The organism is Flavobacterium sp. (genome assembly GCF_024305175.1).
Classification (GTDB): domain Bacteria; phylum Bacteroidota; class Bacteroidia; order Flavobacteriales; family Flavobacteriaceae; genus Flavobacterium.
The window spans coordinates 1-115,343 of sequence record NZ_JAMWYY010000001.1; the positions used below are offsets into that span (position 1 = coordinate 1).

At 41.2% G+C, this 115,343-nt stretch carries 102 protein-coding genes, 4 tRNA genes and 1 riboswitch (1 of these 107 running past the window's edge); of the genes, 31 read left to right on the top strand and 75 right to left on the bottom strand.

What is annotated here, in order from left to right:
* Positions 1-118: 118 nt before the first annotated feature.
* Positions 119-2,368: a TonB-dependent receptor gene (locus tag Q0K96_RS00005; RefSeq protein ID WP_297331986.1), complete on the top strand. Its 2,250-nt coding sequence runs from the start codon at positions 119-121 to the stop codon at positions 2,366-2,368.
* A gap of 2 nt (positions 2,369-2,370) precedes the next feature.
* A complete protein-coding gene (locus tag Q0K96_RS00010; RefSeq protein ID WP_297331987.1) occupies positions 2,371-2,820 on the top strand; it encodes a hypothetical protein in 450 nt (149 codons plus the stop codon).
* On the opposite strand, the gene Q0K96_RS00015 is transcribed toward Q0K96_RS00010, so the two are convergent.
* A complete protein-coding gene (locus Q0K96_RS00015; RefSeq protein WP_297331988.1) occupies positions 2,821-3,786 on the bottom strand; it encodes a helix-turn-helix domain-containing protein in 966 nt (321 codons plus the stop codon).
* 166 nt (positions 3,787-3,952) lie between these two features.
* On the opposite strand from Q0K96_RS00015, the gene Q0K96_RS00020 reads away from it, so the two are divergent.
* Genes Q0K96_RS00020 through Q0K96_RS00035 form a run of 4 tightly spaced genes read left to right on the top strand, consistent with a single transcriptional unit; the run spans position 3,953 to position 5,811 of the window.
* On the top strand, positions 3,953-4,372 hold the full coding sequence (locus tag Q0K96_RS00020; RefSeq protein WP_297331989.1) for a DoxX family protein: 420 nt from the start codon (positions 3,953-3,955) through the stop codon (positions 4,370-4,372).
* Positions 4,373-4,401: 29 nt separating this feature from the next.
* The gene (locus Q0K96_RS00025) at positions 4,402-4,857 is read left to right on the top strand and encodes a VOC family protein (protein WP_297331990.1); all 456 of its coding nucleotides are present in this window, start codon (positions 4,402-4,404) and stop codon (positions 4,855-4,857) included.
* A 36-nt stretch (positions 4,858-4,893) separates the two neighbouring features.
* Positions 4,894-5,274: a VOC family protein gene (locus Q0K96_RS00030; protein WP_297331991.1), complete on the top strand. Its 381-nt coding sequence runs from the start codon at positions 4,894-4,896 to the stop codon at positions 5,272-5,274.
* A 36-nt stretch (positions 5,275-5,310) separates the two neighbouring features.
* Positions 5,311-5,811: a DinB family protein gene (locus Q0K96_RS00035; protein WP_297331992.1), complete on the top strand. Its 501-nt coding sequence runs from the start codon at positions 5,311-5,313 to the stop codon at positions 5,809-5,811.
* A gap of 38 nt (positions 5,812-5,849) precedes the next feature.
* On the opposite strand, the gene kynU is transcribed toward Q0K96_RS00035, so the two are convergent.
* The 12 genes from kynU to Q0K96_RS00095 all read right to left on the bottom strand — a co-directional run bounded on the left by kynU (position 5,850) and on the right by Q0K96_RS00095 (position 20,728).
* Entirely contained in the window at positions 5,850-7,127 is a 1,278-nt protein-coding gene (gene kynU / locus Q0K96_RS00040) for a kynureninase (RefSeq protein WP_297331993.1), read from the bottom strand.
* Positions 7,128-7,234: 107 nt separating this feature from the next.
* Positions 7,235-8,284, bottom strand: a complete 1,050-nt coding sequence (gene queA / locus Q0K96_RS00045) for a tRNA preQ1(34) S-adenosylmethionine ribosyltransferase-isomerase QueA (protein WP_297331994.1) — start codon at positions 8,282-8,284, stop codon at positions 7,235-7,237.
* A 138-nt stretch (positions 8,285-8,422) separates the two neighbouring features.
* Positions 8,423-9,661 carry a 3-phosphoshikimate 1-carboxyvinyltransferase gene (locus Q0K96_RS00050; RefSeq protein WP_297331995.1) on the bottom strand — a complete coding sequence of 413 codons (1,239 nt, stop codon included), beginning with the start codon at positions 9,659-9,661 and terminating at the stop codon, positions 8,423-8,425.
* A gap of 11 nt (positions 9,662-9,672) precedes the next feature.
* The gene (locus Q0K96_RS00055) at positions 9,673-9,885 is read right to left on the bottom strand and encodes a hypothetical protein (RefSeq protein WP_297331996.1); all 213 of its coding nucleotides are present in this window, start codon (positions 9,883-9,885) and stop codon (positions 9,673-9,675) included.
* A 35-nt stretch (positions 9,886-9,920) separates the two neighbouring features.
* Positions 9,921-10,247 (bottom strand): nucleotide pyrophosphohydrolase, encoded by a 327-nt coding sequence (locus tag Q0K96_RS00060; protein ID WP_223053020.1) that lies wholly within the window; start codon positions 10,245-10,247, stop codon positions 9,921-9,923.
* Positions 10,248-10,249: 2 nt separating this feature from the next.
* A complete protein-coding gene (locus Q0K96_RS00065) occupies positions 10,250-12,193 on the bottom strand; it encodes a DUF3857 domain-containing protein (protein WP_297331997.1) in 1,944 nt (647 codons plus the stop codon).
* 7 nt (positions 12,194-12,200) lie between these two features.
* Positions 12,201-14,192 (bottom strand): DUF3857 and transglutaminase domain-containing protein, encoded by a 1,992-nt coding sequence (locus Q0K96_RS00070; RefSeq protein WP_297331998.1) that lies wholly within the window; start codon positions 14,190-14,192, stop codon positions 12,201-12,203.
* A 3-nt stretch (positions 14,193-14,195) separates the two neighbouring features.
* Entirely contained in the window at positions 14,196-16,202 is a 2,007-nt protein-coding gene (locus tag Q0K96_RS00075) for a DUF3857 domain-containing protein (protein WP_297331999.1), read from the bottom strand.
* Positions 16,203-16,233: 31 nt separating this feature from the next.
* A complete protein-coding gene (locus Q0K96_RS00080; protein WP_297332000.1) occupies positions 16,234-18,129 on the bottom strand; it encodes a DUF3857 domain-containing protein in 1,896 nt (631 codons plus the stop codon).
* A 50-nt stretch (positions 18,130-18,179) separates the two neighbouring features.
* A complete protein-coding gene (gene dtd / locus Q0K96_RS00085; protein ID WP_297332001.1) occupies positions 18,180-18,632 on the bottom strand; it encodes a D-aminoacyl-tRNA deacylase in 453 nt (150 codons plus the stop codon).
* Entirely contained in the window at positions 18,632-19,588 is a 957-nt protein-coding gene (gene rsgA / locus Q0K96_RS00090; protein WP_297332002.1) for a ribosome small subunit-dependent GTPase A, read from the bottom strand. Before rsgA ends, dtd begins: the two co-directional genes overlap by 1 nt.
* Positions 19,589-19,636: 48 nt before the next feature.
* Positions 19,637-20,728 carry a bifunctional 3-deoxy-7-phosphoheptulonate synthase/chorismate mutase type II gene (locus Q0K96_RS00095; protein WP_297332003.1) on the bottom strand — a complete coding sequence of 364 codons (1,092 nt, stop codon included), beginning with the start codon at positions 20,726-20,728 and terminating at the stop codon, positions 19,637-19,639.
* A gap of 67 nt (positions 20,729-20,795) precedes the next feature.
* Here Q0K96_RS00095 and gldA point away from each other — a divergent pair, with 67 nt between their 5' ends.
* On the top strand, positions 20,796-21,704 hold the full coding sequence (gldA, locus tag Q0K96_RS00100) for a gliding motility-associated ABC transporter ATP-binding subunit GldA (RefSeq protein WP_297332004.1): 909 nt from the start codon (positions 20,796-20,798) through the stop codon (positions 21,702-21,704).
* Here the strand turns inward: gldA and Q0K96_RS00105 are convergent.
* The 8 genes from Q0K96_RS00105 to Q0K96_RS00140 all read right to left on the bottom strand — a co-directional run bounded on the left by Q0K96_RS00105 (position 21,701) and on the right by Q0K96_RS00140 (position 33,202).
* On the bottom strand, positions 21,701-22,444 hold the full coding sequence (locus Q0K96_RS00105) for a head GIN domain-containing protein (protein ID WP_297332005.1): 744 nt from the start codon (positions 22,442-22,444) through the stop codon (positions 21,701-21,703). The genes gldA and Q0K96_RS00105 overlap by 4 nt on opposite strands.
* Complete coding sequence (locus tag Q0K96_RS00110; RefSeq protein WP_297332006.1) at positions 22,441-23,538, bottom strand: acyloxyacyl hydrolase; 1,098 nt, start codon at positions 23,536-23,538, stop codon at positions 22,441-22,443. The genes Q0K96_RS00105 and Q0K96_RS00110 overlap by 4 nt, the downstream gene beginning before the upstream one ends.
* Positions 23,538-25,226, bottom strand: coding sequence for an RDD family protein (locus Q0K96_RS00115; protein ID WP_297332007.1), 1,689 nt, complete (start codon positions 25,224-25,226; stop codon positions 23,538-23,540). The genes Q0K96_RS00110 and Q0K96_RS00115 overlap by 1 nt, the downstream gene beginning before the upstream one ends.
* Positions 25,227-25,279: 53 nt before the next feature.
* A complete protein-coding gene (metF, locus tag Q0K96_RS00120) occupies positions 25,280-26,236 on the bottom strand; it encodes a methylenetetrahydrofolate reductase [NAD(P)H] (protein ID WP_297332008.1) in 957 nt (318 codons plus the stop codon).
* 76 nt (positions 26,237-26,312) lie between these two features.
* On the bottom strand, positions 26,313-30,206 hold the full coding sequence (gene metH / locus Q0K96_RS00125) for a methionine synthase (protein ID WP_297332009.1): 3,894 nt from the start codon (positions 30,204-30,206) through the stop codon (positions 26,313-26,315).
* Between the two features lie 117 nt (positions 30,207-30,323).
* Positions 30,324-30,430: riboswitch (SAM riboswitch) on the bottom strand.
* 90 nt (positions 30,431-30,520) lie between these two features.
* The gene (locus tag Q0K96_RS00130) at positions 30,521-31,042 is read right to left on the bottom strand and encodes a hypothetical protein (RefSeq protein ID WP_297332010.1); all 522 of its coding nucleotides are present in this window, start codon (positions 31,040-31,042) and stop codon (positions 30,521-30,523) included.
* Positions 31,043-31,141: 99 nt separating this feature from the next.
* Positions 31,142-31,579 (bottom strand): OsmC family protein, encoded by a 438-nt coding sequence (locus Q0K96_RS00135; RefSeq protein ID WP_297332011.1) that lies wholly within the window; start codon positions 31,577-31,579, stop codon positions 31,142-31,144.
* Between the two features lie 450 nt (positions 31,580-32,029).
* On the bottom strand, positions 32,030-33,202 hold the full coding sequence (locus Q0K96_RS00140) for a hypothetical protein (RefSeq protein WP_297332012.1): 1,173 nt from the start codon (positions 33,200-33,202) through the stop codon (positions 32,030-32,032).
* A gap of 227 nt (positions 33,203-33,429) precedes the next feature.
* Here Q0K96_RS00140 and metK point away from each other — a divergent pair, with 227 nt between their 5' ends.
* A complete protein-coding gene (gene metK, locus Q0K96_RS00145; protein ID WP_297332013.1) occupies positions 33,430-34,680 on the top strand; it encodes a methionine adenosyltransferase in 1,251 nt (416 codons plus the stop codon).
* 70 nt (positions 34,681-34,750) lie between these two features.
* Here the strand turns inward: metK and Q0K96_RS00150 are convergent, their stop codons facing one another.
* From Q0K96_RS00150 to Q0K96_RS00160, 3 genes are all read right to left on the bottom strand, one after another.
* On the bottom strand, positions 34,751-35,227 hold the full coding sequence (locus tag Q0K96_RS00150; protein ID WP_297332014.1) for a hypothetical protein: 477 nt from the start codon (positions 35,225-35,227) through the stop codon (positions 34,751-34,753).
* A gap of 118 nt (positions 35,228-35,345) precedes the next feature.
* Entirely contained in the window at positions 35,346-38,093 is a 2,748-nt protein-coding gene (locus Q0K96_RS00155; RefSeq protein WP_297332015.1) for a TonB-dependent receptor, read from the bottom strand.
* A gap of 34 nt (positions 38,094-38,127) precedes the next feature.
* Positions 38,128-39,009 carry a GLPGLI family protein gene (locus tag Q0K96_RS00160; RefSeq protein ID WP_297332016.1) on the bottom strand — a complete coding sequence of 294 codons (882 nt, stop codon included), beginning with the start codon at positions 39,007-39,009 and terminating at the stop codon, positions 38,128-38,130.
* 195 nt (positions 39,010-39,204) lie between these two features.
* On the opposite strand from Q0K96_RS00160, the gene Q0K96_RS00165 reads away from it, so the two are divergent.
* Entirely contained in the window at positions 39,205-40,011 is an 807-nt protein-coding gene (locus Q0K96_RS00165; RefSeq protein WP_297332017.1) for a hypothetical protein, read from the top strand.
* Positions 40,011-40,625 carry a deoxynucleoside kinase gene (locus Q0K96_RS00170; RefSeq protein ID WP_297332018.1) on the top strand — a complete coding sequence of 205 codons (615 nt, stop codon included), beginning with the start codon at positions 40,011-40,013 and terminating at the stop codon, positions 40,623-40,625. Before Q0K96_RS00165 ends, Q0K96_RS00170 begins: the two co-directional genes overlap by 1 nt.
* Before the next feature lie 32 nt (positions 40,626-40,657).
* On the opposite strand, the gene Q0K96_RS00175 is transcribed toward Q0K96_RS00170, so the two are convergent.
* The 7 genes from Q0K96_RS00175 to Q0K96_RS00205 form a co-directional block, all read right to left on the bottom strand.
* Entirely contained in the window at positions 40,658-41,326 is a 669-nt protein-coding gene (locus tag Q0K96_RS00175) for a hypothetical protein (protein ID WP_297332019.1), read from the bottom strand.
* A 189-nt stretch (positions 41,327-41,515) separates the two neighbouring features.
* A complete protein-coding gene (locus Q0K96_RS00180; protein WP_297332020.1) occupies positions 41,516-43,972 on the bottom strand; it encodes a sodium-translocating pyrophosphatase in 2,457 nt (818 codons plus the stop codon).
* Positions 43,973-44,087: 115 nt separating this feature from the next.
* A complete protein-coding gene (locus Q0K96_RS00185; RefSeq protein WP_297332021.1) occupies positions 44,088-44,618 on the bottom strand; it encodes an inorganic diphosphatase in 531 nt (176 codons plus the stop codon).
* Between the two features lie 189 nt (positions 44,619-44,807).
* Positions 44,808-45,371 (bottom strand): hypothetical protein, encoded by a 564-nt coding sequence (locus Q0K96_RS00190; protein WP_297332022.1) that lies wholly within the window; start codon positions 45,369-45,371, stop codon positions 44,808-44,810.
* 98 nt (positions 45,372-45,469) lie between these two features.
* A complete protein-coding gene (locus Q0K96_RS00195; RefSeq protein ID WP_297332023.1) occupies positions 45,470-45,964 on the bottom strand; it encodes a hypothetical protein in 495 nt (164 codons plus the stop codon).
* Between the two features lie 63 nt (positions 45,965-46,027).
* The gene (locus Q0K96_RS00200) at positions 46,028-48,520 is read right to left on the bottom strand and encodes a DUF5686 and carboxypeptidase-like regulatory domain-containing protein (RefSeq protein ID WP_297332024.1); all 2,493 of its coding nucleotides are present in this window, start codon (positions 48,518-48,520) and stop codon (positions 46,028-46,030) included.
* A gap of 70 nt (positions 48,521-48,590) precedes the next feature.
* Entirely contained in the window at positions 48,591-49,595 is a 1,005-nt protein-coding gene (locus Q0K96_RS00205; protein WP_297332090.1) for a pyruvate dehydrogenase complex E1 component subunit beta, read from the bottom strand.
* Positions 49,596-49,851: 256 nt separating this feature from the next.
* Here Q0K96_RS00205 and Q0K96_RS00210 point away from each other — a divergent pair, with 256 nt between their 5' ends.
* The 11 genes from Q0K96_RS00210 (at position 49,852) to Q0K96_RS00260 (ending at position 59,047) form a co-directional block, all read left to right on the top strand.
* The gene (locus Q0K96_RS00210; protein ID WP_297332025.1) at positions 49,852-50,598 is read left to right on the top strand and encodes an electron transfer flavoprotein subunit beta/FixA family protein; all 747 of its coding nucleotides are present in this window, start codon (positions 49,852-49,854) and stop codon (positions 50,596-50,598) included.
* 94 nt (positions 50,599-50,692) lie between these two features.
* Positions 50,693-51,661, top strand: coding sequence for an electron transfer flavoprotein subunit alpha/FixB family protein (locus Q0K96_RS00215; RefSeq protein ID WP_297332026.1), 969 nt, complete (start codon positions 50,693-50,695; stop codon positions 51,659-51,661).
* A 93-nt stretch (positions 51,662-51,754) separates the two neighbouring features.
* Positions 51,755-52,372, top strand: coding sequence for a bifunctional nuclease family protein (locus tag Q0K96_RS00220; RefSeq protein WP_223052987.1), 618 nt, complete (start codon positions 51,755-51,757; stop codon positions 52,370-52,372).
* Positions 52,373-52,595: 223 nt separating this feature from the next.
* Positions 52,596-53,441: a thymidylate synthase gene (locus Q0K96_RS00225; RefSeq protein WP_297332027.1), complete on the top strand. Its 846-nt coding sequence runs from the start codon at positions 52,596-52,598 to the stop codon at positions 53,439-53,441.
* Between the two features lie 33 nt (positions 53,442-53,474).
* Positions 53,475-53,813: a 2TM domain-containing protein gene (locus tag Q0K96_RS00230; RefSeq protein WP_297332028.1), complete on the top strand. Its 339-nt coding sequence runs from the start codon at positions 53,475-53,477 to the stop codon at positions 53,811-53,813.
* Positions 53,813-54,298, top strand: a complete 486-nt coding sequence (locus Q0K96_RS00235) for a dihydrofolate reductase (RefSeq protein ID WP_297332029.1) — start codon at positions 53,813-53,815, stop codon at positions 54,296-54,298. The genes Q0K96_RS00230 and Q0K96_RS00235 overlap by 1 nt, the downstream gene beginning before the upstream one ends.
* A gap of 11 nt (positions 54,299-54,309) precedes the next feature.
* Positions 54,310-54,969 (top strand): heavy metal-binding domain-containing protein, encoded by a 660-nt coding sequence (locus Q0K96_RS00240; protein ID WP_297332030.1) that lies wholly within the window; start codon positions 54,310-54,312, stop codon positions 54,967-54,969.
* On the top strand, positions 54,966-55,574 hold the full coding sequence (locus tag Q0K96_RS00245; protein WP_297332031.1) for an alpha-ketoglutarate-dependent dioxygenase AlkB: 609 nt from the start codon (positions 54,966-54,968) through the stop codon (positions 55,572-55,574). Before Q0K96_RS00240 ends, Q0K96_RS00245 begins: the two co-directional genes overlap by 4 nt.
* Positions 55,575-55,662: 88 nt before the next feature.
* The gene (locus Q0K96_RS00250; protein WP_297332032.1) at positions 55,663-56,784 is read left to right on the top strand and encodes an amidohydrolase; all 1,122 of its coding nucleotides are present in this window, start codon (positions 55,663-55,665) and stop codon (positions 56,782-56,784) included.
* Entirely contained in the window at positions 56,781-57,926 is a 1,146-nt protein-coding gene (gene alr / locus Q0K96_RS00255; protein WP_297332033.1) for an alanine racemase, read from the top strand. The genes Q0K96_RS00250 and alr overlap by 4 nt, the downstream gene beginning before the upstream one ends.
* 71 nt (positions 57,927-57,997) lie before the next feature.
* Positions 57,998-59,047: an endonuclease/exonuclease/phosphatase family protein gene (locus Q0K96_RS00260; RefSeq protein ID WP_297332034.1), complete on the top strand. Its 1,050-nt coding sequence runs from the start codon at positions 57,998-58,000 to the stop codon at positions 59,045-59,047.
* A 65-nt stretch (positions 59,048-59,112) separates the two neighbouring features.
* On the opposite strand, the gene Q0K96_RS00265 is transcribed toward Q0K96_RS00260, so the two are convergent.
* From Q0K96_RS00265 to Q0K96_RS00410, 30 genes are all read right to left on the bottom strand, one after another.
* Positions 59,113-59,421, bottom strand: coding sequence for a DUF3467 domain-containing protein (locus tag Q0K96_RS00265; RefSeq protein WP_223052978.1), 309 nt, complete (start codon positions 59,419-59,421; stop codon positions 59,113-59,115).
* 4 nt (positions 59,422-59,425) lie between these two features.
* Entirely contained in the window at positions 59,426-63,727 is a 4,302-nt protein-coding gene (rpoC, locus tag Q0K96_RS00270; RefSeq protein ID WP_297332035.1) for a DNA-directed RNA polymerase subunit beta', read from the bottom strand.
* A 69-nt stretch (positions 63,728-63,796) separates the two neighbouring features.
* Positions 63,797-67,609 (bottom strand): DNA-directed RNA polymerase subunit beta, encoded by a 3,813-nt coding sequence (gene rpoB, locus Q0K96_RS00275; protein ID WP_297332036.1) that lies wholly within the window; start codon positions 67,607-67,609, stop codon positions 63,797-63,799.
* Between the two features lie 125 nt (positions 67,610-67,734).
* Positions 67,735-68,115, bottom strand: coding sequence for a 50S ribosomal protein L7/L12 (rplL, locus tag Q0K96_RS00280; RefSeq protein ID WP_297332037.1), 381 nt, complete (start codon positions 68,113-68,115; stop codon positions 67,735-67,737).
* Positions 68,116-68,176: 61 nt separating this feature from the next.
* Positions 68,177-68,698: a 50S ribosomal protein L10 gene (rplJ, locus tag Q0K96_RS00285; RefSeq protein WP_297332038.1), complete on the bottom strand. Its 522-nt coding sequence runs from the start codon at positions 68,696-68,698 to the stop codon at positions 68,177-68,179.
* A 22-nt stretch (positions 68,699-68,720) separates the two neighbouring features.
* Positions 68,721-69,410, bottom strand: coding sequence for a 50S ribosomal protein L1 (rplA, locus tag Q0K96_RS00290; RefSeq protein WP_297332039.1), 690 nt, complete (start codon positions 69,408-69,410; stop codon positions 68,721-68,723).
* Between the two features lie 21 nt (positions 69,411-69,431).
* The gene (gene rplK, locus Q0K96_RS00295) at positions 69,432-69,869 is read right to left on the bottom strand and encodes a 50S ribosomal protein L11 (RefSeq protein ID WP_297332040.1); all 438 of its coding nucleotides are present in this window, start codon (positions 69,867-69,869) and stop codon (positions 69,432-69,434) included.
* A 68-nt stretch (positions 69,870-69,937) separates the two neighbouring features.
* Positions 69,938-70,489: a transcription termination/antitermination protein NusG gene (gene nusG / locus Q0K96_RS00300; protein ID WP_223052971.1), complete on the bottom strand. Its 552-nt coding sequence runs from the start codon at positions 70,487-70,489 to the stop codon at positions 69,938-69,940.
* 11 nt (positions 70,490-70,500) lie between these two features.
* Positions 70,501-70,695: a preprotein translocase subunit SecE gene (secE, locus tag Q0K96_RS00305; protein WP_297332041.1), complete on the bottom strand. Its 195-nt coding sequence runs from the start codon at positions 70,693-70,695 to the stop codon at positions 70,501-70,503.
* A 16-nt stretch (positions 70,696-70,711) separates the two neighbouring features.
* A tRNA-Trp gene (locus tag Q0K96_RS00310) sits at positions 70,712-70,782 on the bottom strand.
* 58 nt (positions 70,783-70,840) lie between these two features.
* The gene (tuf, locus tag Q0K96_RS00315; protein WP_297332042.1) at positions 70,841-72,028 is read right to left on the bottom strand and encodes an elongation factor Tu; all 1,188 of its coding nucleotides are present in this window, start codon (positions 72,026-72,028) and stop codon (positions 70,841-70,843) included.
* 54 nt (positions 72,029-72,082) lie between these two features.
* Positions 72,083-72,154, bottom strand: a tRNA-Thr gene (locus tag Q0K96_RS00320).
* An 88-nt stretch (positions 72,155-72,242) separates the two neighbouring features.
* Positions 72,243-72,324: transfer RNA gene (locus Q0K96_RS00325), tRNA-Tyr, on the bottom strand.
* 37 nt (positions 72,325-72,361) lie between these two features.
* Positions 72,362-72,435 (bottom strand) — tRNA-Thr (locus Q0K96_RS00330).
* A 95-nt stretch (positions 72,436-72,530) separates the two neighbouring features.
* Positions 72,531-72,833, bottom strand: a complete 303-nt coding sequence (gene raiA, locus Q0K96_RS00335; RefSeq protein WP_297332043.1) for a ribosome-associated translation inhibitor RaiA — start codon at positions 72,831-72,833, stop codon at positions 72,531-72,533.
* A gap of 30 nt (positions 72,834-72,863) precedes the next feature.
* Positions 72,864-73,760, bottom strand: a complete 897-nt coding sequence (locus tag Q0K96_RS00340; protein WP_297332044.1) for a tyrosine-type recombinase/integrase — start codon at positions 73,758-73,760, stop codon at positions 72,864-72,866.
* A gap of 70 nt (positions 73,761-73,830) precedes the next feature.
* On the bottom strand, positions 73,831-74,025 hold the full coding sequence (gene rpsU / locus Q0K96_RS00345; RefSeq protein ID WP_297332045.1) for a 30S ribosomal protein S21: 195 nt from the start codon (positions 74,023-74,025) through the stop codon (positions 73,831-73,833).
* A gap of 69 nt (positions 74,026-74,094) precedes the next feature.
* Positions 74,095-75,459 (bottom strand): alpha-amylase, encoded by a 1,365-nt coding sequence (locus Q0K96_RS00350; RefSeq protein WP_297332046.1) that lies wholly within the window; start codon positions 75,457-75,459, stop codon positions 74,095-74,097.
* Between the two features lie 164 nt (positions 75,460-75,623).
* Positions 75,624-76,766, bottom strand: coding sequence for an acyl-CoA dehydrogenase family protein (locus Q0K96_RS00355; protein ID WP_297332047.1), 1,143 nt, complete (start codon positions 76,764-76,766; stop codon positions 75,624-75,626).
* A gap of 15 nt (positions 76,767-76,781) precedes the next feature.
* The gene (locus tag Q0K96_RS00360; RefSeq protein ID WP_297332048.1) at positions 76,782-77,687 is read right to left on the bottom strand and encodes a helix-hairpin-helix domain-containing protein; all 906 of its coding nucleotides are present in this window, start codon (positions 77,685-77,687) and stop codon (positions 76,782-76,784) included.
* A gap of 4 nt (positions 77,688-77,691) precedes the next feature.
* On the bottom strand, positions 77,692-77,919 hold the full coding sequence (locus tag Q0K96_RS00365; RefSeq protein WP_223052962.1) for a PspC domain-containing protein: 228 nt from the start codon (positions 77,917-77,919) through the stop codon (positions 77,692-77,694).
* Between the two features lie 56 nt (positions 77,920-77,975).
* Positions 77,976-79,244 (bottom strand): DUF2851 family protein, encoded by a 1,269-nt coding sequence (locus tag Q0K96_RS00370; protein ID WP_297332091.1) that lies wholly within the window; start codon positions 79,242-79,244, stop codon positions 77,976-77,978.
* Between the two features lie 22 nt (positions 79,245-79,266).
* On the bottom strand, positions 79,267-79,779 hold the full coding sequence (locus tag Q0K96_RS00375) for a 3'-5' exonuclease (protein ID WP_297332049.1): 513 nt from the start codon (positions 79,777-79,779) through the stop codon (positions 79,267-79,269).
* A gap of 56 nt (positions 79,780-79,835) precedes the next feature.
* Complete coding sequence (locus Q0K96_RS00380) at positions 79,836-81,197, bottom strand: pyridoxal-phosphate dependent enzyme (protein ID WP_297332050.1); 1,362 nt, start codon at positions 81,195-81,197, stop codon at positions 79,836-79,838.
* A 77-nt stretch (positions 81,198-81,274) separates the two neighbouring features.
* The gene (locus tag Q0K96_RS00385; protein ID WP_297332051.1) at positions 81,275-83,245 is read right to left on the bottom strand and encodes a putative porin; all 1,971 of its coding nucleotides are present in this window, start codon (positions 83,243-83,245) and stop codon (positions 81,275-81,277) included.
* 101 nt (positions 83,246-83,346) lie between these two features.
* A complete protein-coding gene (locus tag Q0K96_RS00390) occupies positions 83,347-84,201 on the bottom strand; it encodes a hypothetical protein (RefSeq protein ID WP_297332052.1) in 855 nt (284 codons plus the stop codon).
* A gap of 23 nt (positions 84,202-84,224) precedes the next feature.
* The gene (locus tag Q0K96_RS00395) at positions 84,225-85,085 is read right to left on the bottom strand and encodes a hypothetical protein (protein ID WP_297332053.1); all 861 of its coding nucleotides are present in this window, start codon (positions 85,083-85,085) and stop codon (positions 84,225-84,227) included.
* A 17-nt stretch (positions 85,086-85,102) separates the two neighbouring features.
* Positions 85,103-86,551 (bottom strand): RagB/SusD family nutrient uptake outer membrane protein, encoded by a 1,449-nt coding sequence (locus Q0K96_RS00400; protein WP_297332054.1) that lies wholly within the window; start codon positions 86,549-86,551, stop codon positions 85,103-85,105.
* 11 nt (positions 86,552-86,562) lie between these two features.
* Positions 86,563-89,640: a SusC/RagA family TonB-linked outer membrane protein gene (locus tag Q0K96_RS00405; RefSeq protein WP_297332055.1), complete on the bottom strand. Its 3,078-nt coding sequence runs from the start codon at positions 89,638-89,640 to the stop codon at positions 86,563-86,565.
* 193 nt (positions 89,641-89,833) lie between these two features.
* Positions 89,834-91,741, bottom strand: a complete 1,908-nt coding sequence (locus Q0K96_RS00410; protein WP_297332056.1) for a S8 family serine peptidase — start codon at positions 91,739-91,741, stop codon at positions 89,834-89,836.
* Positions 91,742-91,914: 173 nt separating this feature from the next.
* Here Q0K96_RS00410 and Q0K96_RS00415 point away from each other — a divergent pair, with 173 nt between their 5' ends.
* On the top strand, positions 91,915-92,532 hold the full coding sequence (locus Q0K96_RS00415; protein ID WP_297332057.1) for a ribonuclease HII: 618 nt from the start codon (positions 91,915-91,917) through the stop codon (positions 92,530-92,532).
* Between the two features lies 1 nt (position 92,533).
* On the opposite strand, the gene lipB is transcribed toward Q0K96_RS00415, so the two are convergent.
* Positions 92,534-93,247, bottom strand: coding sequence for a lipoyl(octanoyl) transferase LipB (lipB, locus tag Q0K96_RS00420; RefSeq protein ID WP_297332058.1), 714 nt, complete (start codon positions 93,245-93,247; stop codon positions 92,534-92,536).
* 133 nt (positions 93,248-93,380) lie between these two features.
* Between lipB and lysS the strand changes: the two genes are divergently transcribed.
* A complete protein-coding gene (lysS, locus tag Q0K96_RS00425) occupies positions 93,381-95,072 on the top strand; it encodes a lysine--tRNA ligase (RefSeq protein ID WP_297332059.1) in 1,692 nt (563 codons plus the stop codon).
* Positions 95,073-95,121: 49 nt separating this feature from the next.
* Here lysS and Q0K96_RS00430 read toward each other — a convergent pair whose 3' ends face one another.
* On the bottom strand, positions 95,122-96,735 hold the full coding sequence (locus tag Q0K96_RS00430; RefSeq protein ID WP_297332060.1) for a S8 family peptidase: 1,614 nt from the start codon (positions 96,733-96,735) through the stop codon (positions 95,122-95,124).
* A 207-nt stretch (positions 96,736-96,942) separates the two neighbouring features.
* Here Q0K96_RS00430 and Q0K96_RS00435 point away from each other — a divergent pair, with 207 nt between their 5' ends.
* Together Q0K96_RS00435 and Q0K96_RS00440 are read left to right on the top strand one after the other, a co-directional pair.
* Positions 96,943-97,374, top strand: a complete 432-nt coding sequence (locus Q0K96_RS00435; protein ID WP_297332061.1) for a hypothetical protein — start codon at positions 96,943-96,945, stop codon at positions 97,372-97,374.
* 83 nt (positions 97,375-97,457) lie between these two features.
* Positions 97,458-97,823 (top strand): hypothetical protein, encoded by a 366-nt coding sequence (locus tag Q0K96_RS00440; protein ID WP_297332062.1) that lies wholly within the window; start codon positions 97,458-97,460, stop codon positions 97,821-97,823.
* A gap of 65 nt (positions 97,824-97,888) precedes the next feature.
* Here the strand turns inward: Q0K96_RS00440 and Q0K96_RS00445 are convergent, their stop codons facing one another.
* The 4 genes from Q0K96_RS00445 to Q0K96_RS00460 all read right to left on the bottom strand — a co-directional run bounded on the left by Q0K96_RS00445 (position 97,889) and on the right by Q0K96_RS00460 (position 103,163).
* Positions 97,889-100,186, bottom strand: a complete 2,298-nt coding sequence (locus Q0K96_RS00445; protein WP_297332063.1) for a T9SS type A sorting domain-containing protein — start codon at positions 100,184-100,186, stop codon at positions 97,889-97,891.
* 140 nt (positions 100,187-100,326) lie between these two features.
* Entirely contained in the window at positions 100,327-100,866 is a 540-nt protein-coding gene (locus tag Q0K96_RS00450) for a DUF4136 domain-containing protein (RefSeq protein WP_297332064.1), read from the bottom strand.
* Between the two features lie 68 nt (positions 100,867-100,934).
* Positions 100,935-102,923 carry a urocanate hydratase gene (locus Q0K96_RS00455; RefSeq protein WP_297332065.1) on the bottom strand — a complete coding sequence of 663 codons (1,989 nt, stop codon included), beginning with the start codon at positions 102,921-102,923 and terminating at the stop codon, positions 100,935-100,937.
* Between the two features lie 63 nt (positions 102,924-102,986).
* Positions 102,987-103,163: a DUF5522 domain-containing protein gene (locus Q0K96_RS00460; RefSeq protein WP_223052945.1), complete on the bottom strand. Its 177-nt coding sequence runs from the start codon at positions 103,161-103,163 to the stop codon at positions 102,987-102,989.
* Positions 103,164-103,194: 31 nt separating this feature from the next.
* On the opposite strand from Q0K96_RS00460, the gene Q0K96_RS00465 reads away from it, so the two are divergent.
* From Q0K96_RS00465 to Q0K96_RS00475, 3 genes are all read left to right on the top strand, one after another.
* Positions 103,195-103,518 (top strand): hypothetical protein, encoded by a 324-nt coding sequence (locus Q0K96_RS00465; protein WP_297332092.1) that lies wholly within the window; start codon positions 103,195-103,197, stop codon positions 103,516-103,518.
* Between the two features lie 76 nt (positions 103,519-103,594).
* Positions 103,595-104,077 (top strand): DUF1761 domain-containing protein, encoded by a 483-nt coding sequence (locus tag Q0K96_RS00470; RefSeq protein WP_223052944.1) that lies wholly within the window; start codon positions 103,595-103,597, stop codon positions 104,075-104,077.
* A 60-nt stretch (positions 104,078-104,137) separates the two neighbouring features.
* Positions 104,138-105,280, top strand: coding sequence for a GNAT family N-acetyltransferase (locus Q0K96_RS00475; protein ID WP_297332066.1), 1,143 nt, complete (start codon positions 104,138-104,140; stop codon positions 105,278-105,280).
* Positions 105,281-105,294: 14 nt separating this feature from the next.
* Here Q0K96_RS00475 and Q0K96_RS00480 read toward each other — a convergent pair whose 3' ends face one another.
* A complete protein-coding gene (locus Q0K96_RS00480; protein WP_297332067.1) occupies positions 105,295-105,711 on the bottom strand; it encodes a cupin domain-containing protein in 417 nt (138 codons plus the stop codon).
* Positions 105,712-105,728: 17 nt separating this feature from the next.
* Positions 105,729-106,625 (bottom strand): diacylglycerol kinase family protein, encoded by an 897-nt coding sequence (locus tag Q0K96_RS00485; protein ID WP_297332068.1) that lies wholly within the window; start codon positions 106,623-106,625, stop codon positions 105,729-105,731.
* Between the two features lie 81 nt (positions 106,626-106,706).
* Here Q0K96_RS00485 and Q0K96_RS00490 point away from each other — a divergent pair, with 81 nt between their 5' ends.
* Together Q0K96_RS00490 and Q0K96_RS00495 are read left to right on the top strand one after the other, a co-directional pair.
* A complete protein-coding gene (locus tag Q0K96_RS00490) occupies positions 106,707-107,675 on the top strand; it encodes an App1 family protein (RefSeq protein ID WP_297332069.1) in 969 nt (322 codons plus the stop codon).
* Positions 107,676-107,751: 76 nt separating this feature from the next.
* Complete coding sequence (locus Q0K96_RS00495; protein WP_297332070.1) at positions 107,752-108,045, top strand: hypothetical protein; 294 nt, start codon at positions 107,752-107,754, stop codon at positions 108,043-108,045.
* Positions 108,046-108,095: 50 nt separating this feature from the next.
* Here Q0K96_RS00495 and Q0K96_RS00500 read toward each other — a convergent pair whose 3' ends face one another.
* Positions 108,096-110,009 carry an ATP-binding cassette domain-containing protein gene (locus Q0K96_RS00500; protein WP_297332071.1) on the bottom strand — a complete coding sequence of 638 codons (1,914 nt, stop codon included), beginning with the start codon at positions 110,007-110,009 and terminating at the stop codon, positions 108,096-108,098.
* Positions 110,010-110,062: 53 nt separating this feature from the next.
* On the opposite strand from Q0K96_RS00500, the gene Q0K96_RS00505 reads away from it, so the two are divergent.
* Positions 110,063-110,455 (top strand): DUF983 domain-containing protein, encoded by a 393-nt coding sequence (locus tag Q0K96_RS00505; protein ID WP_297332072.1) that lies wholly within the window; start codon positions 110,063-110,065, stop codon positions 110,453-110,455.
* On the opposite strand, the gene Q0K96_RS00510 is transcribed toward Q0K96_RS00505, so the two are convergent.
* The 5 genes from Q0K96_RS00510 to gldK all read right to left on the bottom strand — a co-directional run.
* On the bottom strand, positions 110,445-111,485 hold the full coding sequence (locus Q0K96_RS00510) for an FAD-binding oxidoreductase (protein WP_297332073.1): 1,041 nt from the start codon (positions 111,483-111,485) through the stop codon (positions 110,445-110,447). The genes Q0K96_RS00505 and Q0K96_RS00510 overlap by 11 nt on opposite strands.
* Before the next feature lie 62 nt (positions 111,486-111,547).
* A complete protein-coding gene (gene gldN, locus Q0K96_RS00515) occupies positions 111,548-112,474 on the bottom strand; it encodes a gliding motility protein GldN (RefSeq protein WP_223052936.1) in 927 nt (308 codons plus the stop codon).
* A 42-nt stretch (positions 112,475-112,516) separates the two neighbouring features.
* Positions 112,517-114,076: a gliding motility protein GldM gene (gene gldM, locus Q0K96_RS00520; protein ID WP_297332074.1), complete on the bottom strand. Its 1,560-nt coding sequence runs from the start codon at positions 114,074-114,076 to the stop codon at positions 112,517-112,519.
* Positions 114,077-114,125: 49 nt separating this feature from the next.
* Positions 114,126-114,761: a gliding motility protein GldL gene (gldL, locus tag Q0K96_RS00525; RefSeq protein WP_223053205.1), complete on the bottom strand. Its 636-nt coding sequence runs from the start codon at positions 114,759-114,761 to the stop codon at positions 114,126-114,128.
* 69 nt (positions 114,762-114,830) lie between these two features.
* Positions 114,831-115,343, bottom strand: partial view of a gliding motility lipoprotein GldK gene (gene gldK, locus Q0K96_RS00530; RefSeq protein ID WP_297332075.1) — the final stretch only. It continues 873 nt past the right edge of the window; the window shows 513 of its 1,386 coding nt (coding positions 874-1,386); the start codon falls outside the window, past its right edge; its stop codon occupies positions 114,831-114,833.

Here is a 115,343-nt window from a genome sequence, read left to right on the forward strand (position 1 = left end):
ACAGTTACTAATTAACAGTGATTTTAAAAGCTGTTTAATTTTAATTCAGAAAAAAGTTAAAAATATATTTTTAGACAAAACTAAATTTATAATTTTGTAATGCTAATATTTATTTTTAATGAAAAGAATTATACTTTTAGTTTTACTTACTATTTCATATTCATTATTTGCACAAACAGGTTCTGTAAGCGGCACTATAACATCTGAAGGAAATTCTGTTCCGGGTGTAACTGTTGGTATAGCAGCATTATCCGAATACACAGCCGCAGATGAAAACGGAAATTACAGTATAACCAAACTGCCTTATGGCAATTATGAAATTACCTTTAGCTTTTTAGGCTACAAGACAGAAAAAAAGAGGATAACGGTTAGCAGCTCTCAGCCTGTTGTACTAAATATTACATTACAGGAAGATGAAATGGCACTTGACGAGGTGGTTATAACAGGAACAATGAAAGAGGTAAGCCGCAGCGAAAGCCCTATACCTGTAGAAATAGTTACCGCAAAACTGTTTAAGAAGAACCCGACCGCTACCCTGTTTGAAGCTGTAGGTATGGTAAACGGCGTACAGCCGCAGCTAAACTGTAATGTTTGTAATACAGGCGATATCCATATAAATGGTATGGAAGGCCCCTACACCCTGATACTTATAGACGGCATGCCGATAGTAAGCGCATTATCTACTGTTTACGGGCTTAATGGCATACCCAATAGCATGGTAGACCGTATAGAAGTAGTTAAAGGCCCTGCGTCATCCTTGTACGGTTCTGAAGCTATGGGGGGCACCATAAACGTTATTACTAAAAATCCGGATAAGGCTCCTGTTTTTGGTGCTGACAGCTTCCTGACAAGCTGGGGAGAGCTTAATGTAGATGCCGCAGGTAAGTTTACTATCGGTAAGGCTACCTCATTGCTTGGTATTAATTACTTTAATCATAACAGCAGGATAGATAACAACGGCGATAACTTTACCGACCTTACCCTGCAAAACCGTATATCCGTATTCAACAAATGGGCATTTGAAAGAGAAGGCAACCGAGCGGCAAGCCTTGCCGCACGTTATGTTTATGAAGACCGCTGGGGCGGCGAAATGCAATGGGACAAACAATGGCGCGGCAGCGACAGTATTTATGGTGAAAGCATTTATACCAGCCGGGTAGAACTGATCGGGCTATATGAACTGCCTGTAGCAGAAAAGATTTATACCCAGTTCTCTTATAACTGGCACGACCAAAACTCCTGGTACGGCAACACACCTTACATGGCTACGCAACAGGTTGCATTTGTGCAGACCTACTGGGACAAAACTTTAGGCGACAAGCACTCGCTGTTGGTAGGGGCATCATTCCGTTATACTAAATATGACGACAACACCCCTGCTACAGCCTCTACAGATGGCAGCACCAACCGCCCCGCCGAAACACCGTTGCCCGGCCTGTTCGTGCAGGATGAATGGAAGTTGAATGAAAAACATAAATTGCTTGGCGGTTACCGCTTTGACTATGATGAAAACCATGGCAGTGTGCACTCCCCACGCGTAGCTTATAAATTTTCACCTAACACAAATAATACGGTAAGGGCGAGTTTTGGTACCGGCTTTAGGGTAGTTAACCTTTTTACGGAAGACCATGCAGCGCTTACCGGCGCACGCGAAGTAGTAATTGCCGAAGCATTAAAACCCGAACGCTCTTATAATGGAAACCTGAACTATGTTTTAAAAATACCTGCTGAAAACTATGCAGTGAATTTAGATTTTACCGGTTTCTATTCTTACTTTACCAATAAGATAGTCGGTGATTTTGACACCGACCCTGATAAAATTATTTATGATAACCTGCGGGGGCATGCCATATCTCAGGGCATATCTGTTAATGCAGATGCTACCTTTAGCTTTCCGCTTAAAATAATGGCTGGTGTTACATGGATGGATGTTTTCCAGATGGAGGAAAACGAAGCCGGAAGCCTGCAACGCATACAGCAACTGCACGCACCAAAATGGTCGGGTAATTTTATAGCTACCTATACCCTTCCTAACGATTACATTATAGACGTTACCGGTAACTGGTTTGGCCCCATGCGCCTGCCTATACTGCCAAACGATTACCGCCCTGAATATTCGCCGTGGTTTACAATAGCCAACATACAGTTTACTAAAAAATTCAGCAGTGGTATTGAAATATACACCGGTATGAAAAATATTTTTGATTTTGTACCTAAAGACCCCATCATCCGCCCTTTTGACCCGTTTGATAAATATACCGATAACCCTGTTAATAACCCTAACGGCTACACTTTTGACCCAAGCTACAACTATGCTTCACTACAAGGCCGCAGGGTGTATATAGGTATGCGCTATAATTTGTTTTAACTATGAAAAAGCTGCTTCTGCTTATAATACTTACAGTAAGTACTGCTGCCCCCGGGCAGGAATACAGGATTAGTTTTGACACCCTCACAGAAAAGATGCATCAGGAACCGAGGCATATCCTTATCAAAATTGAGACAACATGGTGCGGCATATGTAGAATGCAGGACAAGCAAATAGAGGGTGATGAAACATTACAGCAACTGCTGGGCAGTAAAGTATATTATATAACTTTTAATGCAGAAACAACAGAAACTATAAACTTTGCTAATAACAGTTACCGTTTTATACCCAATGCGAAAGGCAAAGGCAGGCACGAACTGGTAACAGCACTGGGCTGTACAGATAATGCCTACCCAATGTGGATACTGCTCTCTAAAGATTATGAAATAAAAGGTACTTTTAAAGGTTTTCTAAAAAGTGATGCACTAAAACAAATACTGCAAAAGCTATAATTACACCATTTGCCCGCTAAACTTATCACGGTACATTTTAGGTGTCATGCCCACATTTTTCTTAAACAGCGACCGGAATGTCTTTAAGTCGTTATACCCCGATTGCAGCATTACTTCCAATATACTGCAACGTGAGGTCTCTAATAGCTGTTTGGCAGCTTCAATACGCGTTTTTTGGAGGTACTCTATAGGTGTTAGCCCTGTAACCTGCTTAAAGCGGCGCACCAGGTTACGGCGGCTGGCAGGCACATCGGTAATAATTTCTTCGATAGTAGCAGCAGTGCTGTAATTTTTCTTGATTTCGTCCTGCGCCCTCCGTACGAGCTCATCGTCATGATCTTCAATGTGGGTGAACGTACCGAAATACAATTGCAGGTTCCTGTCCATATCCACAGAAAATAACTTTGCAGCCCTCACTGCCACGCTGCGGTTACAGTACTTTTCGAGCAACAACATCATCAGGTGGAAACTGTTGGTAGCGCCGCCACTGGTATAAATATTGTCTTTTTCGGTCACAACAGCTTCTGCTTGTACCTTCACTTCAGGGAACAGTCTGTAAAAAACTGGCCATGCATTTATATGTGTGGTGGCAGGGCGTCCGTTTAAAAGCCCTGTTGCCGCCAGTAAAAATGCACCTGTACAGTAACTTGCTATTGCAGCCCCCTGCCGATACTGGCTATGCAGCCAGGGTATCCATGATTTATTAGCCTGGATATTATTGGCAATGGCATCATCTTTAAAAGCGGGTATAAAAAGTATAGTATATACATCTCCCTCTACAGGGCAAACCGCCGAATAACTGCCGTAGCTTACAGCATCTTGCTCATCTTTGCACAGCAGTTTTATTTCAAAAGGTTTCTCGAGCCCGTCTTCTTCGTAAAAACTGTTTACCGAATCAAATACGTCAAGCATAGCTGCCACGCTTAACAGCCTGTGGTTACGGCTTAGTACTATACCTAATTTCATAGCTGTGGATTTAATTTCAAATATAAAAGATTTTTGTCCTGTATGCCCCTCCTGATTGACTTTTTACACAACCCTTTGTTGCAACTGATTAAAATATATTTGTATCAATGGTTAGTAAATGAATTTATCGTAAATTTTTACTCAAATCATTAACAATTATAAAACTATGAAAAAAATCCTTTCACCTTCATCTATGGGTACCGATGCCGCCACGCTCTTACTGCGGCTGTTTTTTGGCGGTATGTTTGTTTATTTTGGCTACGGAAAGATTGCCATGTACAATGAAATATTGCCGCAATTTGGCGATATAATAGGTATTGGCTCAGAACTTTCGTTTCACCTGGTAATCTTCTCTGAGTTTGTCTGCGGGCTGCTGATACTACTCGGGTTGGTAACACGGTTATCGGTAATACCCGTTTTCATCACTATGATAGTAGCTTATTTTATTGCCCATGGGCAGGATGATTTTCAGGCCAAAATGCCGGCATTTATATTCATGGTATTATGCATACCAGTATTTATACTGGGCAGCGGCAGGTACTCTTTAGATTACCTCATTTTTAAACCTAAAAAAAATAACTCGTAAACACATTATTAACTATAAAAACAATTACTATGAAGCAATTAAATCCTTATCTGAATTTTAATGGCAATACCGAAGAGGTATTTAACTTTTACAAAAGTGTTTTTGGCGGAGAATTTACGCAAATAATGCGCTATAAAGATGTGCCTGCCGATGTACCTATGGATGGTTGCGTAGATGAAAACAGTAACGCTAACACGCAAGATATTGGCGACAAAATAATGCACATTAGTTTACCTGTTGGCAAGAGCATACTAATGGCAACAGATGTGCCGCCCCACATGGAGCAGGCAAAAGCAGGAAGCAACATATTGCTGAGCATTAACGTTGAAAGCAAAGAGGAAGCCGACAGGGTATATGCAGGGCTAAGTGAAGGCGGACAGGCTATAATGCCTATGGCTGACGCTTTTTGGGGCGATTATTTCGGGATGCTGACAGATAAATTCGGTATACAGTGGATGGTTAACTTTAATGAAGCCTATCAATAATTAATGCTGTTTGTTCAACTAAAAATTAAAAAAACGATGTTACAGGACTGTAAAGCATTCAGTAGTTTTTCTACTGATGATATTGCAAAAACAAGACAGTTTTATGAAGGCGTTCTCGGCTTAAAAGCTACCGAGGGCATGGGCGGAATGGTGCTCGATTTCGAGATGAACGGCAGCGTAACGTTTATAATCTATCAAAAGCCTGACCATCGCCCGGCTGATTTTACCGTATTCAATTTTCTTGTGAATGACATTGAGGAAGCTGTGGCTTCCTTAAAAGAAAAAGGTGTTGTATTTGAAAGTTATGATAACGAGAACATTAAGACTGGTGAAGATAACATCTTTAGGGGTGAGGGGCCATTAGTAGCTTGGTTTAAAGACCCTTCGGGTAACATACTAAGCCTGGTGCAGGAGTAAGAGCAGGAGTTTAATCATCAGATCAATCAAAAAATCATGGATAATAGTATAGCTGCGGAACTCGATAAAGCAATGCATGAAACAATCTTATTAATCAGTTCTGCAAATGAAAGCAAGATTAATAAAATTCCCTTTAAGGGTAGCTGGACTGCGGCGCAAACCGCAAGACACCTCGTAAAAGCAGGTAACGGTATGGCAGAAATGTTTAGTACGGAAGCTCCTAAAGCCAATCGTGTGGCCGATGAGAAGGCCGCAGAGCTAAAAGGAATGCTTTTAGACTTCGACCTTAAAATAGAGTCTCCTGATTTTATTGTACCGGAAGACAAACAGTACAGTAAAGAAGAACTTATTAGCCAAACTGACAAAATAAGAAAAGAAACAGTTGAGGTACTAAAAACCGCACAGCTTGACGAAATACCTAACACAGACGAAGGCAACCCCTTAAAAGGTTATACAAAGCTGGAGCTGCTGCATTTTGCTGTATATCATACACAAAGACACAACAGGCAGATAGCAAACATCCTGAATGCACTTTAAATAGAAACTCCAGCTTTTGCCGGAGTTTCTATTTATAATTAATGCGATAAAATACCTTGTTTTAATATCTGCCCGAATTCATACATATCTTCGTATGAAGAATAAAACGGTACAGGCGCCAGGCGTATAACGTTAGGCTCACGCCAGTCGGTTATTACGCCGTTCTTCATCAGGTAGTCAAACAGCGACCTTCCCTCACCATGCAGGAATACCGAAAGCTGGCATGCACGCTCCTTAGGGTGAGAAGGAGTTATAATCTCAAAAGAGCTGTCAACCTCTTTATCAATTTCATGTAGTATAAACTCAAGGTATGATGTTATGCAGTCGCGTTTTTGTATAAGAGCAGGCATCCCCACCTCATCAAACATTTCTACCGAAGCAAGGTATGGCGCAAGCGAAAGCACCGGGAGGTTACTTACCTGCCAGCCATTGGCACCGCGAACCGGATCGAACTCAGGTTCCATTAAAAAGCGGCGTTCCTTGTTATGCCCCCACCAGCCTGCAAAGCGCGGAAGGTCGAGGTCATTATGGTGCATTTCGTGCACAAAAGCACCCGATGCATTGCCCGGGCCTGAATTCATGTATTTGTAGCTGCACCATGCTGCAAAATCTACATTCCAGTTGTGCAGGTCAAGATGAACGTTACCTGCGGCGTGTGCAAGGTCCCAGCCCACATAAGCACCTGCATCCTGCCCTGCCTTAGTTATGGTTTCCATATCAAACACCTGTCCTGTGTAGTAATTTACGCCACCAATAAGTACAAGAGCCAGCTCGTCACCTACCTCTTTTATTTTATCAAGCACATCTTCAAGGCGGATGTTATGCTCGCCCTCTCGCCTCCTGATCTCTACAATGGCATTTTCAGGCTCATAGCCATGAAAACGGACCTGGCTGCGTATCATGTACTGGTCGCTTGGGAAAGCTTTTTCCTCACAAATTATTTTAAAACGTTTTGGTGTGGGCCTGTAGAATGTAACCATAAGCAGGTGCAGGTTTACCGTAAGGGTATTCATTACCGTTACCTCTCCCGGCAGTGCCCCCACTACTTTACTTAGCGGCTCCTGAAAACGCTCATGATAATCCCACCAGGGTTTATCGGCATAAAAATGGCCTTCTACTGCCAGCTTTGCCCAGTCGTCCATTACCTCATCTACATAGGCTTTGGTGCGTTTTGGCTGCAGCCCGAGCGAGTTGCCGGTAAAATATATAACCTGCTTGCCGTTTACATGCGGAAAAATAAATTCGTCCCTGTATTTTGCCAGTTTATCTTTAGCATCAAGCTGGCGGGCAAATTCACGTGTATTCTGAAATTCCATTTTTTGCTGTTTGTTGTTGGGTTGTAAAAATATAACAAATAAAAAAAGGAATAAAATAAAAAATCCTGCACAAAGGCAGGATTTTGTTATGATTATACTATTTGCAATTACAAGATAAGCATTGCATCTCCATAGGTGTAAAAACGGTATTCTTCTTTAACGGCTTCTTCATACGCCTTTTTCATTAAATCATGGCCCATAAAAGCAGAGATCATCATCAGCAGTGTTGATTTTGGTGTGTGGAAGTTTGTAATCATACAGTCTGCCACGCTAAAATCGTATGGAGGGAAAATAAACTTATTTGTCCATCCCACATACGGGTTAAGTGTTTTTTGCGATGACACAGAACTTTCCATTGCACGCATACTGGTAGTACCCACTGCACAAACTTTTTTCTTGTTTACCTTGGCTTTGTTTACAATATCACACGCTTGTTGGGTAATGATAAGCTCCTCGCTGTCCATTTTATGTTTAGAAAGGTCTTCTACCTCAACGGGGTTAAAAGTACCAAGACCAACATGCAGGGTTATCTCGGCAAAGTCTATACCTTTAATTTCAAGCCTTTTCAGCAGGTGCTTGCTAAAGTGAAGCCCGGCAGTAGGCGCGGCAACCGCACCCTCTTCTTTAGCATAAATAGTCTGGTAGCGCTCTGCATCTTCCGGCACCACCTCACGGTTTATGTATTTTGGTATAGGAGTTTCTCCCAGTTCTTTAAGTTTGTTCCTGAATTCTTCATAAGAACCGTCATAAAGAAAACGCAGCGTACGCCCACGGCTCGTAGTATTATCTATAACTTCTGCCACAAGCGAATCATCATCACCAAAATAAAGTTTGTTACCTATCCTTATCTTACGGGCAGGATCTACAAGCACATCCCACAAACGCTGCTCAGAGTTAAGTTCCCTTAACAGGAAAACTTCAATCCTTGCCCCTGTCTTCTCTTTATTACCATACAGGCGTGCAGGGAAAACCTTAGTGTTATTAAGCACCATTACATCGCCTTCGTCAAAATAATCCAGTACGTCTTTAAAAAGCTTATGCTCTATAGTCTTGGTTTTTCTGTCAACCACCATAAGGCGCGACTCATCCCTGTTATCGGCAGGAAACTCGGCTAATAATTCTTTAGGAAGGTTAAAATTGAAGTTTGATAATTTCATTTGTTCAGCTTTAATTTTCAGTGCTGTGGCACCTAATTTTTGTGAGGTGCAAATATACTACTGCAAAACAGGCGTTGTCAAGTGTTTTGCAATATATTTATGCTTTAAATGTTTACTGAAATTATCTTTCATATAAAACTATGCCTTTTTACAGGTAAAGCCAAGTTTAGCTATATCATCCCAAAATGCCGGATAGGATTTAGATACCACCCCTGCATCTTTTATAATAAGCCCGGTTTTTAAGGCAAGCGGGGCAAACGCCATTGCCATACGGTGGTCGTTATACGTTTCTATGGTAACGGGCGTTTCTCTCTTCTCATCCCATTTAAAAGGATTCAGCATTAAGCTGTTATTAGTTACCTGTATATCTGCACCAAATTTTTCAAGTTCGGTTTTAAGTGCTGTAAGCCTGTCGGTTTCCTTAATTTTAAGCGTGTGCAAACCTGTCAAGCTACAGCCTGTACCAAACCCAAAACAGGTTACAGCGATTGTCTGGGCAATGTCGGGGGTGTTATTGAGTTGAAAGTTAACAGTTGACAGTTGACAGCTGTCCTTCTTTAATGTGATTGCATCGCCGCTGAATGTTGTAATAACACCAAACTGCTTATAAATTTCAGCAAGGGCGCTGTCGCCTTGGTTACTATCTTCAGTAAATGATGAAAGTGTAATTTCAGCTCCCGGTTTAGATAAAGCTATTATGCTGTAATAATAAGATGCCGAGCTCCAGTCACTCTCAATAGTGATTGGAGATTTAAGATGTAAGATTTCAGATTGTGGATTTATGCGAATGATATTTCCTTCGATGCCTGCCTTAATGCCAACTTTTACTAATAAATTAAGGGTCATATCAATATAGGGGCGTGAAGTAATTTCCCCTTTTAGGACAATTGTAAGCCCCTTTTCAAGGCGGGCACCTATCAGCATAAGGGCAGTAATATACTGGCTGCTGATGTTGGCATCAATTTCTACCTCGCCTCCTGAAAGCTTTTTGCCTTTTATACGCAATGGCGGATAACCTTCATTTTCTTCGCATGATATGTCGGCTCCCAAAGTCCGCAATGCGGTTACTAAAACGCCTACAGGCCGTTCTTTCATTCGCTGCGAACCGGTTAAGATAACCTCACTGCCTTCGTGAATGGCGAAGTAAGCTGTTAAGAACCGCATTGCCGTACCGGCATGATGAACGTCTACTACAGGCGAATCCGACTGAAGCGCCTTCTGCATTACAGCGCTATCATCAGAATCGGAAACATTATCAACAATAATATACGGAAACAGTGCCTGTAAAAGCAACAGGCGGTTACTCTCGCTTTTGCTGCCGGATATGGTTATGTGCGCAGGCTTAACTAAATCTGTTTTTGGCAAAAAGACATCCATTAGTTATTGTACTATGTATTGCCTTTTTTAGCAGCTTTTTTTGCCTCCAGCTTTTTACGCAATGGCTGAATAATAAAAATATCGGCAAGTGACATAGCAACGGTAAACATAATAATATACCTTATTTTTGCAGCAGTCTCCACATCCATAAATAATGTTGTAAGCCAACCCAAAGGTGCATATACTAATATACCCGCAATGCTATTAGCCATCCATTTTTTCATAACAATCGTAGTTTATTACCTATAAAGATACAAAACTATTTAAGCTTTTCATTATTATGGTGCCTGTCGTGGTCGCGCTTGCTTTTAAGTGCCATTTTTTTATCAAAGGCTTCCTGCAGGTTTACCCCTGTCTGGTTAGCAAGACACAGTACCACAAAAACAACATCGGCAAGCTCTTCGCCAAGATCTTTGTTTTTGTCGCTTTCTTTTTCGCTTTGCTCGCCATAACGACGGGCAATAATACGGGCAACCTCTCCTACTTCTTCGGTAAGCTGTGCCATATTGGTAAGCTCATTAAAATAACGCACCCCATGCTCTTTTATCCAGTTATCTACATCCTGCTGGGCATTTTTTATATCCATGATTATATCCTTTTAAGTACTATTTTCTCATTTTGCTTTTCTATAACATTTTTATAAAAATTGCGTATTGTATCATAATATAACTGAGAAACCAAACTATAATTGATATTAAGCTGCATAGCCACCTGTACGACGTTGTCTTTTGCAGCTATGCTGTATGCCATGTCGCCTATACCCTCTTCCATAGCTATGGCTACAGACTTTGGTAATGATTCTATCTCATATCCGTCGGGTAATGTTATAATGAATATATTTTTATATAGCTTGGGATATACAAAGCTAACAGGATATTCTCTTTTCTCCTGTTTTAGCGGGTTCTCCTGCGCAGTCATAAAAAGCAAAGGGTTTAGGTACATCCTGTCACCTATAATTTCGGCAGCATTATTATATGTAAAAGAGTAGTCTTCAATAACCGGTTCTGACAGGTTTGAAGTCTCTTTCAAAAGAAAATCGCTTACCAGTAAATTATTATACTTCCTTTCGATTTCCGCTATCCGGTTTATACTTTTCTCAGAAGAATGTTCCTCCCTGTAATTAAGGGCAGACTGGTTAGTGTACTGCGACCTTACCCTTCCTGTAATGTTTCCTTTATCATCAACCACTGCCGAAAGTGTGGCAGCCTCCAGAGATTTCTTTTCAGGTTTTAGGTCAATTTCTTTATAAGTTCCGTTTTCCCTGATTAAAGTGCCATACCAGTTAAGTGCCCTTTCCGGCAAAATGCCCGGACAGTTATATTTAGATGTGGCATCTAAAAGCACTGTTTTACCTCCTATCTCTGCAGCAGCCACAACATAATTAAACCCCGACATACCGGGGTATAGAGAGATACCATTATCTCTTGTGCTGACCAAAACCGGGTTTGCATCTATACCGGCACTCCGCAGCATTGCAATAAGTATAAAATTTATTTCGGCGCTGTTGCCTGTTTTTTCCTGATAGGCCTCTTTTACACCTTTATCGCAATAATAACGGGAGTCTTCGTTCCACATCATGCGCTTTTGTACATACAAAAAAATAGCGTTTGTCTTCTCTGTTACTGTATTTATTCCGGCAAGCAGTGCATCTAAGTCATCTTTAAAGTATCCTGTCCTGCCCAGCTCTTTACCAAAATCATCATCTTTATAAATTTCTTTGGCTACATCGCCCCAGGTACTCGAAAAATGTTTTTCCGGTTCACCCTCATAACGTATGTACTCCAGCTCATAGGCAATAGCTGCCCGGTAGTTATCTATATTATCTATAAACGGTTCTTCTTTAACCGGTTTAATATCAGTTGCAGTATAAGTTACGGTAACATCATTATATATCGTTTTACCCAGCACCATTTTAGGCTCAGATGCTTTAACATCCTTTATGTATCCTTTAATATAACGCTGATAAACAAAACACGATGGTATTGCTACTTTATAAGACATATTATTGACAGGAATTTCATACTGAAAATACCAGTCCCTGAAACTGAATATAAAAGGTGTCCTGATGGTGTATTTAAATTCGATAACACTTCCGTCTTTTACGTCAGGAAAGGTTATTTTTTTAATACTTACTTTTTCATTAAGCTCTTCTTTAAACTTCCCTTCTTTGTTTACACTTGTTTTGTTCACCTTTCCGTCAACAAGGTTATAAGTGGCGGCATTTGAATAATTAACACTCATTTTTTTTGATTCTGATAAATATCCAAGTTCATGCGTTGCATACTCTACACCTGATTTATTGTAGATTTTAATGCGCATTTCTACCTCTGTAACCATGGTCCATATGCCGGAATTTACCACAAAATAAGTATAGCCTGCCTTATTGAGTATCGCAGCAGGGGCCGATGGCTCTAACGGATGTTTCTGTTGCTGAAGTTCTTCAATACTTACCCGGCCCAATTTAAAATCCTGGCTGTTTGCTGCAAAAGCAGACAGCAGGATATGCAACAGTACATAATATTTTAACCTCATGGAATGCTTACAGCTTTTTAAGTACTATCTTTTCGTTTTGTTTTTTAACCATATCTGCAAAGAACGCTTTTAAGCCAATGTAATATTCAGGGGCTACTGTAGCAGTATTCATTTCTTTGGTAACTACAATCTGTAACTGGTTGTTGGTACTGGCGGCGCTAAACCTGAAGCTGCCTATTTTTGCAGGCATCTCCATCTGAACCGGCTCAGGCAGGGTTTCAACTGTATAACCGTCAGGCAAGGTAAGGCTGATGGTATATCTTTCCTGCGACGGATAAATAAAATCAATAGGATAATTGCGTGATTCCGACTTAAACGGGTTCTCTGTCTGGGCAAAGAACAACATAGGCGATATATACATTTTTCCGCCAATTATTTCCACAGCATTACTAGTCGAAAAATTATATGACTGTGTAAGCGGTTTTGTATTATCATCCGCTTTTACAGTATTATAATCGCTTATATCTACATTTTTGTATGCAGCCTGCCCGTCAGTCTTTTCATTAAATAAAAAGGCTTTATAGTCATATCGCTGGTCCCTCACCTGTCCTTTTATAGAACCATCTGCCTGTATAGTACCCATAACTACCACTAACTCTTTAGAGTTTACCAACGGTGAGAGGTTAACTTCTTCCGATGAATAATTGTCTTTAATAAGCCTGCCTGTACCGTTAAGAGCTCTTACCGGCAAAAGCCCCGGTTTAGAGTTTTTATCGGTAGCATCAAGATATATACGCCCGTTCGCCGACTCTACAGTGGCAATAACATAATTAAATTCGTCTCTGTTGATAAAAGAAACCTGCCCGTTATCCCTTGTGCTTAAAAGTACAGGGTTGGCATTTATGCCTGCCGAACGCAGCATGGAAATCAGCATCAGGTTAATGTCGCCTGCACTGCCCGTTTTAGAGGTATAAGCTTTAGTTACCCCTGTAACGGCTTCATAGGTATTCCTGCCATTATAAGCCATACGGTCTTTAACAAAGGTATATATAGTATTTATTATTTCGTCCTGCTTCATACCCTGCTTTAGCAATGGCTGTAAGTCTGCTTCAAAATAACCTTTTTCCTTAAGCTGTGGTCCAAACGCACTTTCACCATAAATTTTTTGCACTACCGTAAACCAATCGGTTACATAGTTCTTCTCTATCTGGTTAGGAAGGTTTGTCTTTGCAAGTTCATGCTTTACATACGACGTGTAATTCTTAATATTATCTACATAGGCTTCATCCTTTAAAGGCGGAACATTTTCTGCAACATACTTTTTGCTGATTTCATAGAATGTTATAGAACCTGTCTGGTTTTGCAATGAACCATTAACGGTGCCATACCCTCCTTTTGCAGACCCGTTGGAAAAGCGCTTTGTTACTTTAACCGTTTCCTGGGCTTCCTGAACAGGAAGATATGGGCTTAAGATACGGTTGTATGTAAAGTATTGCGGAAAATTTATTTTATACTCCATATAATTAATCGGCATCTCTCCCTGAAAATACCATGTAGGTATTGTCCTGAAAAACGGCGACTTTATCTGGTAGTGATATTCTATAACGCTGCCCTCTTTTACAGCAGGCAGTGTTATTTTCTTAATTTTATAGAATTCGTTATACTCTTCTGTAAACTCATTTTCCTTTCGCGCCTTTGTTCTTTCTACTCTGCCGCCTTCTGTGTTATAAGTATATGCCTCTATAAGGTTCACTTCTTCCTGACTGCTGCGTGCTCCGCCGGTATAAAAAGGTATCTCTATATTTGCAGTATTATAACCTTCTTTAGCGTAAATTTTTATTCTGGCCTTAACATCGGTCACCAAAATCCAGTCGCCCGCACTGTCAAAATCAAAATAGGTAGATCCTTTCTTATATAAAATTACGGCACCGGCAGATGGGTATTGCTTGTTTTGCTTTTCAAAAACCTCTTCATCTTTTACTTTGCCAAATTCAGAATCCTGTGCAAATGCAAGCACTGTGTAAATAATAAACACAGCGGTAAAAATTATCTTTTTCATTTCTTAGTTGTTTTTTGCTAAAACTATTTTTTCATTTTGCTTCTCGATCATTTTATCGAAAAAGTTTTTAATTGTAGGATAATAATCCTGAGATATTGCAGCATAATTAAGCTCTACGAGTGCCCTTACCTGCACCTGGCCCTGTAACTGCACTACATTATACCTGAATGTACCTATGTTTTCTTCCATTGCAATCGCTAATGCTTCGGGAACAGATTCTACATGATAACCTTCAGGGCACTTAAAAGTAATTATGAACTTTTCCTGCCTCGGGAAAACAAAATCGATTGGGTATTCACGCTTTTCCTGCTTAAACGGATTTTCTGTTTCGCCAAGGTAAAGCATTGGCCTTATATATATCTTATCGCCAATAACATCTGTCATGCCATTGTGCTTAAACTCATACTCTTCAGTAAGCGCCTTTGTAAAATCTTTATCTTCCGGCATGGTATAAGCATCCACTTCAAGCCCTGCAAATGCTTTCTCAATTTTTTCCATGCGGCTTTCTTTACTCATGCCCGAAAAGGTTTCCCTGAACAAATAAGCATTATAATGTTCATATTGCCTTTGCGCCTTACCGGAAATCTGCCCATCGTTAGTAACAGAAACAGTTAATACGCTTGCCTCTTTAGAATGTTGTGAGGGCATCATTTCTATTTGGGAAGAGCTACCATCCTGCCTTATAAGCCTGCCTGTCCAGTTAAGGGCACGTATAGGTAAAATACCGGGAACGGCAGATTTAGAAGTCGCATCCAGTAATATAGTCTTATCACCCAGGTTTACTGCGCTTATAACATAGTTAAAAGCTGTCCTGCTGGGAAATAAAGCTATTTTAGCTGACCTTGTCGTAACCAGCACGGGGTTGGCATCAATTTTCACATAACGCAGCATCGCGGTAAGCATCAGGTTAATCTCTGCATCATTACCCGCTTTTTCTGAATATGCCTTTTTAACACCCTTATCGCAGTGGTAACCATAATTTCCGTTCCAGTTCATACGCTCCCTAACATAATAAAAAATGGCAACCAGTTTGTCTTCGGGTGAAGATATCCCATTGAGTAAAGCATTAATGTCATCTTCAAAATATCCTGTTTTTTTTAATTCGCCGCCAAAATCTTCATTATCATATATTGTTTTAGCTACATCCTCCCACGAGGAAGAGTATGATTTAAAAGGACTGTTAGGATATTTTGTAAATGTTATCTCGTGCTCAATGCTCGATGTATAGTTTTCTATGTTGTTTACAAAGGCCTCGTCTTTAAGCGCGGGCAGGTCCTGCATTTCATATTTTACAATATTATCGACATAATCTATCTTATTAGTAGTGATTTCAGAAGGCCTGTTTTCGACACGTTGTGTGTTGGTTAAAGTTACTGACTGGCTCTTGGTAGATTTCGTAACCTTAGGGGTAAAGTAGCCCCTGAAGTTAGGTGTATAACCAAAATACTCGGGTATCCTTGTAGTATAGGCCGTATAGTTTACGGGAATGCCGTGCTGGAATTTCCATTCAGGAAAAACACTTATAAACGGCGACACAATTTTATACCTGTATTCTACAATACTGCCTTCTTTAACTTCGGGCATTACAATTTTTTTAAGCCTCCAGTTTTTGTTTACCTCTTCAGTAAATTCACCTTCATTCTTCAGCTTTGTCTTTTTTATGCTGTTACCTTCAAGGTTATATGTGTATGCTTTAGATATATCTACACTTTCCCTCTCTGAACCGGCATCATAATAAGAAATATTCCTGTTAGCCCATTCATAGCCGTCTTTAGTGTAAATTTTTATTTTCGTATCAACCTCGGTAACCAAAATAAAACCATCCCTTTCAGAATATGTCATATACGTTTCGCCTTTACTGAAAAGTACTGCGGCCGGAGCCGAAGGATCTTTAGGGTGGCTCTTCTCTTCAAGTTCCTGCTTGGTTACTTCGCCAAGTTCATAAGTTTGGGCCTGTAATGCGGCAGAGCAGGCGATAAGTAAAAAAAAGGAAAGTAAATACTGTTTCATTATTCGTTAATTGTTGGTGGTTTTAGGAGTTTTATTGTTTTACAAGTACAATTTTTGCATTATCATTTCTGGCAATTTTATCACAAAACTGCCTGTAGTTTTCATATTCGGCGCTGTCATACCTGCCTTTATAAAGATGCATAGAGCGCTTAAAAATAAGCTTGTTACCAGACATTGTATATTCGGCTTTATACTCACCAAACTTGTCTTTAACAATTATGCTTTCAGGTTTTGCCTCTACTGAAAATCCTTCCGGCAGGTTAACGGTTATTTCATCTGTATCATAATAACCTGTGCCAATCTCAAATGGTGCTTTCCTGTCTCTGTAGCGTTGCGGTACACTAACTGACTGGTTAAATGCATTAACCGCAAAAATCATCCTGTTGCCGCTCATATTACCATAGCCTGTAGCCTCTATAGCTAAATCTTCTGTAAGCAGCTGTTTATCCTTACTGTTGTTTACCTTAATATTTTTGAACTTTATATTGTTTATATAACTAAACCTGTTCTTATACTTTTTATCAAGCTCATCCGGAGATAGAAATTCATAACTATATTTATCATGGTACTGCAGGCCTGCCGATGTAAAAGTTACAGTACCTTCTATTGTGCCATCCTGCTTTACGGTATATGCACCTTTAGAGTTTTGAGAATTGCTTTTATCATCATACACATGAGTGCGTACAAGTTTACTTTTTTCAGGCTTTACCAGTAGTGCTGTCCTGTCGTCAGTAAAGCTTCCCTGAAAGCCGAACGGCAGTTGCTGGCTGGTACATTCCAGCCACACTAAATCTTCATCATTTGGTATGGCAAGTATAACGTGGTTGCCCTGCATGCTCACAAAATCTTCGCGCAGGCTACGGGCGCGCCTGTCTCCATACACCACAGCATAATACGATTCTACTCCGGCTGCCTGTAACAAAGCCCTTGTATAGTTGGTAAGCGCTTTACAGTCGCCATAGCCAAGCCTGTCAACATCTTCTGCAGGCATGGGTTTCCAGCCGCCAATGCCAAGCTGAATGCTTATGTAGCGGGTTTTGTTTTGCATATACTCATACACAATTTTTGCTTTTTCCAAAGGGGTAGCCGCACCTGCTGTAAGTGCTTTTATCTTTGCAACGGTTTCTTCGGGTAGCTCTTCAGTACCTTCTAGCAGGTTGTTATACATCCAGGTACCAAAAGCTTCCCAGTTTGAAGCTTCGCCTTCTACGCCCTCAAGATTAAACTTATCGAGCCCGAAAAGCACATGCGGCATTATCTGTAAAAAATAAGGGGAATAATCTTCAGAACGTTGTGCCGGCAGGTTTTCTACACTTAAAGCAAGTACACCGGGCTGCTCCTGCTTTTTCAGGATTCCTTCATCAAAATTATAGGCTTTATATTTAAAACCCAGTGAAGTATCATGATTAATGGTAACAGACGATTTTTCTGTGCTTACATATAAGCCTTCCAGTGGCATCCATGATGAAATGAAAGCAGTATTAGATGTTTCGGTTTCGCTTGTATAAACTATTGTATAAGGGTATTGCACCGGAGTATAGTCCAGATACAGGATGCGGTCATCTGTTAATATAGAACCTTCTGAAACCGACCTGTCACGAAAATCTCTCTTCTTTATTTTTTTGATTTCTTTCCCGAAAGCATCATAAATTATGGCTTCTATAGATTTTATTTTTGTAGACTTATCAAAAAATTCTGAAGCGTCTATATAATCATTACCATAATCGTTAAGTACTGTTACAATTCGGCTCTTCTTTACCGTCATTGATTTTCGTGAGCTTATGGTAATTTCTTTGTTATACGAGCGTATAACAGCGTTAGCATTTTCCCGTAGCTCCTGCGGTATTGAGAGTACTGATAAGTCTTGTTGGGAATAGGCGTTAAAGGCAATAAATAATAAGAAAAGGATGGGTTTTCTTAAAAACATGTTAAATAAATTTCTCCAAAAATAGAAGAATTTCCTAAATTCTGAAATTATTACTCCCTGTTTTTACTATCAATTAATATAGTAACGGGACCATCATTAACCAGCGCTACCTGCATATTAGCGCCAAACCTGCCGGTTTGTACAGGCTTATTGAGGTGCTGTGCAAGTTGGTTTACAAAGGCTTCATAAAGCGGAACTGCAACCTCCGGCCTTGCTGCTTTTATATAACTGGGGCGGTTTCCTTTTTTGGTTGCGGCATGAAGTGTAAACTGGCTTACTACAATAACATCGCCCCCTACATCTGTAACAGAAAGGTTCATAACACCTTCGGTATCATTAAAAATCCGCAGCTTTGCAATTTTAGCGGTAAGCCATTCAATATCTTCCGCAGTATCGGCATCTTCTACACCTAAAAGTATAAGTAAGCCCTGCTGAATGGCTGCTACTGTTTCGCCCGCTATAGTTACAGATGCACTGCTAACCCTTTGTAACACTACCCTCATTATTCCTCTTCATTTTTGCCTTCGCCATAAATATCAGTGCGGTAGGTTTCGTCATCGCCTTCAAGCATTTGCAGGTAACTGCGATAGCGTGACCACGCCACCTCATCGTTATCAAGCGCATCCTTAACAGCACAATGCGGTTCTTCCTTATGCAGGCAGTTGTTAAACTTGCATTCTTCTTTTAATGCAAAAAACTCAGGGAAATAATCGCCTATTTCGTCCGGCTCCATATCTACAATACCAAAACCGCGTATGCCGGGTGTATCAATTATTTTTGCATCAAAATCAAGGTCAAACATTTCGGCAAAAGTCGTGGTATGCTGCCCCTGGCTGTGTTGTTCTGATATTTCTTTTGTTTTGAGATTTAAAGAGGGCTGCAAGGCATTTACAAGGGTAGATTTACCCACACCCGAGTGTCCCGAAAACATACTTACATTACCCTGCATCTGCTCTTTAAGCGCATCAAGCCCCTTTCCCTCAGTTGCAGATACTTTGAGGCACTTATACCCTATTTTGCTGTATGTGTGCTTAAGGTACAGCATTTCATCTTCTGCTTCCCTTGTATAAGTGTCAAGCTTATTAAATACAAGAACAGCTTCTATATCATAGGCTTCGGCGGTTACCAGGAACCTGTCTATAAAACTTGTGGTGGTAGGCGGGTTGTTTATGGTTACCAGCAGGAAAAGCTTATCTATGTTTGATGCAATTATATGCACCTGCTTAGAAAGGTTTACCGATTTACGGATTATGTAGTTCTTGCGTTCATGTATGTTGGTAATAACAGCATTGTTGTTTTCCTCAATATCAAAATCAACTACATCGCCCACTGCCACAGGATTGGTGCTTGTAATTCCTTTAATACGGAATTTACCCTTAATGCGGCATTCATAAAATGTGCCGTCATCAGCCTTTACGGTATACCAGCTTCCGGTAGATTTATAAACTAATCCTGTCATACCGCAAAGATAAACAGTTTAACCCATAGCTGTGTTAAAAGACAATCGTTACTCATTACCGCTGTTTATTATCTTTTCCTGATGGCTGATGCTTTCCTGGTGTATGGCTTTAAAAAGCAGGTTAATAAAATCTTCGCTCAATCCCTTTTCTGTGCCCATTGCCATCATACGTTCTTTAACTTCCTGCCAGCGCTTGTTTTGCAGCACAACCACATTGTTAGCTTTTTTTAGCGCACCAATGTCTTCGGCTATCTGCATGCGGCGGCCAAGCGCTTCCAGCATTTTTGTGTCATATTCATCCATGCGCAGCCTGTAGTTATTAAGCTGCATGTTAAACTCATCTGTATCATCCGATTTTTTGCGCAGCACAAGGCTTTTCAGAATTTCTTTAAGTACCTGCGGAGTTACCTGTTGTGCTGCATCGCTCCATGCCTTATCGGGGTTATTATGGGTTTCAATCATAAGCCCGTCATAATTCAGGTCAAGCGCCTGCTGAGATACCTGCTGTATCATGTCCCTGCGCCCGGTAATGTGCGATGGGTCACAAATAATGGGCAAGTCAGGGTAACGCCCGTGCAGCTCTATGGGTATCTGCCACTCAGGTATGTTGCGGTATTTTGTTTTCTCGTAGGTAGAAAACCCCCTGTGCACAACGCCCAGTTTGGTAATTCCCGCATTATAAATACGCTCTACACCACCAAGCCACAAGGCAAGATCCGGGTTAACTGGGTTTTTTATTAGTACTATTTTATCTGTACCTTCAAGTGCATCGGCAATTTCCTGAACGGCAAACGGGTTAACCGTAGTACGTGCGCCTATCCACAACACATCTATATCGTGTTGCAGCGCCAGCTTAACATGGTTGGCGTTTGCTACCTCAACAGCCATCATAAGCCCTGTTTCGGCCTTTGCCTTTTGCAGCCACTCAAGCCCTATAGCGCCAACACCTTCAAACCCTCCGGGGCGGGTGCGCGGCTTCCATATCCCGGCACGGTATATACTTACATCACTGTCTTTTAGCTGCCTTGCAATATCCAGCACCTGCTCTTCGGTTTCGGCGCTGCATGGCCCTGCTATTACCAATGGGTGGGAAAGCCCTAATGCATCAAGCCATTGTTTTGTTCCGCTGTAGTTTTCCATCTTCGTGAGTATAATGCAAAATTAGCTAATTCTTACTACTTTTGTTCAAAACTAATGCCATAAAACCATGTCGATAGAGGTACAGGATATTACAAAAAGCTACGGGACGCAAAAGGCGCTTGATGGTGTTTCGTTTAAGGTAAGCAAAGGTGAGATTGTAGGCTTCCTGGGGCCGAACGGTGCAGGTAAATCTACCCTGATGAAAATACTCACCACCTATTTAGCCGCAGACGGGGGCACTGCTATTGTAAACGGGCAGGACGTAGTACAAAATCCTAAAGGCGTGCAAAAATCTGTTGGTTACCTGCCGGAGCATAACCCTCTGTACCTTGACCTGTATGTGCGCGAGTACCTTGCCTTTAATGCAGATGTGTATAAAGTGGCTAAGGCTAGGATAGAAGAAGTAATAAACCTTACCGGGCTTACACCCGAAGCCAATAAAAAAATAGGGCAGCTATCTAAAGGATACCGCCAGCGTGTGGGGCTTGCCGCCGCGCTGCTGCATGACCCTGAAGTGCTGATACTGGATGAACCCACAACGGGACTTGACCCGAACCAGCTTGCCGAAATACGCGAACTGATAAAAAATATTGGGAGGAATAAAACGGTTTTTCTTTCAACCCATATTATGCAGGAGGTAGAAGCCATTTGCGACAGGGTAATTATTATTAACAAAGGGAAAATTGCTGCCGACCGCAAGATTACCAACCTTACCGAGAGTAAAGAGCAGGTTATTGAGGTTGAATTTGACTACCGCGTGGAGGAACAGCTTATACAGCAGATTCCGAACCTGAAAGAGTACCGTAATACCCATGATTTTAACTGGCTGCTTAGCTTTTCTACCGACAAAGATATGCGCCCTGCCATATTTGATTTTGCTCACGACAACGGCTTAAAAACGCTGAAGCTAAACCAGAAGAACAAAAGCCTCGAAGCTATTTTCAGGGAAATGACCAAAGACGAAGGGCAGGACTAATTGTAGATAACACGCCCGGTATATAGACGTTCTATCGCTTCTACCGGTGGGCGGTTTTTTAAAATAAGGTTTCCTGTTGAGTATAGTGTACCCTTAACTTCCTGCTGCGGATTAACTATAACATCATTAGAGCTGCGGTGAAAAACCCATACTTTTTGTGCAATAAGGCCTGCTCCGTTAAAACGGGCATCACCTGAATAAAAACTAACAGAAAGTTCTTCGGTGTTACCTGTAATATTATAATAACAGGACTGGTTATCTTCTATCGACAGTTGTTGCATATCAACATTTAGTTCGAACGTCCCCGAAGCAGTTTCGCTATTTAAACCCGACTGCAATGCTAAAGCCGGGTAAGTAAGTACCCCATCTGACTTTACTGCAAATTGCGACGCAGAATATATACGCGCCAAAACAGGTGTGGTTACATATACAGTTGTAGTGTTATAATCTCTTGTCCAGTTGCAGTTATTGCTGTTGGTAATAAACAAAGTACCATCTTTAACTTCGGCAGAAATAAACTCTTTAAGGTTGGCACCTGTATGTACCGTAACTTTTTGCACTGCTTCCTGTTTTATTACAAGCTCTATTCCCGGAGAAATATGTATCGCGTTAAATTCGGCAGCCGGAATATCATACATAACCTCATCCCCTGCAGCGCGAAAGCATTCCGGAGCGTTTTCGCTGTTACAGCCTAAAAGCAGCAGGCCTATAATTACAATTATAAAATATACCTGTTTCATAATCTTACCCCTATTCCAAATTCCAGTACTTCAGCCTTGGCACCATGCGTTTTTAATGATATTGCGCCGAAAACTTTTTCTGCAAAATAATACTTCATTCCCACCCTTTGGTACAGGCTTCCTGTAGAGTTAAAGGGTTCGTAAATGTACAGGCCGGCCTGCCCTTCTACCGATAAATTATTGATAAAAAGTTCATAACCTGCAAAAACACCTACCTTCCGGTAATCGGTATCGGCATCTACATTCTCTTCAGGATAGGCAACCGATTTAAATTTTATATATTCTTCAAGATATTTAGGCCAAAAAACATCTGCGCCAAGCTGAAAGGCACTTTTGCGGCTGATGCGCTTATCGACATAAACAGATAATGCATAATACGGATTTTGTCCGCTTCCGATAACATCACTTTCATTCCAACCGCCCCTGAAGGCAATATTATATTTTACAGGCTGGCTGTAATCAGTGCTCTCAGCCAGGCGAGGTGTGTAAATGTTATCTTCTTTTCTATTGAATGTATAGGTAAGCCCCGCGTTTACCGCTAATGTATTGGTACTGGTATTAGGCGCTTTCATGCTGGCATTACTATGGTGAATAAAAGACAGTCCTGCCTGTACACCAAGCCCCTGCCAGATATCCTGTTTGCTGTAATTAAGCATAAAATAAGTACTGGGCATTAAATGGGCGCCATAGGCATAATTCCTGAAATTGGTTTCCCTGTCATACGGGTTGGTATTGTAAGCCAGTCCCTGCCCTATCCGGAACATCAGTTGCCTGTTAAAGAAGTAAAAACTGTAATGCCCGTAAAGCCCGTACATTTTGCCCAGGCTTTCGTTCTTCATGTCTTCATAATGAAACGAAAAGCCATAGTCAGGATAATTGTAGGTACGCTCCCATTCTTCCCTGCCGAATGTTTTACGGCTAAAGCTGATGATAACCCCTTCCGGATGCCCTGTTATAAGATGCTGTATGGACTTGCGGTGCGGAATGATGTTACCATAGAAATAGTTTGCTTCGGCAACATAGCCGCCCTGTGGCGCCGACTGTGCAAAAAGGAAAAAAGGGAATAACAGGAATATCCGATATAGCTTTTGCATTATTTTATCCTTTTCAGCACTCCGGCACCGTTTTCAGGGTCGTCACTCTTCAGGTTATATATCCTTACGCTGTTAGCAGAATCTTTTACAAAGACGTTTACATCAACCTTCTCAATATCTTCGCCTGTTCCGGATATAAAGGACAAATTGCCGTATGATATTGAAGTTGAAAGTTCTATCGGGTAATTTTCTTCCCAGTTTATCCCGGAATCTGTATTATCAATAACCTTTTCTATTACTGCAGGATAACCTATGTTATAAACCGATATGCTAATATTCTGCCCTTCTTCTCTTTCATAAATATCAATTGCGTCCAGTTTAAGTGCTGCACCAAACCATTCCGAAATATCAGAAACTACATAATTCCTGCCGTTGTTTAATATTGGTTTGCCTTTATTATTGCTGTATATATCATCCTCCTTATATTCTGTATCTATGGCAGCCTTAAGCTGTTTTTTAGAGATTGTAAATTGGGGCAGGCTGTCTTTTTTAGCAGAATAAAACCTTTCAACTTCATACTGGTCGGTACTGTAATTGTTAAAGCTGTCATTAGCATCAATATAGATAAAAGTAATACTGTCACCGTCAATCCTTTCAACTTTAAGAAATGATTGTTCTTCAGTAAATCCTTCACTAAGCGTTATGAAATATTTATCTGTAAGCTTATCGAGACCTGACATAAGTACCTCTTTATTATGCTCAAATATTTCCATATTTCGCTTTTTGTACTGCATCGTCCGGTAGGCTTCAAGGCCTGCATAAATACCCCCGGCAAGCACAGCATATATTGGGAATATAAGAAAATAGGCTGCTCCGCTTACTCCTTCCCGTTTTTCATTTACAACATAGGTATCAGACCAGCTGTCGTGCCAGAGATTCCCGAAAACAGAAAATGCTTCAAAAGGCACTAAACGGGTTGTACTTCTTATAAACAACTGCTTAACAGATGGTTTGCCACCATCTGATGTTATCACCCTTGTACCGGTTAACATTTTACCGGGTGTAGCCTGAAATACAAGTTCAAAAGTAAAATAGTACAGCACTTGCAGTACCGCTATAAAGAGTATTAATATAATTTGCGCCACTACCTCTCCACCGGGTTCTCTTGTAAACGAACGCATAAAACCTGAAAAAACAAGTTCTTTGAGATAGGGAAACAGTAAAAGCACCATGATTGTAAAATCGGCAAGCCTGTTAACAACCCTTTTCCATTTTGATGCTTGTACAAGCGAATCAAAATCATTTTTTATTACAACCTCTAACGGTACTTCTTTTTGAAAATACCTTAGTATAAAATAGGCAAGAGCGCCCCAGGCAGAATAGGCAACTACAGCTAAAAGTATAAACCAGATATATTGGGCATCAAAGCCTTTAAAAATCTCGATAATCAGCGCTATAAATATTATTAAAAGCCACAGTACTTTAGAAAATAATACCAATGAAAAAACATAACGTATAAGCCGTTTTTCTTTGCCGTTTTTTAAAAGCAGGATGCCGCCTGTAAGCAACAGCATATTAAAAAATACATTTATGTAGTTAAGGCCGCTAAACCCGAAAATAATATCAGGGATATTTACACCCATCAGGTTAATATAAAGCCCTCCTACTGCACCACGTGCCAAAATAATATCGATAGTTAAACCTATGATGGCCACAACTATGCTAACAAGCGCTATTTTTTTTCTCATTAGTTAAATTTGCCCAAAAATAGCAATTTTAACATAGCAGCCTAATGATAAAGTTAAAATACAGCTTTAGCCACTGCCCTGATATTATCTGATTTACCCATAGAATAATAATGCAATACAGGTATGCCCTCTGCTATAAGTTCTTTGCTCTGGCTGATGCACCACTCTATACCTACCTGTTTTACCGCATCATTATCTTTGGCGCGTACCACATCCATAATAAGCTCATCGGGTAAATCTACCTTAAAGCGGTGCGGTATCTGGTTGAGTTGTTTTTTTGTAGATATTGGCTTTAAGCCGGGTATTATGGGCACAGTAATACCTTCTTTCCTGCATTTTGCAACAAATTCAAAGAATTTTTTATTATCAAAAAACATTTGAGTAACAATATAGGTTGCCCCGTTCTTTATTTTCTGCTTCAGGAAATAAATATCGCTGTCAAGGCTTGGCGCTTCCATATGCTTTTCCGGATAACCCGCCACCCCAATGCAAAAATTGGTAGCAGAGGTATTCTGTAAATGATCATCAAGGTAAATCCCTTTATTAAGATTATCAATTTGCGTAACCAGTTCGCTTGCATATTGGTGGCCTTCTTTTTCCGGCTTAAAGTATATTTCACTTTTAACGGCATCACCCCTAAGCGCCAGCACATTTTGAATGCCCAAAAAGTCAAGGTCTATTAAAAAGTTTTCGGTATCCTCTTTGGTAAAGCCTCCGCACAGTATATGCGGAATAGCATCTACTTTATACCTGTTTTGTATAGCTGCACAAATACCCACTGTACCCGGGCGTTTTTTAACCACGCGCTTTTCGAGCAGGCCGCTTGGCAGCTCTTTATATTCATATTCCTCACGGTGATAGGTAACATCTATAAACGGAGGGTTGAACTCCATCAATGGGTCTATGCTGTCAAAAATACACTGTATGTTCTGCCCCTTTAGCGGCGGCAATATCTCAAAGGAAAATAAGGCTTTCCCGTTTGCTCTTTCTATATGTTCTGTTACTTTCATTCGTCTTGCTATATGTTATTCGTTAATGGTTAATAGTATAAATTCTCTCTTAACTAATAACTTTTAACCTCAATCTCTAATCGGCAATATTCGGTCCCAGCCATTTTTTTGCTTCTTCTGTGGTGATTCCCCTGCGGGCGGCATAATCTGTTACCTGGTCTTCCTTAATTTTGCCAAGTCCGAAATACCTGCTTTCAGGATTTGCAAAGTAATAACCCGAAACCGATGCTGCCGGCCACATGGCAAGGCTTTCCGTCAGTTTTACCCCTGTATTCTGTTCGGCATCCAGCAACTTCCAGATGGTCTTCTTTTCCAAATGGTCAGGACAGGCAGGATAGCCGGGCGCCGGGCGTATACCTTTATATTCTTCTTTTATAAGGTCTTCGTTGCTAAGGTTTTCACCTTTGGAATAACCCCATATTTCCTTCCGCACTTTTTCATGCAGGTATTCGGCAAAGGCTTCGGCAAGGCGGTCGGCAAGCGCTTTAACCATAATAGCATTATAATCATCATGCGCTTTTTCATATTCGCCTGCCTTTTCATCTGCACCAAACCCTGTAGTAACGCAAAACATACCTACATAATCCTGCTTGCCACTTTCTTTTGGCGCAATAAAATCGGCTAATGCAAGATTAGGCGCGCCCTTTGTTTTTACTGATTGCTGGCGCAGGGTTAAAAGCCTTAAGGCCTCCCCAGTCTCCGAAAGCCCCCCAGCCCCCAAATGGGGAGCTACATAAGCCCCTCCTTTGGAGGGGTTGGGGAGGCCTACCTCAATATCATCATCATTTACCTGATTGGCCGGAAAAATACCATATACCCCTTTTGCTTTAAGCCATTTCTCCTTTACAATTTTGTCCAGCATTTGCCGAGCATCTTCATAAAGGGATTGTGCCTGCACGCCTACAATCTCATCTTTAAGTATTGCAGGATATTTACCGTGTAAGTCCCACGTGCGGAAAAAAGGCGTCCAGTCGATATATGGAACAAGGTCGGCAACCGCAGGGTTAATAGTTGCAACACCAATAAAATTCGGTGTAGCAGGTGTATAGTTATCCCAGTTTAACTGCAATTTGTTTGCCCTTGCCTGTTCTATAGTAAGATACTCTTTTTCGCGGCTACGGCCCAGATAGCCCTCGCGTAACTCATTATATTCTGCCTTTAGTGCCCTGGCATACTCCTGCCTTGTTGCTTTATTAAGCAGGTTTCCTGCCACAGTAACAGCACGCGAGGCATCGTTTACATGTACAACCGTTTCTCGGTATTCAGGGGCAATTTTAACCGCAGTGTGTGCACGCGATGTTGTTGCCCCTCCTATCATCATCGGTATGCTGATGTTGAGCTTATCCATTTCTTTGGCCAGGTACACCATTTCGTCCAGCGATGGCGTTATCAGGCCACTAAGCCCTATAATATCCACTTTTTCTTTTACAGCGGTTTCTATAATCTTTTCGGGCGGTACCATAACGCCCAAGTCTATAATCTCGAAGTTATTACAGGCCAGCACAACCGATACTATATTCTTGCCGATATCATGAACATCTCCTTTCACAGTAGCCATGAGGATTTTGCCAGCCCCCCCCGCCCCCAAAGGGGGAGTTTCCAAAGGAGGGGTTTGATTTGAGTTTTCTTTAGCTCCCCCTTTCGGGGCGGGGGGGCTCTGGGCTTGATTTATAAAAGGCAGCAAATAAGCTACAGCTTTCTTCATCACCCTTGCCGATTTTACTACTTGTGGCAGGAACATTTTACCGCTTCCAAAAAGGTCGCCCACAACATTCATGCCCGCCATCAGGTTAACCTCTATTACTTCAATGGGCTTTGCAGCTTGTAATCGTGCTTCCTCCACATCCTGTTGTATAAATTCATCTATGCCTTTAACGAGGGCATGAGTAAGCCTTTCCTGCACCGGAAACGTGCGCCATTCGGCTTCTACTCCCGCTTTAGCTGTACCTGTTGTGCCGGAATCTCTTATTTCTTCTGCATAGGCAAGCAGCCTCTCGGTAGCATCATCGCGCCTGTCCAGCAATACATCTTCTACATATTCTAAAAGCTGTTTATCTATCGCATCATAAACCTCAAGCATTTCGGGGTTTACAATACCCATATCCATACCATGCTGAATGGCGTGGTACAGGAAAGCCGAATGCATGGCCTCTCTTACCCTGTCGTTACCGCGAAAGGAAAACGACACGTTGCTTACACCACCGCTAACATGGGCATAGGGCAGGTTTTGCCTTATCCATTTTGCAGCGCTGAAAAAATCAACGGCATTTTTGCGGTGTTCCTCCATACCGGTTGCTACCGGAAATATATTCGGGTCGAAAATAATATCCTGCGGCGGAAAGCCAACTTTGTTTACCAGTATGTCATAACTGCGTTTGCAGATATCAATACGCCTTTGGTAAGTATCGGCCTGGCCTTGTTCGTCAAACGCCATAACAATTACAGCGGCACCATAACGCTTTACCTTTTTAGCATGGCTTATAAATACTTCCTGTCCCTCTTTAAGGCTGATAGAGTTTACTACGCTTTTACCCTGCGTTACCTTTAACCCTGCTTCTATAATTTCCCATTTAGAGCTGTCTATCATTACCGGCACACGGGCAATATCGGGTTCAGAGGCGATAAGGTTCAGAAAGATAGTCATTGCCTGAACGCCGTCCAGCATCCCTTCGTCCATATTAACATCAATAATCTGCGCCCCGCCATCTACCTGTGCGCGTGCCACTTCAAGCGCCTCCTCATATTTTTCTTCGCGTATAAGGCGCAAAAACTTACGCGAACCGGTAACGTTGGTACGCTCGCCTATGTTGATAAATGCAAGCCCCCCGTCCCCCGAAGTGGGAGTTTTACTATAGGGACGATAAGGTAAAAACAACGGTTCAAGGCCGGAAAGTTTTAACCCAGTATCCTGCCTCCCCAACCCCTCCAAAGGAGGGACTATCTTATCCAAGCTTGTAGAAGCTCCCCGCCGCGGCGGGGCGGGGGGGGCTTTGGGGGTTGACTGACTGACTGCTTCCGCAATAAGCCTTATATGCTCCGGTGTGGTACCGCAACAACCGCCAATGATATTTACAAGGTTATCATTAAGATATTCCTTAATAAGCTGTTGCATCTGCTCGGGTGTCTGGTCATACTCGCCAAAAGCATTGGGCAACCCTGCGTTGGGGTGTGCCGAAATGTTTAGCGTGGTATTTAATGCCAGCCTTTTAAGGTAAGGCTTTAGCTGATCGGCGCCCAGTGCACAGTTAAAACCGATACTTAACAACGGGATATGAGATATTGATATAAGGAATGCTTCAACGGTTTGCCCTGAAAGCGTTCTTCCCGATGCGTCGGTTATGGTACCGCTTACCATAATTGGGGTATTTTTACCCAACTCTTCCTTTACTTCTTCAATGGCAAAAAGGGCGGCTTTGGCATTTAGGGTATCAAAAATGGTTTCTACCAAAAGTACATCTACGCCACCATCTATCAGTGCCCTTACCTGCTCTTTGTAGGCTGTAACCAGTTCATCAAATGTAATGGCGCGGAAGCCCGGGTCGTTTACATCGGGGCTCATGCTCGCGGTACGGTTAGTTGGGCCAATAGCGCCTGCCACAAAGCGGGGCTTTTGGGGGTTGGCAGCGGTAAATGCATCGGCTACTTCGCGGGCAAGGCGCGCCGACTCATAATTGAGCTCATATGCCAGGTGTTCCATGTGGTAATCGGCCATGCCTATGGTCGTGCTACTAAAGGTGTTGGTTTCTGCAATATCGGCGCCGGCTTCAAAATACAGCCGGTGTATTTCTTTTATGGCGTGCGGCTGCGTGAGCGACAGCAAGTCGTTATTGCCTTTAAGCGGATAAGGGAAATCTTTAAAGCGCCCGCCGCGAAAATCTTCTTCGGTAAATTTGTAGCGTTGCAGCATGGTGCCCATAGCGCCATCAAGCACCAGTATGCGGTTTTGCAAAGCCTTTTCTATTTCTGACATAAGAATATTAGTTCAAAGTTTAATGTTTAAAGTTCCCTATCGGCACTTCAAATCTTACAGAACCGTTATGTCATCAAAAAAAGTGGGGCAGCAATATTACCGATGGCAATATTGCTTGTGTTATCTATCCGCATTTACTGTGGTAGAATGTAGCACCTTCTTTAAAGATTAAAGGGTTGCTAAGGCTTCACCGGGTCTATTCCCTCCGCCTTTCATGATAACATAATCAGTGTGTATAAGAACACTGCAAATTAATGGAATAAAATTTTATCGAACAAATTTTATAAATAAAGAAATGCAGGATAATATTATAGTCAGATAACTTTCTCTTTCTCCGCAATACTGATAACACTCTCAAACAACTTCTCCGCTATTGCTTTCTTGCCTCCCGGCTGTTGTGGCAGTACAATATATTCAAGCCCGCGGCTGTCGGCCAGGAATTTTACACCTTTGCTAAAGCTTTCCGGCAGAGTCTCAAGCTTTTCATTAACCGATATAATGCTGAAACCGTTTCTTAGCAAATCAAGATATTCCCCCGGCAGGTCTTGGCTTGCTGTAGCATCTATGGTTATCAGGTTTTCCATGCTGTAGGCTTTTATAAAGTTGAGTACATCATCCATTTTAAACGGTATGCCGAATTGTATAAAATTGGCTTCCCATGAGTAGTTAACGCCCTCTTTTTCATAAAAAGCCACGGTGCTGTTGGTTATTATGGGAAACCTTATGTCGAGCCTGCGCTCCAGCACAAGGTCTTTCCTGTTCTTTACTACTTTATTAATCAGGGCGCTGCCGGCATTACCTATACCAAACAGTACTATATTTATCCTTTGTGTCATGATCTTTACTAATTAAAAAGAAAGGCTGCCGGGTGGCAGCCCTTCAGAAATAAAACAAACAAACAAAAAACAACTTATGAACAACTAATCTTATCTAATTTACACGTAGGCATACTCCCTGTGCAGCACAAGTTCTACCGGAGTATTGTTAACCAGCATATTGTAGGCAGGACTGCGCTGCTGTACCTCGGCAATCCATTTTTGAAGGATTTCCTGAGAAACGGCTGCCGCGGGTTTCAGCTTGATCTCAATTTTACTGAAGCCCGGCTTTTGCCTGCTTGCAGGCGCTTCGTTAAGGTTACCTGTAATTTCTATTTGCAGCGAACGCAGCGGTATGCCCTGTTCTTTTGCCACCTGCTGCCCAAGTGCGTTTATGCACCCTGCAAAGCCTGCAAGCAGGTACTCGTAGGGGTTGGGCCCGTCAAGTTCGGGGTATTGGGCATTTTGGTTCATCCTTAAATCGGTGTTAAGCGTTTTTACTACAAACTGCCTGCTGTTGCTGGTGTAGCCAAGTACATTTATGGGTGTTGCATTCATAACTATTGGTATTAACTGATGATTAAAAATTAAAAAAGCCCCTTTTGGATGTGTTACCAAAAGGGGCCGAACCTTAAATTATATACTAAAATTAATTTGTTCGCTTTGGTAACGGTATATACTGCTGCTGCATCCATGTAATACAAGTATTATGGCAGCGGTAAGTAGCGTTATGTGCGAAAAATGTGTTCATCTTAATTTATATAGTAATCTTAATAAAAAAGCCCCCTGCTTTGTGCAGGGGGCTTTGTATTATATGCTTGCTGATACGTACTACAAGACAATACTTCCCCCTGCGGATATAGTCCACATTGTATGACAGAAGTACTGGCGAATATTACGTTTCATTTTTGTAATCGTATTTTGTTGTAACAAACTTCCGAACTATTTCAATACAAAACAAGATAAATTTTTAATTTTAACATTTTACCTCCATCTATCGGAACTCATCTAATAATATTTTATTCTTCGCTTAGTAACCTCTGTTACCTTTAAATCTTTGTAATTTTTTCCTTCTCTGTGCTCGCTTTTAATCCAGTTTCCCTTTTTATCATAACGATATTCAAATGTTTCAATTTTAACCGGGTCTCCATTTTCGGTGAGGTATTTTTTGAGTACAATATTCTGATGTTCATCGTATTTAGTAACCTCCGTTTTGTACCTTTCAAAACCTAAACTTCTATATTTACCTACAACTTCAACATCTTTTGTTATATTGCCATATTCATCATATTCATATTTAAAATGGTAACCTAATTCAGGTTCATTCTCTGGATAAAGATAATAACCTATGGATTCTGTTTTATTACCTTTTTCATCATAAACATAAATTTGGTCAGTATTATGAGGAGAAAACTGAGCTAAGTCGAATTTTTTTATGAGTTGGTTTTTATCGTTATAAATGTATCCAAAAAGCCCGCGATAATTGCAAGTATCCTGCTCTTTGGGTATGTAACAACGACCTTCCTCCACCAAATTATTCCGGCTGTCGTACCTGAATATTTCTTCTTCTCTAAAACTCTTCCTGTAATTTTTTGTATATACTAAAATAAGATTACCTGCATCGTCATAACTATATTCTTTTGACTCATTCCTATAGTTATCTTTATCCTTTTCAGTTTCTTCGTCATAGTCGCTAAAACCACCATACAAGTACTCAATTACACTTTTAATCCTGCCGGATGCGTAATAACCCGAAATGATTTCTTTAACCAAAATACCCGACATATAATGCTTTTCAAGAATCCTGTTTCCGGAAGAGTCATACGAAAAAACCTCACCATCTTTATACTTACCCACATTAAGAACAGATAATAACTTTCCATTTTTAAAAATATAGTGATACTTTTTTCCTTCAAGGCTCATTCTAAAAGGATTTAGTCCCTGTGTGGTTTCTAAAATATCAAGGGGTTCTCCGTGTTCATCAAAAAGATAGGTTCTGCTCTCCATAGGTCCGCCGGGCTTTCGGTGAACTTCAACCTTAACCTCTTTTACTTTACCGAACAAATCTATATCTACTCTTCCATATCCCTCAAGCGAAAGGGAAGTTCGAATCTGGCTTGCCATTGTAACAGGAACCAGTAATAAAGGGAATAGTCGGCAGAAGTATTTAAAACTTGTCATATTTTAAAGTTGGTATCCGTCAAATATAATACATCTGTTTTAAGTACGTTTCTTAAATCGGCCTGCATATTTTTCATATTCCAAATACCTTTCATACATTTGCACCGTAAACACAGAGGAAAGATTTGTACTGATTGCAACCTCAATAAAAAATGCTAAAGCAGGATATATCTCCCCTTTAGCGTAATGCTGCGCAATCTTTTCTCCCCAAAACATTTATTTATACTATGGCATATTTATTTACGTCAGAATCAGTGAGCGAAGGGCATCCTGATAAAATTGCTGACCAGATATCGGATGCACTTATTGATAATTTCCTGGCATTTGACCCGGAAAGTAAAGTAGCCTGCGAAACGCTTGTAACTACCGGACAGGTAATACTGGCAGGCGAGGTAAAATCTAAAATTTATCTTGATGTACAGCAGATAGCACGTGATGTTATCAGGAAAATTGGCTATACCAAGAGCGAATATATGTTTGAGGCTAATTCCTGCGGGGTGCTTTCGGCAATACACGAACAATCTCAGGACATAAACCAGGGGGTTGACCGCCAAAGCAAGGAAGAACAGGGTGCGGGCGACCAGGGTATGATGTTTGGCTATGCCACCAACGAAACCGAAGATTATATGCCGCTTGCGCTAAACCTTTCGCACAAGCTGTTACAGGAACTGGCAGCCCTGCGCCGCGAAAGCAAAGAAATTACGTACCTGCGCCCCGATGCCAAGAGCCAGGTTACGCTGGAATATGATAACAATAACAAGCCGGTGCGCATAGATGCCATTGTTATTTCTACCCAGCACGATGATTTTGCCGATGAAGCAACCATGCTTGCCCGGATAGACAAAGACATTAAAGAGGTACTTATACCGCGTGTTATAAATAACAACCCGCAATATGCACACCTGTTTAATGATAAAATTAACTACCACATAAACCCTACCGGTAAATTTGTTATTGGCGGCCCGCATGGCGATACTGGCCTTACCGGCAGAAAAATTATAGTAGATACCTATGGTGGTAAAGGTGCTCACGGTGGTGGGGCGTTTTCTGGTAAAGACCCGAGCAAGGTTGACCGCAGCGCGGCTTATGCTACCCGCCACATTGCCAAAAACCTTGTTGCAGCAGGCATAGCCGACGAAATATTGGTACAGGTATCTTATGCTATTGGTGTGGCTAAGCCTATGGGTATTTATATAAACACCTATGGCACTGCCAAAGTTAACCTTACAGATGGTGAAATTGCTAAAAAAGTAGAACAGCTTTTTGATATGCGCCCTTACTTTATAGAGCAGCGCCTAAAGCTGCGTAAGCCAATTTACAGCGAAACGGCTGCCTATGGACATATGGGCCGAAAGCCGCAGACCGTTACAAAAACCTTTACCGCACCAAACGGTGAAGAAAAAACAGTAGAGGTTGAGTTGTTTACCTGGGAGAAGCTGGATTATGTAGAAAAAGTAAAAGAGGCTTTCGGGTTATAATACTTCTTGAAATAAAAAAAGCCCCATCAGTTGATGGGGCTTTTTTTATTATGCATTTAAACTTTAACGATTAAAGCGGGCAATATGTTACTTCAAAAGTACCGTTTATGCTGTTTTCGGTTTCATCAAAACCTCCGGCCATTATCCTGCCTTTAACAGTTGTTTCGGTCATTTCTGTAATTTCAACTTCAGCATCAAGCGAGCCTTCAAAGCTGTCACCGTTCACATCCCTGAACTGTACTGTTACTTCGCCATCCTGCCTGCTGTAAGAACCTACCGCTGCCGGAACTGTTATCCAAATCGGTTGCTCATTAGTATCATCACATGTAATATCACTTTCGCTAAGGTCGATGTTAAGGCTCTCTACATCATTAAGAGTGATTGGGGTTGCCGTACCACCGCCAAAATCAAAATCTTCATTGTAAACAACTCCTGATACAGGGTTGTTAGAAAAGCCGTCTGAGTTGTTGTTGTCTGAAGAATCGTCATCAGAACAAGAAACCATTAACGAAGCAGCTACAATAGCTGAATAAAAAAACTTTTTCATGTGGGTTTAATTTTTTTGTTTACGCGGGCAAATATATAGATTAGAATGCATTAACAGTGTGTTAATCTAATATTTAACTTTATTTAACTTTTTTATAACATTCAGAAAGTCAATAATGTTAAAGGTCATAGCGTATGGTAAGCAACAGGTAACGCGGCTGTACCCTGTATCTTGACGTATAGGTAGAGAACTGGTTAAAGCTGTCATCGTTAAGCGATGTAGTATTTAAAAGGTTAGTACCACCAACCTTAAACTCCCAATGGCTGTCTTTCTTACGATACATGATTTCGGCACTTAAAAAATCATATTCGTTATCAGATGTCCTGTCGCTGTTGTAATAATGGGTATAATCATATTGAGCTTTTACAGTAAAAGCATTCCAGAAAAAATAATTGATATTGGCAAAGGGCCTGTGATTATAAAATTTATTATCGGCATAATCATTAAGGGTGTATTCAAAACCTACTTCTATATTGGGTATTTTCCTGTAATTAGTACTTAGGCTTGCTTCATAGCTATGGCTTACCTGCTCGTTTACCTGCCTTACAGAATTATCAAAAGTTGCATCGGTACCAGAGAATTCGGAATCAAAACGGAAGTTATTAAACTTGCTCCATGTTACAGAAGCGTCTAAAGACACCTTATAAAAGCGGGCAAAATTACGGTTGTATCCGGCATAGGCCGTAAAAGTTTCATCTGCAAAAGGCGAATTCTCCACAGTACTCACCTGGTTGACACCATCAAATGCAGCTATGCTTTTAACGGCATCCATCTGCTTGGTATACGTGATACTACCGTAAATCTGTGTAAAGTTGAACATATCATAACGGAAGTAGCTAAGGCTGTGGTTTTGGTACAACGAGCTTTCAAGATCGGGGTTACCCCTGAACAATGACTGGTAGCTGTTAAGTATATAACCGCGTGCAAAGTTGGCAACATCTGTAAACTGGTTTGTCATGGAGTAATTATAAATAAGCCTTTCCATTTTACGAATCTGGTATTGTGCAAAAATATCGGGCAATACCCTGAAAAAATTATTATTTACAGTAGTGCCTGCCTGATCATTTTTCATGCTGTAGGCATGAAAACTCACGCCCGGGTTAAGCTCAAACTTACCCTTTATAAAGCGATAGTGCACGCCAACGAAAGCATCATTAAATACAAAACTTACATCGTTTTTGGTACTTGCATCCATTTCATTCACATCGCCGTTATCAAGTATCTGGAACATATCCGAATTAAAATTCTGGTATGAAAAAGTGTTGCCAAATGTTATATTAACGCTGCTTTTATCTGTTACCATATAGTAATAATCGAGCTTGGCATCTGTTTTATTTGTAGTCACAAACCGTTTTTGAGAAAGGTCGTAACGCCCGGCAGGCAAAAGGCCGAGGTTTAAATCTGATCCTGATACAGAGGGAAATGGATTTTGAGCAAGATTGGCATTATACAACGGGTCTTCATCCTGATACAGGTGCTGTGCCTCAAAAGCAAATATGTTCCGTTCGTTCAGCGTATAATAAATGTTAGCATTCTGGTTAAATGAAAAAGGATTTTGCCTTTTGTCAGTATAAATATCCTGGCTCTGCTCTGTTTCAGGAGTTACAGTTGTAAGTAACTCGTTCATCTCCTTTTGGTCTGAGGTTTTAAGGAAAGCATCATAATCCAACTGAAAGTTTGCATTAGGTTTGTAGCTTGAACTTAGCTTGAAGAGTGCAAAATCATTTCGCTGCTCTGCAGTTTCGCGGGTGTCCTGTATTGTTTCAGGCTCACCTGTCAACGGGTTTAGCAGTGTGTTGCGGCTAACAGTTTCCATATCCGTGAGCGATGAATTAATAATACCAAAGCCGCTAATTGTCCAGCTCTTGCTGGGATTGTAGCTAAAGTTTGCCGCCCCGAATTTTGTTTCTATCTCCTTTGCCCTGTTATTACGCAGTAATGAAATGCCTATGTCGTTAGAACTGATATTAAAAGAGGTGCCGCCACGCTTCATAAAATTCCTGAAACCGCCGGTAAATTTAAAATAGTCCTGCGCTGTAAGCGGCAGTTCGCCCGTATTGTTGATATTACCGATAATGTTAAGGCTGTATTTGGGGCTGTAGTAAAATACTTTTGGGGCTACAATATAGCGCTCGCCTTCGCCTATACTGGCACCCGCACTCATATCTCCAAACCAGAAGTTCTTCTTGCCATCCTTCAGCTTTATGTTCATGGCAACATTATCTTCATTATTCTGCACTCCGCGAAGCTGTCCTATCTCATTATAATTACGCAGTACCTCAACTTTGCTAACGGCGTCAGCCGGAATATTTTTAACCCCAAGCTTGGTATCGCCATCAAAAAAGTCTTTGCCCTCTACCATCAGCTTGCTCACCTTCTTACCTTCTACCTCTATTTCGCCGTCTTCGTTAACCTCTACCCCGGGCAGTTTCTTCAATACGTCCTCCAGCTTACGCTCAGAGCCGTTTGTAAACGAATCGGAGTTATATACAATAGTATCGCCCTTTATCGTTACCGGCATTTCATGCACAATTTCAAGCTCTTTCATCTGTATGCCCTGTTGTAGGGTAATATCTTTATTGATATCGGCCGTACCCGTAGTAAGCTCTTCCTCAAAAGGGGTATACCCTATAAAACTTGCTTTTAGCAGGTAAGTAGTATTTACCTTAAGCGCAAGCTGAAATTTACCCGCCTCGTTGGTTATGGCATAAGACTCCATATTACCGGTAGCCTTTTCCACCGCCATAACATTTGCCATTTCGAGCCCTACGCCTGTAGAGTCTTTAAGCACACCCTGCACACGTATGTTTTGAGAATAAAAATTGACAGAAAATAATAAAGCTAAAACAATTAATAATGATTTCATTGGTTTGTTTATTGGTATGTATGCATGTATTTGTTTAGCCGCCTATTCTAATGCCGCCGCCCCGGCCACCACCATACATTTCCTGCATCTGCTGTATCTTTTTTACCATCAGGTCGGCAAACTCCTGCGGGCTTACCTTTTCACCCTTAGTAGGTTTTTTAATCTCTGCCTTCTCCTTTACATTTAAAACTATCTTGCTGCACAGTATTGTAGTCTTATCATCCGAAACCTCCAATATAAGCCCCGGCAGGCCCCAGTAATTTTCAGGCCCCTGGCTAACGGGTATTTCAGGAGCATACCATGCAGTAATTGTTTTAGTGTCGGGCATCTCTACCATATCCATAAAGTTAGTCTTCTTTAGCTCCTCCTCGCTCTTTTCTTTCATGGCTTCCTCTGCCCCTTTTTTGGGTTTGTAGTTCATCATGTTGCTCCTGTCAACAGGCACCTCGGCAGTAGCCTTATAGCAGGTGTAGTCCCCTATTTTTTTAGTTTCGTTCAGCATTTTCCATTGTATCTTCGGCAGCGTATCGGTAACCAGGAATTCTTTCCCGAAAATATCTTTTTCCTGCAAGGATACTTTTTCCTTAATATTTTTATACTGCACACCGCCGCCGCCCATCATAGACGACATCATTTTAAATGCAGGGTTAGAACCGGGGGCATCCAGCTTTTCTTCTTCTTTGTATATCGACTCGGTGCGATTAAAGTTGAGCACAAATGTCTTTTCGAACATTTTCTTCATCTGTGCCTCTATCATCGTCCTCATTTCGGGGGTAATCTCTTTGTTTTCGTCCAGCTTTGCCATCTGGTCGCCAGCACTTGTTTTAGACTCATATACCGCCATACCCTGAAAATCCTGTGCATTAAGGTTCACAGCAGCTAAAAATAGTATAAGTAATAGTGATAAATTTTTCATGCTTTAAATATTATATATGCCCTTTAGACTATTTTACACCCATGTTGTTACAAAATTTACTCTTAAAGTTTTGGTGAAGCTAAACATTTGCACTCCCTTAATTAAATAAATGCGGTAAACACTATAAATAATGCAGCTAAAACAAACAATAGTTTTACAGTGTTCTGTATTTAATTAAAAACTATTTTTACAGTAATGAAAAAGCTTTTTTTATTAATCTTATTTGTCTTTACGGGTGCAGATGCGCAGGAGCTCAGCGTTCCTGTAAAGCTGCTTACCGATAACGAAGCAGCAGCCGACCGCTATGCGGGGCGCGACCAGTTCGGCTGGCATTACACTATCGCCAATAATGAATTCAGGAAACAGAAGGATGGGGTAATAGTGCGCTACAAAGCAGTTTCTTTGGGCACTATTTACAGGGTAGATTTGCAGAACCCGTTACAGATAGTACTGTTTTATAAAAAGTTCAATACGGTTGTAATGCTGGATAATCAGCTAAATGAAACGGCACGTTTCGATTTTAATGAAATTGTACCGCAAAACCGCCAGTTGCCTATAGTAGCCGAAGCCGTTGGGCTGGCATCGCAGAACAGGCTATGGCTATATGACATGAACACCCAGCAGGCAGGCCTTTATGATCCCGCAGCACGCACCTTTAAAAGCGTTACGCCGCCGTTTAACCAGCAACTTAAAACCTACTACAGCGATTACAACTATTTTTACTGGGCAGATGACAGCCTTAACTTTTATGCTGTAAACCTTTTCGGGAAGGTTACCCACATTGGCACATTGCCGGAGTTTGACCGCATGCAGCCCGTTAGCGCCACACAGGTTATATTACAAAAGGGCAATGCCCTGTACCTGTACAGCTTCGGGGAAAACAGCCTGCAAAAGGTTGGCACGGTTGAAAAAACCATTACCGACTTTTTTTACACCGCACAAATTTTGACTATTTTTACAGGCACACACATAACTGAATATAATATAACACTACCTGAATAATGCATATAGCTGTAGCCGGAAACATTGGCGCCGGGAAAACCACGTTAACAGGATTATTGGCAAAACACTTTAAATGGGAGCCCCACTATGAAGATGTGGTTGACAACCCTTACCTGGATGACTTTTACCACCAGATGGAGCGCTGGTCGTTTAACCTGCAGATATACTTTTTAAACAGCCGCTTTAACCAGATATTGCAAATACGCGAGAGCGGCAAGAACATTATACAGGACAGGACAATATATGAAGATTCGCATATTTTTGCGCCCAACCTGCACGCTATGGGATTAATGACCAACCGCGACTATAACAACTACAAATCGTTGTTTGAGCTTATGGAGAGCTTTGTTGCGGCACCCGACCTGCTGATATACCTGCGCAGCTCTATACCCAACCTGGTAAAGCAGATACACAAACGCGGCAGGGATTATGAAAACTCTATATCTATAGACTACCTGAGCAGGCTTAACGAGCGCTATGAAGCCTGGGTACAGGGTTATGATAAAGGCAAGCTTTTAATTATAGATGTAGATAAACTGGACTTTGTAGATAACCCCGAAGATTTAGGAACTATCATTAACAGCATTAACGCTGAACTGAACGGGTTGTTTTAGCACATAAAGTACTTATTTAAGCATCAAATAAGTTAATTAAAATGTTTTAAGATTCTATATTCAATTTGCGTATTTGTGACCTTCTGGATTTCTATTCGTGATCCTCTGAAGCCTATAATATTATTTTCAGTTAAATCATATTGAAGTTCCTGAAAAAAAGAAGGACGTGCTAAATCATCTATATATTCCCTATACATAAATTTTATAGTGTTACCTGATTTACCACTATAAACAATTTCATTTCTAAAGCAATTATTGCATCCATCAATGTAATAATTATACTTTTCTAATTTTAAATCATCGACGTGTTTTACCTCAAAACCATTAATAGAATTAATGAAAAGCTTTATACTTCCATCTTTCTTATTTTCTGCGAGACCAACTATATATGCGATGTTATTAAATATTAGTTTTGTATTATTATGATATAGATAGTAATTTGTCGTAATTTCAGAAATGGGAAGTACGTCTCCTTCTTTATAAGGAAAGCTAATATTTGAAATTCTTAAATCTTTACTCATATTAATAATTTTATATGCAGTCTTAAATCCCCGTTCGCCACTTTCAATAATTTTATCGCCTACCTCACGAATCATAAGTAATTCTAAATCAGGCTCGAAATATAATTCTTTTTTATATGGAATAGAGGAAACTCCACATGAAATAATCAAAAAGCATAATAATATTAATATCGTTTTCATATGGTAAAATTATTTTACAAACATAAATATTCTACTAATTGATAGGTAAAAATATTATAAATACTATCTTATATTTTAGCTTCAAAATCATAATTATTGAATAGATTTCTCCGCTTCGGTCGAAATGGAATAAAAAACAAACCCCTCCTAGTGGAGGGGTTTACTTTACTATTAAAAACTACAGCAAAATTATCTCCTGCTGCTGCGCCATTCTTCTATGCGTTGGTTAACCTCATCCTCGGTACCGCTAAAAGTTTCGCGCTGGGTGCTAACCGTTTCTTTTTCGCTTACGGTAGAAACAATAACAGTCGCCGTCATGGTACCATCATCATTCCGTTGCTTTTCTATGGTAACTTCCTCACGGCTTTCCTGCCCTGTTAGTATGGGTTGCTCTATAAAGGTAGCAGTTGCCGGGTTTAAGCCCTCGCCTGCTTCATGCCCGCCCAGTATGGGTGCTATAACAAGCCCTATAAGGCATGTAAGTTTAATCAGGATGTTCATACTCGGCCCGGAGGTATCCTTGAACGGGTCGCCCACCGTATCGCCTGTTACCGCTGCCTTGTGCGCGTCAGAGCCTTTAAAGGTCATTTCGCCGTTAATCATTACACCCGCCTCAAAAGATTTTTTGGCGTTGTCCCACGCGCCACCGGCATTGTTCTGGAACACTGCCCAAAGCACACCGCTAACCGTTACACCCGCCATATAGCCACCAAGCATTTCGGCAACCATCTGGTTATTATCCGGGTAAATCAGCATCCCGAGAAGTACTATGGCAATAGGCATACCTATGGTAAGCAATCCCGGCAGCATCATTTCGCGCAAGGCGGCCTTAGTAGAAATTTCTACACACCTGCCATACTCCGGCTTGGCTGTACCTTCCATAATTCCGGCAATTTCGCGGAACTGCCTGCGCACTTCATATACCATATCCATTGCGGCCTTGCCTACCGAGTTCATGGCTAACGCCGAGAACACTACAGGCACCATACCGCCCACAAACAGCATGGCAAGCACAGGCGCACGGAAGATGTTGATACCATCTATACCTGTAAACGTTACGTAGGCCGCAAACAGCGCCAGCGATGTTAACGCCGCAGAAGCAATGGCAAAGCCTTTACCTGTAGCTGCCGTTGTGTTACCAACAGAGTCTAATATATCAGTACGTGTACGTACTTCTTTAGGCAGTTCGCTCATTTCGGCAATACCGCCTGCGTTATCCGATATTGGGCCAAAGGCATCAATAGCAAGCTGCATGGCAGTAGTAGCCATCATAGCCGAAGCGGCAAGCGCCACGCCATAAAAGCCTGCAAAGGCGTAGGATGCCCATATTGCGCCTGCAAACAGCAGCACAGTAGGGAATGTAGAAACCATACCCGTAGCAAGGCCGGCAATAATATTAGTGCCCGCACCTGTACTCGATTTTTGTACTATGGCAAGCACAGGCTTTTTACCAAGCCCAGTATAATATTCTGTAACCGAAGATATAACACCACCTACAATTAAACCTATCAGGGTGGCATAAAACACCCTCATAGAAGATATATCTTTAGCTTCCTCACCATAAAAGTCCATCCTCATGGTTTCGGGCAGCATATAATCTACCAAAAAGTAGCAGGAAACCGCCACAAGCACTATAGATACCCAGTTGCCTCTGTTAAGGGCGCCCTGCACCTGTGCCTCTTTAGCATCGTTACTGCTAATTTTTACCAGCATTGTGCCAATAATAGAAAACAATATACCAAAACCGGCAATAGCCATTGGCAAGAGTATAGGACCTATACCACCAAACGCATCGGTAAAGCCCGGGTTGGCAAGGGTAATATCCCTAAGCACATAATTACCCAGTACCATAGCGGCAAGTACCGTTGCCACATAAGAACCGAAAAGGTCGGCGCCCATACCGGCTACGTCGCCCACGTTATCACCCACATTATCTGCAATGGTTGCGGGGTTACGCGGGTCATCTTCAGGGATTCCTGCCTCTACCTTACCAACAAGGTCGGCACCCACGTCGGCTGCCTTAGTATATATACCGCCACCCACACGTGCAAAAAGCGCTATAGACTCCGCACCAAGCGAAAAGCCTGCAAGCGTTTCCAGTACAATAGTCATTAGTTCCTGTGGTGTGCGGGTTTCACCGCCATACATGGCAGATGCCCACTGGCCATTCATAAAATAGTGAAAGAAAAAAATGAAAAAAGCAGTAAGCCCCAGTACGGCAAGACCGGCAACGCCGAGCCCCATAACCGTACCGCCGCCAAAAGACACCTTTAATGCCTGTGGCAGGCTGGTGCGCGCTGCCTGAGTGGTGCGCACATTACTTTTGGTGGCAATTTTCATACCCATGTTACCGGCAAGCGCCGAGAAGATGGCACCAAAAACAAAGGCCAGTATAATAAGCCAGTCGGTAGTGGGTACAATGTATGCAATTACGGCAAGCGCTATACTTGCTACAATTACAAAAATGGTTAATAATTTGTATTCGGCTTTAAGAAAAGCAAGCGCACCTTCGTAAATGTAATCTGAAATTTCTTTCATCTTGCCATCCCCGGCATCCTGCTTCAGCACCCAGTACCTCTTTACAGCCATGAAGAGGAGACCCAGTATGGCCAGTATGGCCGGCACATAAATCATAATTGAATCCATAAAATAATTGTTTGGTTAATTGTTAACATATTATAAATGTAACAAAAACAAAACAAAAAAAAGCAACACCCTTTTAAGGAATGTCGCTTTTATGGTATCATTTTTATAGCGAAAACTATCTTATACTGAAAAGTTCTTCAGGTTTGTTTTCAAGAGTCTCGAAACGGTCTACACATTTATCGATAATTTCACGTGCTTCGTTTACATCTCCCCACCCTTCCACATCAACTTTCTTTTGCTCAAGGTCTTTATATACCTGGAAGAAATGCTCAATTTCTTTAAGCAGGTGCGGGTTCATATCGCTAAGGTCGTCCAGCTTGTTCCATACTGGGTCGCTAACCGGTACGCAAACAATTTTCTCGTCCGGGCCTTTTTCATCTGCCATATGGAAAACGCCAATTGGCTTAACTTCCATCACACAACCGGGAAATGTAGGTTCTGTTACCAGTACAAGCACATCAAGCGGGTCGCCGTCAAGCGCAAGGGTTTCAGGTATAAAACCATAATCGGCAGGATACATCATAGATGAGAAAAGCATCCTGTCGTAACGTATTTTTTTCAGTTTAAAATCGTATTCATATTTGTTCCTGCTCCCTTTAGGGATTTCGATAAGGACATCAAAAGTTTTCAGTTTCGCTGCAGACATTTTTTATCTTTATATTAGTTACATATTAAGCGGTGCAAAAGTAGCACAAAAATACAGTAATGCAAGCTAAAATCAGGTTAATGACTATATCATTTTAACATATTTACATAATGATAACAGCAGGATAGCATGCAAATAAAAAAGCCCCCGTTAACACGGAGGCTGTCTATATATTTTTACGATACTGTATTAAAATGACGATTCGCTTTTAGAGCAGTCATATTCAGAGCAGCCATTTTCCTGGCAATATGCAACCCTTTTGCCGTTTATAAGCAGGTAAGACAGGTTACAGCCGCTTACACAGCCATCACAAGATACGGTTTTAACAAAACCATTATCTGAATATAAGATAAACTTAGTATCTGCCTTTTCAAGTTGCAGGCTTATGGTTTGCCCGTTCTTATCGCTGCCTATTAAAAAGTAACCTTTATCTGTAGGGTCGTTATCAGCAATCATGCCTGTAATAAAAATATCCTGCAGGGTAGTTGGCCTGCCTTCATTTGCAAGTACTGCCTCAAGGTCAGCTTTCAATAAATCGGCATCGGCGGTAATTATATATTCACCGTTTACTTCTTCCCCTATATAGGTTTGCCAATAGTAGGCCCTGTTCATATCTTCGGCTACCTGTTCTTCAGACAGTGCCGAGGCACTGCTGTTCATGTCCATATCAGATACGGTTGCATCATTACTGCATGATGTTGCTGCAAGTGCAAAGGCAAAAAATGCTGTGGCTTTTAGTAGATAGTTTTTCATAGCGAGTATATTTTAGCTGATAAATATCCACTAAATTACTTCTTTACGGGCAACCATCTACCAACAAAATGTTAAGAGTGCAGGCGTTTAAGAAAAGATTAACGCACTTCTGTTTCGTGCTTTTTACAATCGAGGCACGGTGTGCAGTTTATGTATTTTTTTCCGCTGCGGACACTTACTACAGGCAGGCAGCCATCATCACAAAGTCCGGAGCAAACTACAAGCGGCAGTGCCCTGCCTGAATCTTCAGAATGCTCGAAATATAATTTACCTTCTTTAAGTGTAAGTAAAGAAGCTGTCTTTATAGCGCCGTCGTCTGTCCGCGCCAGCAGCATGTAGTATTCACCCGGGTCCCCTCCTTCTGTAGTCCCTTTAACAATTTCAAAGCCAATAAGGCTTGCATCTTTCCCTCCCTTTTTAATTGCCGCTTCCCATTTGGTTTTAACAGCAGCAATGTCAGCAAGTTCTGCCTCTCCGTTATTGCTTGTGCCCACTACAATGTCAGCATAATTTACTGATGGTAATTCTTTTTCGTTATTCTTACACGAAACCAAACCCAGTGCAAAAAGAGCAAATATGCAAAGAGACTTCATGATGTTTTTTGTAAAGTTAGTTATTACGAAAATACAATATTTTAAACAACATTAACTTTTTTTTTAAAAGTGCAGGCCAAAAACACCTTTAATAGTAAAACGGTTGGCATCGGGCAGGTTAAGGTAACTTCCGCGCCATGCAAAATCAATACGGAAAACTTTAAAGATGTTGCCTATTCCTGCATGGTACTCCCAGTACACATCTTCGGGGGCACGGTAGGTAATAGTACTGGCATTAAGCCTTATATTCTCTTCTGATACCGTACCGTAAACCCCTTTAATACCTACAATTTCCCTAAGGTTTAAATCGCGCAGAAAAGGTATGCGTGAAAACAGCCTGCCGCTGAAATTATGCTCAAGGTGCAGCGATACGTATTCATCTGCAACAAATTCATAATAGTTCATCAGGTTATAGGTATTGTCAATTATAAAATAGGACTGGTTACCCGGAATAACACTCATTAACCCCAACGGTACTGCTCCAAAAGTTTTTCCTGCCTCTACAGTAGAGAAGAAGCGCCCAAAGCCGCCTATGAGTATTGGCTGCCTGTAATAAAACTGAAGTTTCTGGTAATTAAAGTCGCTGCCAAAAACACCCTCAATACCCTGCGAAAAGTTAACATAAAACCTCGGGTAGTCATCATCATCAACATCAGAACGCTCTACACCATATCCAATAGTGCGCCTGCCGGGGGTATAATCTATAGTAAAGCCAAACTCATACTGTTGCAGGTCGCTGCGCACACCTTTAGAAGGGTCGTTAGGATCTATAAAATAATCGAGGCTGAATGTTGGCGATGCCGATTTTAATGTACGGTAGGAGAAGCTGGTACGGAAAACAACATTTTTCCATTGTTCTATCTCAGCCGAAAAGTTAGAGTAATTTATAGAGGTCAGCTTTGTATTGTCTCCGCTTGCAAAAATAGCAGATGACGCAAAGCTCCTGCCCAGCACATCGGGCGAGCCGGTAAGGCTTACCCCTATCTGCTCTATATCGCGCCGGTTACCTGCTGCCAGTATAATACGCTTTTTCTTGTCAACCATCCATTTACCCGATATACCATACTTAAACTGGTTATCTTTAAAACCGTAGGCTGTGTAACCTTCCAACCTCCATGGGTCGTTCTGCCCATAGTACGTACGCCCGCCTGTGCGCAGCCTTAGCCCTTCTATGTCATTATAGCCAAAGGTTGAAAATATAGGCCCATAATCAAAATTACCCATCTGGTAGTAGCCGCTGCCAAGCGTGGCTACAACGGTGTACATCCGTTTAAATTTGGGGACTGTTTTAAGGGTATCGAGCATTTTATATACCGCTTTTTCATCTTTGTTGAGCGACTCAAAGCGGTTTTCTGCCCAATAATCGTCAGAGCGGGTATTTATGGTGTCATTATAGAAGTTGACTTCTTTCCTGTAAAAATCATCCGGTTTTTTAATATCGAACTCATAATCGCGGAACAAGGTGGTACGCTTACCGTAAACACCTTTTGATTCATCTTTTTTACGCAGTGCAAAATCTGTCATCAGGTGGTCGCGCTTTAGCAGGAAAACAGAGTCGTTAAGCACATCAAACTCCTGCTCTATATACATATCCTTAACAAAATTGATGTTTGCCCCTTTACTGGCAGCCATGCTTATTTTTTTTATAGCAAAAGTGGTATCATTCACCCAAAAGTTACCTTTAAAGGTAAGCTCGCCTTTACGCCTGGGGTAAAACACTATATTAAAGCAGTATTTGTTATCTATATATGCAGTATCGGCAAGCACATAGTTATATACATTTATACCCGTGCGCGATAATGGGCTCACAAAATCTTTATCAAAAAACTTAAGGTAATTATCATATACATCATAATCGGCATACAGGTCTTTTACAAAGGCAATAATTTGCTGGTTATCGCTAAAGCCGGAGTTTTTATTGGCTTGCAGTATTTCCTTTTCGCTGTTGGTTGTATTGTCGCCATATACCTCGCTTATACTTTCGTTTATGAATATTGGCAGGTAGGTTTTACCGGTAACGCTTGATGTATCTACATGTTTAAATATAAACTCCATGCCCCGGAATATCTTACTGTTCATAAAGGCACTGTCTATATTATTCATGTCAAACTCTACCTTTTCATACTTGTCATACTGGTACTGCTTAAACATGCGCAAACCATTTTTGCGCCTGCGTTCCCATATTTTTCGGAGTATATCAAGGGCAGGGTTATTTTTTTTGGAGGTCTTGCCCGAATACAGCACTACCTCTTTAAGCTCCTGGGCTTCGGCTAACTTTACTTTTATTCCATAATTAACCGGACCTGTAAGCTCTACCTGTTTGGTAGAAAAGCCTACAAACGAAACTACTATTGCCTGATAAGTATTGGCAGATTCAAGATAAAACTTTCCGTTTTCATCTGTAATCACGCCTTCACTGGAGTCTTTAAAATATACATTTACAAAAGGCAGGGGCAAATTGGCATTATCTACAACCGTTCCCTCTACCTTTGTTTGAGCAAAAAGGGAACCTGCCCACAACAGCAAGGCCCCTATAAACAGTAATTTCTCTTTCATATATGCATATAAACAAAAACTTCATCACAATAGTATGATGAAGTTTCAAATATAAGAGTTTTATTTCTCCTTATTTTTTGTACATAACTTTTTTAACTGCCTTTATAACATCATCTGCATTTGGCAACCATTCCTTAAGCAAAGCCGGGGAATATGGAGCAGGCGTATCGGCTGTTGTTATACGCTGTATCGGGGCATCAAGGTAATCAAAAGCGCGCTCCTGAACTATATAAGTTATCTCTGAAGCCACGCTGGCAAACGGCCATGCCTCTTCAAGCACTACAAGCCTGTTGGTTTTCTTTACAGATTCCAATATGGCATTATGATCCATCGGGCGAACTGTCCTTAAATCAATCACCTCACAGCTTATGCCTTCCTTCTCTAATTCTTCGGCAGCTTTAAGCGCCTCTTTAATTATCTTACCGAAAGATACGATGGTTACATCTTTACCTTCTCTTTTTATATCAGCAACACCAAGCGGAATGGTATATTCACCTTCAGGCACTTCGCCCTTATCACCATACATCTGCTCACTCTCCATAAAGATAACAGGGTCATTATCGCGGATAGCCGACTTTAAAAGCCCTTTTGCATCATAAGGTGTAGAAGGCACTACTACCTTTAAACCGGGAGTGTTGGCATACCAGTTCTCAAACGCCTGAGAGTGGGTTGCCGCAAGTTGGCCCGCTGAAGCGGTAGGCCCGCGGAAAACGATAGGGCAATCAAACTGCCCTGCCGACATCTGGCGTATTTTTGCTGCATTATTAATAATTTGGTCTATCCCAACCAGAGAGAAGTTAAAGGTCATAAACTCTACAATAGGCCTGTTGCCGTTCATGGCGCTGCCTACTGCAATACCGGCAAAACCAAGTTCTGCAATCGGGGTATCAATTACCCTTTTCGGGCCAAACTCATCAAGCATGCCTTTAGAGGCTTTATAAGCACCGTTATATTCGGCAACCTCTTCACCCATTAGATATACTGATTCGTCGCGGCGCATTTCTTCGCTCATAGCCTCGCAAACAGCTTCCCTGAATTGTATCGTTCTCATGTATGTACGTTTATCGGTATTAATGTGAATGGCAAAAATAAAACATTTTCAGTTATTATGCCGGGTTACTTATACTTTTACTGAAATGTTTTCAAGTTATTGCAAATACGTTCAAATATTATTAATAACAGCATACGAAACCGTTTTATAAATTCGATGTTCAGAAAAAAGGATTGAATTTTTTACAATAATCAAATTTTATATGCATGCATAGTTTTTTATTCGGAATATTTTATTAATTTCGTAACGGAAAACAATCAACTCCTATAAAACAATAGAAATGAAAATATTAGTTTGCATCAGCCACGTGCCTGATACTACTTCAAAAATCAATTTTACTAACGGAGACAGCGAATTTGACACCAACGGAGTGCAGTTTGTAATTAACCCGAATGATGAGTTCGGGCTTACGCGCGCTATATGGTTCAAAGAACAGCAGGGAGCTAATGTAACCGTGGTTAATGTGGGCGGTACCGATGCCGAAGCCACTCTGCGCAAAGCACTTGCTATTGGCGCTGATGAGGCTATAAGGGTAAATGCTAACCCTACAGACGGTTATTTTGTTGCCAAACAACTTGCCGAAGTGGTAAAAAACGGTTCTTATGACCTTGTTATAGCCGGTAAAGAATCTTTAGATTATAACGGCGGTATGGTACCGGGCATGCTTGCTGCAATGCTGGGTTACGACTTTGTTAACTCATGCATAAAGCTTGATGTTAATGGAACCGATGCTACAGCGGTAAGGGAAATAGACGGCGGTAAAGAAACACTAAGCACAAAACTGCCATTGGTTATAGGCGGACAAAAAGGGCTTGTAGAAGAAAAAGACCTTAAAATACCTAACATGCGCGGTATTATGATGGCGCGCCAAAAACAGCTTAACGTTCTTGAGCCTGTACAGGCAAATAATGCCACCTCAGCCGTTAAGTTTGAAAAGCCTGCTCCAAAATCGGCTGTTAAGCTGATTAGCCCCGATAATCTTGACGAGCTTGTAAACCTGTTGCACAACGAGGCAAAGGTAATTTAATATACCAATATTGATTAATTAGTTAATGTAACAATTGAGGATAATAAAAAGTAATTGATACATTGATATATTAAACCATTAAAAAATTAAAAAAATGTCAATTTTAATATACGCAGAATCGGCAGAGGGCAAATTCAAAAAAACTGCTTTTGAGCTTGCTTCTTATGCTAAAAAAATAGCCGGCGAAGCCGGTACCACCGTTACCGCACTTACTATTAATGCTGCCGACAGTTCAGCGCTTGGCAACTATGATGTAGATAAAGTGCTTAATGTACAAAACGATAAATTAAAATCGTTCAACGCTAAAGCTTATGCCGATGTAATTAAGCAGGCTGCACAAAAAGAAGATGCTAAAATTGTACTTTTCAGCGCTACTACTGATAGCCTTTATACAGCGCCGCTTGTAGCCGTTGCCCTTGAGGCAGGCTATGCAAGCAACGTAGTGGCTTTACCGGAAAGCCTTTCACCTTTCCGCGTTAAGCGTAACGCTTTCTCTAACAAGGCGTTTAATATTACCGAAGTAAATACTGATGTAAAAGTGCTTGCCCTTGCTAAAAACTCTTTTGGCCTTGTTGAGTCGGCTTCATCTCCTTCAACAGAAGATTTTGCACCGTCATTAAACGATAATGATTTTACAGTTAAGGTTGAATCTACCGAAAAGGTAACAGGTAAGGTAACCATTGCAGATGCCGAAGTTGTGGTATCTGGTGGCCGCGGACTAAAAGGCCCGGAAAACTGGGGAATGCTTGAAGATCTTGCACAGGCGTTAGGCGCAGCCACTGCCTGCTCTAAGCCCGTATCTGACCTGGGTTGGAGGCCTCACAGTGAGCACGTAGGCCAGACCGGCAAGCCGGTTGCCAGCAACCTGTATGTGGCAGTAGGTATCAGCGGTGCTATACAGCATATTGCAGGTATAAACTCATCTAAAGTAAAAGTGGTTATAAACTCTGACCCTGATGCGCCTTTCTTTAAAGTTGCAGACTATGGTGTGGTAGGCGATGCTTTTGAAATAGTACCAAAGCTTACAGAAAAAATAAAAGAGTTTAAAGCCAATAACTCATAATTTTATTATAAATTGTGCCCATTAAAGGGCTATCCGCACAGGGATGGTGTATCTTTGGCGGATAGCCTTTTTTAGTTTATCGTAAAGATTAATATGAGCTTAGTAAAACTTAACATTAAAGGGATATCATACAGCCAGACACAAAACGGGGCGTATGCACTAATCCTGAATGAAGTAGACGGAGAACGTAAATTACCAATAGTTATAGGCGCTTTTGAAGCACAAAGCATAGCAATTGCCCTTGAAAAAGAAATTAAGCCGCCAAGGCCGCTAACACATGACCTGTTTAAGAACTTTGCCGACAGGTTTGATATTGCCGTAAAGCAGGTTATCATCCATAAGCTGGTAGATGGCGTTTTCTTTTCGAGCATTATTTGCGAAAGGGATAAAATAGAAGAAATTATAGATGCCCGCACATCTGATGCTATTGCGCTGGCACTTCGATTCAATGCCCCAATTTTTACTTACAAGAACATACTTGATAAAGCCGGTATATACCTTAAAATTAATCCTGAGCCGGAAGGCGAGGGCGAAGAAGGAGCCGATATATTAAGCCAGCCGGAAACCTTTGGCACCGAAACCGTTTCGGGAGAAGGCTACAGCCAGTATAGCCTGCAGGAGCTTAACGAAATGCTGGAAGGCGCAGTGCAGAATGAAGATTATGAAAAAGCCGCAAAAATACGCGATGAAATATCAAAGCGGGAAAGCTGATACAATTTGAAAATTAATCAATTTTAAGATTAGATAATGGAGCTGCTCTTTAAAGGGCAGCTTTTTTGTTGTGGATAAATTGACTCATAAAGAAATTATCTGTAAAGCATAATTGCTGAATATTTTTATATTTTGCAGAATGAAAATTTACAGTAAAAACAACTCATTTGTTGTTGTAGAATTTCATTTTCAAATTTTCAAATTGACTAATTTTCAAATTAAGATGAAGCAATATCACGACTTAGTAAAGCATGTATTGGAGAGCGGCACCCAAAAGGGCGACAGGACAGGGACAGGAACAATAAGCGTGTTTGGCTACCAGATGCGTTTTAACCTCAGTGAAGGCTTCCCCTTGGTAACTACCAAAAAACTGCACCTCAAGTCGATAATACATGAATTGCTCTGGTTTCTTAAAGGTGACACTAACATAAAATACCTTAATGAAAACGGCGTACGCATTTGGGATGAGTGGGCAGATGAAAATGGCAACCTGGGACCTGTTTACGGTCACCAGTGGCGCAACTGGGACAGCCGCGAAATAGACCAGATTACAGAGCTTATAGAAACGCTGAAAACGAACCCTAACAGCCGCCGTATGCTCGTGAGTGCATGGAACCCCGGTGTACTGCCGGATACTTCAAAATCGTTTGCTGAAAATGTGGCCGAAGGCAAAGTGGCGCTACCACCCTGCCATGCATTTTTCCAGTTTTATGTAGCCCCTGCCGATAAAGACGGTGGCAAGCCAAAGCTATCATGCCAGCTATACCAGCGTAGCGCCGATATATTTTTAGGCGTACCTTTCAATATAGCTTCATACGCCCTGCTTACCATGATGATAGCACAGGTTTGCGATATGGAACCAGGCGATTTTATTCACACATTTGGAGATGCACACATATACAACAACCATATAGAGCAGTTGCAGCTACAGCTATCGCGCGAACCGCGCCCGCTGCCGCAAATGATACTGAATCCAGAGGTTAAGGATATCTTTAGTTTTACGTATGATGATTTTACATTGGTAAATTATGACCCGCACCCGCACATAAAAGGTGCAGTTGCTGTATAATTTTTTTCATTATCTTTAGGTAAAAACCAACGTATGGAAAAAAACCAACAGCAATTGTATGAGTATGCCCGAAAGCGGGTAAAGCAGAAAAAACGGGTTTACCTGCATTTTATCCTCTTTTTTGTAGGGAGTATTTTTTTATACATTATCAACAAATGGCTCAATGTTCGCGAAGAGTACAACTGGTACCTGTGGGCCATAACTGCCTGGGCATTTTTGTTTATCATGCACTTTATAAAGATTTTTGTTATTGAGAGCTTTATAAATAAAAAGTGGGAACAGGAGCAGATTGAAAAGCTGGTGGCCCGCCAGGAGCGCCGCATAGGCCAGTTGGAAAAGAAAATAGAAAGCGATAACAATAACCAGCAGTAATGACGATTACCCTTATAGCGGCGGCAGCCGAAAACAATGCTTTAGGTAAAGACAACCAGATGGTATGGCACCTGCCTGATGATTTTAAACGGTTTAAAAAGTTAACTACAGAACACCATATCATTATGGGGCGTAAAACGCTGGAAAGCATGAATGGCCCGCTGCCCAACCGTACTAACATTGTTATTACCCGCCAAAAAGATTTTACCTATGAAGGCTGCACCATAGTGCACAGCCTTAATGAAGCCCTTGCTGCCTGCCCGCAGGATGAGGAGGTTTTTATAGTAGGCGGTGGCGAAATTTACAAACAGGCTATTGACCGGGCTGATAAAATAGAACTTACACGTGTGCATACAACAGTTGATGCCGATGCTTACTTTCCTGAAATTGATGAAAGCAAATGGCAGCTTGTAAGCGAAGAATATCATCCAAAAGATGAAAAGCATAAATTGGATTTTACTTATATAACATGGATAAAAGAGTAATTTAAAAGGGTATGAGTGAATTAAAGGAATGTCCTAATTGTAATAATAAAATTAAGGGCGGTATTTTTAATAGTAATAACTTCTTATCAGAAGAAAAAGTAGCAATAATTAATGTCTATCATGACAAAAAATCTAATTCCTACTGTGATAAATGTGGTGATGAATTATTTGTAAAATATAAAAATGCACTGTTGAAAGAAAAAAAGCAGTTAAAAGAGAAGTTTTTATCTATCATTAATTCTATACCTGTAATTACTACACATTCTCCTCTTAATTGGAACTACGAAATAATAGATATGGTTACTGCACAATCATCAACTGGCACAGGTGTTTTAACAGAACTTTCATCTTCATTTAGTGATTTTTTCGGAATGCAATCTGACAGACTTTCGAATAAAATAAAACATGGTGAAGACCTTTGTTTTTCAAAATTAAGGAAAAGAGTTTTAGATGTTGGTGGAAATGCAGTCATAGCCACAGATGTTGATTATTCGGAAATAGGTGGGGATAAGGGAATTTTAATGGTTTGCATGGGAGGAACAGCTATTAAATTGTTAAATACTGATATACTTGGAAAGGAGCGCGAGGAACACTTAAGCATAATTGAAGAAATAAATGCAAGGATTTTATTTCTTGAGAAATATAATTTAGCTAGTTACGAAGCGGTATGAACCTCTTCTCCCCCGAAAATCCGAAAGATGATAACCTGCTGCCTTATGATGGTGTGGTTAATTATTTTGGTGCCATATTTAAAAAAGAAGAGGCTGATTTCTATTTAGAGAAACTACTCAATACTATAGAGTGGCGTAATGATGAAGCTATTATTTTTGGTAAGCTCATTACCACCAAACGCAAAGTAGCCTGGTATGCCGAGCAACCCTTTGAATATACCTACAGCAAAGTCACCAAACGCGCACTACCGTTCACCAAAGAGCTGTCAGAACTTAAAGCCACTACCGAAAAACTTACCGGTGAAACTTACAACTCCTGCCTTTTAAACCTGTACCACGATGGCAACGAAGGTATGGCCTGGCACAGCGATGGCGAAAAAGACCTGAAGAAGAATGGGGCAATTGGTTCCCTCAGCTTTGGAGCAACCCGTAAATTCGCTTTTAAGCACAAGCAGACTAAAGAAACGGTTTCGGTGGTTTTAGAACACGGCAGCCTGTTGGTAATGAAAGATACCACCCAAACCCATTGGCTGCACCGCCTTCCCCCTACCAAAACTGTAAACAGCCCGCGCGTAAATCTTACCTTCAGGACAATCGTGCGTTAGTAATACTTCTATCGCTTTTAATTTAATAACCCGCTACGCTTTTGCGGCTGCCTGTTTTTTAGTATCTTGAGAAAAACTAAAATTCAGCATGGAAGAACTTACCACAATACGGCACTACCTGCACCGCCACCCCGAAGTTTCACAAAACGAATATAAAACACAGGAGTACCTTTTAGGGTTATTGGAAAAGCTTGACACTGACAGCATTCAAAAAACAGCCAACACAGGGATATTAGTAACTTTTAAAGGACAGTCACCCGGTAAAAACATACTACTCCGTGCCGATATTGATGCCCTGCCGATACAGGAAACTATTACCACGGTATATAAATCGGTAACCAATGGTGTTTCCCACAAATGCGGGCACGATGGGCACAGCACTATACTGTATGGCGTAGCAAAGCACTTTTCAGCTAACAGGCCGCAACAAGGTAATGTGTACCTGCTTTTTCAGCCTGCCGAAGAAAACGGCTGGGGTGCAAGGAATGTAGTTGCCGATGGTTTCTTAAACAAACTGGATATTGATTTTGTATTCGCCCTGCACAACCTGCCGGGTTTTTCAACGCATACTATTGTGTGTAAAACAGGCAGCTTTACATCGAGCGTGGTGAGCATTGCCGCATTCTTTAAGGGTTATACAGCGCATGCCGCAGAACCGTGGAACGGGCGTAATCCGGCTGCTGCCATGGGCAGGTATATGCTAAAGGCATTAGAGCTGAATCATGAAGATAAGCCTGCCTATGTTACCGTAACACCTGTACATACCCAAATGGGTGAAAAGGCTTACGGAATTTCGGCAGGAGAAGGCGAAGTACACCTTACCGTGCGTGCCGATAGTAATGACAGGCTGGACAACGCCATAGAGCAGCTCAAACAATTTGCTACTGATGAAGCAGAGAAGGAAGCGCTTGAGGTAAGCTTTGAAATGATAGAACCTTTTGAGTCGAACCAAAATGACACTAAGGCGGTTGCTATAATAAAAAAGGCTGCCATTTCAAATAATTTGGTTTATGAGGATATTGCAGAAGGATTCCGCTTTGGCGAAGATTTCGGGATCTTTACAAACATCTGGCCCGGGGCTATGTTTGGTGTAGGCTCGGGTAAGGACTGCTATCCACTGCACCACCCGGCTTACGACTATCCTGACGAAATAACCGCTACAGGAATTAAAATGTTTATACAAATACAGAAAGAAGCACAACAGGCATGAATGAATCTTCGGTTATAACCCTCAATAAAGAAGCATTACAAACCAACTGGAATTTTTTAAGAAGCTATTTTAAAGGTACCAAAATAAGTGCAGTGGTAAAAGGAAATGCATACGGCCACGGCATCAACGTGTATGTTCCGTTAGCAGAAGCCTGTGGTGTAAACCATTTCTCGGTTTTTAATGCAGAAGAGGCAAGAGCTGTTTTTAATGTAGCTTCGGCCGATACAACTATTATGATAATGGGTTCTGTAAAATATTCCGACATGGAATGGTGCATCAGCAACAACATAGAATTTTATGTTTTTACAGAGGAAAGGTTATCAGCAACATTACAATCGGCAAAACAACTTGGTAAGAAAGCGCTCATCCATATAGAAGTTGAAACCGGCATGTACCGCACCGGTTTTGAATTGGAAAAAATACCCGCCCTGATAAAAGTGCTCGAAGAGCAAAAAGAATACCTAACATTCAGGGGGCTATGCACACACTTTGCAGGAGCCGAAAGCATCGCCAACCATGTACGCATTAAAAAGCAAAAAAGGCTGTTTAAAAAAGCCCTGTCGTCTTTCAGGGAAGCAGGACTAGAGCCACAGATAATACATACCTGCTGTTCGGCAGCGGCAGTGCGTATGCCCGATATGCATTATGATATGCTGCGCATAGGTATTATGCAGTATGGCTTTTGGTCGGGCCCGGAAGTGCTGGTAGAATACCTGAGCAAGCACAAAACAGATGTTTCGCCATTAAAGCGTATAATAAGGTGGGAGAGCAGCATTATGAGCCTAAAGCATGTACCGCCCGGCGAATATATCGGCTATGGTACATCTTTCTTTTCGCATGAAGCCATGACGCTTGCCATTATACCTATTGGCTATGCACACGGGTTTAGCCGAAGCCTAAGCAACATGGGTATTGTGCTGGTAAATGGCAGGCGTGCGCCTGTAACCGGAACTGTAAACATGAACTGTATAGCTGTAGATGTTACCAATATACCCAACGTTACTACTGATGATGACGTAGTGCTTATTGGCACACAAGGCGAACAGGAAATTTCTGTTGCCTCTTTCGGCGAACGGAGCAGCCAGCTTAATTATGAATTGCTAACAAGACTGCCACAGGATATAGAAAGAAAAGTAGTGTGAGAATAGTTTTATAAAAGCAATAACATTTAGTATGCGTTCTGATTGTTATCTTTAAAGCAAATAAAACAACCGTGAACACCATCCTTATAGCTTTTACCGCACTGCTGGTGCTTTTCTCTGTAATGGCACTTATACGTAATGATTACTGGACCTTTAGGATGTTTGATTATCCGAGGCTTCAAAAATTCACGCTTTCCATCATCTGCCTGGGGCTGCTTCTTTACTTTTACAATGGTTCCGGCACTTTATACTGGGTGCTTACAGGTATAGTTACTGTCAACACTATTTACCTGCTTTACCTGATACTCCCTTTTACCATCTTAGGTAAAAAACAGGTTTATAAAGCAAAAAGCTATAACGGTGACAGCAGCATAAGTATTATGATCTCTAATGTTTATCAGGATAATAAAAATTACAAAGGCTGTCTCGAAGAGATAGAAAAGGCTAACCCTGATATTGTGTTCCTGCTGGAGACTGATGAAAAATGGGAAAAAGCTGTAAGCCCATTATTAGAGGATAAATATGAATATACTGTAAAAGCAGCAAAAGATAATACCTATGGTATGCTGCTTTTTTCTAAGCTTGAACTTAAGGACGATAAAATATCTTATCTGGTAGAGGATGATGTTCCGTCAATACATACAAAAGTAGTGATGAAAGACGGGAATGAAGTAGTGCTGCACGGTGTACACCCCACCCCACCCGTGCCAAACGAAAATGTGCGCAGCACAGAACGAGATAAGGAATTGCTTTTGGTAGCTGATATGGCAAAGGAGGAAGAACTACCTGTAGTAGTTATTGGCGACCTTAATGATGTAGCGTGGAGCCATACCACAGAACTCTTCCTTAAAATGAGCGGACTGCTCGACCCACGCCGTGGCAGGGGCTTCTTTAACTCTTTTCATGCAAAATACCCCTTTATGCGTTTCCCGCTTGATCATGCCTTTATATCGCCTGATTTTAAGCTGAACCGCATTAAAAGGCTCGACAGTTTTGGGTCTGACCACTTCCCTATCTTTATTGACATACAATATGATCCACAGGCTGACAAAGAGCAAAAGCCGATGTATGCCGATAGTGATGATACAGAGGAAGCACAGGAAAAGAAAGCGAAAACATAAGCCCCCTTTTAACAGTAATAAAAAACCCACTCTTTCGAGTGGGTTTTATTTTATAATCTGATTTCCTAAGCCTGTCCGGCAGGGCCGAAGCTAAGCGGAAGCGGGGCCTGCTCACTTTCCTGAATAGCGCCATGTGCACTTTCAAAACGGTGAATGTTTTCTCCTAATGCCTTAAGCAGCCTTTTGGCATGCTGTGGCGTTAACACAATGCGCGATTTAACTTTAGCTTTAGGAGCACCCGGCATAATCGAAACGAAATCTACCACAAATTCTGAAGCAGAATGATTGATGATGGCAAGGTTGCTGTATGTGCCTTCGGCTGTTTTCTCGTCCAGTTCAATATTGATCTGTCCCTGTTGCTTTTGTTCACTCATTGTATTAATAGTTTACTTCCTCTGTATTAGGAATTAATAATTCACTTAGTTCTTCTTTAGAGCCTACAATAATGTTATCATATTCCCTCATACCTGTACCTGCAGGTATCCTGTGTCCTACAATAACGTTCTCTTTAAGGCCTTCAAGAGTATCTATCTTACCGGCTACGGCAGCCTCGTTAAGTACTTTTGTTGTTTCCTGGAACGATGCCGCAGAAATAAACGATTTGGTTTGAAGCGATGCCCTTGTAATACCCTGTAGTATAGGTGTAGCCGTTGCCGGTATTACATCTCTTGCTACCACAAGGTTCTGGTCGTTACGCTTAAGCAGGGAGTTTTCGTCCCTAAGCTCGCGTGGCGTAACAATCTGGCCCGGTTTAAGGTTTGCAGAATCGCCTGCATCCTCAACCACCTTCATTCCATATAGTTTATCATTCTCCTCGATAAAGTCGCTGGTGTGTGCCAACTGGTCTTCAAGGAATAGCGTGTCACCCGGATCCTGTATCTGTACCTTACGCATCATCTGGCGAATTACAACCTCAAAGTGCTTATCGTTGATTTTTACACCCTGAAGGCGGTAAACCTCCTGAATTTCGTTTACAAGGTACTGCTGTACTGAAGACGGCCCCTGTATCCTAAGGATATCCTCAGGAGTAATAGCACCGTCAGAAAGTGGCATACCGGCCCTTACAAAGTCATTTTCCTGTACCAGTATCTGGTTAGAAAGCTTTACAAGGTACTTCTTGATTTCACCAAATTTAGATTCGATGATAATCTCGCGGTTACCCCTCTTGATTTTACCGAATGACACCACACCGTCAATTTCTGATACTACGGCAGGGTTACTTGGGTTACGTGCTTCAAGAAGCTCAGTAATCCTTGGTAAACCACCGGTAATATCACCTGCTTTAGATGAACGCCTTGGTATCTTAACAAGTACTTTACCTGATTTAATCTTCTCACCGTTATCTACCATAAGGTGGGCACCCACCGGCAGGTTGTAAGAACGGATAAGTTCACCGTCATTACCATAAATAAGAAGCGTTGGTATAAGTTTCTTGTTCCTTGATTCAGAGATTACCTTTTCCTGGAAACCTGTCTGTTCGTCAATTTCAACAACGAAAGATTGTCCCTGTTCGATATCTTCATAAGCTACCTTACCTGTGTATTCAGAAATAATTACACCGTTATAAGGGTCCCACTTACACACTGTTGTACCCTGGTCTACCACTTGTCCGTCTTTCACGTAAATGCTAGAACCGTAAGGTATGTTGTGTGTGTTAAGTACAATACCTGTATTTTCGTCGACAAGTTTAAGCTCTGTAGAACGCGATATTACAATATCGGTTTCATTACCTTCGTTGTCTTCTCCTTTAACTGTTTTAAGGTCTTCAATTTCAAGCCTACCTTTAAATTTGGTAATAATGCTTGATTCTTCAGAAATGTTACCTGCTGTACCACCCACGTGGAAGGTACGAAGCGTTAGCTGTGTACCCGGCTCACCGATAGACTGTGCTGCAATTACACCAACAGCCTCACCCTTCTGGGTCATTTTTCCGGTGGCAAGGTTACGCCCGTAACACTTGGCACAAATACCTTGTTTTGCCTCACAGGTAAGCGGAGAACGCACTTCTACCCTTTCTATAGGTGCTGCACTAATCCTTCTTACTTCTGCTTCAGTTATCTGGTTTCCTGCTTCAACAAGCACTTCGCTTGTAAGCGGGTTAACCACATCCTGAAGGGCAACACGGCCTAATATCCTTTCGCCAAGGCTTTCTACAACCTCTTCGTTCTTTTTAAGTGCCGTAACCTCTATACCCCTTAATGTACCGCAATCTACTGTGTTTACAATAACATCCTGCGAAACATCATGAAGTCTCCTGGTAAGGTAACCCGCGTCAGCCGTTTTAAGAGCCGTATCCGCAAGACCTTTACGCGCACCGTGGGTAGAGATAAAGTATTCAAGAATCGAAAGACCTTCCTTAAAGTTAGAAAGAATCGGGTTCTCGATAATTTCTCCACCGCCGGCAGTAGATTTTTTAGGCTTAGCCATCAAACCACGCATACCGGTTAACTGGCGTATCTGTTCTTTACTACCCCTCGCCCCGGAGTCAAGCATCATATATACCGAGTTGAAACCTTGCTGGTCTTCACGAATGTTCTTCATGGCAAGCTCTGTAAGCAAAGCATTGGTAGAAGTCCACACGTCAATTACCTGGTTGTAACGCTCGTTGTTGGTTATAAGACCCATGTTATAGTTCATGGTAATAGCCTCAACCTGAGAGTTTGCATCGGCAATAAGTTCCTGTTTCCTGTCCGGGATAATAATATCTCCCAAGCTGAAAGATAAACCACCCTGGAATGCAAAGCGGTAACCCATGTCTTTCATGCTGTCAAGGAATGCTGCCGTTGTAGGCACATCGGTAACACTTAAAATTTTACCGATAACATCCCTTAACGATTTCTTGGTAAGAACTTCATTAATATATCCTGCAGCTTCAGGCACCACTTCGTTAAACAGTACCCTACCGGCTGTAGTTTGTATTATTTTGTAAACAAGCTCACCTTTATCATTAAAGTCTTTTGCACGTACTTTTACACGGGCGTTAAGGTGAAGCCTGCCCTCATTAAGGGCAATATTAACCTCTTCTGCCGAGTAGAAAGTAAGGCCTTCGCCTTTAATTTTATTCTCTTCTGTGCTAAGGCGCTCTTTGGTCATATAATATAGACCAAGTACCATGTCCTGAGAAGGTACGGTAATAGGCGCACCATTAGCAGGGTTAAGGATATTGTGAGAAGCAAGCATCAATAGCTGTGCCTCTAATATAGCCTCAGGCCCAAGCGGAAGGTGTACCGCCATCTGGTCACCGTCAAAGTCGGCGTTAAATGCCGTACATACCAACGGGTGAAGCTGTATCGCCTTACCTTCAATTAGTTTCGGCTGGAAAGCCTGAATACCAAGACGGTGAAGCGTAGGGGCCCTGTTTAGCAGTACAGGGTGTCCTTTAATTACATTTTCAAGGATGTCCCAAACTACGGGCTCTTTTTTATCTATTATTTTTTTAGCCGATTTTACCGTTTTAACGATTCCGCGCTCTATAAGCTTACGGATAACAAACGGCTTGTAAAGCTCGGCAGCCATATCTTTTGGAAGACCACACTCAAATAACTTAAGTTCCGGTCCTACAACAATTACCGAACGTGCTGAATAGTCAACACGCTTACCAAGCAGGTTTTGACGGAAACGTCCCTGCTTACCTTTCAGTGAATCTGAAAGCGATTTAAGCGGCCTGTTGCTTTCTGTTTTAACAGCAGAAGCTTTCCTTGTGTTATCAAAAAGCGAGTCTACAGATTCCTGAAGCATACGCTTTTCGTTACGAAGGATAACCTCTGGGGCTTTAATTTCCATCAACCTTTTTAAACGGTTGTTACGGATAATAACCCTGCGGTAAAGGTCATTAAGGTCAGATGTTGCAAAACGTCCGCCATCAAGCGGCACAAGCGGGCGAAGCTCTGGCGGTATAACAGGTATTACCTTTAATATCATCCACTCAGGGCGGTTCTCCCTGTTCATGTTGCTCTCACGGAACGACTCTACCACCTGTAGCCTTTTAAGGGCTTCTGTTTTACGTTGCTTAGAAGTCTCGGTATTGGCACTGTGGCGCAGGTCATAAGACAACTGATCAAGGTCAATACGCGCTAATAAGTCCATGATACACTCAGCACCCATCTTAGCGATAAACTTATTAGGGTCGTTGTCATCAAGGTATTGGTTTTCCATCGGAAGAGAATCCACGATATTCAGGTACTCTTCTTCTGTCAAAAAGTCTAATGCATTTAGTGCTTCCCCGTCGGGCCCTTTGGCAATACCCGGCTGTATAACTACATACCTTTCATAGTATATAATCATATCCAGCTTTTTAGAAGGCAGCCCAAGAAGGTAACCAATTTTATTTGGTAACGAACGGAAATACCAGATATGTGCAATAGGCACAACAAGATTGATGTGGCCTACCCTGTCGCGTCGAACTTTCTTTTCAGTAACTTCTACACCGCAACGGTCGCAAACGATACCCTTATAACGTATCCTTTTGTACTTACCGCAGGCACACTCAAAATCTTTAACCGGGCCAAAAATACGCTCGCAAAACAAGCCATCCCTTTCCGGTTTATGGGTACGATAGTTAATGGTTTCGGGTTTAAGAACCTCACCTCTCGACTCAGCCAGGATAGACTCCGGCGAAGCCAGTCCTATTGAGATCTGGTTAAATCTTTTAACCGTATTTTTATCTTTTAATCTCGTCATGATACAGATCTATCGATTTATTAAAAACAGTATATAGGGAGTGGCGCATGGCACCACTCCCGTGTAAATTTATTCTTCTAACCTGATGTCGAGGCCAAGACCTTTCAGTTCGTGCATCAACACGTTGAAAGATTCAGGCAGGCCAGGTTCCGGCATGGTTTCTCCCTTAACGATACTCTCGTAAGTTTTAGCCCTTCCGATAACGTCATCCGATTTAACGGTAAGTATCTCCCTAAGCGTGCTTGATGCGCCATAAGCTTCAAGTGCCCACACCTCCATCTCACCAAAACGCTGGCCACCAAACTGTGCCTTACCTCCAAGAGGCTGTTGCGTAATAAGTGAGTACGGACCGATAGAACGCGCGTGCATTTTATCATCTACCATGTGGCCAAGCTTAAGCATATAGATTACACCCACAGTTGCCGGCTGGTGGAAACGCTCTCCTGTACCACCATCATATAGATAAGTGTGACCAAAGCGCGGTATTCCTGCCTCATCTGTAAGTTCATTTATCTGATCAAGAGATGCACCGTCAAAAATAGGTGTTGCAAATTTCTTGCCTAACTTAAGACCTGCCCAGCCCAATACAGTTTCATATATCTGGCCAATGTTCATACGCGATGGTACACCCAGCGGGTTAAGAACAATATCAACAGGTGTTCCGTCTTCAAGGAAAGGCATATCCTCTGCTCGAACTATTTTTGCAACAATACCTTTGTTACCGTGGCGTCCCGCCATCTTGTCACCTACCTTAAGTTTACGCTTCTTGGCAATATAAACTTTTGCCAGTTTAAGGATACCGCTTGGAAGTTCGTCACCCACCGTAATGGTAAATTTCTCCCTCCTTAGCGCACCCTGAAGGTCGTTTAGCTTAATCTTGTAGTTGTGGATAAGGTCGTTAACCATTGCATTGGTTTCATCATCCGTTGTCCACTGCCCTTTGGTAAGGTGAGCAAAATCTTCAACAGCATAAAGCATTTTCTGGGTAAACTTCTTGCCTTTTGGCAGTACTTCTTCGCCCAGGTCATTCATTACACCCTGAGATGTTTTACCGTTAACAATATCAAACAACTTATCAATAAGTTTGTCCTTAAGTTCATTAAACTTAACTTCAAACTCCATTTCAAGCTTGGTTAAATCGTCTTTATCTTTTGTGCGCTTGCGCTTATCTTTCACAGCACGGGCAAAAAGTTTTTTATCAAGAACCACACCGTGTAATGACGGAGAAGCTTTTAATGAAGCATCTTTAACGTCGCCCGCCTTGTCTCCGAATATTGCACGAAGAAGCTTTTCTTCCGGTGTCGGGTCGCTTTCACCCTTAGGTGTAATCTTACCAATAAGGATGTCACCAGGCTTAACCTCGGCACCAATCCTTATCATACCATTCTCGTCAAGGTCTTTTGTTGCCTCTTCCGATACGTTTGGTATGTCATTGGTAAGCTCTTCATTACCCAGTTTGGTATCCCTCACTTCAAGCGAGTAATCATCAACGTGGATAGAAGTAAAGATATCATCGCGAACTACTTTTTCAGAGATCACGATAGCATCCTCAAAGTTATAACCTTTCCATGGCATGAATGCCACCTGAAGGTTACGGCCCAGAGCAAGCTCACCATTTTGCGTAGCATAGCCTTCGCAAAGAACCTGGCCCGGCACTACCCTGTCGCCTCTTCTTACAATTGGCTTAAGGTTAATACTTGTGCTCTGGTTGGTTTTCCTGAACTTGATAAGCTGGTATGTTTTCTCGTCCGTGTCAAAGCTCACGCTGCGCTCACGGTCGGTCCTGTCATATTTAATGGTAATCTTGTTGGCATCAACATACTCAACAACGCCATGCCCTTCGGCATTAATAAGCACCCTTGAATCTGAAGCTACCTGTCTTTCCAGGCCTGTTCCCACAATTGGCGCCTCAGGGCGTAAAAGCGGTACTGCCTGGCGCATCATGTTACTTCCCATCAATGCGCGGTTCGCGTCATCGTGCTCAAGGAAAGGAATCAGTGATGCAGAGATAGATGCAATCTGGTTAGGGGCAACGTCAGTATAATGTACTACTGTCGGCTCCACTACCGGGAAGTCGCCTTCCTCACGGGCAATTACCCTTTCGGCAGTAATTTCACCACTATCACTCATCTCAATGTTAGCCTGCGCTATCATCTTGCCTTCTTCTTCTTCAGCGCTCAGGTAAATAGGTTCCGACTGTAAATCTACTTTACCGTTCTCAACCTTGCGGTACGGCGTTTCGATAAAGCCCATACCATTTACCTTAGCATATACACCAAGAGAAGAGATAAGACCGATGTTAGGTCCTTCAGGCGTTTCTATCGGGCAAAGGCGTCCGTAATGTGTATAGTGAACGTCTCGAACCTCGAAACCTGCCCTTTCCCTTGAAAGACCGCCCGGACCTAAAGCAGAAAGCCTCCTTTTGTGGGTAATCTCTGCAAGAGGATTTGTCTGGTCCATAAACTGCGAAAGCTGGTTAGTACCAAAGAACGAGTTTATTACAGATGAAAGCGTTTTGGCATTAATAAGGTCTATCGGGGTAAATACCTCGTTATCCCTTACGTTCATACGCTCACGGATGGTTCTTGCCATACGGGCAAGGCCCACGCCAAACTGAGCTGAAAGCTGCTCGCCCACTGTTCTTACCCTACGGTTAGAAAGGTGGTCTATATCATCAATCTCAGCTTTAGAGTTTATAAGCTCTATCAAATATTTTACAATGGTAATAATATCCTCTTTGGTAAGCACCTGCTTTTCCATAGGGATATCAAGACCAAGCTTTTTGTTCATCCTGTAACGGCCCACTTCACCAAGGTTGTAGCGCTGGTCTGAGAAGAACAATTTATCTATAATACCGCGGGCAGTTTCCTCATCAGGTGGTTCTGCGTTACGCAGCTGACGGTAAATATGCTCTACGGCTTCTTTTTCCGAGTTTGTAGGGTCTTTTTGTAAAGTGTTGTGGATAATAGCATAATCTGCCTGGTTATTATCCTCTTTATGAAGGAGTATCGTTTTTACATTAGAGTCGATAATTTCCTCAACATTGTCCTTGTCGATTATAGTATCCCTGTCTAATATAATTTCGTTACGCTCTATAGAAACAACTTCACCTGTATCTTCGTCAACAAAGTCTTCATGCCATGTGTTTAGCACACGTGCAGCAAGCCTCCTGCCGATATACTTTTTAAGACCTGTTTTAGAAACCTTTATCTCTTCTGCAAGATCAAAAATTTCAAGGATGTCTTTATCCCTTTCAAAACCGATAGCTCTGAACAATGTGGTAACAGGTAGTTTTTTCTTCCTGTCGATATACGCATACATCACATTGTTTATATCTGTAGCAAATTCAATCCAAGAACCTTTAAAAGGTATTACCCTTGCAGAGTAAAGTTTTGTTCCGTTAGCGTGGAACGACTGGCCAAAGAATACACCGGGCGACCTGTGTAGCTGCGATACAACAACACGCTCTGCACCGTTGATAACAAAAGTACCGCTTGGAGTCATGTATGGGATAGTCCCCAAGTATACATCCTGTACAATTGTCTCAAAATCTTCATGCTCGGGGTCGGTACAATACAGCTTAAGCCTTGCTTTAAGCGGCACGCTGTACGTAAGTCCCCTGTCTATACACTCCTCAATTGTATAACGTGGCGGATCAACAAAATAATCAAGGAACTCCAGTACAAACTGATTTCTTGTATCAGTAATCGGAAAGTTTTCCATGAAGGTTAGGTAAAGACCTTCGTTGCCTCTTTCATCCGATTTGGTTTCCAGCTGGAAAAAATCCTTAAAGGATTTTACCTGTATGTCCAGGAAATCCGGATAATCAGGGATGTTTTTTGTAGAGGCAAAATTTAATCTTTCAGTCTGATTTGTTATCATCAATGGACAAAATTTTGATTAAAGTAATATATAGAGAACGTATAACAGGTTATTATACGAAAAATGGTTTAGGCCTTTGAGACATTTCTCAAGGCCTAAACCTAGAATTTTTAACCTAAGATGGCTTATTTAAGCTCAACTACAGCTCCGGCTTCTTCTAGAGATTTTTTAAGGCCTTCTGCCTCATCTTTAGATACACCTTCTTTTACGTTTTGTGGAGCACCGTCTACTAAATCTTTAGCCTCTTTAAGACCAAGACCTGTAAGTTCTTTAACTGCTTTAACAACAGCTAGTTTAGAAGCACCAGCTTCTTTAAGAACTACTGTAAATTCAGTTTGCTCTTCAGCAGCAGCACCTTCACCACCACCAGCAGCAGGACCTGCTACAGCTACAGCAGCAGCTGCAGGCTCGATACCATACTCATCTTTTAATATTGTAGCTAGTTCGTTAACTTCTTTTACAGTTAGGTTAACAAGTTGCTCTGCGAATTGTTTCAAATCTGCCATTTTTCTATCGATTTAAAAAAGTTTGTAATATATAATTTATTAAGTGCGTACTCGCCATTCATTACCCTTCTCTCTCGGATAATGTTTTTACTAAACCTGCTATTATGCCGCCACCCGATTTAAGGGCAGAGATAACATTTTTGGCAGGAGACTGAAGGATACCAACAATTTCGCCGATAACTTCTTCTTTAGATTTAAGGCTAACAAGAGCATCAAGCTGGTTGTCGCCGATAAATACCGCTTCGTGAATGTAAGCACCTTTTAAAAGTGGCTTATCAGACTTTTTACGGAATTCTTTAATTACTTTTGCAGGAGCGTTACCGTTCTCTGCAATCATTATAGAAGTGTTTCCTTTAAGAATAGAAGGCAGGTCGCCATAGTTATTCTCAGAAGTAGCCATTGCTTTTTCAAGCAGGGTGTTCTTTACCACTTCAAGCTTAATACCTGCTTTAAAGCAAGCCCTCCTTAAGTTAGAAGTACTCTCTGCATCAAGCCCCGAAATATCTGCAACGTAAACAACGTTAGTATCGGCCAACTGTGCAGTTAAATCTTCAATAACTCTTGATTTTTCTTCTCTGGTCATAATAAATATTTTTAACTACCAATTATACCGCTTTAGGATCTAAAGCAATAGCCGGGCTCATGGTACTAGAGATATGAATACTCTTAATATATGTACCTTTAGCAGCAGTTGGTTTAAGTTTAATTAAAGTTTGGATTATTTCGTGAGCGTTATCAGATATTTTATCAGCATCAAATGATACTTTTCCTATACCTGCGTGTACTATACCGGTTTTATCAACTTTAAAGTCTATTTTACCGGCTTTAACTTCGCCAACAGCCTTACCCACTTCCATGGTTACGGTACCTGTTTTAGGGTTCGGCATAAGGCCGCGAGGACCAAGAATCCTACCAAGAGGACCAAGCTTACCCATTACTGCAGGCATGGTAATGATAACATCAACATCTGTCCAGCCGTCTTTAATTTTCTGAAGGTACTCATCAAGGCCAACAAAGTCAGCTCCTGCAGCTTTAGCTTCAGCTTCTTTATCCGGAGTTACAAGGGCAAGAACCCTTACATCTTTACCTGTTCCGTGAGGAAGCGTTACAACGCCCCTTACCATCTGGTTCGCTTTTCTTGGGTCTACACCAAGGCGAACAGCGATGTCTACAGACTCATCAAATTTTGCAGAAGCAATCTCTTTAATCAATGCAGAAGCATCTTTTAGAGAGTATAGTTTGTTCTTCTCAATTTTTGAAGCAGCCTCTTTCTGTTTTTTTGTCAATTTTGCCATTTCTTCTTTGTCTTTTTTCGATTAAAAAGGAGCAGTTCCTGATACTGTTATACCCATAGACCTCGCTGTACCGGCAACCATGCTCATTGCTTTCTCTATCGTGAAAGCATTTAGGTCGGCCATTTTGTCTTCAGCAATAGTCCTGATCTGATCCCAGGTAACGCTTGCTACTTTTTTACGGTTTGGTTCTCCTGAACCTGACTTAAGTTTGGCAGCCTCCATTAACTGTACTGCAGCTGGTGGAGTTTTAACAACAAAATCAAAAGATTTGTCTTTGTAAACAGTGATTTGCACTGGTAATATTTTGCCGGGTTTATCCTGGGTCCTAGCATTAAATTGCTTACAGAACTCCATAATGTTAACCCCAGCAGCTCCCAAAGCAGGTCCAACCGGCGGCGATGGATTCGCGGCGCCTCCCTTAACTTGTAATTTAACTACTTTACTAATTTCTTTAGCCATTTCTTTAAAAGATTAGCACATCTTCAATTGGAAGCGAATGATGTGAGTTTATATATGTAACAAAAAAATTATACTTTTTCTACCTGCATAAAGCTAAGTTCTAATGGTGTTTTCCTTCCAAAAATTTTCACCATAACTTCCAGCTTACGCTTTTCTTCGTTTACTTTTTCTACAGTACCGTTAAAGCCGTTAAACGGCCCATCAATAACTTTTACGGTTTCACCTGTTGTAAACGGTATAGATACATTGTCGGTCTTAACAGAAAGCTCATCTACTTTACCAAGCATACGGTTAACTTCGCTTTCCCTTAAAGGCACAGCGTCGCCACCTTTTGTTTCGCCTAAAAAGCCGATAACCCCTGTTATAGATTTTATAATGTGCGGAACTTCACCTGTAAGGTTAGCCTCAATCATTACATAGCCCGGAAAGTACACCCTGTCTTTGCTTATCTTTTTTCCGTCGCGAACCTGTACCACCTTTTCAGTTGGTACAAGCACCTGGGAAATATAGTCTGACATACCGACCCTGTTAATCTCGGTCTCAATGTAGTTCTTAACTTTATTTTCCTGACCGCTTACCGCCCTTACAACATACCACTTTTTGACATTGTTATCAGTCATCACAAATAAAATTAACTGTTTAAGAAGGCATATAGTTTCTCTACAATAACTTCAAAGCCACGATCTACACCAAATGTCAGCAATGCAAATATGATCGAAAAAACAGCCACTATTATAGTTAGGCGCTGTACTTCCGACCATTCAGGCCAGGTTACATTCGTTTTTAATTCGTTGAATGCTTCCGATATATAGTTAGTAACCTTCATTGTAAATACATTTTTGCACGGGTGGAGGGATTCGAACCCCCATCAACGGTTTTGGAGACCGCTATTCTACCCTTGAACTACACCCGTTTGATTAAAAACCGGCCGGAGCTAAGCACCGGCCGGCTCTATATATAATTACTTATAATTAGTCTAGGATTTCTGTAACCTGACCAGCACCTACAGTACGGCCACCTTCGCGGATAGCGAAACGAAGACCTACGCTTAGTGCAATTGGGCTAAGAAGGTTAACCTCTATAGTAAGGTTATCACCAGGCATAACCATCTCAACACCTGCAGGAAGAGAAATTGTTCCTGTTACGTCAGTTGTACGAACGTAGAACTGAGGGCGGTAGTTGTTGTGGAATGGAGTGTGACGTCCACCTTCTTCTTTCTTAAGGATGTAAACCTCAGCTTTAAATTTAGCGTGTGGCTTAACAGAACCCGGCTTACAGATAACCATACCACGACGGATATCAGTTTTATCTATACCACGAAGAAGAAGACCTACGTTATCACCAGCCTCACCCCTGTCAAGGATTTTACGGAACATCTCAACACCTGTAATTGTAGATGTAAGTTTATCAGCACCCATACCGATTATCTCTACAGGATCACCTGTGTTAGCTATACCAGTTTCGATACGACCTGTTGCAACAGTACCACGACCAGTAATGGTGAATACGTCTTCAACCGGCATAAGGAACGGCTTCTCCCTGTCACGAACCGGCTCTTCAATCCAGTTGTCAACAGCTTCCATAAGTTGCATTACAGTATCAACCCATTTTGGCTCACCGTTAAGTGCACCAAGAGCAGAACCCTGGATAACAGGACCGTTATCACCATCATACTGATAGAACGAAAGAAGGTCACGGATTTCCATTTCAACAAGCTCAAGAAGCTCAGGGTCGTCAACCATGTCCACTTTGTTCATGAAAACAACAATCCTAGGCACACCTACCTGGCGACCAAGAAGGATGTGCTCACGAGTTTGTGGCATTGGTCCGTCTGTAGCAGCAACCACAAGAATAGCGCCGTCCATCTGGGCAGCACCTGTAACCATGTTCTTAACGTAGTCAGCGTGACCAGGACAGTCAACGTGAGCGTAGTGACGGTTAGCAGTAGCATACTCTACGTGAGATGTATTAATTGTAATACCCCTTTCTTTTTCTTCAGGAGCGTTATCAATTTGATCAAATGATTTAGCCTCAGAAAGACCTGCATCAGCTAGTACTTTAGTAATAGCAGCAGTCAAAGTAGTCTTTCCGTGGTCAACGTGTCCAATAGTACCAATATTCAAGTGGGGTTTGGAACGATCAAAAGTTTCCTTTGCCATGATTTAATAATTTAATCTTAGTTATATAATTAGTGTTCAAATTTACCAAACTTGAGCCAATGACGGGATTTGAACCCGTGACCTCTTCCTTACCAAGGAAGCACTCTACCCCTGAGCTACACCGGCCTTTTTCCCGCTATTATAAATTATGAATTTTAAACTGAATGTATTACCATTCAAAATTTGTCATTCACATTTAAAATAACTCTTTTTGTGGGGAGAGCAGGATTCGAACCTGCGAAGACATAGTCAGCAGATTTACAGTCTGCCCTCGTTGGCCGCTTGAGTATCTCCCCGGCCCTTAATTCATTCAGTTGCTTTCAAATAACATTGAGCCGATGGAGGGACTCGAACCCACGACCTGCTGATTACAAATCAGCTGCTCTAGCCAGCTGAGCTACACCGGCAACTTGAATATAAAAAAAGTCCGCTATTTCTAACGGACTGCAAATGTATAGATTTTATTTTTTAATCAAAACATTTTCTTAAAAATTTTTTACAGTTATGAGAAAGCCCTTATCTTTTGTTTTCTCTTTACCAGTAAACGCTCCATGGATTCTGCTGCAAGCTCTACAGCCTCCTCAAAGGTTTTGCATTGTTTTTTTACCATAAACTCATCGCCGGGCACATTAATTTTTATTTCGGCAATCTTATTCGCTTTACCATTAGTGTTATCCACCTTAAAGAACACATCAGAGTTTACAACCCTGTCATAAAACTTTTCAAGCTTATCAAGCCTTGTTTGGGTAAAGCCAACCAGCTTTCGGTCTACAGTAAAATTTACCGCATGAACATTTACTTTCATAATCTAAATGTATTTTATGATTAAACATTGCTACTCCCTGCTGCGGGGGTGCGCCGCCCCATACACCTTTTTAAGCTCTGACAAACTACTGTGGGTGTACACCTGGGTAGACGCAAGGCTGGAATGGCCTAATAGCTCTTTTACAGAATTTAAATCGGCCCCGTTGTTAAGAAGATGCGTTGCAAATGTGTGCCTAAGCACATGCGGACTCTTTTTAACCTTACCGGAGACAATACTAAAGTAACAATTAATTAACCTATAAACAAAAGATTCTGTTAATTTATTTCCCCGGTTATTTAAAATTAACACCTCGGGGCTCCCAATAACCAAAAGCTCTTTCCTTTTTGTAAGATATTGATTTATAATATCTACCGTACAACCTAAGAGCGGGAGCACGCGTTCTTTATTGCGCTTACCCAGCACCCGAAGGGTTTTGCCTGCCGCGTCAAAGCCTGTTAACTTTAAGTTAATCAGTTCGGCACGGCGTATGCCTGTAGTATAAAACAGCTCTACTACAAGGCGGTTGCGCAAGCCTTCAAAATCATCAGGGTAATCTATTTTCTCTACCACATCGTTAAGTTCTTTTTCAGAGAATGGCACCTGCACCTTTTTCTCTGTTTTTAACGACTTATGCTTTTGAAGCGGGTTTGCTTCTATTTGGCGTGAGCGGAGCAAAAATTTATAAAAAGCTTTTAACGAAGCAACCTTACGGTTAACAGAGGTATTAGAGATACCGCTTTCTACAAGATGTACAATCCAGGAGCGAATCTGGCTGTAATTAACTTCTTCCAGCATAGCAGCCTCATCATCCTGTGTAAGAAATGATTCAAAAGCAGCAACGTCATCAGTATAGGCACGCAGAGTTAACAGGGAGTAATTTTTCTCCTTGAGTAAGTAATCCGCAAAAGCCTGTTTAGAATCTGCCATGAAAAAACCGTTAACAGCAAAATTAGTATTTTACTGCTAACGGTTAGTATGGTAATCCTGAAATTACGGACTAGTTTTCTTCAGCGTCCCTTAATCCCTGGATATAAGCTGCTTTTTGTATTTCGGCCCTTCTTTGAACAGATGGCTTAGTAAACTGCTGACGGCTTCTTAGCTGACGCACCACTCCAGTCCTGTCGAACTTTCTTTTGTAACGCTTAAGCGCCCTGTCAATGTTTTCTCCGTCTTTAATTGGTATAATCAACATGCTGTAACACCTCCTCTCTTTAAGGCTGCAAAGATATAAAATATATTTATCCTGCAAACACTTATCTGATTATTTTACAGACCAGACGGTATAGCCATGCGGTGGCGCCTGTATTTTTACCCATGTATCGCTTTGGGTAGTTGGCTCCCAGCCGGAGTGGCCCGTATAATCTTTAATTTTAGTGTTAGACCAGTTAGTATCTACCCAACGCTCCTGCCATGAGTTACTATTATTAATATAAACAATAATACCCTGCCCGCCGTTGCGCCTTGCCACATACTCATCATTATCGGCATGAAGGTAAGTGGTAGAACCCGAAGCCCTGTTATTGTGTATCCATATCAGGTTGTTCAGCTTGTTCTTGTCCAGCCACTCTTCATAATCCCTGTAAAAAATACACGGGTAACCTTCGTGGGTAAGAATGTAAGCATACGCCAATAGCTTGTTGTTAATTATCTCATCGGTATCGTGGTTAGCCACAAAGGTTACAGCTCGGTACGCATTTCGCTTTAGCAGCATATCGCCGTTTAGCTGCGTAAGGTCGTTACCCATAAAAGCATCGCGCATGCGGTAATAACAAGCAAAGTCAAAAGCGCTGGCTTCTGCCTGCCCTGCCCACCAGTCAAGTGTTGCAGCGTTACCATCCCAGTACTCCCCTACTGTAAAGCCGCCCACGGCATTTTTAAAGTTTTTTACCACCCAGGGCTCAAAACCTTTTACATAGTCAAAACGCCATCCATCAAAGCCCATAACATTTTTATAGTATTTGGCTATAGAGTTACTGTTATTATACAGCCAGTCCTGCACATAACTCTTGCTGTGGGAAAGATCGGGATAGCCTCCAAAAGAGCCGGAATCGTTATTTTGTATATCATTAGGGTGGAAATCATAATACGAACGGGCAAACATACCGGAAGCCGGTGTAAAACTCGTATATGTATTGCCGCCGGTAAACGGATTGGCCTGAGAAGCTCCACCACTGCAATGATTAACCACTATATCTGCCAGTACATACAAGTCGCTGTTATGTGCTGTGGTAATCAGGTTCTGAAGTTCTGTTTTAGAGCCGAAACGGGTTTCGGTATTACCCATCTGGTTAAAGTTACCAAAATCGAAATAGTCGAACGGGTCATACCCCATGCTAAAACCCCCGCTGGATGCTTTTGTGGCAGGCGGCAGCCAAATGGCATCTATACCCGCAGATGCCCACGAAGGCACTTTAGATGAAACGGTGTTCCACCAGGTGCCCCCTCCGGGGCAATCCCAATAAAAAGCCTGCATCATAACCTTTGAGCCTGCCGAACGGGCGACATCATTGTTATTTTGGGTTTCGGCAACAGTTGTTGCCTGCCCTTCATCGTAAAGCTCCTGTGAGTCTTTACTGCAGCCCCAGAGAAGCAGGGCCGACGCTAAGATCGTAAATATACATTTCATAATTAAATAGTTTGATTATCAGCAGAATGTATAAATACGAAATCGTTTTCTTAACAAATTTATAACATTTTTAACACTACATCGTTGTAGCTTATACATCAGTTTAACAAAAAAGAGCGGCCTGTTAAACAAGCCGCTCTTTCTTTGTAGTTATATAATAACTATTACTCTTTAAGCAGGTTTCTCGAAATTACGAGTTTCTGTATTTCGGTAGTACCCTCGCCTATAGTACAAAGTTTAGAATCCCTGAAGAATTTCTCTACAGGATAATCTTTAGTGTAGCCATAGCCCCCGTGTATCTGTATTGCTTCTGTAGATACTTTTACACATACCTCTGAAGCATACATCTTGCCCATTGCACCGGCTACGGTAACTTTTTTATTGTTGTTTTTAAGTGAAGCGGCTTTGTGCAGCAAAAGCTCTGAAGCTTCTATCTCTGTAGCCATATCGGCAATTTTAAACGCTATACCCTGAAAGTTGCTTATCGGCTGCCCAAACTGGTAACGCTCTTTACTGTATTTTAAAGAGGCTTCATAAGCGCCTTTGGCAATACCAAGAGACAGTGCACCAATAGATATCCTGCCGCCGTCAAGTATCTTCATGGCTTGTATAAAACCATCGCCTACCTCGCCCAGCCTGTTAGAATCAGGGATGCGGCAGTTATCAAAAATAAGCTCGGCAGTTTCGCTGGCGCGCATACCCAGTTTATCTTCTTTTTTACCGCTTGTAAAGCCTTCCATGCCTTTTTCAAACACAAAAGCTGTCATTCCGCGAGAGTCGCCTTTTTCGCCTGTACGCACAATTACAACGGCAACATCGCCCGATTTGGCATGCGTAATAAAATTCTTGGCACCGTTAACAATCCAGTGGTCACCATCCCTAACGGCTGTAGTATTCATACCACCTGCGTCAGAACCTGTGTTGTGCTCTGTAAGGCCCCACCCGCCAATATGCTCGGCAGTGGCAAGTTTAGGAATCCATTTTTTCTTTTGCTCCTCGTTACCAAAGGTAAGTATATGGTTGGTGCAAAGAGAATTGTGTGCCGCAACCGACAAACCTATAGAAGGGTCTACCTTCGAAATTTCTTCAATAACGGTTATATATTCGTGATAGCCGAGGCCTGCCCCGCCATATTCTTCAGGCACAAGCACACCCATATAACCCATTTCACCGAGTTTTTTGAAAAGATCTACCGGAAAATGCTGGCTTTCGTCCCACTCGCGCACATAAGGGCGAATGTTCAGTTCTGCAAAATCCCTGATTGACTGTGCAATCATGGATTGGGTTTCGCTGTATTCGAAATTCATTTTTTGATTGTTTTTTTAGAATTCCAAATATAAGGCAATTATTTTTACTTTATCAACAGGAAATTGATTAATTTTTATTAAATCCTCAACATTGTTTAACCTGCCCTGCATGCTGCGGCGGGTTATTATAGCTTTAGCGATATCTCTGTTAAAGTAAGAAAAGTAGGTAAGTTGGCTTAAAGATGCCGTGTTGATATTTAATCTTGTAACAGTTGGGTTACTGCCCACATAAAAAGCCTTTTTTAGCCCTGCAACCGCTTCTGGAGAAAATTGCTCAAATTCGTTCATCTGCTCCATGCTTACAAATGCACCAAGCTTTGCCCTTTTGCGGAGTATTGTTTTTGCGTATGCAGGGCCGATGCCATATACTTTTACCAGGTCTTCTTCCACAGCTTCGTTTATATCAAGCTGCACTAACTTCTTTTCTTCTTTAGCAAAAGGCTTATTAGGATATGAGTTTGCAAAACTTTGATTGCTTTGCTGCTGGTGGGCCTGCTTTTTTATAACCCAGTCCGGAAATTTAAAATAGGGCGATATTACCGCCAACAGGCTATCTGAAACCCCGGTTACCTGCTGAAACTCGGCGGCGCTGTTTACATATTTATTCCCTTTACGGAACTTGTGCAGCCTGTCTATTTCCTGAACTGACATTCCAAGCGTGTAGCCTTTATAATCGGAAATAAAATTGGGGTTAAAAGGATATATGGTAAACTGCTTTTTTGCCTGTGCTGCTTTTAGTGCATCTATCTCCGGCTGCAATGCAAGCCACTCTTGCTCCTCTTTAGTTGTAGCAGCTTTTTTTGGAGTATAACAGTTGATGCCAAAATAACCTGCCTGTAATAATATTACAAGGATAAACAGTGCCAGCACACCTTTTTGCTGCTGCTTTGTAAAACGGAAGAAAAAATGCAGGGGCTTCATGAGGCTAAAGATCGAAAACAGAACTGCGCTTTGTGTATATCATGTCTTTCAGCTTTAGCCAGAAAGCAAGGGTTAGATATACGCCAAACCAAAGCCCAACTGTTACAAACGATATATAAATGAAAAAGAGCCTAACGTTGGTAGCGCGCATACCCAGCCTGTCGGCAAGGCGCGATGATACATGAAAACCGTGTTTTTCAAAAAAGTGACGTATGTTGGTTACAAAAGACATTGTGTATGCTTTAGCCTTTACATTTTTCAAATGTAAGTAATCCTTTTTATATGTGGTTATTTTTTCAGCAATTCCAAACCAAAAGCGCATTGCATGCATCGCTTTTTGGCACAGTATTCGTTTTTAAGCTGTAACAGCGACTGCGTGTCATAAGCCGATACCGATGGCAGCTTAAACAAACTGAACTTATCTATAATGTTGTTCTTTTCGGGAGGGAGCTGTTGTAAAAGCTGTATAAGGCTTTCGCTTATTTCATTTCCTGTTGCTTTTGCATAAGCAAACCGAAAGGGCACAATGGTATTTATTATGAGTAAATCTATAAATGACTGTGTGAGCGCTTTTCTCTTTTTAGGGCTTTCTTTATCAAAACGGTAATGTGTTTCCCAGTATGATGATGTTTTAACCGAGAGCAGGTTCTTTATTTCTGCTAGGCTGTTGTTTGCAATTATTTTAGAAAAAAGATTTTGGTGCGTGTGATATAATTGCGCAAGTTGCGCCAGCCTGACGGTAGGGAAATTATCCGGCCTGTGCCTGAAAAACTCTAATGGTGTTGCGTGTGCCGGTTGCAGCCTGTGTTTTGTAACTATATATTCATATCGCTGTTTAAGCTCTTTAGGATAAGTTTCTTCATAGTCATCATTAAGCAGCCCTGCCCTGCCAAATAGCAAGGCTTCAATATTTTCAGCTTCAAAGCTTTCTTTCCGCACTATGGCAAACGGCACCGATTTGGCAATATCAAAAAAAGCAACGCCATTGGTATTAAGCCCGAAGTTTTTAGCAAGGAAACAAAATAAAACCGCTTCCCAGTCGCCACCTGCTTCTTTGGCAAGTTGTATAATGGGTTGTGCCTTTCGCTCCAGCCTTTCAAAAAAGAGCCTTTCTTTCCAGTTCTCTTTTACAAATGTATTGAGGTGCTCCAGCTCTTTTTCGCAGTAAATCCATGTTTTTTGAGAAGCAAGTGCATTATAGCTGTTCAGCAAATTTTCATCAGTGTAATGCTTTAACTCCAAAACAGGTATTTCGGTATTATCGGCACGCATTACTTCTGTATCATGTTCCCACACCACGTGCAGTATCACATTATCATAGGCAGCATCCCGCTCATGGCTGTGCAGGTACCAGTCAGACGACTTTATGTGTATCTCCACATTCCCCGCCCAGGTTTGATTACCAATGCGTATTTGTGCATTAAAAAAGTCGGGGCCTGATTGTTGCAGGTACTGCCCCGCACTGATTATCTGCAAGGGTTCGCCCTGCGCGGTCTTTAAATCCTGCACCTTAAACTTTTTAAACTGCCACACATGGTGCAGAAAGTCTTCTTTCATCATTTTCAGTTGGTATGATTTATTACAGCATAAGCTTTACCTGCCGTTGGTGCAATATATATAATTTCGCACACGCTCGCGCATCAGACAATGCCTCATGGTGGTTTAGTTCTATACCGTGCCTGTCACTACAGGCTTTCAGGTTGGCTGGTTTGTAGCCTTTAGCCCTGTATATCCGGCAGGTACACTCCCACCTGTCGGCTATTTCAAGTTCATCATAATACAGGCCATACCAACGCATGGTTTTTTTCAGCACATTACGGTCAAAAACTTCGTTGTGTGCCACTATAGTACCCCCGTAAAGCCGTTTGTGTATCTCGGGATATAAATCATCAAACATAGGCATATCTAAAGTCTGAACGGGCTTAATACCATGAACCATAATATTACGATACCAGTATTCATTATCAGGCGGCTGTATCAGTGTGTAATATTCATCTGTAATGATACCCTGCTGTACCGTAACAATACCAACAGCACAGGCACTGTGCGGGTGGCCTGTAGCGGTTTCAAAATCTATTGCGATAAAGTCCATATCCTGAGCTAAAAAACAAATATAAATAAAAACCCCTGCCGTGGCAGGGGTTCGTGTTATTTTATGGCGCTTATGATATCGTGTTTTGTTATTATGTGGTGCCTGCCATCTCCCAAATCAACCAGTACTGCCTGGTTGTCTTTGTTAATAAGCTTTGAGACTTCCTCTACGGAGGTGTTGGCCTGCACAACCGGATAAGGCTTACCCATTACATCCTTAATCGGTTTTTCAGAAATGTCCTTATCTTCCACATAACTGCGGAAAAGGTCTGTTTCATCTACAGAGCCTACAAAGCCTGTTGTGTCTATTACGGGTATTTGCGATATCTTATACTTGCGCAGGCGCTCTATAGCGTGCGATACCAACTCCTCAGTTCGCACCACTACAAGCGGCTTATCTATATGTTCTTTGATAAGGTCTTGTGCCTTGGTTATTTCTTCTTCTAAAAAGCCGCGCTCGCGCATCCAGTCATCATTAAACATCTTACCCACATACCTGCTGCCACTATCGTGGAAAAGCACTACAACAACATCTTCGGGCTTAAAATGTTCTTTTAGCTGTAACACACCTTTTATTGCCGCCCCGGCTGAGTTACCCACAAAAATACCTTCTTCAAGGGCCAGCCTGCGGGTATATACCGCTGCATCTTTATCTGTAACCTTAGTAAAGCCGTCGATTAAAGAGAAATCAACATTTTTAGGGAGAATGTCTTCACCGATGCCTTCTGTTATATATGAATAAATTTCATTCTCGTCAAACACACCTGTTTCGTGATATTTCTTGAATACAGAGCCATAGGTATCTATACCCCATATTTTAACGTTAGGGTTGCGTTCTTTAAGGTATTTTGCTACGCCGGATATAGTACCGCCCGTACCCACACCAACCACAAAATGGGTGATTTTACCTTCGGTCTGTTCCCAAATTTCAGGACCGGTCTGCTCGTAATGTGCAATGGCATTAGACGGGTTATCATACTGGTTTACATACCATGCATTTGGGGTTTCTGTAGCCAAACGCTTGGAAACCGAATAGTATGAGCGTGGGTCGGTTGGCTCTACATCAGTAGGGCAAACCACTACCTTGGCGCCAACAGCCCTTAGTATATCCATTTTTTCTTTAGACTGCTTATCTGATATAACGCAAATCAGTTTATAACCTTTTACGATTGCCGCAAGAGCAAGACCCATACCTGTATTGCCAGATGTACCCTCTATAATAGTGCCTCCAGGTTTTAGCCTGCCATCAGCTTCGGCATCTTCTATCATTTTAACCGCCATACGGTCTTTAACAGAGTTGCCGGGGTTAAAGGTTTCAACTTTTGCCAAAACAAGGGCATTTATCTCTTTTGTAATTTTGTTAAGCTTAACCAAAGGAGTATTACCAATGGTTTCCAGTATATTTTTTGCGTATTTCATTACAGCAGATTTATCTGAATTAAAATTTCAGGGCAAAGATATTGCGAATCCTTCAGATATAATAGTTAATTATGCTTTTAGGTAAAGAAGTCCCATATTATACCAAACCGGATGGTAAAATCCCTGTAAGGATAATTTGGCGCACTATAAAAGTTCGGGTTGTCAAAGCCTGAATTAAAATGCTCGGCTTTGAGGAATAACCTGAACTGACGGATTTTTGCATTGATGAAGAAATCCAGCAATGGATAACCACCTATTTTTTTACGTTCCTGCACATAAAACTCGCCTATAAGCGGATTATAGTCATTACCATAATATTCCGTAAAATACTGAAAGGTTACACCCGTTTGAATGTACAGCGCTTTCTTGAAGAAAGCATCTGAAAAATATAATGTGTTACGGGTTACAAAATCCGGAACATTAAGTATGTTGTTATCCTGACCTACCTGCTGGTACAACACTGTATTATCGAGCGCCAGTTTCCAGTAACGGAATTCTTTATTCAGTTTTACCGAAAAATAGTTTATTGTATTATCGTACTGATCAGGTTTAATGAGTAACAGCGAATCTAAACCCTGCTCGTTAACAAGTGTATTGGTATTTTTAAAATAAAGATGGTCGTTAAGTATAGTGTATTGTGCTGATGCAGAAACCCATTTTGTTACAGCTTCGGCTTCAAAGCTGTTTATTTTCTCATTTTTATAATTGTTGCTCCAATTGTAATTGGCATAATCGCTTTGGTACAACCTGAAGTTAAGGTTAGGCAGCTTGTTCATTTTCTGGTAGCGTAGCCTAATGGTGTTATCTTCATCAAGCCTGTATCTTACAGAACCTTCTATATTAGCAAGCGACTGATCTGTTATAGAATTAGAAACCAAAAGGCTTCCCTTCCACTTTCCTTTCTGATAGCTGTAGCGCGCACCATAGGTATTTATGCGGTCGCTAAGGGAGTTTGGTATGGCTATAGTTCCATCTTCACCTAAAACAATCCTGTTGTAATAATAATTATAATTAAAATCTTCAAGATAAAATTCTACATCACCAATATCCTGATTAGAGTAAGCAGCACCAACCATATTATACATACGATTATATCGGGTCTTATCATATATCCTGTTGGTAAAAGCGTCGCCAAATCTATCACTAACTGTGGCCTGTGTATAGTTGAAGAATTTATTTTCGTAATTAAACCTGTGGTGCAGTACTATACTGTTTGGGTTATCTTTACTCAGCCTGAAGGTATGGTCTGCAAAATAGCGGTTACCCCTTAGCAAAGACGTGGCGTCATTTAAATATACTTCAAGGCGTTCCCTTTGTGTAAAGGGCTCTTCACCACTTTCAAAGTTTTCAAGGCTCACTATACCTCCATTCTCCTGGCTCGAAAAGTCCTGAGCAGTAATATGGAGCTTTAGTATATAGCGCTTGTCTGTAGTATTATAGCTTGTAATAAACCTGAAATTACCATTACTTACTATAGAATTTATATACTTACCAATAGAGCGAAGGCCTTTATACCCTACTGCAAAGTTAAGGTTGGGTGATGTATTTGCTGTAATAAATGCATCCATTATCTGCCCCTGTTGCAGTACCGAGCGATAAAAAAGATCTGTAAACGGTGTTACTACATTATAATACCTGATATCATCAACTTCCATATATGCAAATTGCTTTGCCCTGAAGCCAAACTGGGGGAAAGGGTCATGCTCAACAAGGCTGTAATCAAGAATATTGTAGGTATGACCTATGTTATTGAATGGCAATAGCCCGAAATTATCTTTACGTAAATAGTTAGCTTTATACTCTGCCTTAATGGTAAGCGATGTATCTACATAGGTAGTATCCCTGTCTAACGTGACAATCTTATACATATCTATCGTAGCGATAGAATCAGATGCGGTTTTTGTTGCTGGAGAAGCATTAAAAGATCTCCTTGACATACTGGTTGTGTCAGAGGCACTGCGGCTATCGGCTTTACTGCGCAATACCTGTGCATCTGCCCCGGCAGATATCAGAAAAATAACAAAAAGAAGTATGAGTTTCCTAAACATATCCTGCAATAATGTGCGGTAGCAAATATAATTTTTAAAAACAACTATTCATAAAAAAACCCGCTTATAAAGCGGGTTTTATATAATGCAATAATTACGAATTATTGTTTTGTCATTACAACATTAATTGTGTTTGTTGTTTCATATGCTCCCGGGTCTCCATATACCAGGAAGAAATTAAGATCAAAAACACCTGAACATGCATCAATAGTACTTGAAGGAGCCTCTTCATCAAAGAAAGTAGCATAATCATTACTTACATAAAGATCTCCAACATTACTATTTGTAAACAGGTAGTTATTTAAGAAATTAGGATAAGAAACCATCCCATCAGCGCTTCTAGAAACAGCCTGAAGGAAAAGTTGAGTTTCAGAATCAGGATTTGCATCATATATATTATTAACAATTATTTCATTTGGCGCTTCACCGGCAGAAACAACTGTAGTATATGTAAATGTTCCGTCTTCTATTGTATTATAATTTCCTAGTAAAAAGTTACGACCTCTTCCAACAGTTACTGTATGTGTTATTGGCTTACTGTTATCTTCAAGGCCAATCTGTACATTACTACGGCTGGTAGAAGTTAAAGTAATTGTAAACGTAACACAAGAAGTAAGTTCAGCTTCTGGTAAAGTAAACACGATGCTACCATCAACACTGTTTTTAGGAACACTACCTGTACCGGTATATCCGACAACTCCGTCTAAAGTACCATCAACATCAGTAATAGTGTAGTTAAAGCTTAAGCCAGATTTATTGGTTGGCGCCATAAGCTTAACAGGCACAGTAAACTCGGTCTGAAGACCGGAAATCACATAGGTGTTAGCTACCTCAAACTCTAACCAACCACTTTCTGAATCTAAACCGAATCTATCTTCATTAGGATTGTTATAATCACAGCTGGCTATTGACAGAGCGGTAACTATTGTTAAAATGCTATAAAATATTTTTTTCATAATTGATTTTAAGTTTTTAATTACTACTCAATCTTTGTAAATGTTACAACAGCAAATTGATCGCCATCACCACAGTTACCTACAGAGTTTTCGTTAAATGTTAATTCAAAATAAGAATCATCATTAGTATCGTAAGGAGACCTCATATCTAAATCAACAGGTGCAAATGTGATAAGTAAATCAGCAGGATCGCTTGTACAACGAAGACAAGTTTCAACTTCTTCAGAAAGGTTAACAAAGTTACATGCAAATGCAATTGTTAACTGAGTAGCACCACAATATCCCGGATATACGTTAGCAGTAAATACCCTTTCAAAAGGAGTATCACCCTGAGTTAGAGTAACCACGCCGGCAGAGAAAGCAGGAAGGGTTGGCGCTAACCATGGATTAATAACCTGTACCTGATACTGACCAAGGAAATCATCTTGTAACGGACAAACTTCATAGATATTGATTACCGCAGAATTGCTATCAGCAATTTCAGTGTTTTCATCAACATTGGTTATTGTGATAGTAAATGATCTCCTGTTCTCGTCAACAAGGTTATTATCAACTCCTGTAATAGTCATAAAGCCTTGGTATTCACCTGCAGGAATTGTTATAGAACCCGGTACTTCAAAAGTTTCAGGATTAGCAGCAGACTGGTTATCAGGAAGTGTAACTTCTATGTTATATGTCCTGTCATAATCAGCAACTGTACTAGAATTTAAAGTCACTACTACTTCACCTGTAGTGTTTTGCACAACAGGTAATAAGTAAGAAGATCTTGAAAAACTTAAAAAAGTTTGGTTTTGCTCTATATTGCCATTGTATACAATGGGCTCAACGTCTTCGCATGATGCAAAAACTAAAGCAATAAATAATAATTTAACAATTAATTTCATAATCAATTTTTTTTATTTTAATACTGGGGATTTTGCTCAATTGAAGGATTTGCCCTAACCTCGTTACGTGGTATAGGTAGTGTAAACCTATAGTCACCCGCAGGTAAGCTACAAGGAGCTGAGAACGATGCGCAGTCAGCATCATCACGATCAATTCCTATACCAAGTTCAGCACCAAGCCTTTTAAGGTCAAGATACCTGTGTCCTTCAAAAGCAAGCTCAATACGCCTTTCAGCTAAAACGTCAACAAGTGCTTCATCAGTTGTATTATAATTCGGAGCAAACACAGTACCTGATAAATTACGAGTCTGGCGGAACGCAAGCATTGCCTGCTCAGCCTCATTTAACATACCTGCACGAGCCATAGTCTCTACCATGATCAGGTACATTTCAGAACCGCGTATCAATTTGATATCGTTAATTTGCTGGTCAGCTGCATTACCTCTGTACTTACCAATAAGTAAGATATTAGCATTTATATCTGAAGTCGGCTCAACAAGAACCTGCCTCCTGATATCACCGCTAGGAATGGCATTGAATAAACTGTTTGAAAGCTCAAAGAACGGGCTACCGCTTATTGTAGACTCATTAGCATAGAAAAGGCTTACAACTCCGTTATCACCCTGAACCCTTGCCAATGTAAATATTTCTTCATCTGAAGTAGCATCATCAATAAACATAGCAAAATATTGTTCAGGTTCTACAGGCGCAAAACGGGTAGCAAGGTCTGTAGACAGTGTCCTTGCGGTTTCGTAGTCGCCTTCACAAAGCGCTACTCTTGTCCTTATTGCCTGAACAACATCACCGTTGATATAATAAGGAGGGTTGGTAAACCCAGCTAATAATCCGGCTGCTTCATCAAGATCTGCCTTTATAAATTCGAATACTTCGCCTGTTGAACTTCTTTGATAATTTTCAGTAACATTAGGCACAAAATCCATTATGATTACGCCCGGAGCATCATCATCCTGATAGTTTGGCGAGAAATACTGCAGCAAATCAAAGTGGCAAAGAGCCCTCATAGCAATTGCCTGCCCTTTAATATGGTTTGCACGAACAATCTCATTCTCATCAGTAAGGCCTGCTGCAACTCTTTCCCAGGCTCTTAGTAACCTGTTAGAGAAGTTAATAGTAGCATAACGGTTAGACCATAGCCTGTTAGGAAAATCTGTACCCGGCTGAAGTATAAAATTATACTCCTGGTTACCCTGTCCGCTACTGTTTATACCCCTTTTGATATTATCGGTAAATAAAGCATTAAACAGAATAATATCTCCGGCTCCGTTACCTCCAAAATCAGGTCCGTATGCAGCATATACACCATTAAGTCCTGATTGCAGGTCATCCACCGTCTGGTAAGCAACTTCTTCATCAAGCTCCGACTCCTGCCTGATATCGGTAGCATCATCACAGGAAACAAATCCTAAAAACAGCGCTAATAAGCTAAATTTAAATATGTTTTTCATTTTCATTTTTTTTAGAAATTAATAACTGCTCCAAGAGTGTAAATTTTAGGAGTTGGATAGTTACCCCTGTCTGTGCTCCTGAAACCACCTTCAGCATCCCAGCCTCTCCATGAGCTGAAAGTAAGAAGGTTTTCACCCTGTACGAAGAACCTTAGACCTGTAAAAGGTGTTTCTTTCAATAATTCAGGGCTAAATGTATAGCCAAGCATTACATTCCTTAGCCTTAGGTATGAAGCATCTTCAAGATACCTGTCGGTAGAGTTAATGTAATCTACAGCACCAAATGCATTTCCTATACGTGGTACGCTAGTAATATCACCAGGATTTTTCCAAGCGTTAGCTGTTGAAACAACCCTGTTAGAACCGTCATCAAGTACGTTTGTCTCTTCAAGTTCTGCATAGTCAAGGTTATTCCTGTATATATCAGCTACGTAAGCCCATTGTGTACTGAATTCGAAACCTTTGTAGCTTACAAAAGTACCGAAACCACCCTGCCATACAGGGATATATGATTTACCTGTAGAAACCCTGTCAGCATCGTTTAGAGTTTCAGTTAATCCACCTTCAGCAGTATAGAATAGCGGGTTACCGTTAGATGGGTTAACACCGGCATAACGAACCACATAGAAAGTACCGAATGATTCTCCTTCAAGTAGTGCAGTAGAACCACCATCATTTACAACACCTTCAAAGCTTTCAGGTAAATCCCTTATCTTGTTCTTGTTGTATGATGTGTTACCATTAACTTCAATTCTCCAGTCATTTTTGTTATATAGTGTATATTTTAATGTTAACTCAACACCTTCGTTTTCCATAGCACCAATGTTGGTATCAATAGAAGATGTAGCATTTACAGGAGAAACAGGAGTATCCTGGAAAAGGTCAGTAGTTAATTTCCTATATACGTCAACAGTACCTGTTAACTTGTTTTCCCAAACACCAAAGTCAACACCTATGTTAGTCTGCTCTGTCTGCTCCCACCTAAGGTCAGGGTTACCGATTGTAGTAGGTACAGTAGACACTGAACCGTTATATCCGCCACCTGCACCATAAAGGCTCCTGTAAAGGTTAAGTGCAGCATATTGAGTATTGCTTATCCTTTGGTTACCAGAGGTACCAAATGAACCCCTTAGCTTAAGAAGGTTGAAAGAAGAACCATCCATAAATGATTCTGTATCAATGTTCCAACGACCACCCACAGAGTAGAAAGTACCCCACCTGTTGTCATCAATAAACCTGAAAGATGCATCACGCCTTACCGTTGCTGTTAAACCGAACCTTCCATCATAATCATAATCAACGTTACCAAAGTAAGAGAAAAGGCCTTCTTCTAGTTTAGTAGAACCAACAGTTGGTATGTATGGCTGTGTATCCGGAGTAGCAGGGTTACCATCAAGATCTTCAAAGGTATCACCGGGTATAAAAGCTGCACCAGAACCTACAAGCCTTGGATCTAAACCAAGCTGTGTAAAGTTTATGCCATCTAAATGTGCTTTGTTATACTCAACATAAGCAGAAACACTAACATTATGCTTTTCAGCAAAAGTATTTTGATAGTTAACACTAAAAAGTGAGTTAAACCTGAAGTCTCTTGAAGAAGCTTCCTGCTGAATACCACCAAACTCTGCATCCTGGTCTACCTGGAATGGCCCTAGTAAACTGTCAGGATGAAGTATTTCAAGTGTTTTAAAGTTGCTAAAGTCAACACCCATCTGCATAGCAGCAGTAAAGTGTTCGGCAAAGTTGTAATCAGCACTAAAGCTGGCAAGTATTTTAATCTCATCCTCAATATCAGTATTCATCCTTGCAGAGTTCAACAATACATAAGGAACGTTATCTACAATAACACCATCAGGATCACCAGGAGTTAAACCTCCATCAATAGTGATGCTTCCGTCAGGATTATAAGGAGACAGGTATGGTAAACCATGTAATGCAGCCCTGAAAGGCGCAAAGAATACAGCATTACTACCGGCACCATCTATACCGCTAGACCTTGAAAAGTTAGCATTAAGGTTAAGACCGTAGTTAAACTTACCGTTTTCTGATTTACCCTGAAAGTTATTCCTTACTGTAAAGCGCTTAAGGCTAGTGTTAAGGAAAACACCATCCTGCTCAAAATAACCAAGAGATGTAAAGTTATTTGTATTTTCAGAACCTGAAGTTATTGCAATATCGTGAGATTTTGTAACACCGGTCCTGAAGAAGATATCAGCCCAGTATGTATTGGTTTGAGCGGCTCTTGCATCAATCTCGGCATCAGTTAAAGTTGAACCGAAACCTACGCCGTTCTCTTTCTGGAAGTAAAGCAATTGCCTTGAGCTCATCAGTTCCATGTTAAGAGGCTGCAGTTGGGTAAAACCAAACTGAGAAGTATAACGGATACCTAGTTTTTTACCGTAGCTACCTTTTTTAGTAGTAATAACGATTACACCGTTAGCACCCCTGTTACCATAGATAGAAGTAGCAGCAGCATCACTAAGAATCTGGTAAGAAGCAATATCATTTTGGTTGATACTTCTAAAACCATCTTCATCAACAGGCATACCATCCACTACAAATAAAGGCTCAATGTTACCGTTTATCGAACCAATACCACGAAGGATAATGGTAACGTCGGCACCCGGCTGGCCAGAACCTGTAGCAATGTTAAGACCTGCCACCTGCCCCTGAAGGCTTTGCAGGATGTTGGCATTTGCCCTGTCTTCTACCGCTTCAACTGACAAGACCTTAACCGCAGAAACTGATTTTCTTTCAGTAGTAGTCCTGTACACGTCTTTTACAACAACATCCAGAACAGTAGCAGAAAGCACTATATCAATTGTGTTTGATGCTCCTACAGTTGCCGATTGTGTTTGATAACTAACATAAGAATATTCAAGAACATCCCCAACATTAGCATTGATAGAGTACCTACCATTAATATCAGTCTGCACACTTCTTTGTGTACCTTTAACTAGCACACTGGCACCAGGAAGCGGACCGACTTCATCCGTCACCGTACCGGTTACTGTTTTCTCCTGCGCAAAAGAGAAACCAAATGAAAACGCCAGCAAGAGCGTCATAATCCAAGTAAACTTCGATCTCATACTTTATTAATTTGAGTTAGTTAACCGCAAACTTCTTAATAATTTATTAATAAAACAAGTATTACTTCGGAATAATAATGTTTTACAACACGTGTAAATTATTATGAAATCTTAGCACTTTGTTTTATATAGATAAATTATTAAGAAAAAGGTTGCGTAAAATAATTAGTTAATTTTAAAATTTATGTAAAGTTTAGTTTATTACTATTTTTTCTGTTTGCGAATAGTTTTGTGATGGTATTTCCACAGTAAGTACATAAACACCCGAATTCAGGTCTGCAACATCTATAGACCCAACAAACTTTTCAACTTTCTTTACCTGTCTTCCCTGCATATCATATAAAGTAATGATGCAGCCCTCTGATGCAAGTGAATTACTCAGGCTAAAGTTTAATACATCTGTTGCCGGGTTAGGATAAACACCAACAAGGCTATTTTCTTTATCAGATAAGCCATTAATATTAGTTATACCATCAGCAATTAACGCATAATCCTGAGTACCTCCCTGCAGGCTGTTTTTATGTGTTACAGTAATTACATAGTCTGCTCCTGCTTCTGTTGTTTCAATTTCTATTACCTCAACATTATCAACATTGTTATCCGCTTTAATAGGAGCAAGGTCAACAATATTATTTAGTCTCCAAGGGAAAAACGTCTCACCGCCTTTAGTAACCCTTACATCAAGGTTGTTTGCAAGTACAGGAGTAGTAGAGTTATTAGAACCACTGTTAACAGAACCCGGTTTAAAAGGATCTGTCCAGCAAATTGTTACTTTCATCTTTCCGCCGGTACCTTTAACCGTTTTCGTGTAAGAGCCTCCCTGGTTAAGTGTATTTTCTTCTATAAGCGCACCGGTACCGTTTTTGTCTTTTGTTATAAGCTGCACTGCTGCGGCAGCATCTATTAAGCCCCACCCAAACCTGTGGTCAGGCCCGTCATATAAACCTGCCTCATCAGCAGTATGAATCATAAGCCCCCTTAGGGTAGAAGCCCTCATAAAATTACTGTTTTCATTATTATAATGCTGTTGCATTAACAATAGTGACGCGGCAACACCCGGAGCCGCCATAGAAGTACCACTTTTAGTTGTATATGACGTGTTATTAAAAGAGTCGCATGAAATTACACCAACACCATCGGCAGCAATATCCGGCTTAATCCTCCTGTCATCTGTTGGGCCATAGCTGCTAAAATCACTCATTGTAATTGCAGATGGGCTTGGGTTAGAATTAAAAATACGCTCACTGGCAGCTACAACAACAATATTTTTTGAAGTTCCGTCGCTTATAAGCCAGTCTTTGGTTTCACCAACCCTATAGTTACCGGCAGCAAATACGGGCTGGTAGTATGGTGCAGAAGAACATATATTGTCCCATGTTGCACTTTCAGATGTATAAGCTCCTCTTCTCCACTCCGGCCATTGGGCAGGATTCCATCCGTAAGAATGGTTTGAAACCAAAATAGGCTGATTCGGGTCAGTTGCCGCAGCCAATGCTTCTGCAGTATCATTACTGGCATCATAGGCAAACATATTTGCCTCATAAGCAAGCCCACGCTTGTCCGGGTCCACATCTCCCCTCCCAATCATTGTTCCTGCTACGTGTGTTGCGTGGCTGTTATCGCTGGATGTATTGTCGCCATCAAAAACAGCTCCGTCTTTTACAGTAACCGCACCTGAAAGATCATTATGAGATGTTCTTACTTTTCCGGGCTCCCACATTCCGACAGTCATACCCTGGCCATTTAGGTCATAACCTAAAGAGCCTCCTGAATTAATAAGGTTAACCCTTGCTGTAAATGCAGCAGCATCGTTATAAGGCTGTATATATATAGGCTCATCATTTTCTGTTACGCCTACCAATGTTTGATTATAACCGTCCATTTTTATTACAAGCGGCCATCCATTAGCTTCAGCAAGTTCCATTGCCCTGTTGTAGCTTTTTTCATTCTTAACCCTGAGTTCTTCAACAAGCTCCCTGGTCTTAACCAAATCATAATGGCTCAGGATTTTTGCTGCCTGCTCTTTGGTTTGGGAGTAAGCAGTTAAGCTGCCCCCGATAGCAAATGCCAGCATGAACAACTTTACGGTATTTTTCTTCATTTCTTAAATAATTAATAGTTAATAGCGTATTTCCTTCGAAAAATTTAATTTATAACATTTTCCCAAAAAAATGATTAGCAAAAATATAAATTAAAATCATTCTACGTATGTTAATTTTTTAGTTCACACCATAATACATAGATTTGTACGTTAAATATGCAAAGCGGGTTTTTATGCTGTTACTTAATCATTCGGGGTTTAAATATGAAACAGGCACAGACGAGGCAGGCAGGGGTTGTCTTGCAGGGCCTGTTACAGCAGCAGCAGTTATATTACCGCCTGATTTTGAAATGGAACAGCTTAATGATTCTAAGCAACTAAGTGAAAAGACACGTGACAGGTTGCGCCCGTTAATTGAAAAAGCCGCGCTTTGCTATCATGTAATCAATATAGAACCCGCTATAATAGACGAAATCAATATACTTAACGCTTCTATATATGCTATGCAGGAATGTATTAAAGCGCTTAACCCGGTTCCTGAATACATCATTGTTGATGGTAATCGATTTAAACCTGTAAGTAATATTCCGCACAGTTGCATTGTTAAAGGCGACAGCAAATACCTCAGCATTGCCGCTGCTTCTGTCCTTGCTAAAACTTACCGCGATGAGTATATGAATAAGATACATGAAGAATATCCGATGTATAACTGGAAAAGCAACAAAGGATATCCTACAGCCGAGCATCGTGAAGCTATCCGCAAATATGGCACTACAAAATACCACCGCATGTCTTTCCGACTTTTGCCGGAGCAACTTGAGCTCGAGTTCGGTTCAGAGAGTTTACTATAATCTATTTTTCTTCTTCCTGTACTAAATATGCTTCAAAAAGCATGCTAAAGTGACGCAGTATCTTATTTTTAACATCACCCTCATCCACATAGTCCCTGCCGAGTTCAACATTTAAGGATGTTACCCCTTTCCCTCTTATCCCGCATGGAATGATATTATCAAAGTAGCCAAGGTCGGCATTTACGTTAAAAGCAAAACCGTGCATGGTAACCCAGCGCGAAGCCCTAACACCCATAGCGCATATTTTGCGGGCAAATGGCGTGCCCACATCAAGCCATACACCTGTTTCACCTTCACTCCTTCCGGCTGTTAAGCCATAATCGGCCATGGTTAAAATTATACATTCTTCAAGCAGACGAAGGTACTTGTGTATATCTGTAAAAAAATTCTCAAGGTCAAGTATCGGGTAACCCACAACCTGCCCCGGGCCATGATAGGTAATATCTCCCCCGCGGTTTATCTTATAAAAAGTGGCTCCTTTTTCTTTAAGCTGCTCTTCATTAAGCAGCATGTTTTCCGCATCACCGCTTTTGCCCAGCGTATACACATGCGGATGCTCTACATATAAAAAATAGTTTGGTGTAGCTTGTTCTGTGCGTTCCCTCCTGTTCTTTATTTTTACATCGAGTATGCCTTTAAAAAGTTCTTCCTGGTAATCCCAGGTTTCTTTATAGTCTTTCCTGCCCAGGTCTTTATATAAAACGGTTTTATTCATTATGAGTAATATGAAACACAAAGATACTAAAAGTTTAAGCCACGGTTACATTTAACAGGCAGTGCATTACAAAATCCAAATTGCTTATTTCTTAATATTCACTATCTTTGCGGGCTTATAAACAAAAATAATCATGCAGCTTTCAGAACAAGAAATCATTCGTAGAGAAAAACTGGATGCGCTCAGGAAACTTGGCATCAATCCGTATCCCGCTAACCTTTTCCCTGTAGACCATACTGCCAAACAGGTGAAAGAAGATTTTTCTGAAGGCAAAAAGGTGGTTGTAGCAGGCCGTATCATGAGTTTCCGCATACAAGGCAAGGCATCATTTGCCGAGCTTCAGGACAGCACCGGCCGTATTCAGCTTTACCTGAACCGCGACGAAATTTGCCCTGGCGAAGACAAAACTAAATACAACGAGCTTTTTAAAAAACTGATAGACCTTGGCGACTTTATTGGCGTTGAAGGCGAACTCTTTACAACACAGGTAGGCGAAAAAACCATTAAGGTTACCGATTTTTCGCTGCTAAGCAAAACACTCCGCCCATTGCCATTACCTAAAACAGATGCAGATGGTAAAGTGCACGACGGCTTTACCGACCCTGAGCTGCGATACCGTATGCGCTATGTAGACCTTGTGGTAAATCCGCAGGTAAAAGAGGTATTTGTAAAGCGTACCAAGCTTTTTAATGCAATGCGCAGCTTTTTTAACGATAAAGGTTATTTTGAGGTAGAAACGCCAATATTACAGCCCATTCCGGGGGGCGCGGCAGCAAGGCCGTTTGTAACGCACCACAACTCACTGGATATTCCGCTATATATGCGTATTGCTAACGAGCTTTACCTGAAAAGGCTTATAGTTGGCGGTTTTGACGGTGTTTATGAATTCTCTAAGAACTTTCGTAATGAGGGTATGGACAGGACGCACAACCCTGAGTTTACCGCTATGGAAATATATGTAGCCTATAAAGACTACAACTGGATGATGGAGTTTACCGAAAAACTACTTGAGCATTGTGCCATAGCCGTTAATGGTACTACAGAGGCTACTTTTTGCGAGCATAAGGTTGACTTTAAAGCGCCTTATGCTCGCGTTACCATGACCGATGCCATTAAGCAGTTTACAGGTTTCGACATTACCGGAAAAACAGAAGAGGAAATATTTGAAGCTGCCAAAGGCATGGGCATAGAGGTTGATTTAACTATGGGCAAGGGCAAGCTGATAGATGAAATATTTGGCGAGAAATGCGAGGGCAACTTTATACAGCCAACCTTTATTACCGATTACCCTAAAGAGATGAGCCCGCTTTGCAAAGAGCACCGTGATAACCCTGAGCTTACAGAGCGTTTTGAGCTTATGGTATGCGGAAAAGAAATTGCGAATGCCTACAGTGAGCTTAATGACCCTATTGACCAGCGCGAGCGTTTTGAGGCCCAGCTTAAGCTAAGCGAACGCGGCGATGTTGAGGCTGCACAATTTATTGACTCTGACTTTTTGCGTGCACTTGAATATGGAATGCCGCCAACATCGGGACTTGGCATTGGTATGGACAGGCTTATAATGTTCTTAACCAATAATCCGTCGATACAGGAAGTGCTTTTCTTCCCGCAGATGAGGCCGGAGAAAAAAGGCCCTGAATTAAGTGAGGACGAAAAGGCTATTGTAGAAATACTTAAAGCCAGCAGCCAGTTAGCACTTGATGCACTTAAAAATCAGGCCGGGCTTAGTGGTAAAAAATGGGATAAAGCCTTAAAAGGCTTAACATCTAACGGAATTGTAAAGCTTGTAAAAACCGATACTTCGTTAGAAATACATATGCTTTAAATATGATATTTATAACAAAAAAGGCTGCCGAATCAGGCTGCCTTTTTTGTTATTGCTTTATGATGCGTTTTGTGTAGTGTTTGGAGTTGGTTTTTACCTCAACAATATAAACACCGCTACCTAAGTCCGAAAGGTCAACATCTGCATTACTAACTACTTTATCTGCACTATAAACCACCTGCCCTAAAGTGTTATAGACATTAATTTTAAAATCTATGCTATTTTCTTTAACCATAATCGTTAGCTTATCACTTACCGGGTTAGGGAATAGCTGTAACACATCATCCGCTGCATAGTCGCGACTGCTTAAAAGGTTAGCGTTTATAAATGCTATTGCCGCCTGCATATCAGGCAGCGGGCCTATGGGTTGCGACTGGGTTAAGAAGCCCTGCTGTATTCCTGTCTGTACCAGTATGTCCCTAATTTGCTGGCTGGTTAAATAGTTACCGGTTTTATCATAATAATACGATTGCAATACCACGGCGCATGATGCCACTATTGGCGTTGCAGCACTTGTTCCGCTAAACAGGGTGTAATACTGGTTAAAATCATTACCTATGGCAAACAAATCGCCATATCCTGTGGTCATAACATTATAGCCCCATGCCTGCACATTAACCCTGTCGCCATACGTACTGAAACCTAACCTGTCATGGTTAGTATCATACGTTCCTGCGCCAACTATTACAGCGCCACTGTCACCTCTGTTATTATATTCTGCAAATGCTGTCGAGTTAAGGTTCTGGCTACCGTTTCCTGCTGCGGCAAGTATTACAATGCCTGCATCTGTGGCTGCTTTGGTTAAATCCCACACTAACGGGTCATATTCAGCTGGGACAAAGTCAAATTCAGAAAATGCCGGTACCTGCATCTCATAAATAATTACATCACCTGCATCAGAACCGGCTATTGCCTGTGTAATAGCATAGATACGGTTATATCCGTTTTCAATTGTCCATTCAGGATACAACACCGCCTCCTCAGCCTCGTGTGCCATACCGCTGATACCGTAAGTACCATGATCGGCATAAACCACCCCAATAACTGCTGTACCATGCTCTGTAAACGCTACAGTTGCATCTGGGGAAACAGTCATTCCCTCAGCTATAGAAACGTTCTTTTCACTCAGGTCTTCGTGGTTTACATTTACACCATATTCTATATCCCTCACTTTAACCCCGGAGCCTGCGTAGCCCAAATCCCATGCATACTGCATATTTACACCCGGGTTGCCCTGTATATATTCCTGAGAGAAGAAATAGTCGGGCGTAATGGGTAAAATATCAATAGGAGGCTTTACAGGCTGTCTTTCCTTAATGGCATAAGTTATACCCGGCAAGGAGGTAAGTTTATTTAAAACATCGTCAATAAAAGCGTCATCTTTACCGGTAAAAGTAAGCTTATATATTCTGTTCAGCTTTTCTACCGACATACTGTTTCCATGAATCTTTTCTGCCTGTTGTTTAAGGTAGTCAAAACGGTCCTGCGGCATTTGTATCGCCTTTTCCACAACAGCATCAGCAACTTCTGTAACAGGCTCTAAAATCTGCCTTACAGACACATCAGCTTCATTAAGGCAAACATAAACCGAATGCTTATTAACTTGCTGTGCAGTACATATACAAGCTGTCAGTAACAGTAATGTAAATAAGATATTTTTCATAAGTCTTTTTCACAAATCTACAAAACAGTAACAAATATTTAAATATCTTATATTTGGTTTTGATAATATTTACCTACATGGATAATATACATCCATAATTCATTCTGCTTCACTTCAAAAGCATTTCCAAAAAAAATTCATATAACATTAATTAAACCTTTTGTTTTGTTTAACGTCTTATTACTATAATCGTAAAAAATCAGAATTATGAGAATGTTGATGTTAGTATTGGTTATGGCTCTCGGGCTTACTGCTAATGCCCAGGAAAGAAGAGGCGAACACAGGGAAAGGCTTACACAAGAGCAAAGGGTTGAGCTGCAACTGAAAAAAATGACACTTGCGCTTGACCTTAATGAAAAACAACAGGCGGAAGTTAAAAAGCTGCTTACAGAGAAAAGCAAAAAGCATGAACAGGCAAAAGCTGCCGTAAAAGAGCGTAAAGAAGAAGGCACAAAACCTACTGCGGATGAGCGTTATGAAATGCAAAGCAAAAGACTTGATGATGAAATTGCAATGCAAAAAGAAATGAAGAAAATACTTACGCCGGAGCAGTATGAAAAATTTAAAGAGATTAAAGAAGACCGTAAGGAAAAAATAACCGGAAGAGCTAAAAAATATAAAAACCGTGAGAGGCGATAAAAATTTCAATGTTAAAGTTTTGTTGTGTTTTAATTTTTAGTTAGATTTGGATTCATAAACACTAAACAAATATTAGTTTTACCATGAAAAAAATAATTGCTGTATTCGCTATGATGCTTGCCTTTGGCTACACCGCCAATGCGCAACAGAAAAAAGTTGCCACTCCTGCACAACAGCAGGAAACCATTGATAGAGAGGCGCTTAAAAAAGCTGTAATGAAAGACATAACTACTCTCTCTGAAAATATGGAGATTTCTGACAGTCAGTTAACAAACCTTAAAGGCCTTTTTGAGTATAAGCACAAGGCTCTTGCTGATAAAACCCTTAGCAAAGAAGAAAAGGATGCTATTTCTGATGCCATAGAAGCAAAATTAAGGGCCGGTTTACCAAAAGACCAGGTTGGTAAGCTTGATGAAAGCCCTCAGCTTCTTTACCAGTTAACCCACTAAGAAGTAACAATATTAAAAAAGGCTGCCCAATCAGGTAGCCTTTTTTTGTTATAAGTAAGTATTTATTACTCTTTTACCAGTTTCTCTACGCTACTTCCTTTTTCAGTGGTTGCTTTCACGAAGTAAACACCCGATTGCCTTTGGGTTATATCCAGTGTGGCTGTGTGGCTTACCTGCAACAGCCTGCCCTGCATGTCATACATTTCTACTGATTCTATATCAGTTCCTGCTGTTATGGTTACTATGCCTGTTGCAGGGTTAGGATACAGCTTTATGCTGTTGTCTTTTGTACGGATGCCGCTGCTCAGGGTTTCAAAAGTGGTCACGGCTTCATTGGTCTGGATGGGCCAGTTGTAATCGAAGTAGATGTTGGCCTGTTGTGCCACATCATCGTTTACCTGAAGGGTATTGTTTGTTTTTATTTTATATATTACGTTGCCTTTGCCGCCATTGGCTGCCAGGTTGATGTCACCAAAGTAGAATTCCAGTTCATTACCACTAAGGCGTGTTTCCACATCGTGGCTGGCATAGAGCAGTTGCAGGGTACTTAAGTCGAACTGTTCGGGGTTTAGGGTGTTCTTAACGGCGATAAAGGTAGCCGGGGCGTTACCGGTATTCTCGAAGTTGATGTTGTAGTGCAGGTACTCTCCTATCAGCTCAGGGGCTACGCTTTCGCCTTCCAGGCAGGTAATGTCATTGGGGTCATAAGAGCCGGTCACTATCTGGTTCAAGTTAAAGGTGTTATCTGCCGGGGTTTCGTCCCCTGCTGTTGGGGTAATGGTTGCGGTAAAGTTCAGTATATCATCAATATTTACGGCCGGGGTTTCCATTGGGCTGTTTACATTCAATACTGCTGCTACCTGCCTGCTTTCAAAGGGTTGCAGGTTGCTGTAGTTCCAGCTTATGGTACCGGCTGTATCTGTACCGCCATTATTAGCACTTATAAAGTCTAAAACGGTATCATCGTAAGTCAGGGTTATAGCGCCTGAGAGTTCCTGGTTACCTTTGTTTTTAAAGGTTACGGTATAGTAGGCGTCAAAGCCTGGCTGGGCGCCGCCTGAAGCTACTACAACTTCAAGGTCGGGGTGTATGCCGTTTGCCGTTACGCAGAAGTTTTGGGTATTGGTGCTATTGTTATTATCGGGGAAGTTTATTGTACTTAAAGATGGATTTATAGTAAACCAGTCGCTGTTTTCGATATCCGGGGTTAGTGTGAATGTGCCGGCCCCTGAATAAAAATTGTATGTTCCTGAATTGTTACTGAATACTGAAAATTCTTCTTCATTTTCGGTAACAATATCTAAACGGGTATTCGTAATTATATTGTCGTTTGTGTCACAACCGTTATTGTCGGAATCATAAGTAAAATTCCCGGTTATTGTATTATAATCGCCTCCGGGCATAAAATCACAGTAAGAACTTATATAAATACCAGGATCATTTAATACTGCATCGGAGAACAGGCTTTCATTACCTTCATCTATGCATATATAAACAGGCTGGATATTCGCATACTCAATAATCACATCAAATGACTCATAACTGCTTATACCGTTTTTTAAATTTAAAGTCCTGAAAGGAATAGAGGGTACAGAAACGGCTTCATCATAACTCAGAAATAAAGTATTTAAGGCGGTACAGCCACTAAGGTCAATACCGTTAATAGAAGCTATTCCACTATTTAAATTTAAGTTTAAATCCGTTAAAAGCGGCTTATCCCCTAACATTAAAAAACCTCCGCTTATTGGAAAAACTATCGAGAGGTAACTTAAATTAGTATTAGCAGTTAAGTCTAAATTTACTCCTGTATAATTTAAACTTAGGCTGTCTAGATTTGGTAGCTGGCTGAAATCAATATTTATATAAGAATCCGAGATATTAATCTCTGAAATATTAATTGATCCTGACACATCTACTAGAGTTGTACTATCACCACTTTCTTCAATATAAGATAGTGTTATCTTCTCAAGAGCAGTTAAACCACTGATATTAATATTATCTAAAGAATTACATTCAGTTAATGTTAAGTCGCTTAATTGACTAAGTGCAGTAAAATCCATTTCTGGAACCTCATCTGCCTGATATATTGTCAATTCAGTCAAATTAATAAAACTTTCAATTCCCTCAATTGAAAAAAGAGGGTCAGTCATGTCAAAGTCAAGATCCAGTTCATAAATAGCCAGAGCCTCGCTAACCTGTATCTCATTATCCTGGTTGGCATTAATAAGGATTGTTTGCCCTGCACTGTTTTTTCCTTGAGCTGCCAACAAATAGGCTTTGAATTCAGCATCCGGAATAGTTACAACCTGTGCGTTTAATCCTGTAAATATTAAAAGCAATAAAAAGAGTAATTGTTTTCTCATGTCAATTTTATTTTTGGAAGGTTTTAACCTGCTAATATAATACTATATTTCTTACACACTGAATTTACGGATGTTAACATTCAGTTATTCATAAAAAAAGCCCCTGCAAAAGTAGGGGCTGTAATTCTAATATTATACTATTATTTTTTTAGCGGAGGGTACTCCTTTAATATCTTGGTAACAAATTCATTAATCCTTTCCTGTTTTTTCTCCCTGTCCAGCGTTAATACACCGGTACCTATACCCTGCCACACCAAATCTTTTTTAGCGGCATCTATAATGTCTATATACAGCGTGCCCTCGGTAGATGTATTTACAGTGGTATAGTTACCTCCCCACATCCACGGGTTCCAGCCCCAACCCCAGCCCCAGCCGTAGTTGTAGCCCCAGTTGTTTACATTTACCTGCTCGTTAGAGCGTGTAAACAGGTTTATCAGCATATCCGGGTTTTCGCTTTTGGCGAACCCCTTTCGCTGCATTTCGGCATCTATGGCACGCATAATGCGTTTTTTATCAAGGTCAGATATTTCAGCCTTATCTATGCCTTCTTTAAAAAAAGCATAGGTTTTATAGCGGCTGAAATCGGCGGCATCATCATAATCGGAAGCTACGCGAATGGAGCTGCACGATGAAACAAGGGCCGTTATGAATAGTACTGATAGCAATTTTATTATTTTCATAATCCCAAAGTTAATAGTTTACATAGCAAATATGCACCAACAGCCAACAATTAACGAAGGGTTAACTATCAGCCTAACAGGGCATCATCTACTTTATTGGGCAGTGTAACTTTGAGGAGCGGCTGGCTGTCCATTGCACGTTTAATAGCAAATATAGCCTCGTCGTTCCTTGCCCAGCTCCTGCGGGCAATACCGTTATTAACATCCCAGAAAAGCATTGATTCTAAGCGCCTTGATGCATCTTCAGAACCATCAAGAACCATACCAAAGCCCCCGTTTATAACCTCTCCCCAACCTACGCCGCCGCCATTATGGATGCTTACCCAGGTTGCCCCGCGGAAACTGTCTCCAATAACGTTGTGGATAGCCATATCGGCTGTAAAACGCGAGCCGTCATAAATATTACTTGTTTCGCGGTAAGGCGAATCGGTACCGCTAACGTCATGATGGTCGCGGCCTAAAATTACAGTGCCAATCTCGCCATTCTTTATAGCCTCGTTAAATGCCTTTGCAATGTTGATGCGCCCTTCAGAGTCGGCATACAGTATGCGCGCCTGGCTGCCCACCACAAGTTTGTTTTGCTGGGCACCTTTTATCCAGCGGATGTTATCTTCCATCTGCTGTTTTATTTCGGCAGGTGCTGTTTTAGCCATTTCTTCCAGTACTTTGCTGGCAATTTCATCTGTTTTTTGCAGGTCTTCCGGTTTGCCCGAAGCACAAACCCAACGGAACGGCCCAAAGCCATAATCAAAACACATTGGCCCCATTATATCCTGCACATAGCTTGGGTACTTAAAGTTGATGCCGTCTTTTGCCATTATATCGGCCCCGGCACGTGATGCCTCCAGTAAAAATGCGTTGCCGTAATCAAAAAAGTAAGTGCCTTTTGCTGTATGTTTGTTTATGGCATCGGCTTCGCGGCGCAGTGACTCCTGTACTTTTTCCCTGAAAAGCTCCGGGTTTTCGGCCATCATATCATTAGCCTCCTCAAACGAAAGCCCAACAGGATAATAGCCCCCTGCCCACGGGTTATGCAGAGATGTCTGGTCGCTGCCCAGGTCAACATAAATATCTTCCTCATCAAAGCGCTCCCAAACATCTACAATGTTACCCTGATAAGCTATAGAAACCACTTCTTTATTCTCTTTAGCCCTGCGCACTCGGGTTACAAGTTCTTTTATATCAGTAACCACCTCATCTACCCATCCCTGGCTGTGGCGCGTGTGTACTGCCTTTGGGTTTACCTCTGCACAAACAGTTATACAGCCTGCAATGTTTCCTGCTTTGGGCTGAGCGCCACTCATTCCGCCTAAGCCTGATGTTACAAACAACTTACCGTCCAGCCCTTCTCCGTTCTTAGCTATTTTCCTGCCGGCATTAAGCACGGTAATGGTTGTGCCGTGCACTATGCCCTGCGGGCCTATGTACATATAGCTGCCTGCCGTCATTTGTCCGTACTGTGTTACGCCCAGCGCATTAAATTTCTCCCAGTCGTCCGGTTTGGAGTAGTTGGGTATCATCATACCGTTGGTAACCACCACACGCGGGGCATCTTTATGCGAAGGGAACAACCCCATAGGGTGGCCTGAGTACATAACAAGCGTTTGCTCATCTGTCATCTCGCTCAGGTATTTCATGGTGAGCCTGTATTGCGCCCAGTTCTGGAATACCGCCCCGTTACCGCCATAAGTAATAAGTTCGTGCGGGTGTTGCGCCACGGCATAATCCAGGTTATTCTGTATCATCAGCATTATGGCTTTAGCCTGTTCTGACTTGCCCGGATATTCTGATATTGGCCTTGCATACATTTTATAATCAGGCCTAAGGCGGTACATATAAATACGCCCGTACTTTTCCAGCTCTTCACTAAATTCTTTTACCAGTTCGGCATGGTGCTGCGGCTCAAAATAACGTAACGCATTACGCAGCGCAAGCTTCTTTTCTTCTGCCGATAGTATTTCTTTACGCCTCGGTGCATGGTTTATGTCGGTTTCATACGGTTTTGGCTGTGGCAAAACCGACGGAATACCTTCCTGTATCTGTTCCTGAAATGTCATTTGTTTTATTGGTATTTAGGCTGGCATGCGCAATCATATTAGCTTGCGGTGCACACATAACTGTTACTTTTTCTTAATTTCACCTTTATTTTTGTCGAAACCATAAGGGCAGTGCCGGCAACCGCTCTTGCAGCAGTAGCCGCGCTTTAAATGGTATTTTTCGGTAAAAACTTTATAGCCTTCGGGCGAGAGGTAATAATCTTCGCCTTCAGTTAATTTATCAGGTTTTTGGCTGTACATGCCAACAAATTTATGAACTTTACAATTAATGATAATAATAACATCTAAATATTTAATACCGAAAGGATATGCAGCAATGGCGCTGTTTCCGTTTCTGCTGCTTAAGGATAAAAAATACAGCAGTAACCAGGTGCTGCTCCAGCATGAAAAAATTCACTTTCGGCAGCAGGCGGAATTACTTATCCTGCCTTTTTATATCTGGTATATAACTGAATATGTAGTACGGCTGGTTATTTACAAAAACCATTCTTCGGCATATAAAAATATTAGTTTTGAGAGGGAGGCTTACGCCAACGAAAACAATACAGGATATCTTAAAAACAGAAAGCCGTACAGCTTTTTTAAATTTATCTGATTTGTTAATACTTTCTTAAAAACCAAGACCATAAATTTATAAATTTGCTGTAATAACCCACACAAAATCAATTAATATGAATTTTACAGCAGTACTTGTAGCCGCACTGTGCACCCTGCCGGTAGGCTTTATCTGGTTCAACCCAAAGGTGTTCGGCACCATCTGGATGCGCGAAAGCGGCATGACCGAAGAAAAAGCGAAAACAGCCAATATGTTCAAGGTTTTCGGGTTTGTAATACTCTTTTCTATCATGGCTGCATTTGTAATACAGTTTCTTGTAATACACCAACTTGGCGCACTGGGCATGGTAGGCGGGCCGGATCTTGCCTTAACAGCAAAACCTTCTTACAACGAATTTATGACCGACTATGGCCATGCCTTCAGGACATTTAAGCACGGCATGCTGCACGGGTTCATGTCGGGGCTTTTCCTGGCACTGCCCATTATTGGCACAAATGCCATGTTTGAGATGAAAAGCTGGAAATACATTTTTGTAAATGCCGGCTATTGGATTGTGTGCTTTACCCTTATGGGCGGCATTCTTTCTGCATGGGAATAAAAAATAACTTTTACCTTTGGCATCTCCCTGTTTGTGGAGATGCTTTTTTATTAAAACACCTTGGGTAAATATAGCTATAGCATATACAACAGCACATCGGTACTTCCTGACGAATGGGATAGTATTGCGCACGAAAACATATTCCTTTCACGTAATGGGCTGGCGGTTTTAAAAAAAGCCCCTCCTGCTAACATGGAATGCCATTTTGTGGGGCTGTTCAGCAATGGCAAGTTGTGCGGTATAGCCCTGATACAGTATTTAGATCTTGCCCGTGTGGCTACTTTTAAAAACCGGGAGCGCTCTTTTTGCCTTAAAGATTACCTTATCAGGAAGTTTTCTTCGCACGTGCTGTTTATCGGCAATAATACCCTTACAGGGCAAAATGCTTATCTGCTTAATAAAGAGATTAGTGAGACAGAAGCGCTTGCCCTTTTGCAGATGGCAATGCTTAATTTAAAAAAAGAATATAGTAAAAAAGGAAAGCGCATACACCTGCTGGCAGTAAAAGATTTTAATGAAAAAGAAATGCCTGATTTTGAGGCTGCGGGTTATAACGGTTATTATAAATTCTGCACACAGCCTAACATGATCTTTACCATACGCCCCGGGTGGCAATCGGTAGAAGACTATTTATCAGAACTCAATACTAAATACCGAACACAGCACAACCGCGCACGAAAAAAAGCAGCCGGCATAACCAAAAAGAAGCTTAGCCTCTCAGAAATTTCAGCATTAAACGCGCGGATACATGAGCTGTATCTTACTGTTGCAGACAAAGCCGCATTTAATACCTTTTACCTGCCGCAACATCATTTTGAGATAATGAAGCAGGAACTGAAAGATAAGTTTCGGTTTTACGGTTACTTTGAGGGAGAAAAGCTGGTTGGGTTCAACACCCTGATTAAAAATGGCCATGATGCAGACACTTACTTTTTAGGGTATGATGAAGAAATCCAGAAAGAGAAAATGCTGTACCTTAATATGCTGTATGATATGGTTGCCTATGCCATAAAAAAAGAATTTAAGCATATCATTTTTGCACGCTCTGCCATGGAAATTAAAAGCTCAGTAGGCGCCACGGCCGAAGAAGTATTTGGTATTATAAAACATACCAACCCGCTGCTAAACTTTTTCATGCAAAAGCTTTTTACTTATTTCGACCCAAAAGTGGAATGGAAAGCGCGAAATCCGTTTAAAACCTAAAGCGACCCGCCTTTTTACTGCTGATTATCTTCAAACCATTTTACTATAGAAGGCATATTTCTTTCGAAACCTCCGGGTATAAAAAAATTCAATAACCCTGCCCTGCTATCTGTTTTGTTGGCAAAATCATGCATAGTTCCTGCCGGTATCCTTATAAAACTACCTCTTTGAGTTTCTATCCACTCTTCACCGATTAATATGGAGGGCTTGCCTTCAAGAACATAAAAAATCTCATCATTATTTTCATGTAAATGGGCTCCGGGTCCGTCACTTTCCGGTTCAAGCCACCATTCAGATACAGAATAACCACAATCAGTCTCCTCTTCATCGGCTTTAAATACAGCCTTCATGAATCCCATATCATACTTGCGGCCTTCATCAGGCCCAAGTACAATAGCCTGCTTGGTCCCACCGGTGTTATCTGTTGTCATAGTTAGAGAAACTAAATTTACTTAATTTGATTATCAGACGGAACGGCAACCTTCATTTGCTTGTGTAGTATCTTTACATGCAGCCTGTCTTCTTCGCCATAAAATTCGCCGTCAATCTGAAAGCTTACCGGCTTATCAGTTACAATAAGTGCTTCTTCTGTACTGATAATTTCCACATCTTCATTATCATCAACAGGTATGTTGCCTGCCAGTATTTTACCTATTGTAATTATATCAAGGCTTTTTAATATTATTATCTCAAACTTACCGTCATTAAACTTACCGATAGGATTTATAGTTACCCCTGTACCGTAGCGGTTAGTATTGGCTATTACCACCATCCGCGCTTCTGAAGTTGTTTTCTTGCTGTTGGCTTCTATGGTAATCCAGAAAGGATCATCCAGGTCAGTCAGGGTGTTGATAATCTGTAATGCATAACCCAGCTTACCGCGCACCCGCCCGCTTTCATAGTTTTTTATAAGCGCTGCATTAACACCAAGGTCGCTAAGGTGAAGGCTCTTTTTGCCATTTATATCTACTATATCCATTTCTATATACTCGCCTTTGCAGGCTATGGCAAGGTTCTCTTCAATAGTTTTAGGAAGGTTAAGATCTACCGAAAGTCCGTTTGCAGAGCCGGAAGGCAGTACACCTATAATTACATCTTTATGCCCAAGCGCCTCGGCAACCATCTTTATGGTACCATCGCCTCCGGCTACCAGTATGCGCTGCGGGTTGTGCTCGTCAAAAAGTTTTTTTATCGCTTCTTCATCGGCTTCGCCGGTTGTTTCATATTCAATAAGCGTTACCTCCTGCCTGGCGGTAAAATCTTTAACCTGTTGGGTAAGGTTTGCTTTGTCCTGCCCCCCTGCTATAGGGTTAACTACGAGTATAAACGTATCCTTTGGCTTCATCTTAACTTTTTGAATAGAGAAATTTCGAATAAAAGTAAGTAAATTGGATGGTGAAATATCTTATGAAATATATAAATTTTAATGAAGCCGATTTTAAAGTTATACCGTGGCTATGCAAACGAACAGGAACTGATTGTTTTTGGACATGTTTTTAAGCCCAATACTGCCAATGACTATGAGTTTGAGAAAAGGCGTTTTAAAAATGCCCGCTCAATAATCAGGATGTTTATGGTAAGCACCATACCCAATGCAGATGTTTACCTTGAGCACAACGGGCAGGTTATACACACCAAGGCTTTAGCAGACGGTTATTTTAAATTCTGCATACCGCTAAAGCATGAAATAGGCCACGGCTGGACCGATTATTATGTGAGTATATACCATAACGGCGAAGAGATACGCGAGAAAGGATCGTATATAAGGCCATTTAAAGGCGATTTAGGCTTCATTTCTGATATTGACGACACTTTCCTTGTCTCACATACCCGAAACTTCTTTAAAAAGCTTTATATACTGTTATGGAAAAACGTAAACGACAGGCGGCTGTTTGAAGGTGTGGTTCCGCATTACCAGGCACTAAGCACCGCAGGGAGGAACAACAAAGAAGAGCGGAATGCTTTTTTTTATGTATCGAGCAGCGAGTGGAACCTGTACAGCTTCATTGTAAAATTCACTAAAATACACGAACTGCCCAGGGCGGTTATGCTTCTTAAGGATATAAAGACCAGCCTTGCCGATTTTTTAGTGACAGGGCGCGGCAACCACAACCATAAATTTGACAAGATAAAGCACATACTGGAATTTTATCCCCATTTAAAATATACCCTGCTGGGCGATGACAGCCAGCACGACCCTTACTTGTATGAGAACATTTGTAAAATTTTCCCACAAACCGTTATAGCAGTGTATATAAGGCAGACAGGGCACAGCAAAAAACCGAAAGCTGTTACCGCGCTGCAAAACATAGAGTCGCTAAACATTGCTGTTTGCTATTTTAAGGAGAGTAATGAGGCTATTGAGCACTCCCGAAAAATAGGGATAGTTTCTTAAAATTTAGTTATAACCGCACGGCGTGTAAACCTAATTGTTTAATTTAGGAAATATTAACCATAAAGAACCTATAACTATGAGAAAAATGATGATGCTTTCGGGAGCTTTGGCAGCGTTACTGCTGGCATCCTGTAAGGATAAAAAAGAAGAGCCGGAAATGCCTGCTACACCACCACCGGTAGAAAACCCGGCACCGCCTGCAACGCCCGAACCTACTGTTAACACCACCGTTCCTGCAGAAGAAAATAATGACGGAACATCGGTAAACATTAACGAAGATGGTGTTAGCGTGCAAAACAAGGACGGCGATAAAGAAAATAATGTCACTATTTCACGTGACAAGAAAGAAATCCAGATAAAGACGGATTAAAAATATGGAGTTGCCTCAGGAAGTAATTAAACCTTGAGGCAACTCTTTTTTTATGCCTGCTCCAGTTCTTCCTGAACCTGCTCCCACTCTTCCAGCAGGGTATCAAGTTCTTTCTTTTTATTTTCATAAGCCGTAAAAAATGCGGCATCTGCCATCAGCTTTTCATAATCTGCCGCAAGGCGTTTATCATCATGCCGAATGTCATTCTCCAAGCTTTGTATCTGGCTCTCTATCTTAGACAACCTGTTTTGAAGCGTTTTATTTTTTTTCTGCTCTTCATAGGTAAGTTGCGGCTTTGCCTGCTTTTGGGCTTTATCCTCCTTAACCACGTCACGCTTTTCCACATCGCGCATGTTCTGCATGTTGCGCTGCTCAAGGTAAAAATTAATATCGCCTAGATACTCCCTTATCTTGTGGTCTTTAAACTCATAAACAATATTACTTAGCCCCTGCAGGAAATCCCTGTCGTGCGATACCAGCAGCAAAGTGCCCTCAAATTTGTTAAGTGCGGCTTTTAAAACGTTTTTAGACTTTATATCGAGGTGGTTGGTAGGTTCGTCCATCACAAGCACATTTATAGGCTGTAACAGCAGCTTACAAAGCGCAAGGCGGTTTCTTTCGCCACCTGAAAGTACCTTAACTTTTTTCTCTACATCATCTCCCCTGAAAAGGAAAGCGCCCAGCATATCCCTTACCTTGCTGCGGTTACTATCGTTAGCTGCGTTTGTCATAGTATCTAACAGGGTTATTTCACCATCCAGGTACTCGGCCTGGTTTTGTGCAAAATAACCAAGCTGAACATTATGCCCCAGCTTAATTGTACCTGTGTAGTCTATATCGCCTGTAATTGCCTTAATTAAGGTAGACTTACCCTGCCCGTTCTGGCCCACAAAAGCTATTTTACTGCCTCGCTCTACAAGCAGGTCGATATCTCTTAAAATGGTTTTATCACCATACTTTTTGGTAACATTTTCTGCCTCTACAACAACCCGCCCGGGAGTAACAGAAACCGGGAACGATATATTCATTACAGAATTATCATCTTCATCTACCTCTATACGTTCAACCTTATCAAGCTTTTTAATGAGTGACTGTGCCATTGAGGCTTTAGATGCCTTCGCCCTGAACTTTTCGATGAGCTTCTCTGTATGCTCTATCATTTTTTCCTGGTTCTTTTGTGTGGCAAGCTGCTTTTCCCTTATTTCATCGCGCAACTCAAGGTATTGCGAATAGGGTTTGGGGAAGTCATATATTTTTCCGAGTGATATTTCTATCGTGCGGTTGGTAACATTATCAAGAAACATTTTATCGTGCGATACGATTATCACAACACCGGGATAACCCTTAAGGAAATTCTCCAGCCAGATGATACTTTCTATATCAAGGTGGTTGGTAGGCTCATCCAGCAACAGCACATCGTTAGACTGTAAAAGTAACTTGGCAAGTTCTATACGCATGCGCCATCCACCCGAAAAAGTATCGGTAAGTTTGGTAAAATCTTCGCGCTTAAAACCAAGTCCTAATAGTATCTTCTCGGTGTCACCCACATAGTTATAGCCGCCAAGTATTTCATAATGATGCGTTACATCGCTAAGGTCTTCTATAAGTTTGCTGTACTCTTCGCTTTCATAATCGGTACGGGTAGCAAGCTGGTGGTTTATGTCTTCTATGCGGCTTTCAGCCCTCTTAATTTCTTCAAAAGCCTGATAAGCCTCATCAAGCACGGTGCGTCCTTTTACAAAATCAATATCCTGTTTCAGGAAACCAATCTTAACCTCCTTTTCGGTAGCAATAGTACCGCTGTCGGGTGCAATTTCCTTTGAGAGTATTTTAAGCATGGTAGATTTTCCTGCACCGTTCTTGCCCACAAGGCCTACCCTGTCGCCTGCCCCGAGCCTGAAAGTTACTTCTTCAAAAAGGTAAGTGCCACCAAATGAAACCGATAGATTATGTATGTTCAGCATTATGATTGTCCTATTAAAAGCGTAAATTTGAGGATATAAATTTCAATTTGCAAATGTTTAAAAAAGGATCTAAACTCTATAGTATTTTAACAGGAACCTGCCCGCGCTGCCAACAGGAAAGTATGTACATAGAAAAAAATCCGTACTACCTGAGCAAAGTGTATAAAATGCATGACAATTGCAGCCACTGCGGACTTCATTATAAAATAGAGCCTTCCTTCTTTTACGGAGCTATGTATGTAAGCTATGGGCTTGGTGTAGCCTTCAGCGTTGCAGCATTTGTTATTGCTTATGTTCTTATTGGCACAAGCCTTAAAACATCTTTCTTTGCCATTATAGGTACCCTTGTAGTCTTTATGCCTGTTATAATGCGGCTAAGCCGCAATATCTGGATCAATTTCTTTATAAGCTACCGTAAAGATGCAGATAAAAAAACTAAACCTTAAAACGGCTTAAGTTAACTTCTTTAGGTATGGGTACGGCATTTTCTATACTGTCAAACAAATGCTTTGCCATTGGCGGGCCCAACATAACACCACGTGTGCCTAAGCCGTTAAGCAAATGTATGTTATTGTATTTATGGTGTGTACCCACCAAAGGTTTTCTGTCGGTAACAGTTGGGCGTATTCCCGCAGTCTGTCCTATAATTTCATACGGGCAGGCAATAAGTTCTTCCAGTTTTTCAACAAGTTCAGCGCGCGCCTTTTCGGTTGGTACAGTAGTTTTGTCTTCCCATTCATACGTCGCACCAACTTTATAAATATCGTTACCGAGGGGTATCATAAATACATTCCCCTTTGCAATAATATCAAGATTAAGGCCGGGAGCCTTTATCAACAGCAATTCTCCTTTTGTACCGTTAAGCGGCAGATAATTAAAGTACGGATTATTTCTAAGCCCGAAACCTTCGGCAAAAACTATATGCCTGGCCTCAATACCTTTATAGCTAACGCTGTTTGGATTTAACTTTAATTCAGAGTAATCAAAATTTTCAACCGACAGCTTTGATTGCTCTGCCAAAAAGTTATAATATTTTTTTAAGAATAAGACAGTATCCATATAACCTGTACCGATAACCCTGCCAAAACCATAAGGCGCCGGGAGGCCATTATAGGTTGTATGCTTTACATCTGTATCAAGAAAAGGTTCTAATGCCGGCTTGTCTGCCGCCTGAAACCAGTTGTTCTGTTCTTCTACAGAAGCAAACTTTCGGTAAACCGGAATATCATGCATGAAAGAAACACCAAGCCTTTGCCCTATATACCTGTAAAACGGCATAATGAATTGCATGTGAGCAGCGGCATCCATAGGCAAATTGAGGCGCTTTAAAATTACAGGGTTATAAACACCACCCGCAACCGTTGTGGCACCACCGGATGTTTGAGTAATCACTACAAACTCTTTATTATTTAAAAAACAGGTTTCAGCAAAACTGATCCCGGCAAGGCCACCGCCAACTATGATAAAATCTTTCATGGGTACAAAAATAAAAAACTCTTACCTCGCGGTAAGAGTTTTTGTAGTATTATGAAGAATTATTAATAATTCCACATGTCTTGTTCAAAGTTGCGTATCTTATCTTTAATACGCTCAGACTCTAACAACTGCATTTGTGCGTTGTCTTTAAGGTATTCCTTAATAAGCCTGTCACCATAAACGTTTTCCTCTTTATAAATTACAGCACTAAAGCGCCTTGAGTTTAACAGGTGGTCAAAAGTAATAGGCATTGCAGAGTTTTTCTCGTTAAATGCTTTGTGGCGGTGCAGCACATCCCTCGCTCCCGGGTAAAACACCCAAAAAAGCTCGATAGGTTCAGCAGTATCACCCATACGCATTTTACTAAGAGCATCTACAGCAAGCGGGCAAATACCCAAAATCCTGTACTTAAGTTCGCCCTGCCTCTTATCAAAATACCACGTACCAACAATATTGTAAGCAGCAACGTCATTAGCGGTTACTTCCTGAGTATCAAAATGCTCAGCAGTAAGTACGCCTTTAGCTTTAAGTGCCTCTTCAGTTTCTCCCGGATAACGGTTAAGAACTTCAACACCATAGCTGTTTAGCATGCTAACGTAAAAGTTAGACTGTATCTCTTCAAGGGTTTTCTTTTGTGTAAAATAAGAATCAGCATACACTTCTGTAAGCGTACTGTCTTTTATAGCTGTAATAAGAACGTTGAAAAGCGATTTCCTGTCGTCTCCAATATTCTCTTCAACCGGGAAAAGAAGCGGGAAGTTAATCCTTTGGTTAAGGTCTATTGTCTCCCAAACTTTTTTGGCGAACAAAACATCCCTGTCACCCACGTAGCCGTATGGCAGCGGGTTATCATTATCCAACATTTCCTGCTCTGCAGTTTTTTGTCCGATCTCATCCGGCGTTTTAGCGTTTAGCAGGTTAGATTGTGCTGTAGCAGAACCTACACCAGCCAAAAACAATGCCGCTAATAAAAAACTTTTGCTATTCATATCTCTTTGTTCTATAAAAGAAAAAACGTTCTTTTAATTATATTATTGTACTTCCCAAAGGAAAGGTGTAGAATCTTTAATCCTGTAAGTACTGTTACCAACAAGCTTAGTTTTGATTGCAGTAATAGTAATTACATCACCTCTTTTGGCTTTGTTAATGGCAGCCTGAGCCCTTGCATCAAACCTGTCTCCCTGAACAATCATACCTGCATTACCAGGAACGTAAAGCTCGAAAGAAACAACCTGAACATTAAGATCATAAACGAAATCAGGGAAAGTAACATTTACTGTTGATACTGCTAAGTCAGCTGCACGGCCTTTAGATGAATTGGTTTTACCCCTAAGAGTTGCAGTTGGCTGAGGAATATCCCTAACCTTAAATACTTTCTTAGAAGAAACAGAAGTACCGTCAGGAAGCTTACCGGTTACGCTGATAGTTGCTTCAGTACCTGATACACCTGTAACATTCCAGTTATATTTTCCTGTGCCACCAGCTTTATTTAAGCCCGGTGCAGAAGCAGTAACGTTATTATCAGATATACCTGCAAATGAAATTGTCATTGGGTTTTCAACACCACGGTAAACAGAGTTCATTTTGTCGGCTGATATAGTAGCTTCGTTAGGACGAGGAACTACTACATAAGTACCTTCAAAAGGAAGTGGCACCTGCTTGCCGTCTTCAATAAAGTTAAACTTACCTGCTATTTTTTGTTCACCTATAGAACCGGCGCTAAGCTCAATTACTGCCTGGCCTGTAGCAGGGTCAATTTTACCAGGACCTTCAAAAGATACAGGCTTAGTGTTTTCGTCATACCTACCAAGTACAACTTTACCTGTAACTTTCTCACCCTGGAAGTAAGCATTCTTATCAAGGATAACAATAGCTTTATACTTATTTAGTGATGTAGCTTCGATAGCTGCTTTACCAAGTGCAATGTTATAAACATTAGCCTCTATAACTTTAACACTGTTCTGCATAGCTGTTAGCTTCGTTAAAGAAGCAATTGCAGGGAAGCCTTTAAAGTGGTAATCAAGATAGTTTTTCTTTACGCCTTCACCATCTGTAACTTCAGAAGTATCAAATTTGCTGTTAAGTTCTTTGATAATAGCATTATACTTAATATCATTACCAATAGCAGCTTTCATGTCATTTTTATACTTCTCCATAGTAGCGATGATTTCTTTTCCTTTAGGAGAAAGCCCGTCACCTTCAAACCACTTCTCATCGATCATATCACCTTTGTCCATTGCCTCATAAGGAAGTTTCATAACACCGTTAACATCTTCCTTCTCAAACTGGCTTGTAACATCAGCTTTAAGTTTTTCTATGTAAGCATAAAACTGGCTAGAAATACCTTTAATTTTTTCAGACACCTGCTTCGCCGCTACGAAAGACTGGTTTTCGGCTGCCTTTGCTGCAAGTGCTTCATAAAGGGCTTCGTTGTTTTTAGTAGCCTGAGTATTTGCTTCCTCAAACTGTTCGTTCATAAGTCCGAAAGCGGATAGTACCTCTTTCGACATATTTAGTGCAAGCATTGCGATGAAAACCAGATACATCAGGTTAATCATCTTTTGCCTTGGGGTTAATTTTCCTCCTGCCATTTCTAATTAGTCTCTTGTTTTTATAAAGTTAGTCAAAGTAAGACCCTAATTAGGCCCTGTTACCCATTGCAGAAAGCATACCGCCGTAAACATTGTTTAACGCAGATATGTTCTTAGTCATAGCAGCCATCTCCTGTTGTAGCTTGGCAGCGTTCTCTGCAATATCCCTGTTAGCTTCAGCATTACGGCTTGCGCTTTCAAGTTGCACTTTATAAAGGCTGTTCAGAGACTCCATCTGAGCGGCAGCCATAGACATTTCTTCGCTGTATTTTTTCTGAGAAGCAATAGAGTCAACTGTTGGAGATATACCTTTAGCAGCAGATTCAAAGTTTTTGATACTGTTACCAAGGCTTGCCATAAGCTCACCGTCAATTTTAGCTTCTTTAAGTAGGTTGTCAAGTTTTTGAGAAAGCAGGCCTTGCGCTTCAGCAGGGTTTTCTTTCTTAGCATCTTTTTTCTTAGCATCGCCACCCGCAAGTTCAGGATAAACCAACGACCAGTCCAACTCTTTTTCTACCGGGTCAAACGCAGAAAGACCAAATATAAGAGCTTCAGTACTAAGACCAACTATAAGCATCAAACTAGCACCTGGCCAGTGCATAAGTTTAAATAATGCTCCGATAATTACAACCGCTGCCCCCATACCATAGGCAAAATTCATAACTTTTTTAGGTAGTGCCATAATGAAATAATTTTAGTTTTTAGTTAAGTTAAATTTAATTTAAATATTCAAAAAAATAGAGTTGGTTAAAATTTATTGATTACCTGTGTTTTGAGTACCCATGTAATCCTGAACGGTCCTGAAACCTATGTAGCTCCTTGAAGAGTCGGCATATTCCCAGTCCCTTGTACTTACCTGAAGGAAGTAAGCAACATCTTTCCATGAACCGCCACGTGTTACCTTACGTTTATTAGAAGGATCCGGAGCGTTAGGGTTCATAGTAGAAACATATTCATAAGAAGCTGCATCGTATGATGAATCTGTCCACTCCGCCACGTTACCTGACATGTTATACAGGTTAAATTCATTCGGATCGAAAGATTCAGCTTCAACAGTATAAAGTGCACCGTCGGCAGCATAGTCACCTCTGTTAGGCTTAAAGTTGGCAAGGAAACAACCCCTGTCATTTTTAGCATAAGGCCCACCCCAAGGGTATGTAGCAGATTGTAATCCGCCCCTTGCAGCATATTCCCATTCTGCTTCAGTTGGTAAACGGAAAGAGTTCACGTACTGCCTTCCTTTACTTTTCTGGTAAGCATTTTTATA

Excerpts from the sequence above, each read along its gene's own strand:
- Q0K96_RS00220 (WP_223052987.1), top strand. The coding sequence starts at position 51,755 with ATGAGCTTAGTAAAACTTAACATTAAAGGGATATCATACAGCCAGACA.
- Q0K96_RS00355 (WP_297332047.1), bottom strand. The coding sequence starts at position 76,766 with ATGAATTTCGAATACAGCGAAACCCAATCCATGATTGCACAGTCAATC.
- Q0K96_RS00185 (WP_297332021.1), bottom strand. The coding sequence starts at position 44,618 with ATGTCTGCAGCGAAACTGAAAACTTTTGATGTCCTTATCGAAATCCCT.
- queA (WP_297331994.1), bottom strand. The coding sequence starts at position 8,284 with ATGAAATTATCAAACTTCAATTTTAACCTTCCTAAAGAATTATTAGCC.
- Q0K96_RS00020 (WP_297331989.1), top strand. The coding sequence starts at position 3,953 with ATGAAAAAAATCCTTTCACCTTCATCTATGGGTACCGATGCCGCCACG.
- Q0K96_RS00500 (WP_297332071.1), bottom strand. The coding sequence starts at position 110,009 with ATGCTGAACATACATAATCTATCGGTTTCATTTGGTGGCACTTACCTT.
- Q0K96_RS00430 (WP_297332060.1), bottom strand. The coding sequence starts at position 96,735 with ATGAAAAATATCTTATTTACATTACTGTTACTGACAGCTTGTATATGT.
- Q0K96_RS00095 (WP_297332003.1), bottom strand. The coding sequence starts at position 20,728 with ATGGAAAACTACAGCGGAACAAAACAATGGCTTGATGCATTAGGGCTT.
- dtd (WP_297332001.1), bottom strand. The coding sequence starts at position 18,632 with ATGAGGGTAGTGTTACAAAGGGTTAGCAGTGCATCTGTAACTATAGCG.
- Q0K96_RS00450 (WP_297332064.1), bottom strand. The coding sequence starts at position 100,866 with ATGAAAATAATAAAATTGCTATCAGTACTATTCATAACGGCCCTTGTT.
- Q0K96_RS00150 (WP_297332014.1), bottom strand. The coding sequence starts at position 35,227 with ATGAAAAAGTTTTTTTATTCAGCTATTGTAGCTGCTTCGTTAATGGTT.
- Q0K96_RS00055 (WP_297331996.1), bottom strand. The coding sequence starts at position 9,885 with ATGAAAAAATGGATGGCTAATAGCATTGCGGGTATATTAGTATATGCA.
- metH (WP_297332009.1), bottom strand. The coding sequence starts at position 30,206 with ATGTCAGAAATAGAAAAGGCTTTGCAAAACCGCATACTGGTGCTTGAT.
- metK (WP_297332013.1), top strand. The coding sequence starts at position 33,430 with ATGGCATATTTATTTACGTCAGAATCAGTGAGCGAAGGGCATCCTGAT.
- rpsU (WP_297332045.1), bottom strand. The coding sequence starts at position 74,025 with ATGTTGATTATACCAATTAAAGACGGAGAAAACATTGACAGGGCGCTT.
- Q0K96_RS00350 (WP_297332046.1), bottom strand. The coding sequence starts at position 75,459 with ATGAAATGTATATTTACGATCTTAGCGTCGGCCCTGCTTCTCTGGGGC.
- Q0K96_RS00050 (WP_297331995.1), bottom strand. The coding sequence starts at position 9,661 with ATGGATGTCTTTTTGCCAAAAACAGATTTAGTTAAGCCTGCGCACATA.
- Q0K96_RS00265 (WP_223052978.1), bottom strand. The coding sequence starts at position 59,421 with ATGAGTGAACAAAAGCAACAGGGACAGATCAATATTGAACTGGACGAG.
- Q0K96_RS00210 (WP_297332025.1), top strand. The coding sequence starts at position 49,852 with ATGAAAATATTAGTTTGCATCAGCCACGTGCCTGATACTACTTCAAAA.
- Q0K96_RS00110 (WP_297332006.1), bottom strand. The coding sequence starts at position 23,538 with ATGCAAAAGCTATATCGGATATTCCTGTTATTCCCTTTTTTCCTTTTT.
- Q0K96_RS00470 (WP_223052944.1), top strand. The coding sequence starts at position 103,595 with ATGAATTTTACAGCAGTACTTGTAGCCGCACTGTGCACCCTGCCGGTA.
- Q0K96_RS00010 (WP_297331987.1), top strand. The coding sequence starts at position 2,371 with ATGAAAAAGCTGCTTCTGCTTATAATACTTACAGTAAGTACTGCTGCC.
- Q0K96_RS00410 (WP_297332056.1), bottom strand. The coding sequence starts at position 91,741 with ATGAAGAAAAATACCGTAAAGTTGTTCATGCTGGCATTTGCTATCGGG.
- rpoB (WP_297332036.1), bottom strand. The coding sequence starts at position 67,609 with ATGATAACAAATCAGACTGAAAGATTAAATTTTGCCTCTACAAAAAAC.
- Q0K96_RS00235 (WP_297332029.1), top strand. The coding sequence starts at position 53,813 with ATGACGATTACCCTTATAGCGGCGGCAGCCGAAAACAATGCTTTAGGT.
- Q0K96_RS00340 (WP_297332044.1), bottom strand. The coding sequence starts at position 73,760 with ATGGCAGATTCTAAACAGGCTTTTGCGGATTACTTACTCAAGGAGAAA.
- Q0K96_RS00200 (WP_297332024.1), bottom strand. The coding sequence starts at position 48,520 with ATGAAAGAGAAATTACTGTTTATAGGGGCCTTGCTGTTGTGGGCAGGT.
- Q0K96_RS00080 (WP_297332000.1), bottom strand. The coding sequence starts at position 18,129 with ATGTTTTTAAGAAAACCCATCCTTTTCTTATTATTTATTGCCTTTAAC.
- Q0K96_RS00250 (WP_297332032.1), top strand. The coding sequence starts at position 55,663 with ATGGAAGAACTTACCACAATACGGCACTACCTGCACCGCCACCCCGAA.
- rplA (WP_297332039.1), bottom strand. The coding sequence starts at position 69,410 with ATGGCAAAATTGACAAAAAAACAGAAAGAGGCTGCTTCAAAAATTGAG.
- rpoC (WP_297332035.1), bottom strand. The coding sequence starts at position 63,727 with ATGACGAGATTAAAAGATAAAAATACGGTTAAAAGATTTAACCAGATC.
- Q0K96_RS00415 (WP_297332057.1), top strand. The coding sequence starts at position 91,915 with ATGCTGTTACTTAATCATTCGGGGTTTAAATATGAAACAGGCACAGAC.
- Q0K96_RS00035 (WP_297331992.1), top strand. The coding sequence starts at position 5,311 with ATGGATAATAGTATAGCTGCGGAACTCGATAAAGCAATGCATGAAACA.
- Q0K96_RS00105 (WP_297332005.1), bottom strand. The coding sequence starts at position 22,444 with ATGAAACAGGTATATTTTATAATTGTAATTATAGGCCTGCTGCTTTTA.
- Q0K96_RS00030 (WP_297331991.1), top strand. The coding sequence starts at position 4,894 with ATGTTACAGGACTGTAAAGCATTCAGTAGTTTTTCTACTGATGATATT.
- Q0K96_RS00390 (WP_297332052.1), bottom strand. The coding sequence starts at position 84,201 with ATGAAAAAAATATTTTATAGCATTTTAACAATAGTTACCGCTCTGTCA.
- Q0K96_RS00400 (WP_297332054.1), bottom strand. The coding sequence starts at position 86,551 with ATGAAAAACATATTTAAATTTAGCTTATTAGCGCTGTTTTTAGGATTT.
- Q0K96_RS00445 (WP_297332063.1), bottom strand. The coding sequence starts at position 100,186 with ATGAGAAAACAATTACTCTTTTTATTGCTTTTAATATTTACAGGATTA.
- Q0K96_RS00505 (WP_297332072.1), top strand. The coding sequence starts at position 110,063 with ATGTTTAAAAAAGGATCTAAACTCTATAGTATTTTAACAGGAACCTGC.
- Q0K96_RS00365 (WP_223052962.1), bottom strand. The coding sequence starts at position 77,919 with ATGTCTTTTGTAACCAACATACGTCACTTTTTTGAAAAACACGGTTTT.
- Q0K96_RS00245 (WP_297332031.1), top strand. The coding sequence starts at position 54,966 with ATGAACCTCTTCTCCCCCGAAAATCCGAAAGATGATAACCTGCTGCCT.
- Q0K96_RS00460 (WP_223052945.1), bottom strand. The coding sequence starts at position 103,163 with ATGTACAGCCAAAAACCTGATAAATTAACTGAAGGCGAAGATTATTAC.
- Q0K96_RS00180 (WP_297332020.1), bottom strand. The coding sequence starts at position 43,972 with ATGGATTCAATTATGATTTATGTGCCGGCCATACTGGCCATACTGGGT.
- Q0K96_RS00060 (WP_223053020.1), bottom strand. The coding sequence starts at position 10,247 with ATGGATATAAAAAATGCCCAGCAGGATGTAGATAACTGGATAAAAGAG.
- Q0K96_RS00225 (WP_297332027.1), top strand. The coding sequence starts at position 52,596 with ATGAAGCAATATCACGACTTAGTAAAGCATGTATTGGAGAGCGGCACC.
- raiA (WP_297332043.1), bottom strand. The coding sequence starts at position 72,833 with ATGAAAGTAAATGTTCATGCGGTAAATTTTACTGTAGACCGAAAGCTG.
- Q0K96_RS00155 (WP_297332015.1), bottom strand. The coding sequence starts at position 38,093 with ATGAAATCATTATTAATTGTTTTAGCTTTATTATTTTCTGTCAATTTT.
- Q0K96_RS00170 (WP_297332018.1), top strand. The coding sequence starts at position 40,011 with ATGCATATAGCTGTAGCCGGAAACATTGGCGCCGGGAAAACCACGTTA.
- Q0K96_RS00405 (WP_297332055.1), bottom strand. The coding sequence starts at position 89,640 with ATGAGATCGAAGTTTACTTGGATTATGACGCTCTTGCTGGCGTTTTCA.
- Q0K96_RS00440 (WP_297332062.1), top strand. The coding sequence starts at position 97,458 with ATGAAAAAAATAATTGCTGTATTCGCTATGATGCTTGCCTTTGGCTAC.
- Q0K96_RS00115 (WP_297332007.1), bottom strand. The coding sequence starts at position 25,226 with ATGAGAAAAAAAATAGCGCTTGTTAGCATAGTTGTGGCCATCATAGGT.
- kynU (WP_297331993.1), bottom strand. The coding sequence starts at position 7,127 with ATGGAATTTCAGAATACACGTGAATTTGCCCGCCAGCTTGATGCTAAA.
- Q0K96_RS00380 (WP_297332050.1), bottom strand. The coding sequence starts at position 81,197 with ATGAAATACGCAAAAAATATACTGGAAACCATTGGTAATACTCCTTTG.
- Q0K96_RS00395 (WP_297332053.1), bottom strand. The coding sequence starts at position 85,085 with ATGAAATTAATTGTTAAATTATTATTTATTGCTTTAGTTTTTGCATCA.
- Q0K96_RS00215 (WP_297332026.1), top strand. The coding sequence starts at position 50,693 with ATGTCAATTTTAATATACGCAGAATCGGCAGAGGGCAAATTCAAAAAA.
- Q0K96_RS00160 (WP_297332016.1), bottom strand. The coding sequence starts at position 39,009 with ATGAAAAATTTATCACTATTACTTATACTATTTTTAGCTGCTGTGAAC.
- Q0K96_RS00135 (WP_297332011.1), bottom strand. The coding sequence starts at position 31,579 with ATGAATGCAACACCCATAAATGTACTTGGCTACACCAGCAACAGCAGG.
- Q0K96_RS00480 (WP_297332067.1), bottom strand. The coding sequence starts at position 105,711 with ATGACAACAGATAACACCGGTGGGACCAAGCAGGCTATTGTACTTGGG.
- gldM (WP_297332074.1), bottom strand. The coding sequence starts at position 114,076 with ATGGCAGGAGGAAAATTAACCCCAAGGCAAAAGATGATTAACCTGATG.
- Q0K96_RS00385 (WP_297332051.1), bottom strand. The coding sequence starts at position 83,245 with ATGTTTAGGAAACTCATACTTCTTTTTGTTATTTTTCTGATATCTGCC.
- Q0K96_RS00175 (WP_297332019.1), bottom strand. The coding sequence starts at position 41,326 with ATGAAAACGATATTAATATTATTATGCTTTTTGATTATTTCATGTGGA.
- Q0K96_RS00435 (WP_297332061.1), top strand. The coding sequence starts at position 96,943 with ATGAGAATGTTGATGTTAGTATTGGTTATGGCTCTCGGGCTTACTGCT.
- Q0K96_RS00165 (WP_297332017.1), top strand. The coding sequence starts at position 39,205 with ATGAAAAAGCTTTTTTTATTAATCTTATTTGTCTTTACGGGTGCAGAT.
- Q0K96_RS00360 (WP_297332048.1), bottom strand. The coding sequence starts at position 77,687 with ATGAAGCCCCTGCATTTTTTCTTCCGTTTTACAAAGCAGCAGCAAAAA.
- nusG (WP_223052971.1), bottom strand. The coding sequence starts at position 70,489 with ATGACTGATAACAATGTCAAAAAGTGGTATGTTGTAAGGGCGGTAAGC.
- lipB (WP_297332058.1), bottom strand. The coding sequence starts at position 93,247 with ATGAATAAAACCGTTTTATATAAAGACCTGGGCAGGAAAGACTATAAA.
- gldA (WP_297332004.1), top strand. The coding sequence starts at position 20,796 with ATGTCGATAGAGGTACAGGATATTACAAAAAGCTACGGGACGCAAAAG.
- Q0K96_RS00140 (WP_297332012.1), bottom strand. The coding sequence starts at position 33,202 with ATGACAAGTTTTAAATACTTCTGCCGACTATTCCCTTTATTACTGGTT.
- lysS (WP_297332059.1), top strand. The coding sequence starts at position 93,381 with ATGCAGCTTTCAGAACAAGAAATCATTCGTAGAGAAAAACTGGATGCG.
- Q0K96_RS00485 (WP_297332068.1), bottom strand. The coding sequence starts at position 106,625 with ATGAAGCCAAAGGATACGTTTATACTCGTAGTTAACCCTATAGCAGGG.
- rsgA (WP_297332002.1), bottom strand. The coding sequence starts at position 19,588 with ATGACAGGATTAGTTTATAAATCTACCGGAAGCTGGTATACCGTAAAG.
- Q0K96_RS00375 (WP_297332049.1), bottom strand. The coding sequence starts at position 79,779 with ATGGACTTTATCGCAATAGATTTTGAAACCGCTACAGGCCACCCGCAC.
- Q0K96_RS00490 (WP_297332069.1), top strand. The coding sequence starts at position 106,707 with ATGAAGCCGATTTTAAAGTTATACCGTGGCTATGCAAACGAACAGGAA.
- Q0K96_RS00015 (WP_297331988.1), bottom strand. The coding sequence starts at position 3,786 with ATGAAATTAGGTATAGTACTAAGCCGTAACCACAGGCTGTTAAGCGTG.
- Q0K96_RS00240 (WP_297332030.1), top strand. The coding sequence starts at position 54,310 with ATGAGTGAATTAAAGGAATGTCCTAATTGTAATAATAAAATTAAGGGC.
- tuf (WP_297332042.1), bottom strand. The coding sequence starts at position 72,028 with ATGGCAAAGGAAACTTTTGATCGTTCCAAACCCCACTTGAATATTGGT.
- Q0K96_RS00455 (WP_297332065.1), bottom strand. The coding sequence starts at position 102,923 with ATGACATTTCAGGAACAGATACAGGAAGGTATTCCGTCGGTTTTGCCA.
- Q0K96_RS00195 (WP_297332023.1), bottom strand. The coding sequence starts at position 45,964 with ATGAAGTCTCTTTGCATATTTGCTCTTTTTGCACTGGGTTTGGTTTCG.
- Q0K96_RS00130 (WP_297332010.1), bottom strand. The coding sequence starts at position 31,042 with ATGACACAAAGGATAAATATAGTACTGTTTGGTATAGGTAATGCCGGC.
- rplK (WP_297332040.1), bottom strand. The coding sequence starts at position 69,869 with ATGGCTAAAGAAATTAGTAAAGTAGTTAAATTACAAGTTAAGGGAGGC.
- Q0K96_RS00065 (WP_297331997.1), bottom strand. The coding sequence starts at position 12,193 with ATGAGGTTAAAATATTATGTACTGTTGCATATCCTGCTGTCTGCTTTT.
- secE (WP_297332041.1), bottom strand. The coding sequence starts at position 70,695 with ATGAAGGTTACTAACTATATATCGGAAGCATTCAACGAATTAAAAACG.
- gldN (WP_223052936.1), bottom strand. The coding sequence starts at position 112,474 with ATGAATAGCAAAAGTTTTTTATTAGCGGCATTGTTTTTGGCTGGTGTA.
- Q0K96_RS00075 (WP_297331999.1), bottom strand. The coding sequence starts at position 16,202 with ATGAAACAGTATTTACTTTCCTTTTTTTTACTTATCGCCTGCTCTGCC.
- Q0K96_RS00370 (WP_297332091.1), bottom strand. The coding sequence starts at position 79,244 with ATGAAAGAAGACTTTCTGCACCATGTGTGGCAGTTTAAAAAGTTTAAG.
- Q0K96_RS00230 (WP_297332028.1), top strand. The coding sequence starts at position 53,475 with ATGGAAAAAAACCAACAGCAATTGTATGAGTATGCCCGAAAGCGGGTA.
- Q0K96_RS00070 (WP_297331998.1), bottom strand. The coding sequence starts at position 14,192 with ATGAAAAAGATAATTTTTACCGCTGTGTTTATTATTTACACAGTGCTT.
- Q0K96_RS00495 (WP_297332070.1), top strand. The coding sequence starts at position 107,752 with ATGAGAAAAATGATGATGCTTTCGGGAGCTTTGGCAGCGTTACTGCTG.
- rplL (WP_297332037.1), bottom strand. The coding sequence starts at position 68,115 with ATGGCAGATTTGAAACAATTCGCAGAGCAACTTGTTAACCTAACTGTA.
- alr (WP_297332033.1), top strand. The coding sequence starts at position 56,781 with ATGAATGAATCTTCGGTTATAACCCTCAATAAAGAAGCATTACAAACC.
- Q0K96_RS00005 (WP_297331986.1), top strand. The coding sequence starts at position 119 with ATGAAAAGAATTATACTTTTAGTTTTACTTACTATTTCATATTCATTA.
- Q0K96_RS00510 (WP_297332073.1), bottom strand. The coding sequence starts at position 111,485 with ATGAAAGATTTTATCATAGTTGGCGGTGGCCTTGCCGGGATCAGTTTT.
- rplJ (WP_297332038.1), bottom strand. The coding sequence starts at position 68,698 with ATGACCAGAGAAGAAAAATCAAGAGTTATTGAAGATTTAACTGCACAG.
- metF (WP_297332008.1), bottom strand. The coding sequence starts at position 26,236 with ATGAAAGTAACAGAACATATAGAAAGAGCAAACGGGAAAGCCTTATTT.
- Q0K96_RS00025 (WP_297331990.1), top strand. The coding sequence starts at position 4,402 with ATGAAGCAATTAAATCCTTATCTGAATTTTAATGGCAATACCGAAGAG.
- Q0K96_RS00190 (WP_297332022.1), bottom strand. The coding sequence starts at position 45,371 with ATGAAAAACTATCTACTAAAAGCCACAGCATTTTTTGCCTTTGCACTT.